The sequence below is a fragment of the Ancylobacter sp. TW_SC_1 genome (assembly GCF_056836805.1).
Genome location: NZ_CM166365.1, coordinates 3487203 through 3601110 on the forward strand (window position 1 = coordinate 3487203; position 113908 = coordinate 3601110).

The 113908-nt window shown below is 67.6% G+C and carries 101 protein-coding genes and 1 pseudogene (2 of these 102 only partly in view); 46 read left to right on the forward strand and 56 right to left on the reverse strand.

The genetic code is table 11. The features are described 5' to 3' along the window. The 3 genes from sufC to AC1PZ7_RS16410 all read right to left on the reverse strand — a co-directional run. On the reverse strand, positions 1 to 346 hold the start of the coding sequence (sufC, locus tag AC1PZ7_RS16400; protein WP_482359660.1) for a Fe-S cluster assembly ATPase SufC. It extends 413 nt beyond the left edge of the window; 346 of the gene's 759 nt are visible here — the first part of the coding sequence; the start codon lies at positions 344 to 346; its stop codon lies off the left edge, out of view. A gap of 138 nt (positions 347 to 484) precedes the next feature. Beyond that, complete coding sequence (gene sufB / locus AC1PZ7_RS16405) at positions 485 to 1957, reverse strand: Fe-S cluster assembly protein SufB (RefSeq protein WP_482356271.1); 1473 nt, start codon at positions 1955 to 1957, stop codon at positions 485 to 487. 114 nt (positions 1958 to 2071) lie between these two features. Continuing rightward, positions 2072 to 3241: a cysteine desulfurase family protein gene (locus AC1PZ7_RS16410; protein WP_482356272.1), complete on the reverse strand. Its 1170-nt coding sequence runs from the start codon at positions 3239 to 3241 to the stop codon at positions 2072 to 2074. Positions 3242 to 3578: 337 nt separating this feature from the next. Between AC1PZ7_RS16410 and AC1PZ7_RS16415 the strand changes: the two genes are divergently transcribed. Next, positions 3579 to 4244, forward strand: a complete 666-nt coding sequence (locus AC1PZ7_RS16415; RefSeq protein WP_482356273.1) for an alpha/beta hydrolase — start codon at positions 3579 to 3581, stop codon at positions 4242 to 4244. A 76-nt stretch (positions 4245 to 4320) separates the two neighbouring features. On the opposite strand, the gene AC1PZ7_RS16420 is transcribed toward AC1PZ7_RS16415, so the two are convergent. After that, positions 4321 to 4689, reverse strand: coding sequence for a hypothetical protein (locus AC1PZ7_RS16420; RefSeq protein ID WP_482356274.1), 369 nt, complete (start codon positions 4687 to 4689; stop codon positions 4321 to 4323). A gap of 238 nt (positions 4690 to 4927) precedes the next feature. Continuing rightward, positions 4928 to 6079 carry an anhydro-N-acetylmuramic acid kinase gene (locus AC1PZ7_RS16425; RefSeq protein WP_482356275.1) on the reverse strand — a complete coding sequence of 384 codons (1152 nt, stop codon included), beginning with the start codon at positions 6077 to 6079 and terminating at the stop codon, positions 4928 to 4930. A gap of 153 nt (positions 6080 to 6232) precedes the next feature. Here AC1PZ7_RS16425 and tyrS point away from each other — a divergent pair, with 153 nt between their 5' ends. Continuing rightward, positions 6233 to 7492 carry a tyrosine--tRNA ligase gene (tyrS, locus tag AC1PZ7_RS16430; RefSeq protein WP_482356276.1) on the forward strand — a complete coding sequence of 420 codons (1260 nt, stop codon included), beginning with the start codon at positions 6233 to 6235 and terminating at the stop codon, positions 7490 to 7492. Between the two features lie 149 nt (positions 7493 to 7641). Here tyrS and AC1PZ7_RS16435 read toward each other — a convergent pair whose 3' ends face one another. Next, positions 7642 to 11226: a DUF3971 domain-containing protein gene (locus AC1PZ7_RS16435; RefSeq protein WP_482356277.1), complete on the reverse strand. Its 3585-nt coding sequence runs from the start codon at positions 11224 to 11226 to the stop codon at positions 7642 to 7644. Positions 11227 to 11379: 153 nt separating this feature from the next. On the opposite strand from AC1PZ7_RS16435, the gene AC1PZ7_RS16440 reads away from it, so the two are divergent. Continuing rightward, complete coding sequence (locus tag AC1PZ7_RS16440; RefSeq protein WP_482356278.1) at positions 11380 to 11847, forward strand: peroxiredoxin; 468 nt, start codon at positions 11380 to 11382, stop codon at positions 11845 to 11847. 24 nt (positions 11848 to 11871) lie between these two features. Here AC1PZ7_RS16440 and prfB read toward each other — a convergent pair whose 3' ends face one another. Continuing rightward, positions 11872 to 13002 (reverse strand): peptide chain release factor 2, encoded by a 1131-nt coding sequence (gene prfB, locus AC1PZ7_RS16445; RefSeq protein WP_482356279.1) that lies wholly within the window; start codon positions 13000 to 13002, stop codon positions 11872 to 11874. A 155-nt stretch (positions 13003 to 13157) separates the two neighbouring features. Between prfB and AC1PZ7_RS16450 the strand changes: the two genes are divergently transcribed. After that, positions 13158 to 13781: a glutathione S-transferase gene (locus tag AC1PZ7_RS16450; protein ID WP_482356280.1), complete on the forward strand. Its 624-nt coding sequence runs from the start codon at positions 13158 to 13160 to the stop codon at positions 13779 to 13781. Positions 13782 to 13799: 18 nt separating this feature from the next. Here the strand turns inward: AC1PZ7_RS16450 and AC1PZ7_RS16455 are convergent, their stop codons facing one another. Continuing rightward, a complete protein-coding gene (locus AC1PZ7_RS16455) occupies positions 13800 to 16238 on the reverse strand; it encodes a penicillin-binding protein 1A (RefSeq protein WP_482356281.1) in 2439 nt (812 codons plus the stop codon). 210 nt (positions 16239 to 16448) lie between these two features. Beyond that, the gene (locus AC1PZ7_RS16460; protein ID WP_482356282.1) at positions 16449 to 17756 is read right to left on the reverse strand and encodes an N-acetylmuramoyl-L-alanine amidase; all 1308 of its coding nucleotides are present in this window, start codon (positions 17754 to 17756) and stop codon (positions 16449 to 16451) included. 759 nt (positions 17757 to 18515) lie between these two features. Between AC1PZ7_RS16460 and AC1PZ7_RS16465 the strand changes: the two genes are divergently transcribed. Beyond that, positions 18516 to 21248, forward strand: a complete 2733-nt coding sequence (locus AC1PZ7_RS16465; RefSeq protein WP_482356283.1) for an Rne/Rng family ribonuclease — start codon at positions 18516 to 18518, stop codon at positions 21246 to 21248. 89 nt (positions 21249 to 21337) lie between these two features. On the opposite strand, the gene AC1PZ7_RS16470 is transcribed toward AC1PZ7_RS16465, so the two are convergent. Beyond that, positions 21338 to 22180, reverse strand: coding sequence for an SDR family oxidoreductase (locus tag AC1PZ7_RS16470; protein ID WP_482356284.1), 843 nt, complete (start codon positions 22178 to 22180; stop codon positions 21338 to 21340). Between the two features lie 152 nt (positions 22181 to 22332). On the opposite strand from AC1PZ7_RS16470, the gene AC1PZ7_RS16475 reads away from it, so the two are divergent. Then, positions 22333 to 22704, forward strand: a complete 372-nt coding sequence (locus AC1PZ7_RS16475) for a winged helix-turn-helix transcriptional regulator (protein ID WP_482356285.1) — start codon at positions 22333 to 22335, stop codon at positions 22702 to 22704. Between the two features lie 6 nt (positions 22705 to 22710). Here AC1PZ7_RS16475 and AC1PZ7_RS16480 read toward each other — a convergent pair whose 3' ends face one another. Then, on the reverse strand, positions 22711 to 23913 hold the full coding sequence (locus tag AC1PZ7_RS16480) for a pyridoxal phosphate-dependent aminotransferase (RefSeq protein WP_482356286.1): 1203 nt from the start codon (positions 23911 to 23913) through the stop codon (positions 22711 to 22713). 147 nt (positions 23914 to 24060) lie between these two features. Here AC1PZ7_RS16480 and AC1PZ7_RS16485 point away from each other — a divergent pair, with 147 nt between their 5' ends. The 6 genes from AC1PZ7_RS16485 (at position 24061) to aat (ending at position 29590) form a co-directional block, all read left to right on the forward strand. Then, positions 24061 to 25527: a M48 family metalloprotease gene (locus AC1PZ7_RS16485; RefSeq protein WP_482359661.1), complete on the forward strand. Its 1467-nt coding sequence runs from the start codon at positions 24061 to 24063 to the stop codon at positions 25525 to 25527. Positions 25528 to 25561: 34 nt separating this feature from the next. Further along, positions 25562 to 26347: a DsbA family protein gene (locus AC1PZ7_RS16490; RefSeq protein ID WP_482356287.1), complete on the forward strand. Its 786-nt coding sequence runs from the start codon at positions 25562 to 25564 to the stop codon at positions 26345 to 26347. A 197-nt stretch (positions 26348 to 26544) separates the two neighbouring features. After that, positions 26545 to 26982: a type II 3-dehydroquinate dehydratase gene (gene aroQ / locus AC1PZ7_RS16495; protein ID WP_482356288.1), complete on the forward strand. Its 438-nt coding sequence runs from the start codon at positions 26545 to 26547 to the stop codon at positions 26980 to 26982. Between the two features lie 34 nt (positions 26983 to 27016). Further along, positions 27017 to 27493, forward strand: coding sequence for an acetyl-CoA carboxylase biotin carboxyl carrier protein (gene accB / locus AC1PZ7_RS16500; protein ID WP_482356289.1), 477 nt, complete (start codon positions 27017 to 27019; stop codon positions 27491 to 27493). A gap of 10 nt (positions 27494 to 27503) precedes the next feature. Beyond that, positions 27504 to 28856, forward strand: coding sequence for an acetyl-CoA carboxylase biotin carboxylase subunit (accC, locus tag AC1PZ7_RS16505; protein ID WP_482356290.1), 1353 nt, complete (start codon positions 27504 to 27506; stop codon positions 28854 to 28856). Between the two features lie 53 nt (positions 28857 to 28909). After that, positions 28910 to 29590 carry a leucyl/phenylalanyl-tRNA--protein transferase gene (gene aat / locus AC1PZ7_RS16510; protein WP_482356291.1) on the forward strand — a complete coding sequence of 227 codons (681 nt, stop codon included), beginning with the start codon at positions 28910 to 28912 and terminating at the stop codon, positions 29588 to 29590. On the opposite strand, the gene AC1PZ7_RS16515 is transcribed toward aat, so the two are convergent. The 3 genes from AC1PZ7_RS16515 to AC1PZ7_RS16525 form a co-directional block, all read right to left on the reverse strand. Further along, entirely contained in the window at positions 29521 to 30168 is a 648-nt protein-coding gene (locus AC1PZ7_RS16515) for a DUF2155 domain-containing protein (RefSeq protein WP_482356292.1), read from the reverse strand. The genes aat and AC1PZ7_RS16515 overlap by 70 nt on opposite strands. A 131-nt stretch (positions 30169 to 30299) precedes the next feature. Next, positions 30300 to 30713, reverse strand: a complete 414-nt coding sequence (locus tag AC1PZ7_RS16520) for an NADH:ubiquinone oxidoreductase subunit NDUFA12 (RefSeq protein ID WP_482356293.1) — start codon at positions 30711 to 30713, stop codon at positions 30300 to 30302. Between the two features lie 90 nt (positions 30714 to 30803). Then, positions 30804 to 31991 (reverse strand): MFS transporter, encoded by a 1188-nt coding sequence (locus AC1PZ7_RS16525; protein WP_482356294.1) that lies wholly within the window; start codon positions 31989 to 31991, stop codon positions 30804 to 30806. 561 nt (positions 31992 to 32552) lie between these two features. On the opposite strand from AC1PZ7_RS16525, the gene AC1PZ7_RS16530 reads away from it, so the two are divergent. The 3 genes from AC1PZ7_RS16530 to AC1PZ7_RS16540 all read left to right on the forward strand — a co-directional run bounded on the left by AC1PZ7_RS16530 (position 32553) and on the right by AC1PZ7_RS16540 (position 37331). After that, entirely contained in the window at positions 32553 to 36257 is a 3705-nt protein-coding gene (locus AC1PZ7_RS16530) for a vitamin B12-dependent ribonucleotide reductase (protein WP_482356295.1), read from the forward strand. A 115-nt stretch (positions 36258 to 36372) separates the two neighbouring features. Beyond that, positions 36373 to 36771, forward strand: coding sequence for a GFA family protein (locus AC1PZ7_RS16535; RefSeq protein WP_482356296.1), 399 nt, complete (start codon positions 36373 to 36375; stop codon positions 36769 to 36771). 23 nt (positions 36772 to 36794) lie between these two features. After that, entirely contained in the window at positions 36795 to 37331 is a 537-nt protein-coding gene (locus AC1PZ7_RS16540; protein WP_482356297.1) for a GNAT family N-acetyltransferase, read from the forward strand. A 164-nt stretch (positions 37332 to 37495) separates the two neighbouring features. Here the strand turns inward: AC1PZ7_RS16540 and AC1PZ7_RS16545 are convergent, their stop codons facing one another. The 3 genes from AC1PZ7_RS16545 to AC1PZ7_RS16555 all read right to left on the reverse strand — a co-directional run bounded on the left by AC1PZ7_RS16545 (position 37496) and on the right by AC1PZ7_RS16555 (position 40867). Continuing rightward, a complete protein-coding gene (locus AC1PZ7_RS16545) occupies positions 37496 to 37711 on the reverse strand; it encodes a cold-shock protein (protein ID WP_013165949.1) in 216 nt (71 codons plus the stop codon). 292 nt (positions 37712 to 38003) lie between these two features. Then, positions 38004 to 38216, reverse strand: coding sequence for a cold-shock protein (locus AC1PZ7_RS16550; RefSeq protein ID WP_482356298.1), 213 nt, complete (start codon positions 38214 to 38216; stop codon positions 38004 to 38006). Positions 38217 to 38587: 371 nt separating this feature from the next. Continuing rightward, on the reverse strand, positions 38588 to 40867 hold the full coding sequence (locus tag AC1PZ7_RS16555; RefSeq protein ID WP_482356299.1) for an NADP-dependent malic enzyme: 2280 nt from the start codon (positions 40865 to 40867) through the stop codon (positions 38588 to 38590). 154 nt (positions 40868 to 41021) lie between these two features. On the opposite strand from AC1PZ7_RS16555, the gene AC1PZ7_RS16560 reads away from it, so the two are divergent. Continuing rightward, positions 41022 to 43037, forward strand: a complete 2016-nt coding sequence (locus AC1PZ7_RS16560; RefSeq protein WP_482356300.1) for a hypothetical protein — start codon at positions 41022 to 41024, stop codon at positions 43035 to 43037. Positions 43038 to 43190: 153 nt separating this feature from the next. Here AC1PZ7_RS16560 and aspS read toward each other — a convergent pair whose 3' ends face one another. Together aspS and AC1PZ7_RS16570 are read right to left on the reverse strand one after the other, a co-directional pair. Next, a complete protein-coding gene (gene aspS, locus AC1PZ7_RS16565; RefSeq protein WP_482356301.1) occupies positions 43191 to 45023 on the reverse strand; it encodes an aspartate--tRNA ligase in 1833 nt (610 codons plus the stop codon). 162 nt (positions 45024 to 45185) lie between these two features. Then, positions 45186 to 45656, reverse strand: coding sequence for a DUF992 domain-containing protein (locus AC1PZ7_RS16570; protein WP_482356302.1), 471 nt, complete (start codon positions 45654 to 45656; stop codon positions 45186 to 45188). Between the two features lie 140 nt (positions 45657 to 45796). Between AC1PZ7_RS16570 and rnd the strand changes: the two genes are divergently transcribed. Next, the gene (gene rnd / locus AC1PZ7_RS16575) at positions 45797 to 46957 is read left to right on the forward strand and encodes a ribonuclease D (RefSeq protein WP_482356303.1); all 1161 of its coding nucleotides are present in this window, start codon (positions 45797 to 45799) and stop codon (positions 46955 to 46957) included. Between the two features lie 115 nt (positions 46958 to 47072). Here rnd and ppx read toward each other — a convergent pair whose 3' ends face one another. Genes ppx through AC1PZ7_RS16595 form a run of 4 tightly spaced genes read right to left on the reverse strand, consistent with a single transcriptional unit; the run spans position 47073 to position 52754 of the window. Beyond that, complete coding sequence (gene ppx / locus AC1PZ7_RS16580; RefSeq protein ID WP_482356304.1) at positions 47073 to 48590, reverse strand: exopolyphosphatase; 1518 nt, start codon at positions 48588 to 48590, stop codon at positions 47073 to 47075. Between the two features lie 4 nt (positions 48591 to 48594). Next, on the reverse strand, positions 48595 to 50889 hold the full coding sequence (locus AC1PZ7_RS16585) for an RNA degradosome polyphosphate kinase (protein WP_482356305.1): 2295 nt from the start codon (positions 50887 to 50889) through the stop codon (positions 48595 to 48597). A 7-nt stretch (positions 50890 to 50896) separates the two neighbouring features. Further along, on the reverse strand, positions 50897 to 51634 hold the full coding sequence (locus tag AC1PZ7_RS16590; RefSeq protein ID WP_482356306.1) for a P-loop NTPase family protein: 738 nt from the start codon (positions 51632 to 51634) through the stop codon (positions 50897 to 50899). Positions 51635 to 51638: 4 nt separating this feature from the next. Then, positions 51639 to 52754, reverse strand: a complete 1116-nt coding sequence (locus AC1PZ7_RS16595; RefSeq protein WP_482356307.1) for an AI-2E family transporter — start codon at positions 52752 to 52754, stop codon at positions 51639 to 51641. A 206-nt stretch (positions 52755 to 52960) separates the two neighbouring features. On the opposite strand from AC1PZ7_RS16595, the gene AC1PZ7_RS16600 reads away from it, so the two are divergent. The 4 genes from AC1PZ7_RS16600 (at position 52961) to AC1PZ7_RS16615 (ending at position 56708) form a co-directional block, all read left to right on the forward strand. Continuing rightward, positions 52961 to 54109 (forward strand): benzoate/H(+) symporter BenE family transporter, encoded by a 1149-nt coding sequence (locus AC1PZ7_RS16600; RefSeq protein WP_482356308.1) that lies wholly within the window; start codon positions 52961 to 52963, stop codon positions 54107 to 54109. Between the two features lie 71 nt (positions 54110 to 54180). Beyond that, positions 54181 to 55260 carry a phosphoribosylformylglycinamidine cyclo-ligase gene (purM, locus tag AC1PZ7_RS16605; RefSeq protein ID WP_482356309.1) on the forward strand — a complete coding sequence of 360 codons (1080 nt, stop codon included), beginning with the start codon at positions 54181 to 54183 and terminating at the stop codon, positions 55258 to 55260. Between the two features lie 15 nt (positions 55261 to 55275). After that, entirely contained in the window at positions 55276 to 55929 is a 654-nt protein-coding gene (purN, locus tag AC1PZ7_RS16610) for a phosphoribosylglycinamide formyltransferase (RefSeq protein ID WP_482356310.1), read from the forward strand. A 152-nt stretch (positions 55930 to 56081) separates the two neighbouring features. Further along, the gene (locus AC1PZ7_RS16615) at positions 56082 to 56708 is read left to right on the forward strand and encodes a hypothetical protein (RefSeq protein ID WP_482356311.1); all 627 of its coding nucleotides are present in this window, start codon (positions 56082 to 56084) and stop codon (positions 56706 to 56708) included. A gap of 100 nt (positions 56709 to 56808) precedes the next feature. On the opposite strand, the gene AC1PZ7_RS16620 is transcribed toward AC1PZ7_RS16615, so the two are convergent. The 5 genes from AC1PZ7_RS16620 to ndk form a co-directional block, all read right to left on the reverse strand. Then, positions 56809 to 57288 (reverse strand): hypothetical protein, encoded by a 480-nt coding sequence (locus tag AC1PZ7_RS16620; protein WP_482356312.1) that lies wholly within the window; start codon positions 57286 to 57288, stop codon positions 56809 to 56811. Between the two features lie 196 nt (positions 57289 to 57484). Then, positions 57485 to 59593 (reverse strand): molybdopterin-containing oxidoreductase family protein, encoded by a 2109-nt coding sequence (locus AC1PZ7_RS16625; protein ID WP_482356313.1) that lies wholly within the window; start codon positions 59591 to 59593, stop codon positions 57485 to 57487. Positions 59594 to 59660: 67 nt separating this feature from the next. Further along, positions 59661 to 60404, reverse strand: a complete 744-nt coding sequence (locus tag AC1PZ7_RS16630) for a TerC family protein (protein ID WP_482356314.1) — start codon at positions 60402 to 60404, stop codon at positions 59661 to 59663. Between the two features lie 170 nt (positions 60405 to 60574). After that, complete coding sequence (locus AC1PZ7_RS16635) at positions 60575 to 61279, reverse strand: TerC family protein (RefSeq protein WP_482356315.1); 705 nt, start codon at positions 61277 to 61279, stop codon at positions 60575 to 60577. 367 nt (positions 61280 to 61646) lie between these two features. Then, on the reverse strand, positions 61647 to 62069 hold the full coding sequence (gene ndk, locus AC1PZ7_RS16640) for a nucleoside-diphosphate kinase (RefSeq protein ID WP_482356316.1): 423 nt from the start codon (positions 62067 to 62069) through the stop codon (positions 61647 to 61649). Positions 62070 to 62293: 224 nt separating this feature from the next. Here ndk and AC1PZ7_RS16645 point away from each other — a divergent pair, with 224 nt between their 5' ends. Both AC1PZ7_RS16645 and AC1PZ7_RS16650 read left to right on the forward strand, forming a co-directional pair. Further along, positions 62294 to 62500 (forward strand): hypothetical protein, encoded by a 207-nt coding sequence (locus AC1PZ7_RS16645; protein WP_482356317.1) that lies wholly within the window; start codon positions 62294 to 62296, stop codon positions 62498 to 62500. 256 nt (positions 62501 to 62756) lie between these two features. Beyond that, a complete protein-coding gene (locus AC1PZ7_RS16650) occupies positions 62757 to 62975 on the forward strand; it encodes a hypothetical protein (RefSeq protein WP_482356318.1) in 219 nt (72 codons plus the stop codon). Positions 62976 to 63370: 395 nt separating this feature from the next. Here the strand turns inward: AC1PZ7_RS16650 and aqpZ are convergent, their stop codons facing one another. Beyond that, on the reverse strand, positions 63371 to 64063 hold the full coding sequence (gene aqpZ / locus AC1PZ7_RS16655) for an aquaporin Z (RefSeq protein ID WP_482356319.1): 693 nt from the start codon (positions 64061 to 64063) through the stop codon (positions 63371 to 63373). A gap of 231 nt (positions 64064 to 64294) precedes the next feature. Between aqpZ and AC1PZ7_RS16660 the strand changes: the two genes are divergently transcribed. Together AC1PZ7_RS16660 and AC1PZ7_RS16665 are read left to right on the forward strand one after the other, a co-directional pair. Then, a complete protein-coding gene (locus AC1PZ7_RS16660) occupies positions 64295 to 64828 on the forward strand; it encodes a DinB family protein (protein ID WP_482356320.1) in 534 nt (177 codons plus the stop codon). A gap of 162 nt (positions 64829 to 64990) precedes the next feature. Further along, a complete protein-coding gene (locus AC1PZ7_RS16665) occupies positions 64991 to 66862 on the forward strand; it encodes an ABC-F family ATP-binding cassette domain-containing protein (RefSeq protein ID WP_482356321.1) in 1872 nt (623 codons plus the stop codon). A 419-nt stretch (positions 66863 to 67281) separates the two neighbouring features. On the opposite strand, the gene AC1PZ7_RS16670 is transcribed toward AC1PZ7_RS16665, so the two are convergent. From AC1PZ7_RS16670 to AC1PZ7_RS16680, 3 genes are all read right to left on the reverse strand, one after another. Next, positions 67282 to 68586 carry a porin gene (locus AC1PZ7_RS16670; protein WP_482356322.1) on the reverse strand — a complete coding sequence of 435 codons (1305 nt, stop codon included), beginning with the start codon at positions 68584 to 68586 and terminating at the stop codon, positions 67282 to 67284. Positions 68587 to 68898: 312 nt separating this feature from the next. Further along, positions 68899 to 69345: a DNA polymerase III subunit chi gene (locus tag AC1PZ7_RS16675; RefSeq protein WP_482356323.1), complete on the reverse strand. Its 447-nt coding sequence runs from the start codon at positions 69343 to 69345 to the stop codon at positions 68899 to 68901. Positions 69346 to 69393: 48 nt separating this feature from the next. Then, entirely contained in the window at positions 69394 to 70902 is a 1509-nt protein-coding gene (locus AC1PZ7_RS16680; RefSeq protein ID WP_482356324.1) for a leucyl aminopeptidase, read from the reverse strand. A 201-nt stretch (positions 70903 to 71103) separates the two neighbouring features. Here AC1PZ7_RS16680 and lptF point away from each other — a divergent pair, with 201 nt between their 5' ends. The 6 genes from lptF (at position 71104) to rsmA (ending at position 78946) form a co-directional block, all read left to right on the forward strand. Next, the gene (gene lptF / locus AC1PZ7_RS16685; protein ID WP_482356325.1) at positions 71104 to 72261 is read left to right on the forward strand and encodes an LPS export ABC transporter permease LptF; all 1158 of its coding nucleotides are present in this window, start codon (positions 71104 to 71106) and stop codon (positions 72259 to 72261) included. A 54-nt stretch (positions 72262 to 72315) separates the two neighbouring features. Continuing rightward, positions 72316 to 73401 carry an LPS export ABC transporter permease LptG gene (gene lptG / locus AC1PZ7_RS16690; protein ID WP_482356326.1) on the forward strand — a complete coding sequence of 362 codons (1086 nt, stop codon included), beginning with the start codon at positions 72316 to 72318 and terminating at the stop codon, positions 73399 to 73401. Continuing rightward, a complete protein-coding gene (locus AC1PZ7_RS16695) occupies positions 73398 to 75890 on the forward strand; it encodes an LPS-assembly protein LptD (protein ID WP_482356327.1) in 2493 nt (830 codons plus the stop codon). The genes lptG and AC1PZ7_RS16695 overlap by 4 nt, the downstream gene beginning before the upstream one ends. A 112-nt stretch (positions 75891 to 76002) precedes the next feature. After that, a complete protein-coding gene (locus AC1PZ7_RS16700) occupies positions 76003 to 76983 on the forward strand; it encodes a SurA N-terminal domain-containing protein (protein WP_482356328.1) in 981 nt (326 codons plus the stop codon). 7 nt (positions 76984 to 76990) lie between these two features. Continuing rightward, complete coding sequence (gene pdxA / locus AC1PZ7_RS16705; protein WP_482356329.1) at positions 76991 to 78040, forward strand: 4-hydroxythreonine-4-phosphate dehydrogenase PdxA; 1050 nt, start codon at positions 76991 to 76993, stop codon at positions 78038 to 78040. A gap of 24 nt (positions 78041 to 78064) precedes the next feature. After that, positions 78065 to 78946 (forward strand): 16S rRNA (adenine(1518)-N(6)/adenine(1519)-N(6))-dimethyltransferase RsmA, encoded by an 882-nt coding sequence (gene rsmA, locus AC1PZ7_RS16710; protein WP_482356330.1) that lies wholly within the window; start codon positions 78065 to 78067, stop codon positions 78944 to 78946. Here rsmA and gmk read toward each other — a convergent pair. The 7 genes from gmk to fabD all read right to left on the reverse strand — a co-directional run bounded on the left by gmk (position 78919) and on the right by fabD (position 85359). Beyond that, complete coding sequence (gene gmk / locus AC1PZ7_RS16715) at positions 78919 to 79539, reverse strand: guanylate kinase (protein ID WP_482359662.1); 621 nt, start codon at positions 79537 to 79539, stop codon at positions 78919 to 78921. The two genes, rsmA and gmk, sit on opposite strands and share 28 nt — an antisense overlap. Before the next feature lie 71 nt (positions 79540 to 79610). After that, entirely contained in the window at positions 79611 to 80498 is an 888-nt protein-coding gene (locus AC1PZ7_RS16720; protein ID WP_482356331.1) for a YicC/YloC family endoribonuclease, read from the reverse strand. A 79-nt stretch (positions 80499 to 80577) separates the two neighbouring features. Continuing rightward, on the reverse strand, positions 80578 to 81723 hold the full coding sequence (gene mltG, locus AC1PZ7_RS16725; RefSeq protein ID WP_482356332.1) for an endolytic transglycosylase MltG: 1146 nt from the start codon (positions 81721 to 81723) through the stop codon (positions 80578 to 80580). 126 nt (positions 81724 to 81849) lie between these two features. Next, positions 81850 to 83112 carry a beta-ketoacyl-ACP synthase II gene (gene fabF / locus AC1PZ7_RS16730; protein ID WP_482356333.1) on the reverse strand — a complete coding sequence of 421 codons (1263 nt, stop codon included), beginning with the start codon at positions 83110 to 83112 and terminating at the stop codon, positions 81850 to 81852. A gap of 74 nt (positions 83113 to 83186) precedes the next feature. Then, positions 83187 to 83423, reverse strand: coding sequence for an acyl carrier protein (locus tag AC1PZ7_RS16735; protein WP_013165911.1), 237 nt, complete (start codon positions 83421 to 83423; stop codon positions 83187 to 83189). Between the two features lie 227 nt (positions 83424 to 83650). Beyond that, a complete protein-coding gene (gene fabG, locus AC1PZ7_RS16740; protein WP_482356334.1) occupies positions 83651 to 84388 on the reverse strand; it encodes a 3-oxoacyl-[acyl-carrier-protein] reductase in 738 nt (245 codons plus the stop codon). A 20-nt stretch (positions 84389 to 84408) separates the two neighbouring features. Then, positions 84409 to 85359, reverse strand: coding sequence for an ACP S-malonyltransferase (gene fabD, locus AC1PZ7_RS16745; protein ID WP_482356335.1), 951 nt, complete (start codon positions 85357 to 85359; stop codon positions 84409 to 84411). Positions 85360 to 85907: 548 nt separating this feature from the next. On the opposite strand from fabD, the gene rpsF reads away from it, so the two are divergent. From rpsF to AC1PZ7_RS16810, 13 genes are all read left to right on the forward strand, one after another. Further along, on the forward strand, positions 85908 to 86393 hold the full coding sequence (gene rpsF, locus AC1PZ7_RS16750; protein WP_482356336.1) for a 30S ribosomal protein S6: 486 nt from the start codon (positions 85908 to 85910) through the stop codon (positions 86391 to 86393). After that, the gene (gene rpsR / locus AC1PZ7_RS16755) at positions 86393 to 86659 is read left to right on the forward strand and encodes a 30S ribosomal protein S18 (RefSeq protein WP_482356337.1); all 267 of its coding nucleotides are present in this window, start codon (positions 86393 to 86395) and stop codon (positions 86657 to 86659) included. The genes rpsF and rpsR overlap by 1 nt, the downstream gene beginning before the upstream one ends. Positions 86660 to 86802: 143 nt before the next feature. Beyond that, entirely contained in the window at positions 86803 to 87759 is a 957-nt protein-coding gene (locus AC1PZ7_RS16760; RefSeq protein WP_482356338.1) for a DUF2232 domain-containing protein, read from the forward strand. Between the two features lie 44 nt (positions 87760 to 87803). Continuing rightward, the gene (gene rplI / locus AC1PZ7_RS16765; RefSeq protein WP_482356339.1) at positions 87804 to 88379 is read left to right on the forward strand and encodes a 50S ribosomal protein L9; all 576 of its coding nucleotides are present in this window, start codon (positions 87804 to 87806) and stop codon (positions 88377 to 88379) included. 225 nt (positions 88380 to 88604) lie between these two features. Beyond that, the gene (locus AC1PZ7_RS16770; protein ID WP_482356340.1) at positions 88605 to 89864 is read left to right on the forward strand and encodes a class I SAM-dependent methyltransferase; all 1260 of its coding nucleotides are present in this window, start codon (positions 88605 to 88607) and stop codon (positions 89862 to 89864) included. 157 nt (positions 89865 to 90021) lie between these two features. Continuing rightward, positions 90022 to 91506, forward strand: a complete 1485-nt coding sequence (locus AC1PZ7_RS16775; RefSeq protein WP_482356341.1) for a replicative DNA helicase — start codon at positions 90022 to 90024, stop codon at positions 91504 to 91506. 10 nt (positions 91507 to 91516) lie between these two features. Then, a complete protein-coding gene (gene alr, locus AC1PZ7_RS16780) occupies positions 91517 to 92632 on the forward strand; it encodes an alanine racemase (RefSeq protein WP_482356342.1) in 1116 nt (371 codons plus the stop codon). A 97-nt stretch (positions 92633 to 92729) separates the two neighbouring features. Beyond that, positions 92730 to 94205, forward strand: a complete 1476-nt coding sequence (gene radA / locus AC1PZ7_RS16785; protein ID WP_482356343.1) for a DNA repair protein RadA — start codon at positions 92730 to 92732, stop codon at positions 94203 to 94205. Between the two features lie 109 nt (positions 94206 to 94314). Then, complete coding sequence (locus tag AC1PZ7_RS16790) at positions 94315 to 94914, forward strand: CvpA family protein (protein WP_482356344.1); 600 nt, start codon at positions 94315 to 94317, stop codon at positions 94912 to 94914. 99 nt (positions 94915 to 95013) lie between these two features. Continuing rightward, on the forward strand, positions 95014 to 96513 hold the full coding sequence (purF, locus tag AC1PZ7_RS16795) for an amidophosphoribosyltransferase (RefSeq protein ID WP_482356345.1): 1500 nt from the start codon (positions 95014 to 95016) through the stop codon (positions 96511 to 96513). Between the two features lie 6 nt (positions 96514 to 96519). Next, the gene (locus AC1PZ7_RS16800; RefSeq protein ID WP_482356346.1) at positions 96520 to 96936 is read left to right on the forward strand and encodes a VOC family protein; all 417 of its coding nucleotides are present in this window, start codon (positions 96520 to 96522) and stop codon (positions 96934 to 96936) included. A gap of 17 nt (positions 96937 to 96953) precedes the next feature. Further along, positions 96954 to 97724: an SDR family NAD(P)-dependent oxidoreductase gene (locus tag AC1PZ7_RS16805; RefSeq protein ID WP_482356347.1), complete on the forward strand. Its 771-nt coding sequence runs from the start codon at positions 96954 to 96956 to the stop codon at positions 97722 to 97724. A gap of 42 nt (positions 97725 to 97766) precedes the next feature. After that, on the forward strand, positions 97767 to 98939 hold the full coding sequence (locus tag AC1PZ7_RS16810; protein ID WP_482356348.1) for a glycosyltransferase family protein: 1173 nt from the start codon (positions 97767 to 97769) through the stop codon (positions 98937 to 98939). Here the strand turns inward: AC1PZ7_RS16810 and der are convergent. The 5 genes from der to AC1PZ7_RS16835 form a co-directional block, all read right to left on the reverse strand. Continuing rightward, positions 98921 to 100270, reverse strand: a complete 1350-nt coding sequence (gene der, locus AC1PZ7_RS16815) for a ribosome biogenesis GTPase Der (protein WP_482356349.1) — start codon at positions 100268 to 100270, stop codon at positions 98921 to 98923. The two genes, AC1PZ7_RS16810 and der, sit on opposite strands and share 19 nt — an antisense overlap. Positions 100271 to 100294: 24 nt before the next feature. Continuing rightward, positions 100295 to 100576: a hypothetical protein gene (locus tag AC1PZ7_RS16820; protein WP_482356350.1), complete on the reverse strand. Its 282-nt coding sequence runs from the start codon at positions 100574 to 100576 to the stop codon at positions 100295 to 100297. Between the two features lie 10 nt (positions 100577 to 100586). Continuing rightward, positions 100587 to 101363, reverse strand: coding sequence for a tetratricopeptide repeat protein (locus AC1PZ7_RS16825; protein ID WP_482356351.1), 777 nt, complete (start codon positions 101361 to 101363; stop codon positions 100587 to 100589). Positions 101364 to 101503: 140 nt separating this feature from the next. Further along, on the reverse strand, positions 101504 to 102325 hold the full coding sequence (gene panB / locus AC1PZ7_RS16830) for a 3-methyl-2-oxobutanoate hydroxymethyltransferase (RefSeq protein WP_482356352.1): 822 nt from the start codon (positions 102323 to 102325) through the stop codon (positions 101504 to 101506). Positions 102326 to 102361: 36 nt separating this feature from the next. Continuing rightward, complete coding sequence (locus tag AC1PZ7_RS16835) at positions 102362 to 102931, reverse strand: NnrU family protein (protein ID WP_482356353.1); 570 nt, start codon at positions 102929 to 102931, stop codon at positions 102362 to 102364. A 216-nt stretch (positions 102932 to 103147) separates the two neighbouring features. On the opposite strand from AC1PZ7_RS16835, the gene AC1PZ7_RS16840 reads away from it, so the two are divergent. Next, complete coding sequence (locus AC1PZ7_RS16840; RefSeq protein ID WP_482356354.1) at positions 103148 to 103957, forward strand: L,D-transpeptidase; 810 nt, start codon at positions 103148 to 103150, stop codon at positions 103955 to 103957. Positions 103958 to 104008: 51 nt separating this feature from the next. Here the strand turns inward: AC1PZ7_RS16840 and AC1PZ7_RS16845 are convergent, their stop codons facing one another. The 4 genes from AC1PZ7_RS16845 to AC1PZ7_RS16860 all read right to left on the reverse strand — a co-directional run bounded on the left by AC1PZ7_RS16845 (position 104009) and on the right by AC1PZ7_RS16860 (position 107006). Beyond that, positions 104009 to 105616 carry a peptide chain release factor 3 gene (locus tag AC1PZ7_RS16845; protein ID WP_482356355.1) on the reverse strand — a complete coding sequence of 536 codons (1608 nt, stop codon included), beginning with the start codon at positions 105614 to 105616 and terminating at the stop codon, positions 104009 to 104011. Between the two features lie 202 nt (positions 105617 to 105818). Further along, positions 105819 to 106166 carry an ArsC family reductase gene (locus AC1PZ7_RS16850; protein WP_482356356.1) on the reverse strand — a complete coding sequence of 116 codons (348 nt, stop codon included), beginning with the start codon at positions 106164 to 106166 and terminating at the stop codon, positions 105819 to 105821. 182 nt (positions 106167 to 106348) lie between these two features. Further along, positions 106349 to 106570, reverse strand: coding sequence for a YMGG-like glycine zipper-containing protein (locus tag AC1PZ7_RS16855; RefSeq protein ID WP_482356357.1), 222 nt, complete (start codon positions 106568 to 106570; stop codon positions 106349 to 106351). 109 nt (positions 106571 to 106679) lie between these two features. Next, on the reverse strand, positions 106680 to 107006 hold the full coding sequence (locus tag AC1PZ7_RS16860) for a hypothetical protein (protein ID WP_482356358.1): 327 nt from the start codon (positions 107004 to 107006) through the stop codon (positions 106680 to 106682). Between the two features lie 250 nt (positions 107007 to 107256). On the opposite strand from AC1PZ7_RS16860, the gene AC1PZ7_RS16865 reads away from it, so the two are divergent. Continuing rightward, complete coding sequence (locus tag AC1PZ7_RS16865) at positions 107257 to 108078, forward strand: quinoprotein dehydrogenase-associated SoxYZ-like carrier (protein WP_482356359.1); 822 nt, start codon at positions 107257 to 107259, stop codon at positions 108076 to 108078. A 149-nt stretch (positions 108079 to 108227) separates the two neighbouring features. Here AC1PZ7_RS16865 and AC1PZ7_RS16870 read toward each other — a convergent pair whose 3' ends face one another. From AC1PZ7_RS16870 to AC1PZ7_RS16905, 8 genes and pseudogenes are all read right to left on the reverse strand, one after another. Beyond that, positions 108228 to 108668, reverse strand: coding sequence for a hypothetical protein (locus AC1PZ7_RS16870; RefSeq protein WP_482359663.1), 441 nt, complete (start codon positions 108666 to 108668; stop codon positions 108228 to 108230). Between the two features lie 31 nt (positions 108669 to 108699). After that, positions 108700 to 109383, reverse strand: coding sequence for a hypothetical protein (locus AC1PZ7_RS16875; protein ID WP_482356360.1), 684 nt, complete (start codon positions 109381 to 109383; stop codon positions 108700 to 108702). 14 nt (positions 109384 to 109397) lie between these two features. Further along, entirely contained in the window at positions 109398 to 110543 is a 1146-nt protein-coding gene (gene pqqE / locus AC1PZ7_RS16880; protein WP_482356361.1) for a pyrroloquinoline quinone biosynthesis protein PqqE, read from the reverse strand. Then, positions 110540 to 111621 (reverse strand): annotated as a pseudogene (gene pqqC / locus AC1PZ7_RS16885) (pyrroloquinoline-quinone synthase PqqC). The gene pqqE and the pseudogene pqqC overlap by 4 nt, the downstream one beginning before the upstream one ends. Continuing rightward, complete coding sequence (gene pqqB / locus AC1PZ7_RS16890) at positions 111582 to 112520, reverse strand: pyrroloquinoline quinone biosynthesis protein PqqB (protein WP_482356362.1); 939 nt, start codon at positions 112518 to 112520, stop codon at positions 111582 to 111584. Before pqqB ends, pqqC begins: the two are co-directional and overlap by 40 nt. Before the next feature lie 38 nt (positions 112521 to 112558). Next, a complete protein-coding gene (gene pqqA / locus AC1PZ7_RS16895; protein ID WP_144343266.1) occupies positions 112559 to 112636 on the reverse strand; it encodes a pyrroloquinoline quinone precursor peptide PqqA in 78 nt (25 codons plus the stop codon). A gap of 195 nt (positions 112637 to 112831) precedes the next feature. Beyond that, complete coding sequence (locus tag AC1PZ7_RS16900) at positions 112832 to 113521, reverse strand: response regulator transcription factor (RefSeq protein WP_482356363.1); 690 nt, start codon at positions 113519 to 113521, stop codon at positions 112832 to 112834. Beyond that, a protein-coding gene (locus AC1PZ7_RS16905) for a sensor histidine kinase (RefSeq protein ID WP_482356364.1) crosses the window boundary here: on the reverse strand, positions 113518 to 113908 show its end. The gene runs 1229 nt beyond the window's last position; 391 of the gene's 1620 nt are visible here — the last part of the coding sequence; its start codon lies off the right edge, out of view — the gene reads right to left on this strand; it ends in the stop codon at positions 113518 to 113520. The genes AC1PZ7_RS16900 and AC1PZ7_RS16905 overlap by 4 nt, the downstream gene beginning before the upstream one ends.

A 113908-nucleotide genomic window follows, 5' to 3' on the forward strand; every position in this document is an offset into this window, starting at 1 on the left:
CCTCGCCGCGCTTCTTGCGCTGCGCGTTCAGCGCCGAGCGCAGGAAGGTCATGGTGGCGACGCCGGGCACCTCGACCGGGTACTGGAAGGCGAGGAACACGCCCTTCGCGGCGCGCTCGTCGATCTCCATCTCCAGCAGGTCCTCGCCGTCGAGCGTCACCGAGCCGTCGGTGACCTCATAGTCCTCCTTGCCGGCGAGGATGTAGGAGAGCGTCGACTTGCCGGAGCCGTTCGGCCCCATGATGGCGTGCACCTCGCCGGGGTTCACCTTCAGCGAGAGCCCCTTGAGGATTTCCTTGCCCTCGTCGCCGTCGATCTTGGCGTGCAGGTTGTCGATGTCGAGCATGGCCATGTCAGTCGTTCCATTTTCCAGCACGTCATCCCGGCCGAAGCGGAGCGGAGAGCCGGGATCGCGCGAAAGTTCTGATGACGATCCCGGCTCACGGCTGTGCCGTGTCCGGGATGACGATTGCGTCGCGGGGGCTTAGCCCACCGAGCCTTCGAGGCTCACCGCGATCAGCTTCTGCGCCTCGACGGCGAACTCCATCGGCAGTTGCTGGAGCACGTCCTTGACGAAGCCGTTGACGATCAGCGCCGTCGCCTCTTCGGGGTCGAGCCCGCGCTGGCGGCAGTAGAACAGCTGGTCGTCGGAGATCTTCGAGGTGGTCGCCTCGTGCTCGAACTGGGCGGAAGAGTTCTTCGACTCGATGTAGGGCACGGTGTGCGCGCCGCACTTGTCGCCGATGAGCAGGCTGTCGCAATTGGTGAAGTTGCGCGCGCCCGTCGCCTTGCGGTGGGCCGAGACCAGACCGCGATAGGTGTTGTCCGAGTGGCCGGCGGCGATGCCCTTGGAGATGATGCGGCTGGACGTGTTCTTGCCCAGATGGATCATCTTGGTGCCGCTGTCGACCTGCTGGTAGCCGTTCGAGATGGCGATCGAGTAGAACTCGCCCTGCGAATTGTCGCCTCGCAGGATGCAGCTCGGGTACTTCCAGGTGATCGCCGAGCCGGTCTCGACCTGGGTCCAGGAGATCTTGGAGCGGTCGCCGCGGCAGTCGCCGCGCTTGGTGACGAAGTTGTAGATGCCGCCCTTGCCGTCCTTGTCGCCGGGGTACCAGTTCTGCACCGTCGAGTACTTGATCTCGGCGTCGGCCAGCGCGACCAGCTCGACCACGGCGGCGTGCAGCTGGTTCTCGTCGCGCTGAGGGGCCGTGCAGCCTTCGAGGTAGCTCACATAGGCGCCCTCGTCGGCGATGATCAGCGTGCGCTCGAACTGGCCGGTGTTGCGCTCGTTGATGCGGAAATAGGTCGACAGCTCCATCGGGCAGCGCACGCCCTTGGGCACGTAGACGAAGGAGCCGTCGGAGAACACCGCCGAGTTCAGCGTGGCGAAGTAGTTGTCCGTCACCGGCACCACCGAGCCGAGATACTTCTTCACCAGATCGGGGTACGCGCGGATGGCCTCGGAGATCGGCATGAAGATCACGCCGGCCCGCGCAAGCTCCTCCTTGAAGGTGGTCGCCACCGAGACGCTGTCGAACACCGCGTCGACCGCCACCCGGGCGCCGCCGCTCGCGATGCCGAGCAGCGCGTCGCGCTCGCGCAGCGGAATGCCGAGCTTCTCATAGGTCGCGAGAATCTCCGGGTCGATGTCGTCGATCGACAGCTGGCTCGGCCGCTTCGGCGCGGAATAGTAATAGAGCTCCTGGTAGTCGATCGGGGGGTAGCTCACCCGCGCCCAATCCGGCTCGCGCATGGTCTGCCAGCGGCGGAACGCCTCCAGCCGCCATTCCAGCATCCATTCCGGCTCGTCCTTCTTGGCCGAAATGAAGCGCACCGTATCCTCGGTCAGGCCCTTCGGGGCCTTCTCGGACTCGATATCGGTGAAGAACCCGTACTTGTACTGATCGACATCTATGGAGCGGACCTGGTCCACTGTCTCTTGTACGGCCGGCATCGTCTCATCTCCTCTCCCACGCGGGGTCAAGGCCCGCGGGTCAGGTCAATCTCTCACAAGCGCGCGCCGGGCGCCCGCTTGTGCCTTATGGACCGCGCGCGCGGTCCGTTCTCGTCACGCCGCCGCGCGGCGACGCAGAAGACCCGGCAGAACCCGGCGGAACGCGCCGAGTGCCCGGTCGACATCCTCTTCCCCGCTCGACCAGCCGAAGGACAGCCGGATCGCCGCGCGCGCGATGCGCTCGGGAACGCCCATGGCGCCCAGCACATGCGAGGCCGCCACCTTGCCCGACGAGCAGGCCGCGCCGGCGCTCACCGCCACGCCGGCCAGATCGAGCGCGATCACGATCGTCTCGGCCGGCACGCCCGGAAGCGCGAAGCACGATGTGTTCGGCAACCGATCGACGTCGCCGACGAGCAGGACGAGTTCGGGGAACTCGCACCTTAGAGCGTCTTCAAGCCGCGCGCGCAAGACATCGATGCGCATCGCGTCGGCTTCCACACAATCCGCCGCGCACTTTGCCGCCGCGCCGAAAGCGATGATGGCGGGAACGTTCTCGCTGCCGGCGCGCCGCCCGCGCTCCTGGCCGCCGCCGGCGAACACCGGCGCGGGACGCAGATCGGGATCGGCCATGATGAGCGCGCCCGCCCCCGGCGCGCCGCCCAGCTTGTGCGCCGACACCGACATCAGGTCGACGCCGAGCGCGGCCAGCGACAGCTTCATGCGACCGGCCGCCTGCACGGCGTCGGTGTGCACCAGCGCCCCATGGGCATGGGCGCGCCGCGCCACTTCGGCCACCGGCTGGATCACGCCGGTCTCGTTGTTCGCGAGCATCACCGAGACCAGCGCGCGACGCCCGGCCGCCGCATGGCGCTCCAGCGCCGCATCGAGCGCGTCGAGCCGCACGCGCCCGCGCGCATCGACCGGCAGCATTTCCACCCGCTCGGCCGGGAAGCGATGGCCCTGCAGCACGGCGGCGTGCTCCACCGCGCTCGCCAGAAGGACGTCGCAGATGACGGGGGTCTCGCCGCGCCGGAAGTCGGGAGTCAGCGCCAGCGTGTCGGCCTCGGTGCCGCAGGAGGTGAAGACCACCCCGCGCGGATCGGCTCCGACCAGCGCCGCCACGCGCCCGCGCGCCAGATCGATCATCGCCCGCGCCGCCCGCCCCTCGCCATGCACCGACGAGCCGTTTCCGGTCGCGTCGAGCGCGTCGATCAGCGCCGCGCGGGCCTCCGGCCGGACGGGCGAGGTGGCGTTATGGTCGAGATAGGTACGTTCGATCATGTTTTCGGGGCTCGAAGTTCGGCGACCGCTCCCTATATAGGAAACCATCGCGCAGTCTGCCCGCCCTTTCCGCTATATGCTTGCAAATTCAGGCAGGCTCCGGCATAGCTTGGCGTCCTGTCTTCTTCGAAGGGCGAACCGGGCGCGCAGGTTGAATGCGAAGCCACCGCAACCCGACGTTGAATATTAGAATTATTCTAATAAGTTAGGGCCACAACCCTATGTCGTCAAGGCGCATGCGGTGAGGCTGTCCCCTCGGACCCACGCCGGACGCACGTTCGCTGGCCCTCCTGGACGGATTTAGCCTTGCCCCGCCGCATCCAAGGTCACGAACTTCATGCCTGAGGTCATCTTCACCGGCGAGAAGGGGCGGCTCGAAGGCCGCTACCAGCCGGCCAAGGCGCGTCATGCGCCCATCGCCATCATCCTGCATCCGCATCCGCAGTTCGGCGGCACGATGAACAACCCGGTTGTCTACAACCTCTACTACCAGTTCGTGAACCGGGGTTTCTCGACGCTGCGCTTCAACTTCCGCGGCGTCGGCCGCTCGCAGGGCACGTTCGATCACGGCCAGGGCGAGCTGGCGGATGCCGCCGCTGCGCTCGACTGGGCACAGTCGATCAACCCGGACGCGCGCGCCTGCTGGATCGCCGGCTTCTCCTTCGGCGCCTGGATCGGCATGCAGCTGCTGATGCGCCGTCCCGAGGTGGAGGGCTTCATCTCCATCGCCGCGCCGGCCAACCTCTACGACTTCTCCTTCCTTGCCCCCTGCCCGTCCTCGGGCCTGTTCGTGCATGGCGACAAGGACGCGGTCGTGCCCTTCTCCGCCGTCACCGGCCTCGTCGAGAAGCTGAAGACGCAGAAGGGCATCGTCATCGACCAGCAGACCGTGCCGGGCGCCAACCACTTCTTCGACGGCAAGACGGACGATCTGATGGAGGTCATCGGCGCCTATCTCGACAAGCGCCTGCCGGAGACCGCCAAGAAGACCAGCGCCGCCTGAGCGGCGCGCCTTCCCGGCAAACAAAAAGCCCGGCGCTTGCGCCGGGCTTTTTACGTCGTGGGGGAGGAGAAGAGGCTCAGTTGAGCACGAGGCGGGCCGGGTTGGTGACCATCACCGTGTCGCCGCGACGGGCGATCTGGACGGCGCTCTCGGCGGTTTCGACCGCGCCGGGCACCGACACCTTCACCACCTGTTCCGGCTGAAGCGTGGCGGCGACACGCACCGGCGCACCACCGGCCACGCTGAGCGTGGCGACCACATGGTAGCCGTCGTTCTCGGCGGTGTAATAGGCGACGCCGGAGACGTAACCGATCTGGATCGTCTGGGCCGTGCCGGGACGCAGGCCCGCCGCCTTGTCGGCGGCGCGGACGGGGGCGATGACGGCGACGGCGATGAGGCCGCCGGCGACGGCGAGCGGCAGGATATCGCGGCTGAGGCTGCGCATCTCGAAGGCTCCAAGTTTCTGTCCAGGCGTGTTGAAGGGGAAGCTGCCTGCCTGGCGAGCCGGACTTCCGGGAGCCGTCAAACTACATGGAATATTGTGCACCGCATCATACGATTTTGCATCGCACTAATGCGTTTCAGGAATACTGCGACATTCTGTTTTGAATTTCAATTTTATTGAACATTGCCTTCAGTTTCGCTGCAGGCCGGGGCGTTCTGCAGCTTGACGATGCAGCAGCTCATGCAGTCGGTGCGGGGCGGTCGATGACCCCGCCCGACATCGGCGACGGCACGCCCGTCGTGGTCGGAAAGCTCAGCGGCAAGCCCCTGAGCGCCCGCACCGCGAGGAAGGCGAAGGCCTGCGCCTCCAGCGCATCGGTGGACCAGCCGACCGCGTCCGCCGTCTGGACGGAAAGCCCCAGCCGCTCGCCCAGGACGCGCAGGAGGGTGGGGTTATGGGCGCCGCCGCCGGCCGCGACCAGCAGGACGGGGCGCCTGGGAAGCCAGGCGAGAGCGGCCCCGACACAGGCGGCCGTGAGCGCGGTCAGCGTGGCGGCGCCATCCTCGACAGAGAGCGTGTCGAGCCCCGCCCGCGCCGCGACCCATTCGTTAAAGTCGTTTCGGTCCAATGATTTAGGCGGACGCCGCGTGAAGAAGGGATGCTCCAGAAGCCGCGCCAGCGCCGCCTCATCGACCGTGCCCGCCGCCGCCGCCGCCCCGTCGCGGTCGAGCGGCACGCCCGTGCGCACGGCCATGAAGTCGTCGATCAGCGCATTGGCGGGGCCCGTATCGCAGGCGATCGGGTCGGCCTCGCCGTCGATGAAGGTGATGTTGGCGACGCCGCCGAGATTGAGCACCAGCAAGGGCGCGGCGAGCGGCAGCCCCCGCGCCAGCGCCCGGTGATAGACCGGCACCAGCGGCGCCCCCTGCCCGCCGGCGGCGACATCCGCCGCGCGCAGGTCGTAGACCAGCGTGGGGCCCGGCGCGCCGGTCAGCGCGCGCGCCGCCCGCGCCAGCGCCGGCCCGTCGCCGATCTGCACGGTGAGGCGGCTCTCCGGCCGGTGCAGCACGGTCTGGCCGTGAAAGCCGATGACGGCGACATCCTTATGCCTTGGATATTGCTCGAAGAAATCGGCCAGAGCCTGCGCGTGGCGCGCCGTCAGCCGCGCCTCGGCGGCGGCCAGCACGCCGGGGCGGGCATCGCGGTCGGTGAGCGTGCGCGCCTCTTCCAGCGCCGCGACGAACAGCGCGCGGTCGTCCTCGCCATAGGCGGAGGTGAGCGCCGGACCGAAGGCGGCGACGCTCTCGCCGTCGGTTTCGATCAGGGCGACATCCACGCCGTCGAGCGAGGTGCCGCTCATCAGGCCGATCGCCTTGACGGGGTGGGACATCGTACTTCCTCGCCTGCGCCGGCCTGGGGTGCGTTTGTCGCGCGAAACTGTTACATGCGCCGCGAACGCATTCGCCCCAGCGGGCGGCGCGTTCGCGACACCGCAAACTGATATGCCCGTTCCTAACATGGCGTTGACGCCCGCAGGCCCGAGATGAGCACGTTCAAATCCGATTTCCTCCGCACCCTCCATGAGCGCGGCTTCATTCATCAGATTTCCGATGAACAGGGCCTCGACGAGCTCTTCGCGAAGGAAACGGTCACGGCCTATATCGGCTTCGATCCGACGGCACCGAGCCTGCATGCGGGCGGGCTGATCCAGATCATGATGCTGCACTGGTTGCAGCGGACCGGCCATCGCGCAGTCTCCCTCATGGGCGGCGGCACCGGCATGGTCGGCGACCCGTCCTTCAAGGACGAGGCGCGCCAGCTCATGACCGTCGACACCATCGAGGCCAACATCGCTTCGATCAAGCGCGTATTCTCGAACTACCTCACCTATGGCGAGGGCCCTGCCGACGCGCTGATGATCAACAACGCCGAATGGCTGCGCGGGCTCAACTACCTCGAATTCCTGCGCGATGTCGGCCGGCATTTCTCGGTCAACCGCATGCTGTCCTTCGACAGCGTGAAGACGCGGCTGGAGCGCGAGCAGTCGCTGTCCTTCCTCGAATTCAACTACATGATCCTGCAGGCCTACGACTTCGTGGAACTGTCCAGGCGCTACGGCGTGCGCCTGCAGATGGGCGGTTCCGACCAATGGGGCAACATCGTCAACGGCATCGATCTCGGCCACCGCATGGGCACGCCGCAGCTCTACGCGCTGACCTCGCCGCTGCTCACCACCGCCTCCGGCGCCAAGATGGGCAAGTCGGTGAACGGCGCCGTGTGGCTGAACGCCGACATGCTCGGCCCCTATGAGTTCTGGCAGTACTGGCGCAACACCGAGGACGCCGACGTCGCGCGCTTCCTCAAGCTCTACACCACCCTGCCGATGGACGAGATCGCCCGACTGGCGCAGGAGGCGAAGGGCTCGGCCATCAACGAGGTGAAGAAGATCCTCGCCACCGAGATCACCGCCCTTTTGCACGGCCGCGCGGCGGCGGAAGCGGCGGCGGAGACGGCGCGCAAGACCTTCGAGGAAGGCGGCATCGCCGCCGACCTGCCGACCATCAACGTGCCGGCGGCCGAATTGGCGGCGGGAATCGGCGTGCTGGCCGCCTTCGCCGAGAAGAGCGGCCTCGTCGCCTCCAATGGCGAGGCGCGGCGCCAGATCAAGGGCGGCGGGCTGAAGGTGAACGACGCCACCGTGAGCGACGAGAAGGCCGTGCTGACCGAGCGCGACCTCACGCCGGAGGGCGTCATCAAGCTCTCGCTCGGCAAGAAGAAGCATGTCCTGCTGAAGCCGGTGTGAGGGCAACCTCACGGGCGCCTCGGCCCACGCGGCGCCTGCCCTCGCCGTCATCCCGGACGGCCGCAAGACCGATCCGGGATCGCACCGCCATCGGGCAGCGCCCCCGGATCTTCGCTTCGCTGCGGCTGGAATGACGCCTCCGGCGGCGATTACCGCGTCGGCACCACCGCGGGCGGCGTCGGATCCGGCGCCTGCCGGAACTCGAATATCTTGCGCAGGAAGCCCGGTGCCACGGCCGAGATGGGGTTGACCCGCAGCGTCGGGCCGGACAGCGGCCCGACGATCTCATAGGTCACGCCGACAAGCCCCTCATTGGGCCCGCCGCCGAGGAAGAAGCCGAGCACCGGCAGACGGCTGAACAAATTGTTCAAGCCATAGGCCGGCACATAGGTACCGCGCACCGAAATGCGGTCGCTCGCGAAATCGAGCGTGCCATCGAAGGTCGAGCCGATGGTCGGCCCCCAGATCGCGCCGTCGCGGATGTTGAGCTGCTCGGCCGAACGCTGGAAATCGACCTGCAGCTTGCGGAAGGTGATGGCCGAGCCCGGCTGCAGGCGCCCGTCGCGCGACGCCTGCGGCGCGGCCGCGATGAGGCGGTCGAGGCCCGGCTCGCCGCGGATGATGAAGTCGCGCATGTTTACGACGCCGAGCTGAGGCTTACCGTCGCCGAGCGGGGCGTCGACGTCGATCCACAGATCGCCGCCATAGATGCGCGGATAGAGATTGACGAAGCGCAGCAGCGCGCCGGCATCGCTCGTCGCCACGCGCAACCGGGGACGGCCGTTGCCCTGCGTCGTCAGATTGCCCGTCACTCCGCCGTCGCGTCCCACCAGGGCACTGAGCTTGAAGGCCCTGAGGTCGCCATTTCGGCGCGACAACTGCAGCGCCGCCTCCCGCATGGTCTCGCCATTATTGCCGACGATGACGCCGAGCTTCACGTCGAGGTCGATGTCCATCGGCTTCTGGTCCTGCGCGCCGGCGACGGGCGCTTCCAGAAGGTTCTTGAGGAAGGCGCGCGCCTCGATCACCTCGCCGCGCACCGTGATCTTCATCGCGCCATCGTCGTTTTCAACCTTCACATTGGCATTGTCGCCGTCGGAGAGCTGGAAGGTCGGCAGATTGGCGCTGACAAGGCCCGCCTTGGAATCGAGCTCGACCGTGCCGCGTATGTTCACGCCCTGCCCGGTGACCACCAGATCATCGAGCCGCGTGCCGTTCGACCCGAGTATCGCCTTGGCGGTGAGCCGGGCCGGTTTGCCGGCCGGCTTCGACCATCCCGGCACCAGTTCGGCGAGCCGGGCGCCGGTGAGGTCCAGATCGACGTCGGCGGTCTTGGTCTTCGGCCCGGCCACACCGGAGAGCTTGACGCCCACCGTGCCGGATATGCCCGCCAGGTCCATGCCGAGCTTCTGCCGGGCGGCGCCGTCCAGCGAGGCCGCCAGCACGAACGTGGTGTCGCCCGAGGCCGGGCGGCTGTAGTCGAAACTCGCCGGCGCGCCGCCGAACTTGCCCTCGCCGCGCAGCACCGTGGCCTGCGGGGTCACGAAGGCACGTATCTTGGCGTCGCTGAGATTCAGTCCGAACGCCACCTTGGCCGCACCGAAATCGGTCAGGTCGGCATCGAAGGCATAGTCGACATCCGAGGGCTGGATATTGTCGGAAAGCTTGACGTTGATCTGCGCCGTGCCGTTGATCGCGCCGGTGACCGACTGCGGCTCCACCGGGACGAAGGTCGGGCTGCGCAGCGGCGGCATGCCGCCGAGCTCGACGGCGGCGGCGGCCGGCCCGCTCACGGCCACCTTCACCTTGCCCTCCGGCTGCACCGGGGCGGTATCGGAGATATCGAAGACGCTCTCGCCGATGTCGAGCCGGCGCTTGCCGGGTGTCTCCATCACGCCCTTCTTCACCAGCACATGGGCGGTGCGCCCGGTGATCCGCACCTCCACATCGGCGCCGGACACCGGCGGCAGCCCGGGCACGGGAATGAAGCTGCCATTGGTGCCGGAAATATCGATGCTCAGCGCATCATCCTCCAGCGGCCGGTTCTTCTTGCCGATCGAGTCCAGCGGGGCGTTGAAGACGATCTCGGCCTGGCTGACGTCGCCGGAAACGAGATGTTCGTACACCCAGCGCCGCGGCGCCGGCGCCGCCACGACCGGCCAGAGCCGGATCAGCGAGCTGGCCGTCATCGGCGTCGCCGTAACCGACATGGAGAGAGACGGCTCCGCCGCGCCGAGATCCAGCGCCCCGCCGAGCGTTATGCCGCCCTGTGGCCCCTTCAGCACGCCGCGGTCGATGCTCAGCCGCTGAGCGGCCGGATCGAACGAAAGGTCGAGATCGATGTCGTCGAGAACGAAGGGCGGCTGCTTCTCGGCATGGATGCCGCCGCCGCCGAAGCTCGCCTGCGCCGCGGTGGTGCGCAGGGTCCATTTGCCGGCGGCGTCCGAAGGCAGGCTCAACATGCCCGCCAGCTCCATCGCGAAGGGGCCTGCCTGGGCGGTGACGGAAGTGAGGTTCACCAGCCGCCGCTCCGGATCGACGGAGAAGGCGACCGCCGCCTCGTCGATCAGCATGCGACCGTCCGCGTCCGAGCCGAGCTGGAGTTCACCCGCGCCGGCGGACAGTCGGCCCTCCGTCGCGATCAGCACGCCGAAACTGTCGATGGTCGCCTTCAGGTCCACGGAAAGCGGCGAGGTCGCGAGAATGTCCGAACCCGCCTTGCCGGCGGCGATCAGCAGATCACGCGGCGCGAGATCGCGCACTTCCAGCGCCAGCTCGCGCTGGCCGTCCACCAGCGCGCCGATCGTGGCGCGCGCCGACCACGGCCCGTCCATCCCCCCGGCTTTGACGTCAAAGGTGATCCCACCCTCCGGCGGACGCGACAGGGAGAGGTCGATGTCGTCGAATGTCCATTCGCGTCCGCTGGCCTCGTTGCGGATAACGACGATACCGTCCTTGAGGCCGATCTCGCTGAGATTGCCACCGTCGAGCCCGCCATGATCGAACTGCTCCGCCAGCGCCGCCAGCGCCGCCAGGCGCAGCGGACCGAAAGGCGTCGCCACCCGTTGCGGTCCACGCAGCCCGGCCATCTCGGCCGCGCCTGCCGGTGCGGCGTCCGGCGGGGCGGCGGATTGTCCCGCGGTGGGAGCGGAAACGGGATCGCCGTGCGCGGGCACGGTCGCGATCGTCGTTGGATGCGCGGTCGTGCCGAGCGAAGTGCCGCCATCGGCGGAGATGGAGAGCTGCCCCTGCGCATCGATGAACACGTTCAGCTTCACACCGACGAGGTCGACCCGCTTGGGTTGCATGAGCCAGGGCAGCCAGCTGTCCTGCAGCGCCACCTCGGCCTGCGGCGCAACGGCGACGACATCCCCGTCATCATCGCGCACCGTGATGTCGCTGGCGTGCAGGACGATACCGCCGTCCGGCGCCCGGTCGGCGATGATGCCGGCGATCTCGACGGAGTGGCCGTCGCCAATCCGGGCCTCCAGGGCGCGCTCGACATAGGGCCGCGCCATGTCGACGGTGATCGTGCCGGTAACGAAGAGCAGATAGACGAGCGCGGCAGCGGCAGCGGCGGCGCCGAAGGCCGACCCGCACGACCAGCAGCACACACGCAGCCAGCGCCGCCGCCCGGCCGAAGTCGCGCACGCCTTCGCCGCGCGCCGCACGCGCAGGCGCTTGGCGGGGCGCTTTCCGCCTGAATCCGACCTTTGCGTCGTCGGCTCTTTCATCTACGGCACGAATCCCCACACGTTTCGCCATATTGCCCGTGCGACGGACGGGCGGCGACACCTTTCCATAGGTTGGCTGACGCTATGCTTTCATTCCGCGCGATCGGCAGCCCGCCAGCCGATCACCTTTAATCACGCCGAAAGGAAGGCAACATGACCGAGATCATCGTCGGCAAGCCTGCTCCGGATTTCACTTTGACTACGGATGCGGGCGAGACTCTGTCGCTGGCGGCCTGCCGAGGTCACAAGCTGGCACTTTATTTCTATCCGAAGGCCGGCACCACGGGCTGCACGCTGGAGGCACATGACTTCAACGGGCTGAAGGACGCCTTCGCGGCCGCCGACACGCTGATCGTCGGCGTGTCGCCCGATTCGGACAAGGCGCTCTCGCGCTTCCGCGCCAAGCAGGGACTGGCCTTCGCCCTCGCCGGCGACGAGACGCACGCAATTCTGGAAGCCTACGGCGTCTGGGTCGAGAAGAGCATGTATGGCCGCAAATATATGGGCGTCGAGCGCACCACCGTGCTCATCGACCGCGATGGCCGCGTCGCGCGCCTCTGGCCGAAGGTGAAGGTGGCCGGCCATGCGCAGGAAGTACTCGCCGCCGCGCAGGCGCTTTGATCGCTCCGCGCAGCGCGCGAACCGTCAGTCGACATCCTCGACGCTGGCCGGACCGCCGCCATAGGCGCGCTGCGCCAGCGCCGCTTCCATGAAGGGATCGAGATCGCCGTCGAGCACTTCCTGCGGCGTGCCGGAGGTCACTCCGGTACGCAGATCCTTCACCAGCTGGTAGGGCTGCAGCACATAGGAGCGGATCTGGTGGCCCCAGCCGATGTCGGTCTTGGCGGCCTGATCGGCGGCGGCCTGCGCCTCGCGCTTCTTCAGCTCCATCTCGTAGAGCTTGGCGCGCAGCATCTCCCACGCCGTCGCGCGGTTCTTGTGCTGCGAGCGGTCGCCCTGCGCCACCACCGCGATGCCGGTGGGAATATGGGTGAAGCGGACCGCCGATTCGGTCTTGTTGACGTGCTGGCCGCCCGCGCCGCCCGAACGCATGGTGTCGATGCGCAGGTCGCTTTCCTTGATGTCGACCACGATGCGGTCGTCGATCACCGGGTAGACGTCGACCGACGCGAAGGACGTCTGGCGGCGCGCGTTGGAATCGAAGGGCGAGATGCGGACGAGGCGGTGCACGCCGCCTTCGGTCTTCAGCCAGCCATAGGCGTTGTGGCCCTTGACCAGAATGGTCGCCGATTTGAGGCCGGCGGTTTCACCGGCCGACTCCTCGATCAGCTCGACCTTGAAGCCGCGCCGTTCGGCCCAGCGCGTGTACATGCGCAGGAGCATCAGCGCCCAATCCTGGCTGTCGGTGCCGCCGGCGCCGGCGTGCACTTCGAGATAGCTGTCATTGGCGTCGGCCTCGCCGGAGAGCAGCGCTTCCAGCTGCCGGCGGGCAACCTCGGCCTTCAGCTTGTCCAGCGCCACCGAGGCTTCGGAAACGATGCCCTCGTCGCCTTCCATCTCGCCGAGCTCGATCAGCTCGACATTGTCGTTGAGCTCACGCTCGATCCGCTCCAGCGAATTGAGCCCGTCCTCCAGCGTGCCGCGCTCCTGCATCAGCTTCTGCGCGCGCTCGGGATCGTTCCAGAGGTTGGGATCCTCGGCGAGCGCATTCAGCTCGGCGAGTCGGGCCTTGGAACGGTCGAAATCAATGTGCTGCCGCAGCAGACCGGCGGCTTCGCGGATTTCGTCGACGCTCGCGGCGAGCTCGGCGCGCATGGGGGACACTCTCGAAAGGACGTTGAAGGCGGCGGAAAATAGAGGGCTTGTCTTGGGCTGTAAACGCCCCGGCACGAGATCCGTCCGGCAGGGGTCGCAAGTCGCATTTGCCGGCGGCTCCGGCCGGCTTACGCTACCCGCCGCTCAGTGGAGGAATGAAGATGCGCCTGATCGGCATGCTGGATTCGCCCTATGTACGCCGTGTCGCGGTGTCGATGAAGCTTCTCGACGTGCCCTTCACACACGAATCCGTCTCCGTCTTCCGTCACTATGACCAATTCGCCGGCATCAACCCGGTCGTGAAGGCGCCGACGCTGGTGACCGATGACGGCCTCGTGCTGATGGATTCAACCCTCATCCTCGAGCATGTGGAGCGGCTGGCCCCGTCGTCGGCGTCGCTGGCGCCCGCCGACATCTCCCGCCACGCGCGCTCCCAGCGCATCATCGGGCTCGCCCTCGCCGCCTGCGAGAAGACGGTGCAGATCGTCTATGAGCACCAGTTGCGCCCAGAAGAGAAGCGCCACCAGCCCTGGCTGGACCGGGTCCACGAACAACTTTTCGCGGCCTATCGCCTGCTCGATGCGGAGATCGGCGACGCGGAAGGATGGCTGGTCGCCGAGCGCCCGATGCAGGCGGACATCACCGCTGCTATCGCCTGGACCTTCACCACCCGGATCATTCCCGAGGTCATGCCGGCGGACGCCTTCCCGGCCATGGCGCGTCTGGCGGCCCGCGCCGAGACGCTGGAGGCATTCAGGGCCTGGCCCTATGACGGCTGAACCGGTACCGGGGCGGGCTCAATAGAGCCCGCCGGTTCCGCTGGCGCCAACCGCGCGGTCGGCGTCCGGGTTGATGCCGATCGGCTGCCCCGACGCATCGGTCGCGCCGATGATGGAGTAGCTGTCGGGTGGCGCCGTGCCGGGCTTGAAGGCTTCGAGGATCGAGGCCTCGCCCGGCCCGGCACGCAGCCCGGACTTCGGGTTGATGCGGATCAGCTTGATACCGGGCGGCACGCGGAACGGCACCGCCGGGCGGTCCGCCAGCGCCAGCTTCATGAAGTCGCGCACCACCGGCGCGGCGATAAGGCCGCCGGTCGAGCCCCTGCCCATCGGCTTGGGCGTGTCGAAGCCGAGATAGACGGCGACCACCACGTCCGGGGTGTAGCCGACGAACCAGGCGTCTTTTTCCTCGTTGGTCGTACCGGTCTTGCCGGCGATCGGCTTGCCCAGAACCTTGAGCGCCGTGCCGGTGCCGCGCTGGACCACGCCCTCGAGCATCGAGGTGATCTGGTAGGCGGTCATCGGATCGAGCACCTGCTCGCGCCGGTCGATCAGCACCGGCTCGTTCTGGCCGCTCCAGGCGGCGGCATCGCAGCCGCGGCATTCGCGCTCGTCGTGCCGGTAGATGGTCTTGCCGTAGCGGTCCTGGACGCGGTCGATCAGCGTCGGCTTGATGCGCTTGCCGCCATTGGCGAACATCGAATAGCCGCCGGCCATCCGCAGCACGGTCGTCTCGCCGGCGCCGAGCGACATGGAGAGAACCGGCAGAAGGTTGTCCGACACGCCGAAGCGCTTGGCGTATTCGACGATCAGCGGCATGCCGAGATCATTGGCGAGCCGCACCGTCATCACGTTGCGTGACTGCTCGATGCCGAAACGCAGCGTCTGCGGGCCGTAGAACTTGCCGGAATAGTTCTCCGGCCGCCACGTCGCCTGCCCCTGCTGGGCTAGTTCAAAGGGCGCATCCAGCACGACGCTGGACGGCGTGTAGCCGTTGTCGATCGCCGCCGCATAGACATACGGCTTGAAGGACGAACCCGGCTGGCGCTGGGCCTGCGTGGCGCGGTTGAACTGGCTTTCGTCGAAGGAGAAGCCGCCGGCCATGGCCAGCACGCGGCCGGTGGACGGGTCCATGGCGACGAGCGCGCCCTCGATATTGGGCTGCTGGCGCAGGCGCCACTGGTCCGGCTTGCCGTCGACCGGCTCGACATAGACGACGTCGCCCGGCTTGAGCACGCCGGCCACGCCGTTCTTGGCATTGCGCATCGCCCATTTCACGCCGTCCGGCGTGATGATGCCGACGTCGCGCTGCGAGCCGAGGGTGCCGGAGCGGTCGCGCTGCGGCTGCAGGCCGATGCGCGCGCCCTTGGCGTCCGAATCCAGCACCACGGCAAGGCGCCAGGGAATGTCGGTGAAGGTGCGCACATCGGCAAGCCGCGCGCCCCAGTCGCCCGAGGTCTCGATATGCGTCACGGGCCCACGGAAGCCGCGCTGTTCGTCATAGCGCGTCAGCCCGTCGAGCAGCGCCTCCTTGGCGTATTGCTGGAGCTTGGGGTTGAGCGTGGTGCGGACCGACAGGCCGCCGCCATAGAGCTTGTCCTCGCCATAGCGCTCGAAAATCTCGCGGCGCACTTCCTCGGCGAAATATTCAGCCGAGAAGATGTGCGCGCCGGTCGGGCGCACGGTCACGGCGAGGTCGGACTTCTTGGCGTCCTCGGCCTGCTGCTCGGTGATGTAGCCGTTCTCCGCCATGCGGTCGATCACCCAGTTGCGGCGCTCGACGGCCGCGTCGTGGCGACGGAACGGATGGTAGTTGTTCGGCCCCTTCGGCAGGGCGGCGAGATAGGCCGCCTCGGCGATGTTCAGCTCGGAAACCGACTTGTCGAAATAGAGCAGCGAGGCGGCGGCGACGCCGTAGGAGCCGATGCCGAGATAGATCTCGTTGAGGTAGAGCTCGAGGATCTTGTCCTTCGAATAGGCGCGCTCCATGCGCAGCGCCAGCAGGGCCTCCTTGACCTTGCGGTCGATCGAGACCTCGTTGGTCAGGAGGAAGTTCTTCGCCACCTGCTGGGTGATGGTGGAGGCGCCCTGCGGGCGGCGGCCAGAGCCGTAATTCTGCAGGAAGGCATAGGCGGCACGGCCGATGCCGGTCACGTCGATGCCGCCATGCGAATAGAAGTTCTTGTCCTCGGCGGAGATGAAGGCTTCCTTCACCAGCTCGGGAATGTTCTGGATCGGCAGATAGAGCCGGCGCTCACGCGCATATTCGGCCAGCAGGGAGCCGTCCGCCGCGTGGATGCGGGTCATCACCGGCGGCTCGTAATTCTGCAACTGCGAGTAGTCCGGCAGGTCCTGGGAGAATTTCCACACGAAATAGCCGGCCGCCGCGCCACCGACCACGAACAGGATCGTGCCGAGCGCGAACATAAAACCCAAAAACCGCAGAAGCAGCCTCATGCGGCAAAGCCCCCATAAGCTGAGGACGCCACCGCGCCGAAGCACGATGCGAGTCCGTTGTCCGACGTCGCCCCTAGAGCATCTTGCGCAAAAGTTGAATGACTTTTGCGGCCAGAACGGGCTCCGTCCGTTCGACTCTAGATCACTTTCCCGTCGATCTGGCGATTCCGCCTGACAGAAAAGGCCCTTGGGGCAGCGTGTGCGCGGCAACTATGGCCGTATCGCGGCCGGTTCCGCCCGCGTTGCGGCCAGCGGCTCGCCGCCCGCCCCGCCAATGCTGGCGGGCAGAGCGCTCGGAACGCCATCCAGCGGCTTCTGCGCCGCGAAATAGGCGTCGATCGCCGTAACCATGGCTTCGGTGACGCTCGACTGCCAGTCCGCGGAGGTCATGAGCTCCAGGTCCTTCGCGCTCGAGAGATAGCCGAGCTCGAACAGGACGGACGGCACGTCGGGGGCCTTGAGCACCTTGAAGCCGGCCGATTTCAGCGGCGATTTGTGCATCCGCGCCACGTCCGAGACACTTCCCGCCAGACTGCGGGCGAAATGGGCGGAAAAGTTGCGCGTCTCGCGCTGCGCAAGGTCGAACAGGATACCCGCGACATCGGCCGGTTCCTCGGAAAGATCGAGGCCGGCGATCATGTCGGCCTTGTTTTCCGAATCGGCGAGCAACTGCGCCTCGGCATCGGAAGCGCGGTCGGACAGCATGTAGATGGTGGCGCCGCGCACCTCGCCGCCGCGCGCCGCCAGCGAATCGGCATGCAGCGAGATGAACAGCCGCGCCTCGTTCTGGCGGGCGAAGCGCACGCGCTGGCCGAGCGAGACATAGGTGTCCTTGGTGCGGGTCATCAGCGTGCGGTAGCGGCCGGTGGCCTCCAGCCTCTTGTGAAGCTGCCGGGCGATGGTCAGCACGAGCTGTTTCTCGGTCACGCCGAAGGTGGAGTTCACCGCGCCGGAATCGACGCCGCCATGGCCCGGGTCGATCACAATGACGGGACGGGTGTCGCCGGCCTCGGCGACCTCGGCCTGCGGCATCTCCGGCTCCTCGGCGCGCCGCAGCGGGGCGGCCACCGACTTCAGGAAATTCGCGCGGTCGGTCTTCACGAGGTCGATCACGAGACGCGCCGGCTGGTCGTCCATCGGCTCCAGCACGAAGGCCTTGTCCACCGTCACCGGCGCGTTGACGTCCATCACGATTCGCGCCTTGCCGGGCGCGAACAGGCCGAAGCGATAGGCCGAGACAAGGCCTCGCCCCTCCTGCCCGGCCGAGGCCGGCAGCGCGAAGACGACGTCGGGAATGTCGATGACGACGCGATAGGGATCGGCGAGGGTGAAGGCGCCCAGCGGCACCGAGCGCGACAGGTCGATCACCAGCCGCGTGCGTTCCTGGTCGCCGGCGAGGCGCGCGTCGCTCGCCACCACCGGCTCGCTGGCGAAGGCCGGAGCCGACAGCGACAGGCATGCCGGCAGCAACAGCGCCACCGCCAGACAAAACCCGAACATGCCCGCCCGCACTGCCATTCCCGACCAACACCTCCTGCACCGCGCGCCCGCACCGAGCGGCGCCGGCGCGCGCCCCGACCTTTCTAGCGAAATACGAACGAAGGGTTAACCGCTCCTTGCGGGCCGATTCGCGGTCGTGCCACCGGCGTTGCCGCCGCGCAACGGCGGCGGCACATTAGATCGGACGCGATCCTTGCCAAATCGGCACGCATGCCGCTATTAAGGGCATGCATATGGTACGCATTCCGGGTCGATCGTCGACGTCCGGCTTTCGCGGCCCCTGCGGCGATGGGCGATCCAGCGATGGGTGGGCCCGGCACAAAGCGACGATTGATCCCTGGGGACGCGTGGCGGTGCCGAATGCGGTCAGAATTGGCCGCGCGTCGGGGGATCGCCCGGCCTCGTCATTTTCGGACCGCCGGACACGGTTTCTTCGCGCGGCTTTTACGGATTTCGCGCGCCCGTGGCTTCGCCACCATGTGCCTTGAGCCGGATCGCGCGCGATCGCGGCTTGTCGTGTTCGGTCGTGTAAGGACGGCAGCCAACGATGATGCGTCAGCCGGCAAGTGTGGGTCAGGTGCGCGGGACGATTCTTCGTCGCGTACATGCCCGCGGGCCCGTGGCCTGTGCATCGCGTCGGCGCCCCGCCAGCGAGGCGTTCCGTCCTGCCCGCCGCATTCCCAGCCCGCTTTCGATCACCGCTTACAGGCACGGCCTTCGCAGCCGGGCGTCCTTCGCGACGCCGGCGCCACGGCCGCTGCCGCACATGAGAGTTCAATGGCCAACAAGATGCTCATCGACGCCACCCATCCCGAGGAGACCCGGGTTGTGGTGGTGCGCGGCAGCCGAGTCGAGGAATTCGACTTCGAGGCTGCCAACCGCAAGCCGCTGCGCGGCAACATCTACCTCGCCAAGGTCACGCGGGTAGAACCTTCCCTGCAGGCCGCCTTCGTCGAATATGGCGGCAACCGGCATGGCTTCCTCGCCTTCAGCGAGATCCATCCGGATTATTACCAGATCCCGGTCGCCGACCGGCAGGCGCTGCTCGCCGAAGAAGAGCGCCAGCAGCGCAAGGATGCCGAGGACGAGGCGGAGGAGAAGCCGAAGGGCCGCTCCCGGCGCGGTCGCGGCGCGGCGAAGGCCGCCGATGCCGACGAGACCGTCTCCGAGGAGACCTCCACCGAAGAGGCCGCCCCCGCCCGCCGCTCGCGCCGCCGGCCGTCCTCCGATGACGAGACGGGCGGCGAGGTCGAGGAGATCGCCGGCGAGGAAGAGGTGGTCGACGAGGTCGGCTCCGACGACGCGCTGGAGGAAGTGCCCGAGCGCGCCGCCCCGCGCGGCCGGGCCCGCACCTACAAGATCCAGGAAGTGATCAAGCGCCGGCAGGTGATGCTGGTGCAGGTCGTCAAGGAAGAGCGCGGCAACAAGGGCGCGGCGCTCACCACCTATCTCTCGCTCGCCGGCCGCTATTCGGTGCTGATGCCCAACACCGCGCGCGGTGGCGGCATCTCGCGCAAGATCACCTCGGCCGACGACCGCAAGCGCCTGAAGGAGGTCGCCTCCGACCTCGAAGTGCCGGAGGGCATGGGCGTCATCCTGCGCACCGCCGGCGCCAACCGCACCAAGGCGGAGATCAAGCGCGACTTCGAGTACCTGCTGCGCCTGTGGGAAAACGTGCGCGAGCTCACGCTGGGCTCGACCGCACCCTCGCTGGTCTATGAGGAAGGCTCGCTGATCAAGCGCTCGATCCGCGACCTCTACAACAAGGACATCGACGAGGTTCTGGTCGCCGGCGACGACGGCTATCGCGAGGCCAAGGACTTCATGCGTATGCTCATGCCGAGCCATGCGAAGAACGTGAAGCCCTACAAGGACCTGCAGCCGGTGTTCACCCGCTTCGGGGTGGAGAGCCAGCTCGACGCGATGTTCCTGCCGCAGGTGCAGCTGCGCTCCGGCGGCTATCTCGTCATCAACCCGACCGAGGCGCTGGTCTCCATCGACGTGAACTCCGGGCGCTCCACCCGCGAGCACAATATCGAGGACACGGCGCTGAAGACCAACCTGGAGGCCGCCGAAGAGGTCGCCCGCCAGTTGCGCCTGCGCGACCTTGCCGGCCTCGTCGTGATCGATTTCATCGACATGGACGAGAAGCGCAACAACCGGGCGGTCGAGCGCAAGCTAAAGGATTGCCTGAAGAACGACCGCGCCCGCATCCAGCTCGGCCGCATCTCGCATTTCGGCCTGATGGAGATGAGCCGCCAGCGCATCCGCACCGGCGTGCTGGAGTCCTCCACCGAGGTCTGCCCGCATTGCGGCGGCACCGGCCATGTGCGCTCGTCGCCGTCGGTCGCGTTGCAGATGCTGCGCGGCGCCGAGGACATCCTGCAGCGCTCGAACACACATAACCTCATCATCCGCACCCGCGCCGAGAACGCGCTCTACGTGCTCAACCACAAGCGCGCGCATCTGCACGAGCTGGAAGAGCGCTTCGGCGTGCTGATCACCATCTCCGCCGACGCGACGCTGACCGGGCTCACCCCCTTCGCCATCGACAAGGGCGAGGCGGTGCTGAACCCGATCCCGCTGCCGCGCCCGCCCGAGCTCGTCATCGAGCCGGAGGACGAGATCGCCCTTGCGGATGAAGCCGAGGACGAGGTCGAGACGGACGTCGAGTCCGAGACCCATGAGGCTCCCGCGCAGGCGACTGAAGCCGGCGGCGACGCGCAGGGCGATGGCGGACGGCGTCGGCGGCGTCGCCGGCGTCGGCGGCGTGGCGCCGGCGGCCCGAACGGCGAGAACGGCAGTCGCGCCGCCGGCAGCGAGGCTGGATCCGACACGGACGGCATCGAGTTCGAGGATGACGGTGACGACGCCGAAGGTGACGACGCCCGTGGCGAGTACGCCGAGGGCGACACGAGCGAAGCACGCGAAGCCCCGGCCGAGGTAACGGCCGAAGCGGCTGCCGAGGTGATCGCCGAGGCGCCCATTGCCGACGATGTCGCCGAGCAGGCGGTCGTCCTCGCCGAGGAAGCGGCCGTCGAGGCCGCCGAGGCCCCGGCCGAGGACGCCCGTCCGCGTCGCGGCCGGCGCGGTGGCCGCCGCACGCGTGGCGAGAAGGTTGGTGAGAAGGCCGGCGAGGAGCCCACGGCGGAAGCGGCCGAGGCGGCTGCGACCACTGAGAGCGTCGCGCCTGAGCCCGTCGCGGCGGCACCCGCCGTCGAGGAACCGGCGCCGCAGGCTCCCAAGCCGCGCCGTCGCCGGTCCACCGTGCGCGAGCCCGCTCCGGCTGTCGCCGGGGAGACCTCCGCCGTCGTGACGCAGGAGGTGGTTGCCGCCCCCGAGGCCGCGCCGGAAGCCGAAGCCCCGGCGTCTGCGCCGGAGGCCGTTTCCACCGACGCACCGGAAGTGGAAACCGGTTCCGCCGAAACCCCGGCCGCTCCGGCCGCGGCGCCGGAAGCCGACCGCCCCCGCCGCTCCGGCTGGTGGCAGCGCAAGATCTTCGGCGAGTGAGGCGAGCCTCGCACGTCACCTGACATGGAAACGGCGCCTCACGGCGCCGTTTTCTTTTTCACGATGGCTCCCCGGCGCCGCGCCGGCCCTCAGCCCTTCAGCGCGGCGGCATTGTCCTTCACCCACTGCGCCACCGAGTGCGGGGCCCGGCCGGTCAGCCGCGTCACGCTGTCGGTCACGGACGCCGTCCAGCCCTCGCGGACCGGATGGAAGATCGAGGCGAGGAAGGCCGCGTAGTCCGGCGAGACGCCGGCGCCGGTCAGGATGCCGATGAAGGTCGCGTCGTCGACCGGCGTATAGGCGACCGGCTTGCCGATCGCGTCGGCGATGATCGCCGCCGCCTCGGCGTAGCCCAGCGCCTGCGGGCCGGTGAGGCCGAACGCCTGACCGTCGAAACGATCCGTGGTGAGCGCGCTGGCGGCGCTGGCGGCGATGTCGCGGGCGTCGATAAAGCTCGACTTTCCCTCGCCCGCCGGGACGGCGATCACGCCGTGATGGTCGATGCCCGGCTTCCAGAAGTTCAGGAAATTGTCGGTGAACCAGTTCGGCCGCAGGATCACATAGGGCACGCCCGAGCCGATCAGCGCCAGTTCGACCTGGCGATAGGGGATGGAATCATCCGCGTCGACCCCGAGGGCGGTCTGCAGCACCACCTTCACCTTGCGCGCCGCCGCCGCATCGATGATCGGGGTCAGCAGTTCCTTGGAGTTCACGTAACCGCCGGGCAGCATCACATAGGCGCGGTCGACGCCCTCGAAGGCCGGACCGAAGGTCTCCGGCTTGCCAAACTCGAACGCGACGCCCTCGGCGCCCTCCACCGGCTTGCCCGAGCGCGACGCCGCCTTCACCGCCTCGCCGCGGGCGAGAAGCTCTTTCACCAGCGGGCGGCCGACATGCCCGGTCGCGCCGAGCACCAGAATCTTGCCTGCCATCGTCAATCTCCTTAGTATCTATTGGAAACCATGTATCGATTGACTACATACGCGCCGTTGCGGATGTGCGAAAGAGAGCACCTTCGGCTCACATGGTGTCGTCGAGGAAACCGGCCAACCCCGATGCGGTGGGCGCCGGCACGGAGAGAGCGATGCGCTACGCCTACGATGTCTATGAGGACCGCTGCCCGACGCGGATGGTACTCGACCGGCTGGCCGACAAATGGGCGCTGCTGATCCTCGACCGGCTGGAGGGCGGGCCGGTGCGCTTCAACCATCTGCGCCGCGACATCAAGGGCATCTCGCAGAAGGTGCTGTCGCAGACGCTGAAGAAGCTGGAGCGCGACGGGCTCGTCACCCGCTCCGTCTATCCGACCGTGCCGGTAACGGTGGAATACGCCCTGACCCCGCTGGGGCGGGCGCTGGCCGACACGGCCGCCGCCCTCACCCACTGGGCCGAGCACAACATGGACGCCATCCTCGCCGCGCAGGCGGCCTATGACGCCGCCATGGCGGAGCGGTGACGCCCCTCACCCCTTACGCAGGAACGCGCCGATCCGGTTCACCGCCTGCCGCATCTCGTCGGCCGCGCCGGCATAGGACAGGCGCAGATAATGGTGGCCGCGATGCGGGTCGAAATCGACGCCCGGCGTCGCCGCCACCAGCGCCTCGTCGAGCAGACGCCGGGCAAAGGCCGCCGAATCGTCGGTGAAGCGCGACACGTCGGCATAGAGGTAGAAGGCGCCGTCGACGGGGAGGAACTCCGGCAGCCCGACCCCCGGCAGTCCCTCGGTGAGAATCAGCCGGTTGACCTCATAGCCGTGCTTGACCGCCTCCATCTCGGCCGCGCCGTCGAAGGCCGCCTCGGCGGCGACCTGCGAAAGGGTGGGCACGGAGATCATCAGGTTCTGCTGCAGCCGCTCGACCGCGCGCACCAGCCCCTCGGGCATCACCATCCAGCCGACGCGCCAGCCGGTCATGCAGAAGTACTTCGAGAAGGAATGGATGATCGTCGCATGCGGGCTGATGGAAGCCGCCGTGGTGGCGGGGAAGGCGTAGTCGAGGCCGTGATAGATCTCGTCGGAGATGAAGCGGATGCCGAAGCTCTCGGCGGTCCGCACCAACTCCGCCAGCGCCTCGGGCCGCATCATGGTGCCGGTCGGGTTGGCGGGGCTGGCCACCAGCACGCCCTTGAGCGGCGTCCGCCGGTGCGCCTCGATGAGCGCCTCCGGGGTGATCACCCAGCGCGAGGCGGCATCGGTCTCGATCAGCACCGGCTCGCAGCCCAGCGCGGTGAGGATGTGGCGATAGGGCGGATAGCCGGGATTGGCGATCGCCACCCGGTCGCCCGGCTCGAACTGGGCGAGGAAGGTAAGCAGGAAGCCGGCCGACGAGCCGGTCGTCACCACGATGCGGGCCGGGTCGAGATCGACGCCGTAGGTGTCGCCATAGTGCCGGGCGATGCGCGCGCGCAGCGAGGGCAGGCCGAGCGCCGTGGTGTAGCCGATCCGTCCGTGGTCGAGCGCCCGACGCGCCGCCTCGCGGGCGGTCGAGGGCGCCGGCGCGGCCGGCTGGCCGACCTCCATGTGGATCACATGCCCGCCCGCCGCCTCCAGGCGCGCGGCGCGCTCCATCACGTCCATGACGATGAACGGGGCGATCTCGCTGCGGCGCGAGGCCCCCGCGAGGCGCGCGGCCGCGTCCAGCCGGGTTGACGCAGAAGATGAATCCATGTTGCCCAACCTTGCCGAACCGCCGTATCTGCGCCGCATTCTCCGGCTCGTCTCGGCTGACGTTCAATAGAAGATGATGACGCCGAGGCTTGACCCTGCCGTCACGACAGCGTCAGTTCGCCTCGAAACCGTTCATGTCGATGGATGATGCTTCCATTGCTGCTTGACAACCCCCCGCTTCGGCGGAGCCCGGCCGGCCGGCCACGCCATCTCTCCCGCATCGCCGCGCGCGCGGCGCGGGGGCTCGGCCTTGTCGCGGCGGCCGCGCTGGCCGCGCCGTCCACCATGGCGCAGGCGCAGAGCCGCCAGCCCGGCATCATTCGCGACGCCGAGATCGAGTCGCTGATGCGCGACTACACGCGGCCGGTCTTCAAGGCGGCGGGCCTCTCGCAGCAGAACATCCAAGTGGTGCTGGTCGGTAGCGACAGCTTCAACGCCTTCGTCGCGGACGGGCGGCGCATCTTCATCAACACCGGCGCGCTCAAGCAGTCGAAGACGCCGAACGAGATCATCGGCGTGCTGGCGCACGAGACCGGCCACATCGCCGGCGGGCATCTGGCCAATATGCGCCAGCAGCTCGAATCGGCGCAGACCGCCGCCATCGTCGGCATGCTTCTCGCCGCCGGCGGCGTCGCGGCCGGCGCGGCGAGCGGGACGAGCATGGGCGGGGCGGCGGCCGGCGCGATCATGGCGCCGCAGGAGATGATCCGCCGCACGCTGCTGTCCTACCAGCGCGGGCAGGAGGCCTCGGCCGACCGCGCGGCGGTGGGCTATCTCAACGCCACCAAGCAGTCCGCCAAGGGCATGCTGACGACGTTCGAGCGGTTCCAGAACGATCAGATCTTCCTCAGCCAGCGGGTCGACCCCTATGTGCTGAGCCATCCCATGGCGACCGAGCGCATCGCGCTGCTCTCGGAGCTGGCGAAGAAGAGCCCGTATTTCGACACGAAGGATTCGCCGGCGCTGCAGACGAGGCACGACATGATGCGGGCCAAGCTGGTCGGCTTCACCCAGCAGCCGGATTCGGTCAGCCGTCTCTACCCCCGCTCCGACGCCTCGCTGCCGGCGCGCTACGCCCGCGCCATCTCGGCCTATCGCTTCGGCAACATTCCCGACTCGATCCGGCAGATCGACGCGCTCATCGCCGAGCAGCCGCGCAACGCCTATTTCTATGAGCTCAAGGGCCAGGCGCTGCTGGAGGCCGGGCGGGCGCGCGAGGCGGTGCCGCCGCTGCGCCGGGCGGTGGAGCTGTCGGGCGGCAATTCGCTGATCCGCATGCTGCTCGGCCAGGCCCTCGTCGCCACCGAGGACAAGTCGACGATGGACGAGGCGGTGCGCGAGCTGACTTTCAGCCTGCAGCGCGAGCCCTCCTCGCCGGCCGGCTGGCGCTACCTCGCCATGGCCTATGGCCGCAAGGGCGACATTCCCAATGCCGACCTCGCCTCGGCCCAGGCCGCGTTCATGGGCGGCGACTTCCGCCTGTCCCGCGAGCTGGCCACGCGTGCCCGCAACGGCTTCAAGCTCGGCACGCCGGGCTGGCTCAAGGCCGACGACATCGTCAACTACAAGCCGCCCGTCGATCCGAAATCGAAGAAGAGAAAAGCCGGTCCTTAAGATGGCGCCACGCCTTACCCCTCTGGAGAAATTCATGTCGCCGCTGACCCTCATCCGCCGTGCCGGCCGCGCAACGCTCGCATTGGGCCTTGCCGCCGGCCTCATGCTCGGCGCGGCGCTCACCCCCGCCTCGGCGCTGGACGACACCCAGCGCAAGGAATTCGAGGGGGTCATCCGCGACTACCTCCTGAAGAACCCGGAAGTGATCCAGGAAGCCATCGTCGAGCTGCAGAAGCGCCAGGCGGCCGCCGAGGCGAAGCAGCGCGAATCGGCGCTGGCCGAACTCAAGCCGCGCATTTTCGACACCGCCCGCGCCGTCGTCGTCGGCAACCCGCAGGGCGACGTCACCCTGGTCGAGTTCTTCGACTACAATTGCGGCTACTGCAAACGCGCTCTCGGCGACCTCGTCGATCTGGTCAAGGGCGACCCCAAGCTGAAGGTGCTGCTGAAGGAATTCCCGGTGCTCGGACCCGGCTCGGTCGAAGCCGCGCGCGTGGCCGTCGCGGTGCGCCTGACGGCACCCGACAAGTATTTCGACTTCCACAAGAAGCTGCTCGGCGAGCGCGGACAGGCCAACAAGGACAAGGCGATCGAGGCCGCCGTCGCGGTCGGCATCGACAAGGGCGCGCTGGAGAAGGCGCTGGAAAACCCCGAGATCAACGCCACCCTGCAGGAAGACCTGCAGATCGCCGAAGCGCTCGGCATCGACGGCACGCCCAGCTATGTGCTCGGCGACCAGGTCGTCGTCGGTGCCGTCGGCCATGACCAGCTCAAGGACGCGATCGCGTCGGTGCGCGCCTGCGGCAAGACCCAGTGCTGAACGACCCAGTGCTGAGCGATCCGGTGCCGAACGGCCCGGTGCGGCCCGGACGGTCCGCTTCGGGCCTTCCGGAGCGCAACCGCCTGGGGGTTAATCGCCGGGACATCGCGGCGGGGCTTGGCGCGGGGCGAGCCATTGCCTATAAACCCGCGGCCGTCCCGGCACGGGCCGGGCGGCGGCTGGCTTCCTGAGGCGCGATGCCCCAAACGGTGCATGTTCTCAACGGACCGAACCTGAACCTGCTCGGCACGCGCGAGCCGGAGGTGTACGGTCGCGCCACGCTGGCCGATGTCGAAGCCGCCTGCCGCGCGGCCTGCCAGCGCCATGGCCTCGACCTCGTTTTTCGCCAGACCAACCACGAGGGCGAGCTCGTCACCTTCCTGCAGGAAGCGCGCGGCTCGCTCGGCGTCGTCCTCAACGCCGCCGCCTACACCCACACCTCCGTCGCCATCGCCGACGCCATCAAGGCGGTCGGCCTCAATGTCGTCGAAGTCCACCTGTCCAACGTCTTCGCGCGCGAAGCCTTCCGCCATCATTCCTATATTTCGCCGGTCGCCCGCGGGGTGATCTGCGGGCTGGGGATCGACGGCTACCGGCTTGCCATCGACGCACTCGCCAGCGGGCGCGTCAGCTGAAGGGAGACGGGCAAGCGACCGTCACGGGATCATGATGAAAACCAACAAGCCGAACATCGACCCCGCGCTGGTGCGCGAGATCGCCAACCTGCTCTCCGAGAGCGACCTCACCGAGATCGAGGTGCAGCACGAGGATCTGCGCATCCGCGTCGTCCGCGCCGCGCCGACCGTCTACGCCGCCGCGCCGGTGGCCGTCGCCGCGCCGGCTCCGGCCCCCGCGGTCGCCGCGCCCGCACCGGTTGCCGCTGCGGCAGCGGTCGATGACATTTCCAAGCATCCCGGCCTCGTCGCCTCGCCGATGGTGGGCACCGCCTATCTCGGCCCGGAGCCCGGCGCCAAGTTCTTCGTCGATATCGGCTCGGTGGTGAAGGAAGGCCAGACGCTGCTCATCGTCGAGGCGATGAAGACCATGAACGCGATCCCCGCACCCCGCGCGGGCACCGTGACCCGAATCCTCGTGGAGAATGCGCAGCCGGTCGAATATGGCGAGCCACTCCTGATCATCGAGTGAGGGGCGCCTGATGTTCGGCAAGATCCTGATTGCCAATCGCGGCGAGATCGCCCTGCGCGTGCTGCGCGCCTGCAAGGAAATGGGCATCGCCACCGTGGCGGTTCATTCCACAGCCGACGCCAACGCCATGCATGTGAAGCTCGCCGACGAGAGCGTGTGCATTGGCCCTCCGGCCGCCAAGGACAGCTACCTCAACATTCCCGCTCTGCTCGCCGCCTGCGAGATCACCGGCGCCGAGGCGGTGCATCCGGGCTACGGCTTCCTCTCCGAGAACGCGCGCTTCGCCGAGATCCTCATCGATCACGGCGTCGCCTTCATCGGGCCCAAGCCCGAGCACATCCGCGTCATGGGCGACAAGATCGAGGCCAAGAAGACCGCCAAGCGCCTCGGCATTCCGTGTGTACCGGGTTCCGAGGGCGGCGTTACCTCCGATGACGAGGCGATCAAGGTCGCCAACGAAATCGGCTATCCCGTGCTTATCAAGGCCGCCGCCGGCGGTGGCGGACGCGGCATGAAGGTGGCGCGCTCGGAAGACGAGCTGTCCTCCGCCCTGTCCACCGCGCGCTCGGAAGCGCGGGCCAATTTCGGCGACGATGCGGTCTATATCGAGAAGTATCTCGGCACCCCCCGCCACATCGAGATTCAGGTTTTCGGCGACGGCAAGGGCAATGCGGCGCATCTGGGCGAGCGCGACTGCTCGCTGCAGCGCCGCCACCAGAAGGTGCTGGAGGAGGCCCCCTCCCCGACCATCACGGCCGAACAGCGCGCCCGCATTGGCGAGACCTGCGCCAAGGCGATGCGCGACATGAAATATCTCGGGGCCGGAACCATCGAGTTCCTGTACGAGAATGGCGAGTTCTATTTCATCGAGATGAACACCCGCATCCAGGTGGAGCATCCGGTCACGGAAGCCATCACCGGCATCGACCTGATCCGCGAGCAGATCCGCGTCGCCGCCGGCGAAGCGCTGAGCTTCACCCAGGACGATGTGGTGCTGAACGGCCATGCGATCGAGTGCCGGGTAAACGCCGAGCATGCGCGCACCTTCCGGCCCTCGCCGGGCAAGATCGGCTACTGGCATGTGCCGGGCGGCCTTGGCGTGCGCATCGATTCGGCGGTCTATCAGGGCTATTCGATCCCGCCCTATTACGACAGCATGATCGGCAAGCTGATCGTCCACGCCGGCACCCGCGACGAGTGCCTCGCACGCCTGCGCCGGGCACTCGACGAGTTCGTCGTGGAAGGCATCGAGACCACGCTGCCGCTGTTCCGCGAACTCGTCGAGAACGACGACATCAAGCGCGGCGCCTACGACATCCACTGGCTCGAGCATTTCCTCGCCGAGGGCGAGCCGGCGAGCTGATCTTCGGGGCGCGGCGCCTTCACAGCGCCGCGCATCTCCGTCATTCTGGCGGCATGTCACGCCCGCGCGAACATCAGGTCGAGATCACGCCGGAAGTCCTGCTCAAGGCCTATGCCTGCGGCATCTTCCCGATGGCCGAGAGCGCCGACGATCCGGGGCTCTACTGGATCGAGCCGGAGCGGCGCGGCGTCATTCCGCTCGACAGCTTCGCCATCACCAGCCGCCTCGCCCGCACCGTGCGCTCCGACAAGTTCGAGGTGCGCGTCGACCATGATTTCGAGGCGGTGATCGACGGCTGCGCGACCCCGGCCGAGGGCCGCGGCTCGACCTGGATCAACCGCCGCATCCGCAAGCTCTATTGCGACCTCTATGAGCGCGGCTACTGCCATTCGGTGGAAGCGTGGCAGGGCGGCGAGCTGGTCGGCGGCCTCTATGGCGTGCGGCTCGGCCGCGCCTTCTTCGGCGAGAGCATGTTCCACACCGCCCGCGACGCCTCGAAGGTGGCACTGGTGCATCTGGTGGCGCGGCTGAAGAAAGGCGGTTTCACCCTGCTCGACACGCAGTTCGTGACCGATCACCTCCGGAGCTTCGGCGCCGTCGAGGTGACGCGGCGGCAGTATCACCGCCTGCTGACCCAGGCGCTGGAGAATGGCGAGGCGAATTTCTATTGCTGGCCGCTGGGCGAGGCGATCACCGGCGAGGTCTGCTTGCAGTCGGTCAGCCACACATCGTAGATCGGGTGTTCGACGCCGTGCAGGCCGGGGCTGGAGGCGAACATCCAGCCGCCGAACAGCGGCTGCACCTTGCCGTCGAGGGTGATTTCCTGAATCTCGACGAAGCCCGTGGTGTTCTGCTGCTCGGTCTCCGGACGCGTGTAGCAGGCGCGCGGGGTGATGCGCAGGGCGCCGAACTGCACCGTCTCGTTGATCGCCACGTCGAAGCTGATGATGCGGCCGGTGATCTTGTCGAGGCCGGAGAACTCGGCCGTCTTGTTCTCGATCTTCTGTTCCGGCGGCTGCACCACCTCGATGTCGCCGCTGGGGCCGACCGTGGCCTGGCCGGGCACCTCCGGCAGGGCCGGCGCCGGGCTGCGCGGCGCACCGGCGTCCGGATCCTCCATGATGGAGGGGACGCCCATTCCCGACGGCGGCGAATCAGGATTCTCGACCGGGGCCTCCGTCTGGCCGGGCGGCGGCGCCAGCGGCTGCGAATCGACTCCGCCCTGCCAGCCCTGCTGGGCGGCGAGCGGGCCTGTCAGCGCGGCGAATGCAGCGGCGGCAAGGAGCGCGAAACGGATCGAACCGGCGGACATCGACAAGCCTCACAAGCCGCGCGTGCGGTAGGGCACGCGTCGCAGGCCAAGATGCGGGGCAATGCGGCGATGTCGGGGCGGGCACGAAAATGCCGCGAGCAGCCTCGCGCACGCCGCCGGACGAAAGGAGGTCACTCGGGCGTCCAGGCCTTGTAATCGCCCGTCACCGCGGGGCGATGGCCGAAGCCGAGCGTCGAGCCCGGCGGGTGATAGGCATTGGCGGTGCCGGTCGGGTTGGGCCGGTGCGGCTTCTGCCACTCATACGGCACGTAGTCTTCCTGGCTCGGCGGCACGTCGGAGCGCTGGTGCATCCAGGCGTGCCAGCCGGGCGGAATCGCGGTCGCCTCGGCATAGCCGTTGAAGATCACCCAGCGCCGCTCGAAGCCGAGCGCCGGGTCGATCTTGCCGCCCTTGGTGCGGTAGTAGCGGTTGCCGAATTCGTCATCCCCGACGAACTCACCGTGGCGCCAGGTATGGAAACGCGTGCCCATGGTCTGGCCGTTCCACCAGGTGAAGGTCTCGGTGATGAAGTCGGAAAGCTTCACGGAATTCGTCCCTGCGGCGGCTCAAAGCTCGGCCGGAACATGCCACCCGCGCCGCCCGGTGTCCAGCATGCCAGCGGGTTTGGCCGCAGTTTACCGGCGACGGAATTCGCTCGCGTAATAGGCGAGCGCCAGCGCGGTGATGGCGATCCCCGCCACGGTGACGGCGCCCCAGCCCGCCAGTTCGTAGAGCGGGCTGGCCAGCGCCGAGCCGAGGGCGCCGCCGAAGAAGAAGGTGGCGATGTAGAGCGCGTTGAGCCGTGAGCGAATCTCCGGCGCCAGCATGAAGATGGAGCGCTGGCCGAAGACGAGATTCGCCGTCACCGCGAGATCGAGCACGATCGCGCCGATGGCGAGCACGACCACCGACGACAGCGCCACGCCGAGTTCGGTGACGAGGAAGCCGGCGATCGCCAGCGCCAGCGCCGCGCCGGTCGCCGCGCGGGAGAAGCCGCGGTCGGCGAGCCAGCCGGCGACCGGCGAGATCACCACGCTCGCCGCCCCGGCCAATGCGAAGACCGCGATTCCCTCCTGTCCGAGCCCGAATTGCGGCGTCGCCAGCAGCAGCGGCACGGCGGTCCAGAACAGCGTGAAGGCGCCGAACATCGCCGCCTGGTAGGCCGCCCGCCGGCGCAGCACGGGCTGCGAGCGCATCAGCGGCCAGAGCGAGCCGACGAGCTGCCGGTAGGTTGCCCGCCCTCCCGGACGGCGCGGCGGCAGCGCCGCGCGCAGCCCGACCGCCAGCGCCAGCATCGCCAGTGCCGCGAGGAGGAACACCGCGCGCCAACCGAACCAGTGCGCGAGCATGCTGGAGGCCGGCCGGGCGAGCAGGATGCCGGTCATCAGGCCGCTGACCACGCTGCCGACCTTGCGCCCCCTCTCCTCTGGCCGCGCCAGGTGGGCGGCGAAGGGAACGGCGACCTGCGCCACCACCGAGCCCACGCCATAGGTCAGCGCCGCGAGCAGGAACAGCGAGGGCGCCGTGGAGACGAAGGCCAGCCCGAGCCCGGCGGCGGCGCAGATGAGGATCGAACCGATGAGTCGCCGGTTCTCGACGATGTCGCCGAGCGGCACCAGCAGCAGCAGCCCCACGATGTAGCCAACCTGACCAACGGTGACGACGAAACTGGCCAGCGTCTCGTCGAGCCCGATGTCGTCGGCGATCAGCGCCACAAGCGGCTGCGCGTAGTAGAGATTCGCGGCGCCGAGCCCAGCCGCCAGCGCGAGCAGGAAAAAGGTGAAGGCGCCGGTCGCGGGCGCCGCGTCGGTCGAGGGTGTCATGGGCGCAGCCGGGGCAAGGATGGCGGGAGCACGCCATTTGAGGAATGACGGACGCGCTGTCCAGATACCGGTGGGTCAGATAGCACGGCCCGCGGGTCCGCCATGCGCTGGCGGCATGCGGCATGCCCGTCTTCCCCGCTCTCCACCGGTCCCGCGCGATGCGCGCATTCGTGCTGGACTCCGGAAGCGAATCCACGCTCGATTGACGGCTTCCGAGTGGAAATTTCCGACCGCCGCCACCATCTACATTTAGATATTTTTCATACCCTCCACACTAGAGTTTGTGACGGAAGGTTGACGAAAAAGGGGGAGTCGGCCAGTTTGGGCCCCGTCGGACGCAGCGTTGGTTTTGCGGACGGCGCAATCCAGATTGAGGCGGACTCCGCCGCCGATGACGAGCATCGGCGGACGTTTGATGCGTGCCAGGGATAACCGACAAGGCGCGGCGTTCAGCCGATCGCCGCTGTCGGCAAGTCAGGCGGGCGCGGACGGAGATCCGAGCCATTTGAATGTCGACATGCGGGCCGCGGACAGGTCCGCCGCGAACCGGGGACGAAGACCATGCGCATCGAGCGCCGTTACACGAAGGCCGACCGTTCTCCCTATGCGGACATCGCGTTCCGCAAGGCGACCAGCGAGATCCGAAATCCGGACGGGTCGGTGGTGTTCCGTCTCGAGGCGATCGACGTTCCCGAGCACTTCTCGCAGGTCGCCACCGACATCATCGCGCAGAAGTATTTCCGCAAGGCCGGCGTCCCCGCGCACCTGAAGAAGGTCGAGGAAGAGACCGTCCCCTCCTTCCTGTGGCGCGGCGCGGCCGACGAGAAGGCGCTTTCCGCGCTCCCCGAGAAGGAACGCTTCGTCGGCGAGACCGATTCCCGGCAGGTCTTCGACCGGCTCGCCGGCACCTGGACCTATTGGGGCTGGAAGGGCGGCTATTTCGATTCGGAGGAGGACGCGCAGGCCTTCTTCGACGAGCACCGCTACATGCTGGCCATGCAGATGGCCGCGCCGAACTCGCCGCAGTGGTTCAACACCGGCCTGCACTGGGCCTATGGCATCGACGGCCCCAGCCAGGGCCATTTCTACGTCGACTACGTCACCGGCAAGCTGACCCGCTCCAAATCCTCCTATGAGCACCCGCAGCCGCATGCCTGCTTCATCCAGTCGGTCTCCGACGATCTGGTGAACGAGGGCGGCATCATGGACCTGTGGGTGCGCGAGGCGCGCCTGTTCAAGTATGGCTCGGGCACCGGCTCCAACTTCTCCGCGCTGCGCGGCGAGGGCGAGCGCCTTTCCGGCGGCGGCCGCTCCTCCGGCCTGATGAGCTTCCTCAAGATCGGCGACCGCGCGGCGGGCGCCATCAAGTCGGGCGGCACCACCCGCCGCGCCGCCAAGATGGTGGTGGTCGACGTCGACCATCCCGACATCGAGACCTATGTCGACTGGAAGGTGAAGGAGGAGCAGAAGGTCGCCGCCCTCGTCACCGGCTCCAAGACCGTCGCCAGGCACATGAAGGCCGTGATGAAGGCCTGCGTGAACTGCGAGGGTGAAGGCGACGACTGCTACGAACCGGAAAAGAACCCCGCCCTGAAGCGCGAGATCCGCGCCGCCAAGAAGGCGCAGGTGCCGGAGAACTACATCCGCCGTGTCGTCCAGTTCGCCAAGCAGGGCTACACCGACATCGACTTCCCGATCTACGACACCGATTGGGATTCGGAGGCCTATCTCACCGTCTCGGGCCAGAACTCGAACAATTCGGTGCGCGTCGACGACGCCTTCCTCACCGCCGTCGAGGCCGATGCCGACTGGAACCTGACCTCGCGCATCACCGGCAAGGTGACCAAGACGCTCAAGGCAGCGGATCTGTGGGAGAAGATCGGTCACGCCGCCTGGGCCTGCGCGGATCCCGGCATCCAGTTCCACACCACCATCAATGACTGGCACACGAGCCCGGCGGGCGGCCCGATCCGCGCCTCCAACCCGTGCTCGGAGTACATGTTCCTCGACGACACGGCGTGCAACCTCGCCTCGCTGAACCTGCTGCAGTTCCGCAACGCGGACGGCACGTTCGATGTGGAGAGCTACGAGCATGCCTGCCGGCTGTGGACGGTCGTGCTCGAAATCTCGATCCTGATGGCGCAGTTCCCCTCGAAGGAGATCGCCAAGCTCTCCTACGACTACCGCACGCTTGGCCTCGGCTACGCCAACATCGGCGGCCTGCTGATGACCTCGGGCATCCCCTATGATTCCGACGAGGGCCGTGCCTATTGCGGCGCGCTGACCGCCATCATGACCGGCGTCGCCTACGCCACCTCGGCGGAGATGGCGAAGGAACTGGGCCCGTTCCCGGAATACAAGCCCAATGCCACGCACATGCTGCGCGTCATCCGCAACCACCGCCGGGCGGCCTATGGCGAGCGTGGCGGCTATGAGGGGCTGAACACCAACCCCGTCCCGCTCGACCACGCCAAGGTGCCGGAGCCGCGGCTCGTGGAGCGCGCCAAGGCGACCTGGGATCTCGCTTTGTCGCTCGGCGAGGAGCACGGCTACCGCAACGCCCAGACCACGCTGCTCGCGCCCACCGGCACGATCGGCCTGGTGATGGACTGCGACACCACCGGCATCGAGCCCGACTTCGCGCTGGTGAAGTTCAAGAAGCTGGCCGGCGGCGGCTATTTCAAGATCATCAACCGCGCCGTGCCGGAGGCGCTGCGCACGCTCGGCTATTCCGAGAGCCAGATCGCCGAGATCGAGGCCTATGCGGTCGGCCACGGCTCGATCACCCAGGCGCCGGCGATCAACCATTCGACGCTGCGCACCAAGGGCTTCGACGACGCCATGCTGTCGAAGATCGACGGCAGCGTGAAGGCCGCCTTCGACATCAAGTTCGTGTTCAACCGCTGGACGCTGGGCGACGAGGCGCTGGCCAAGCTCGGCGTGCCGGCCGACAAGCTGGCCGACCCGGCCTTCGAGCTGCTGCCCTTCCTCGGCTTCTCCAAGAAGGACATCGACGCCGCCAACATCCATGTCTGCGGTGCGATGACGCTGGAGGGCGCGCCCTTCCTCAAGACCGAGCACTACCCGGTGTTCGACTGCGCCAATCCGTGCGGGCGCATCGGCAAGCGCTACCTGTCGGTGGTCAGCCACATCCACATGATGGCGGCGGCGCAGCCCTTCCTGTCGGGCGCCATCTCCAAGACCATCAACATGCCGAACGAGGCCACCGTCGAGGACTGCAAGGAAGCCTATCTGCTCTCCTGGCGCCTCGCGCTGAAGGCCAACGCGCTCTACCGCGACGGCTCCAAGCTCTCGCAGCCGCTGAACTCGCAGCTCATCGCCGACGAGGACGACGAGGAGGACGCGATCGAGGCGCTGCTGGACAAGCCCGCCGCCGCCCGCGCCACCCAGATCACCGAGAAGGTGGTCGAGAAGATCGTCGAGCGCGTCGTCGCCATCCGCGACCGCGAGAAGATGCCGGACCGCCGCAAGGGCTACACCCAGAAGGCGGTGGTCGGCGGCCACAAGGTCTATCTGCGCACCGGCGAATATGATGACGGCCGCCTCGGCGAGATCTTCATCGACATGCACAAGGAAGGCGCGGCGCTGCGCTCCTTCATCAACAACTTCGCCATCTCGGTGTCGCTGGGCCTTCAGTACGGCGTGCCGCTGGACGAGTATGTCGACGCCTTCACCTTCACCCGCTTCGAGCCGGCGGGCCCGGTGCAGGGCAATGAGGTGATCAAGTACGCCACCTCGATCCTCGACTACATCTTCCGCGAGCTGGCGGTGTCCTATCTCGGCCGCCACGAGCTCGGCCATGTCGAGCCGGGCGAGTCGCATTTCGACGCGCTGGGCAAGGGCGTGGACGAGGGCAAGGCCTCGCCGACCTCCGCCGCCTCGCGCATGGTGTCGAAGGGCCTGATGCGCGGCAAGAATGTGAGCCTGATGGTGGTGCCGGCCGGCACGCCCCTCCCGACGGCGTCCAACGTCACCGCGCTGCGCGGCGGCATCCAGGGCGCCACCGCGCTCAAGGCCGATCCGCTGGACGAGGAAGAGGCGGTGGTGGGCGACACCGACGCCCTGCCCTGGTCCGCCCCGGCCCCGGTGGCCGCGAGCGGCCCGACCAAGGCGGAAGCCCGCGCCATCGCCCGCGCCAAGGGCTATGAGGGCGAAGCCTGCCCCGAGTGCCAGAACTTCACCATGGTGCGCAACGGCACCTGCCTGAAGTGCGAGACCTGCGGCTCGACGACCGGCTGCAGCTGATCGGCAACTCATCGGATGAACGAACGGCCGGGGCGCTTCCCCGGCCGTTTGCATTTGACCCTCACGACTGCGTGGCCGAAGGTGCGCGCCAGCGAGAAGTAGCCGGGAGGAACGCATGTCTCAGGATCGGAGCGACCAGGCGGAGACCCGCGAGGCCCCGGCGGCGCGCAGCCATGCAGGCTCCTGTCATTGCGGCGCCGTGCGTTTCACGGCGCACCTCGACCTCGCGCAAACCATCGCCTGCAACTGCTCGATCTGCGCGACCAAGGGGCTGATCCTCGCCTTCACCCCGGCCGCCAGCTTCTCGCTCGAATCCGGCGAGGACCGGCTGAAGGAATACCGCTTCAACCAGCATGTCATCCGCCATCTCTTCTGCACCGATTGCGGCGTCCAGCCCTTCTCCCGCGCCGATGCGCCGGACGGCACGCCGATGGTGGCGATCAATGTGCGCACGCTGGAGGGAGTCGATCCCGGCCAGCTCGCGCCGGCAACCTTCGACGGGCGGTCAGCCTGAACACTCCAACGGCCAAGCCCACCATGCCCTTCATCCCCACTCTCGACACGCCGCGCCTTGTCCTGCGCCCATACCGGCTCGACGAATTCGAAGCCTATGCGGCGATGTGGGCGGAGCCGGCGGTGACGTGCTTCATCGGCGGCGTGCCGATTTCCCGCGAGGCGGCGTGGGGGCGCTTCCTGCGGCAGATCGGGCTGTGGCACCATCTCGGCTTCGGCTTCTTCGCCGTCGAGGACCGCGCCACCGGCGCCTTCATCGGCGAGGCCGGTTTCCATGATCTCAAGCGCGGGCTGACGCCTTCCATCGAGGGCACGATGGAGGCCGGCTGGGCGCTGGCCGGCGCCGCGCAGGGCAAGGGGCTGGCCGAGGAGGCGATGCGCGCCGCCCTCGGCTGGGCCGACCTGCACGGTATCGGGACGCGGATCACCTGCATGATCCACCCGAACCACGCCGCCTCGCTGCATGTGGCGGGCAAGCTGGGCTTCGTCGCCTTCCGGCAGGGCGCCTATAACGGCCATCCCATGGTGCTGCTCGAACGCCCCCGCCCCGCCGCACCCTAAAGCATTGTCCTCCACAAGGCGGACGCGCGCCCGACGCATCGCCAAAGGAAGCGCGAACGGCCCGGACACGAAAAAGCCGCCGGCCCGGGGGCCGACGGCTCTTCCGTTTCACGTCCGAAGCACCAGCCGCCTGTCAGCCGCCGACACCCCGGTCCAATGGCCGATCAGCCGACGCGCAGGTTGACCGCCGAGGTCTTGCCCGAGCGCTGGTCGGTCTGCAGCTCGAAGGAAACCTTCTCGCCATCACGCAGGCCCTGCAGGCCCGAACGCTGCACGGCGCTGATGTGGACGAACACGTCCTTGCCCGCGCCATCGGGCTGGATGAAGCCATAGCCCTTCTGGTCGTTGAACCACTTCACGGTGCCGGTCTGGGTAGACATTAGGGTAGTCTCACGTATCGAGGTTGCACATTCAGCGAAAACGCGCGGTTCCCGCCGCTGGGTCGAATTTGGAAGAAGAGCTGAACGTGCACCTGGCATTCGCGAGGTGAAACGGCCCAGAGTCCAGCCAAAGTCTGCGCAGGAGACTAACGCGAATGGCTGTCATTGCAAGGGGCGACGAGGGGGCAAGCAGGAGGTCGCCAGCAGAAATGTCGCCGTCCCACGGTGGAACGACGACATTGTATTCGATCTAAACGGACAGAATAGTCCGGTCCGTCAATTGATCACTCGCTCAGGCCGGACGCAGATTGACTGCGGAGGTCTTGCCGGAGCGCTGGTCGGTCTGCAGCTCGAAGGAAACCTTCTCGCCGTCGCGCAGGCCCTGAAGGCCCGAACGCTGCACTGCGCTGATATGGACGAACACGTCCTTGCCGCCACTATCGGGCTGGATGAAGCCGTAGCCCTTCTGCTCGTTGAACCACTTAACCGTGCCGGTATCCGCCATTAGAAAGAACCTTCGAGACCTGTGAGACAGCCGGCAAACCAGGCGGCTTGCCGAATTCCAGCCGACTTTCGCAAAGCAACCGCTCACCCGCCGGGCAGCCAGTCATTTGGCCAAATTCGCGCTGCGCACAGCTTGGTCAAAAATGTGTCATTTCCACGGCAGATGCCGCCACATTCCGAGCACAAAACCGCTCGGAAGAGAGAAATCTAACCTAACGTCACGTCCCGCGGGACCGGCTCGCCGGCCCCGTCGTCACCGGCAGAGGCGGCGATCCACCGGCACTGCGCGGCCCACGCACCGTGTCATTGCGGGCCGCAGCCGGCGCGGCGGCCGCAGGCGCACGGCCTGCGGCCATGAGAGCCGCCGGCTCGTCAGGCGCCCTGCGCCTCCACCACCGCGATGGCGGTCATGTTGACGATGCCGCGCGCCGTCACCGAAGGCGTGAGCACATGCGCCGGCTGCGCCGGGCCGAGCAGGATCGGGCCCACCGGCAGCGCGTCGCCGAACACCTTCACCATCTGGTAGGCGATGTTCGCGGCATCGAGATTGGGCATGACGAGGATGTTGGCCACGCCCTGCAGGCGTGAACCCGGCAGCACACGCTCGCGCATTTCCGGCACCAGCGCGCTGTCGCCCTCCATCTCGCCATCGACCATCAGGTCGGGGGCGCGCTGCAGGACCAGGTCGAGCGTGCGGCGCATCTTCTGCGCGCTGCCATCGTCACGGCTGCCGAAGTCGGAGTGCGAGAGCAGCGCCACCTTCGGCTCGATGCCGAAACGGCGCACATGCGCCGCGGCGAGCTGCGCCATCTCGGCGAGATCCTCGGCCGAAGGGTCCGGCTGGATCTGCGTGTCGCAGAGGAAGAAGGCGCCCTTCTGCGTCAGCAGCATGGACAGCGCCGCCAGGTCGCGCACGCCCGGCGCGAGGCCGATGATGGTGCGGATGTGGCGCAGGTGGCGGATGAAGCGCCCCTCCACGCCGCACAGCATGGTGTCGGCGTCGCCGCGCACCACCGCCAGGGCGGCGATCACGGTCGGCGTGGTACGCACCAGCGTGCGGGCGAGCTCAGGCGTCACGCCGCGCCGGCCGGTGCGCTCGACATAGGTCGTCACATAATCGCGGTAGCGCGGATCGTCCTCGGGGTTGATGAGGTCGAACTCGCGGCCGGGCCGGATCGACAGGCCGAAGCGCTCCAGGCGCGTCTCGATCACCGAGGGACGGCCGATGAGGATCGGGCGGGCGAGCCCCTCCTCCACCACCACCTGCGCCGCGCGCAGGATGCGCTCGTCCTCGCCCTCGGCATAGATCACCCGCTTGGGCGCCTGCTTGGCCAGCGTGAAGATCGGCTTCATCACCAGGCCGGAGCGGAACACGAAGCGGTCGAGCTGTTCCTGATAGGCGTCGAAATCGGCGATCGGCCGCTTGGCGACGCCCGAATCCATCGCCGCCTTGGCCACCGCCGGCGCGATGCGCAGGATGAGGCGCGGATCGAAGGGCGAGGGAATGAGCGAGTTCGGGCCGAACACCGGCGTCTCCCCGCCATAGGCGCGGGCGACGACGTCGGAGGGCGTCTCGCGCGCCAGCTCGGCGATGGCGTTGACCGCCGCGACCTTCATCTCCTCGTTGATGGTGGTCGCGCCGGCATCGAGCGCGCCGCGGAAGATGAAGGGGAAGCACAGCACGTTGTTGACCTGGTTCGGGAAATCCGAACGGCCGGTGCAGATCATGGCGTCGGGCCGCGCATCGCGGGCGAGGTCGGGCATGATCTCAGGGGTCGGGTTGGCCAGCGCCATGATGAGCGGACGATCGGCCATCGCCTTCAGCATTTCCGGCTTCAGCACGCCGCCGGCGGACAGGCCGATGAAGATGTCGGCGCCGTCGATCACCTCGGCCAGGGTGCGCAGATCGGTCTTCTGGGCGAACACCCCCTTATAGGGGTCCATCAGCTTCTCGCGGCCCTCATAGACCACGCCCTCGATGTCGGTGACCCAGATGTTCTCGCGCTTGGCGCCCATGGAGCGCAGCAGGTTCAGCGTGGCGATCGCCGCCGCGCCGGCGCCGGACGTGACGATCTTCACCTCCTCCAGCTTCTTGCCGCCGAGGAACAGCGCATTGACGACGGCCGCCACGACGATGATCGCCGTGCCGTGCTGGTCGTCATGGAACACCGGGATGTTCATGATGTCGCGCAGCCGGGTCTCGATCTCGAAGCACTCGGGGGCCTTGATGTCCTCGAGGTTGATGCCGCCGAAGGTCGGCTCCAGCGCCGCCACCACGCTCACCACGTGGTCCGGCTCCAGCGCGTTGATCTCGATGTCGAAGACGTCGATACCGGCGAACTTCTTGAAGAGGACCGCCTTGCCCTCCATCACCGGCTTGGAGGCTTCCGGGCCGATATTGCCGAGACCGAGCACGGCGGTGCCGTTCGACACGACGGCGACGAGGTTCTGCTTGGTGGTCAGTTCCGCGGCCAGCGACTTGTCCGCCGCGATGGCTTCGCAGACCGCGGCGACGCCGGGGGTGTAGGCGAGTGCGAGATCGCGCTGGTTGGCGAGCGGCTTGGTGGGCTGGATCTCCAGCTTACCGGGCCGGGGCATGCGGTGATAGAACATCGCGCCCGAGCGCAGATCATCGGAAATATACGAGGCCATAGCGTTTCCTTCCCCGGAGCTTGGCGGCGGAGCATAGGGATTCTGCTCTGCCGTACAATGTCTTTCCCATTTTGTAATGCTCGCCTTTCGGTGGTTGGATTATGTTGCCCACCGGGCGATCCGGCCCCCGCCGCCCCTCTCAGGTCTCCTCCGCATGCGCAAGACATTCGTCGTCGCTCTCGTCGCCCTCCTTGTTGCCGGCGTCGGCGGCTATTTCGGCTTCACCTTCTATGTCGGCTATCTCGCCCGCAGCCAGGTCGACGCCGTTCTGGCCGATCTCAGGGCGAATGGCCTCAAGGCCGAGGCCGGCGCGGCAAGCTATGACCTGTTCGCCGGGCGCTTCGAGCTGCGCGACCTGTCCATCGATGCCGCCCAGCAGGGCTCGCTGAAGATCGCCGCCTTCCGCGCCACCGGCCTCGGGCAGCCCGACGCCGCGCATCTGGTCGCCAAAAAGGTCGAGATCGAGGGCTTCGCCTTCGATGGCCCATTGCCGCTGGCGCCCGCCATCGCCGCCAGCTACCGCGCCCCGCGCATCGACATAACGGCGCTCGAAATGCCGGCGGAGACGACGCGCGCCGGCGCCCCCGGAACTACCGGCGCCGCGCCCTGGCAGATCGCCCTCGCCTTCTTCGAGCAGGTGAAGGCCGAGCGCGTCGCCATCCCGCAATCCACCGTGTCGACGCGCAGCGGCGCCGGCGAGACGCGCATCGAGACCGACGTCATCCATGGCGCGGCGAGCTTCGAGGGACTGGCCAATGGGCGCTTCGCCAAGGCCGTCATCGAGCCCTCGCGCTTCACCGTCGGCGGCGCGCCGGACTATGCCGGGCGCGGCTCGGTGGGCCGAATCGACGCCGAAGTGGTCGACCTCGCCGCCATGCTGTTGCTGCTCGACCCGGAGCGGCGGCGCGCGACCGATCGCTTCCTCACCGTCTATGGCACCGTCTCGGTCGACGGCTACGACATCACGACCGATAGCGGGCTGGCGCAGCGCTGGAACAAGCTGACCATCACCGACCTCGCGATCCAGCCCTCGGCGATCCCGGCCGAGGAACTGCTCGCCATGGGCCAGCGCATGCAGGAGCACGCGGCGCAGGGCACCAATCCCTCGTCCGAGGAAGTCGCCGACATGATGCGGGCCATCGCCACCGTCTATGATGACGGGCTGCAGATCGGCTCCGTCGTCTTCGACGGGCTGGAGGGCACGGCGGCGGACGGCAGCAAGGCCTCGCTCGCCTCGCTGAAGGCGGGCCCGCTCGACGCCGGCCGGCTGGAACAGATCTCCATGGAACAGCTCAGGGGAGCGGAGGCCGACGGGCAGAGCTTCCATGTCGCGCGGCTGAGCGTGGGCGGCCTCCGGCCCGGCACGATGATGACGCTCGCGGCGGATATGGCGCGCGGAACGGACACGCTGTCCGACTGGCCGGCCCCGTTCTTCAACACGGTCGCCAGGTTCGAGATAGACGACGCCGAGGTCCCGACCGAGAACGGCGCGCCGGTTACGGTCGACCGGCTGGCGGTCTCCTGGACCGGCGAGCCGGACGCACTGCCGACGCGCTTCTCGGCCACGCTGCGCATGACCGGCCCGACCGACGCGGTCAGCCGCGCCAACTCGGCCTTTGCGCTGGTGCCGGACCAGATGCAGCGGGTCAGTGTCGCCATGGATATCGGCGCCGCCTGGAACGAGGCGGACGGCACCGTTGCCGTCGACCCGATCTATCTCGAAGTGTCCGACGCCTTCTCCGTCACCGCGAAACTTTCGCTGAGCGATGTGGATGATTCCGTCTTCTCGCCGCAGCCGGACGAGGCGCTCGCCGGCGCGGCGCAGGTCAATCTCGCCGCGCTCGACATCACCATCACCGATGCCGGCCTCTACGAGCAGAAGCTGGAAGAAGCCGCCAAGGAACAGGGCATCGGCGCGGCGGAAATCCGCCAGCTCATTGCCGGCTTCGCCGACCTTCTGCTCGCCCAGGCGGTGACCGACCGGCCCGAGCTCGGCCCGGCGGTGCAGGCCTTCGTCAATTTCGTGCAGAAGCCGATGAGCACGCTGGGCCTGCGCATCACGCCGCGCGGCGAGACGCTGCCGGTGATGATGATCGTGGAGGCGCTGATGAGCGACAACCCGCTCGGCGTCGTCGACGAACTCAATGTCGAGACGCTCGACGCGCCGTAAGCGTCCCCGTCTCCTCGTCCCGCATCCTCGGGCTCGGCCCGGGAGCCCGGCACTTCGACGCGATCCTTGGGACGCGGCCGAGAGGTCTGGATGGCCGGACCCGAGCCCGGCGCACGATCCCGGACCGGCCGTCCGGGATGACGCCGGAGAAGGCTACTTCTCCGGCAGGTTGGTGCGGATGTGCAGTTCGCGCAGCTGCTTCGGGCTGGCCTCGTTCGGCGCGCCCATCAGGATGTCCTGCGCCTGCTGATTCATCGGGAAGATGGAAATCTCGCGCAGATTGGTGACGCCGCACAGCAGCATCACGATGCGGTCGACGCCCGCCGCCATGCCACCATGCGGCGGCGCGCCGTACTGGAAGGCGCGGTAGAGGCCGCCGAAGCGCTCCTGCACCGTCGCCTCGTCATAGCCGGCGATCTCGAACGCCTTCACCATCGCCTCGGGGCGGTGGTTGCGGATGCCGCCCGACGCGATCTCGAAGCCGTTGCAGGCGATGTCGTACTGGAACGCCTTGATGGTCAGCGGATCCTGAGTGTTCAGCGCCTCGATCCCGCCCTGCGGCATGGAGAAGGGGTTGTGCGAGAAGTCGACCTTCTTCTCGTCCTCGCTCCACTCGTAGAAGGGGAAGTCGACGATCCACGCCAGCTCGAAACGGTCGTGATCGACCAGCTTCAGTTCCTCACCCACCTTGGTGCGGGCGAGGCCGGCGAAGCGGACGAACTTCTCCGGATTGCCGGCGACGAAGAAGGCGGCGTCGCCATACCCAAGTCCGAGCTGTTGACGGATGGCTTCGGTGCGCTCAGGACCAATGTTGTTTGCCAGCGGTCCACGGCCCTCAAAGACGTCTTGAAAATTGGAAGGCTCGCGCTTTTCGTCCATGGAGATTTCGATGCTGGACGTACGAGCCGACCACATGATGTAGCCGAGCCCCGGCTGGCCCTCGCCCTGCGCCCATGAATTCATGCGATCGCAGAAGGCGCGCGAGCCGCCGGTACGGCCGGGAATCGCCCACACCTGGTTCTTCGGGTCTTCCAGCATGCGCGCGAAGACCTTGAAGCCCGAGCCGCGAAAATGCTCGGACACGTCCTGCATCTCGATCGGGTTGCGCAGGTCCGGCTTGTCGGTGCCGTATTTCTGCATCGAGGTGGCGTAGGGAATGCGCGGCCAGTTCTTCGTCACCGGCTTGCCGTCGGCGAACTGCTCGAACACGCCGGTGATGACCGGCTCCACCGCGGCGAAGATGTCCTCCTGCTCGACGAAGCTCATCTCCAGGTCGAGCTGGTAGAACTCGCCCGGCAGGCGGTCGGCGCGCGGGTCCTCGTCGCGGAAGCAGGGGGCGATCTGGAAATAGCGGTCGAAGCCGCTCATCATGATCAGCTGCTTGTACTGCTGCGGCGCCTGCGGCAGGGCGTAGAACTTGCCGGGGTGCAGGCGCGAGGGCACCAGGAAGTCGCGCGCGCCCTCCGGCGAGGAGGCGGTGAGGATCGGCGTCTGGAACTCGAAGAAGCCCTGCCCCTTCATCCTGGCGCGCATGGCGTCGATGATCGCCCCGCGCGTCATGATGTTCTTGTGCAGCTTCTCGCGGCGCAGGTCGAGGAAGCGGTAGCGCAGCCGCGTCTCTTCCGGGTATTCGACATCGCCGAACACCGGCAGCGGCAGCTCGGCGGCGGGGCCCAGCACCTCGATCTCGGTGGCGTACATCTCCACCTGCCCGGTCGGCAGGTCGGGGTTCTCGGTGCCGGCGGGACGCGAGCGCACGCGCCCGTCCACGCGGATCACCCATTCCGCGCGCACCGTCTCGGCCAGCTTGAAGGCCGGGCTGTCGGGATCGACCACCACCTGCGTCAGGCCGTAATGGTCGCGCAGGTCGATGAACAGCACGCCGCCATGATCGCGGATACGATGGCACCAGCCGGAGAGCCGCGCATTGCCCCCGATATCGCTCGCGCGAAGGGCTCCGCAGGTGTGCGTGCGATAGCGGTGCATGACGTCTTCCCGAGGCTAGATCCCGCCGAAACGCGGCGGGCGAACGAAAACACCCCTCACGCGGGGCGCGCGGAGGGGTGCATGTCGGGCTCGGCTTTGTCAAGAATGCTCTGGCGCGGGCGCCGGGTCCGCGTCAGGCAAAGGCTCGCGCCGGCTTGGTTCTCAGGGCACGTAGCGAAGGTTCAGGCCGCCCACGCCCAGCGCCAGCGACGCCCCGACATTGCCCTCGACCGAGATCGGGTTGAGCGCGAAGGACTGGTCGGAGCCGACGAGCACATTGGCGCCGACGCCCACGCCCAGCGCCACATTGCCGGTGACGCCGGCATAGGGACCGGCCAGCGCGCCGGGCTGGACCGACTTCGTCACCGCCAGCACGCCCCAGGTCATCACGCCGCCGCCGGTCACGCCCAGCTCGACGCCGATATTCTTGATGGTGCCGGCATAGTTCTGCACCGGGCCGTTGTCGGCCGGCGTGTAGGTGCAGGTCAGCTCCTGCTTGGACTCGACCAGCATGCCGATGCTGGCGCCGGCATTGCACACCAGCACGCCGGCCTTGACGCGATCGGCGGCCGAGGCCGGGATGGCCGCGCCGGCCATCGCCACGGCGGTGAGAGCGAAGAGAATCTTCTTCATGGAGTGTCCCCCTGACGGCCGGCCGCGCCGGCACCCGAATCTGTCCGTACCCTAGAGGCGGATGGTTAACGCTTGCCGGAGGATTGCGGCACGATTCGGAGTCGAAACGGCGGCACGACTCCGATATGTAAAAGTTCAGCATGAACATGATCACGACCACAGACGCCCTCGCCGCGGCCTGCGAACGGCTGGCCCGCCATCCCTTCATTACCGTCGACACGGAATTTCTGCGTGAGACCACCTTCTGGCCGAAGTTGTGCGTCGTGCAGATCGCGGGTCCGGACGAAGCCGTCGTGGTCGACGCGCTGGCGGAGGGCATGGATCTCGCACCCTTCTTCGCGCTGATGTCGGACACGGCTGTGCTTAAGGTGTTCCATGCCGGCCGGCAGGACATCGAAATCGTCTGGCACCTCGCCGGCATCATCCCGCACCCGGTGTTCGACACCCAGGTCGCGGCCATGGTGCTCGGCCATGGCGACTCCATTTCCTACGATCAGCTCGTGCAGCGCATCACCGGCGAGGTGCTCGACAAGTCGCTGCGCTTCACCGACTGGTCGCGCCGCCCGCTCTCCACCGCCCAGATCGCCTATGCCGAGGCCGACGTCACCCATCTGCGCGACGTGTTCCTCAAGCTCGACGCGGACCTCAGGAAGCGCGACCGCTCCGACTGGGTCGGCGAGGAAATGGCGGTGCTCACCTCGCCGGACACGTACCGGCAGGAGCCCGAGCGGGCCTGGGAGCGGCTGCGTTCGCGCGCCCGCAAGCCGAAGGACCTCGCCGTGCTGATGGAGGTCGCCGCCTGGCGCGAGCGCGAGGCACAGTCGCGCGACACGCCGCGCTCACGCATCCTCAAGGACGACGTGATCGGCGAGATTGCCTCCCAGCACCCGACCAGCATCGAGAAGCTCGGACAGCTCCGCTCGGTTCCGAAAGGCTTCGAGCGCTCCCGCGCCGGCGAGTTGATCATCGAGGCGGTAAAGGCGGGCCTCGCCCGCGACCCCAAGACCCTGCCGCGCATCGAACGCGACAAGCCGCTGTCGAATGGCGCCTCGGCGACGGTGGAGCTTCTCAAGGTTCTGCTGCGCATGACCTCCGAGCAGCACGGCGTCGCCGCCAAGATCCTCGCCACGGTGGACGATCTCGAACGCATCGCGTCGGAGGACGCGCCGGACGTGCCGGCGCTGCACGGCTGGCGGCGCGAATTGTTCGGCGACCGGGCGCTGGCGCTGAAGTCCGGCAGCCTCGCCCTCGCCATGCAGCGCGGCCGCGTGATCGCCGTGGATCGGCTCGCCGAAGGCTAAAGCGCCAGACGCGAAAGTTGCTCGACTTTCGCGTCTGGAAAACGCTTCAAATCGTTGAACCTGGAGCACTTCAAGCGGCGTGGAATCCGGTGCCTCGCTCCGGGCCCTCGCCGCTTCAGCTCGTCACCACCATCGGCTCGCGGCCGATCAGCCGCGCCAGGGTGCGCAGGCGGTTGGCGATGCGCTCGCCACTGAGCGGGGCGAGGTCGCCTGCCAGCCGGAGCGCCAGCTTGCCGCGATCCACCGTCAGCGGCGTCAGCGGCAGCGTGCCGGGCATGGCGGCGGAGAGGATGTAGCCGACCCGCATCGCCGCGCCGAGGATGCGTGCCCGGTCGAGCAGCCGCGCCGAGACCAGCTCGCGGATGCGCGGCGACAGGTCCTCGTCGATCAGCCCGACATGGCGGTAATAGATGGCCAGCGCCAGGAAGGCGCGGCCGGGATGGTCGACGCCGATGAAGGCGGCATGGGCGATCAGGTTCAGGCTCTGCTCGCCGCGATAGTCCGGATGCGCCCGCCAGCTTATGTCCGAGAGCAGGCAGGCGGCATGGCGCAGCCGCTTCTCCTCCACGCTCTCGTCGATGCCGGTGGTCTCCATGAAATGGTCGGTCCACTCGATCAGCTCCCAGCCATGGGCCGGGGAGCGCGAGCGCACCTCGTTCAGCTCGGTGGTGGCGGTGATCAGCGGATCCTCCGCCCTCTCTTCATCGGCGAGCAGCTCGTAGAGCATGCCCTCGCGCACGCCCTGCGCGGAGACGTAGACATTGGCCGGCTTGCCGGCGCGGATGATGTGCTCGAGCACCAGCGCGCCATAGGCGAGCAGCGGACGGCGCACGTCGGACACGGTGTCGATGCGCGAGAGCGTGTCGACCGGCACCCGGCGCACCAGCCGGCAGAATTCCAGCGCCTCCCGGCCGGGAATGACATAGCCGTGCATCACATGCAGCGGATAGCCGCGCTGGAACATGTGCAGCCGCGCCAGCGCGCGCCAGGTGCCGCCGACGGCATAGAAGGTGCGTCCCTTCAGATGTTCGAGATGCGACTCCTTGGTCAGCAGCTCCCTGGCGATCTTGTCGGCCTTCTTGAGCGAGCGGCCGGAGGTGTCCTGCAGCGCGAGACCGCCGAGCGGAAAGGTCGCGCCGGTGCCGATGCGCTGGCCGTGCAGGTCGACGAGCTCGAGCGAGCCGCCGCCGAGATCGCCGACCACGCCGTTGGCGTGGTGCACGCCCGAGAGGATGCCAAGCGCCGAGAGCTGCGCCTCGCGCTTGCCCGACAGCACTTCCACCTCCGTCCGGCAGATTTCGGTGCAGGCGGTCACGAAATCCGGCCCGTTGGCGGCGTCGCGGGCCGCGGCGGTGGCGAGCACGTAGAGCCGTCCGACCCCCATCCGGTCGCACAGCGCGCGGAAGCGCCGCAGCGTGGCGAGCGCCTTCTCCACCGCCTCGGCATTGAGCCGCCCGGTGGTGAACACCTCGCGCCCGAGCCCGCAGGACGCCTTCTCGTTGAAGATCGGCGTCGGGCTGCGCGACAGGCGCTCATAGACCACCAGACGAACCGAATTCGACCCGATGTCGATCACCGCGATGGGCGCGCCCGATACCAGGCCGTGCCCGGCCTCACGCAAGGCATCACTCATGCGATCACGCGCGGTCGCGGCGACGCAGGAGGTTGCGCGGCGACGATTCTTTGAGCGACTTGCCACGTCCCGACAGACTCGGATTGGTCATGAAGTACTGCTGGGCGTTGAACTTCTCTTCGCCCTCGGCCGGCACTATGCGTTGCGAGGAGCCGTCCGGCAACACGCGCCAGCTCTGCTGGTTGTCCTGCAGGTTGGCGACCATGATCTGGTCGAGGATCTGCATGTGAACGGTCGGATTGGTGATCGGGCACAGCGATTCGACCCGGCGGTCGAGATTGCGCGGCATCAGGTCGGCCGAGGAGATGTAGAGCGCCGCGTGCGGGTCCGGCAGGCCGTAGCCGTTGCCGAAGGCATAGATGCGCTCATGCTCGAGGAAGCGGCCGACGATCGACTTGACGCGGATGTTCTCCGACAGGCCCGGCACGCCCGGTCGCAGGCAGCATATGCCGCGCACGACGATGTCGATCGGCACGCCGCTCTGGCTGGCGCGGTAGAGCGCGTCGATGATCATCGGATCGACCAGCGAGTTCATCTTGAGCCAGATCGCCGCCGGCCTGCCGGCCTCGGCGAAGGCGATCTCGGCGGCGATGTGGTCGAGGATGCGCCTCTTCAGGGTAAGCGGCGCGATGGCCATCGCGTCCAGCTCCGCCGGCTCGGCATAGCCGGTGATGAAATTGAAGATGCGCGCCACGTCGCGGCCGACCACCGGGTCGGCGGTGAAGAAGGACAGGTCGGTATAGATGCGCGCGGTGATCGGGTGATAATTGCCCGTGCCGACATGGCAGTAGCTCGCCAGCGCACCGCCCTCGCGGCGCACCACCAGCGAGAGCTTGGCGTGGGTCTTCAGCTCAAGGAAGCCGAACACCACCTGCACGCCGGCACGCTCCAGGTCGCGCGCCCAGCGTATGTTGGCTTCCTCGTCGAAGCGGGCCTTCAGCTCGACCAGCGCCGTCACCGACTTGCCCGCCTCGGCCGCCTCGGCCAGCGCGTGGACGATGGGGCTGTCGGAGGAGGTGCGGTAGAGCGTCTGCTTGATCGCGACGACGTTCGGATCGCGCGCCGCCTGCCGCAGGAACTGCACCACCGCGTCGAAGGATTCGTAGGGGTGGTGGATGACGAGGTCCTTCTCGCGAATGGCGGCGAAGCAGTCGCCGGCATGGTCGCGGATACGCTCGGGGAAGCGCGGATTGTACGGCTTGAACTTGAGGTCCGGCCGGTCGATGCCGACGAGCTGGCTGAACTCGTTCAGCGCCAGCACGCCGTCCACGAGGAAGATCTCGTCGCCGGCGACGCCGAGCTCGCGCGCCACGAAGCCGCGCAGCTCTTCCGGCATGGAGGCGTCGATCTCCAGACGGATCACCTGCCCGAGGCGGCGACGCTTCAGCGCGCTCTCGAACTGGCGCATCAGGTCCTCGGCCTCTTCCTCGACTTCGAGGTCGCTGTCGCGGATGACGCGGAAGCCGCCCTGGCCCTTCACCTGATAGCCCGGGAACAGCCGGCCGATGAACAGGCCGATCATCTGCTCCAGCGTGATGAAGCGCTGCAGGCCGCCCTCGCCGTCCGGCAGCCGGATGAAGCGGTCGATCTTGGCCGGCACGCGGATCAGCGCGTTCATCGAACGCCCGTCATGGATACGGGCGAGTTGCAACGCCAGCGAGAAACCGAGATTGGGAATGAACGGGAACGGATGGGCCGGATCGATGGCGAGCGGCGTCAGCACCGGAAACACATGGGCGAGGAAGAAGTCGTCGAGCACCGCCCGGTCGGCCCTCTCGACGTCCGCACCGTCCACCAGCACGATGCCGCTGCCGATCAGCTCCTGCCGCAGCCCGCGCCAGCGCGCCTGCTGGTCCTCGGCCAGCTCGGCCACCGCGGTGCTGATCAGCGGAAGCTGCTCGGCCGGGGTCAGCCCGTCCGGGCTGCGCCCGCCATAGCCCTCGCGCACCTGCTCCTTCAGGCCGGCGACGCGGACCATGAAGAACTCGTCGAGATTGTTCGCCGAGATGGAGAGAAAGCGCAGCTGCTCCAGCAGCGGGTGCTCGCGGTTGGATGCCTCCTCGAGGACACGCCGGTTGAACTGCAGCCAGGAGAGCTCGCGATTGATGAAACGCTCCGGCGATTTCATCAGCTCGTCCTGCAGCGGCTGCGCGGCGACCGGCGCGTGGACGGGCGCCTGCCCCAGTTCGGCCTCGACCTGAGTTTCCGTCTCGCTCACCGTCGCTACTCCATCCTTCTTGCGGGCTACCCGCTTCGTCCGGCGCGAAGGTCGCCGGGCATCATGACGGCTGGATGACATGGTGAGGCTAACCTCTGGTCAAGTGATTTATGGGCTCGGCATCGGCTTCCCGCGCCGCTTCCCCGTCCGCTTCCGCGCGGGCGCGAAGGAGTTCGGCGGCCAGCGCCCGGGTCAGCGGCCGCTTGCGCGCCAGCGCCTCCCGGTCCAGTTCGGCGACGACGTCGCGCACGCCGGCAATGGAGCGCTCGACGCGCGGCAGCAGATAGGCCAACAGCGCCTCGTCGGGCAGAATCTGCCGGTCGGCGAACAGCTTCACCGCCACAGCCGCCAGCAGTTCGTCGTCCGGCGCCCCGAGCGTGACGGCGGGCATCGCTCGCAGACGCGAGGCGAGGTCGCGCGTGGCGACCGACTCGGCCAGAAGAGCGGGCGCGCGGCGAGACGTCACCAGCAGGCGGGCGCTCTGCTCGCCGGCGAGGTTCAGCAGGTGAAAAAGCGCCGCCTCGTGTATCGGTCCCTCGCCGAGGTCTTCCACCACCAGCGCCCCGCCGGCCAGCATCGCCGGCAGCATGGCGACGTCGAGCGTCGATGCCGGAACAATGCCGGCGCCCGTCGCCTCGGCGAAGATGGCGGCGAGATGCGACTTGCCCGAGCCCTTCGGCCCGACCAGCGCGACGGCGCGTGCGCTCCAGTCCGGCCAGGATTCGACAAGCGCCAGCGCCGCCTCATTGGCCTTGCCGGGCAGGAAATCGTCCCGCGTGCGGCTGTCCGCATGCGGCAGGTCCAGGGGTATCTGCCGGGAGGCCATGATTTCAGCTCGCCCGGGATTCCGGCATGGTCGACCCCGGCGGCGACACCGTCTCGGGCTCGTCCTCGCCGGTATAGAGCGGGCTTTGCAGGTAGCGCCCGATGGCGAAGCGCACCAGCACCCCCACTGCGGCGGCCAGCGGCACCGCCAGCAGCAGGCCCAGGAAGCCGAGCAGATAGCCGAAGGCCAGCAGGGCGAACATCAGCCAGACCGGCGGCAGGCCGACGCTGTCGCCCACCAGCTTCGGCGAGAGGACGTAGCCCTCGATGAACTGGCCGACGACGAAGATGCCGATGACGATCGCGATCATCGAGTAGTCGGGGAAGAACTGCACGATGGCGACGCCGCCCGCCAGGACGAGCCCGGTCAGCGAGCCGACATAGGGAATGAAGGTGATGATCCCCGACACGAAGCCGATGACAAAGCCGAAATTCAGCCCCGTCATGGTGAGGCTGATGGCGTAGAAGCTGCCGAGAATGACGCAGACCATGGACTGGCCGCGCACGAAGCCGGCGATGGCGCTGTCCATCTGCCGCGCGAGATCGCGGATCACCGCGCGATGCTTCACCGGCAGCCAGGAATCGACCTTGTCGACCATGTGCTCCCAGTCGTTGAGGATATAGAACGCGACCACCGGCGTGATCACCAGCAGCGAGAACAGCGAGATCAGCGCCTGCCCGCCGGTCCACAGCCCCTGGATCAGGGTGAGCATGTAGGTGGCGCCCTGCGTCACCAGCTCGCTGAGGCCCTGCTGGATGCTCGGCATCCGGTCGCCGACGAAGTCGCGCAGCCATTCGGCGCGCTCGCCCGTCATCATGTTCTGCAGCTTGACGACGTATTCCGGCAGCCGCTGGATGAAGGCGGCGAGCTGCGAGCCGAAGATCGGCACCACCAGCAGCATCAGCAGGATCGCCAGCAACAGCGTGAGGGCGATGGTCGCCAGCGACGCCACCAGCCGGTTGACGCCCCAGCGTTCCAGCCGCGTCGTCACGGGATTGAGGAAATAGGCGAGCGCGAGACCGGCGACGAACGGCAGGAGCACGCTGCTCAGCAGCCAGGCCGCGGCGATGAACAGCCCGAGCACGGTCAGCCAGAACGTCACCTGCTTGTGCCAGGCCATGCGAAAACCACTCCGAGATCCGGCCCTGCGCCGTCGGCACCATAGATACAGGAAAATGCGGCGCGTGCGATGCACAAGCAATGCCGCAAGGGATGCCGCCCCCGCCATTCACAGCGCAGCCCGCCGGGGCGGACCGTGGCCTTCCACGCTCCGTCGTGGCACAAGGCGAAGCACCTCGTCACCTGTGCCTGAAAGTGGCCCACCGCATGCGTTCCTCCCTCGTCACTTCCGGCATCGTTGCCGCGCTCGTCGGCTTCGGCGGCACCCTCACCCTCATCGTCGCGGCCGCTCAGGCGGTCGGCGCCACGCCCGGGCAGATCACCTCGGGCGTCATCGGCCTGTGCCTGTCCATGGCGTTCACCTCGGCGTGGCTCGGATGGCGCCACCGCATGCCGATCATCACCGCCTGGACCACTCCCGGCGCGGCGCTGATCGCCGGCTCGCACGGGCTGACCATCGAGACCGCGGTCGGCGCCTTCCTCGTCGCCGGCCTGCTGATCCTCGTCACCGCCGCGGTGAAGCCGCTCGGCGCGCTGGTGCAGCGCCTGCCGGTCGCCATCGCCGCCGCCATGCTGGCGGGCGTGCTGTTCCGCTTCTGCACCGCCGTGTTCACCGCCGGCCAGGCCGATCCGCTGCTCGTGCTGCCGCTGGTGCTGATCTTCCTCGTGGCCCGGCGCATCAGCCCGTTCGGCGCGGTGCTGGCGGTGCTCGCCATCGGCATCGCCCTCGCCTTCTTCCTCGGCCGCGTCGGCCCGCTGCCGGACGGCGTGCCGCTGCCGACGATCGAGTTCATCGTGCCGCGCTTCGACCTGCAGGCGCTGATCGGCGTCGGGCTGCCGCTCTACATCGTCACCATGGCCTCGCAGAACCTGCCCGGCTTCGCGGTGCTGCAGGCTGCCGGTTACAAGCCGCCGACACCGTCGATCCTCGCCACGACCGCCATCGCCTCGCTGATCACCGCACCGATCGGCTCGCTGACCAGCAACCTCGCCGCCATCACCGCCTCGATCTGCACCGGGCCGGACACCCACCCGGATCCGCAGAAGCGGTGGATGGCGACGCCGTTCTACGCGCTGAGCTACGTCGTGCTCGCCGGCTTCGGCGCCGGCGCTGTGGCGCTGATCGCCGCCCTGCCCGCCGGGCTGGTGGCGACCTTCGCCGGCCTCGCCCTGCTGGGACCGCTGGTCAACGCGCTCGGCACCGCCATGGGCGATGTCAGCAAGCGGTTCCCCGCCGTGCTCACCCTCGCCGTCACCGCCTCCGGCGTGTCGCTGTTCGGCCTCGGCTCGGCCTTCTGGGGGCTGGCCGCCGGCCTGATCGCCCTCGGCATCGACCATGCGGGGCGGAAGGCCTAGGGAAAACCGCCCGCCACCTTGCCCGCCGCTCCATAAGCGGCTAATCCGCCACCATTCCTAGAGGGCATGCGATGACCGGTACGGACAAGGGCCTCAGCTATCGCGATGCGGGCGTCGACATCGACGCCGGCAACCGGCTGGTCGATCTCATCAAGCCGCTGGTCAAGGCGACGCGCCGGCCGGGCGCCGACGCCGACATCGGCGGCTTCGGCGGGGTGTTCGACCCGAAGGCCGCCGGCTTCAAGGACCCGCTCATCGTCGCCACCACCGACGGCGTCGGCACCAAGCTGAAGATCGCCATCGAGACCGGCCGGCACGACACCATCGGCATCGACCTCGTCGCCATGTGCGTCAACGACCTCGTGGTGCAGGGCGCCGAGCCGCTGTTCTTCCTCGACTATTTCGCCACCGGCAAGCTGGCGCCCGAGGTTGGGGCGAAGATCGTCGCCGGCATCGCCAAGGGTTGCCGGGAGTCCGGCTGCGCGCTGATCGGCGGCGAGACCGCCGAGATGCCCGGCATGTATGCCGAGGGCGACTATGATCTCGCCGGCTTCTCCGTCGGCGCGGTGGAGCGCGGCGAGCTGCTGCCCTCCCCCAACGTCCGCCCCGGCGACGTGCTGCTCGGCCTCGCCTCCTCGGGCGTGCATTCCAACGGCTATTCGCTGGTGCGCCGCATCGTCGAGGTCTCGGGCCTCGCCTGGGACGCGCCGGCCCCGTTCGCGCAGGGCCATTCGCTGGGCGAGGCGCTGCTCACCCCCACGCGGCTCTATGTGAAGTCCGCGCTGGCGGCCATCCGCTCGACCGGCAAGGTGAAGGCGCTGGCCCACATCACCGGCGGCGGCCTCACCGAGAACCTGCCGCGCGTGCTGCCCAAGCACACGGTCGGGCGCATCGACCTCTCCGGCCTCCCCGTTCCTCCCGTCTTCCGCTGGCTGGCGCAGGTCGGCAAGGTGGCGCCGGAGGAGATGCTGCGCGCCTTCAACTGCGGCATCGGCATGGTCGTGGTCTGCGCCCCCGAGGATTGCGAGACGGTCGCCGACGCCTTCGCCGATGCCGGCGAGGAAGTGATCCATCTCGGCGCCATCGAGCCCGGCGAGGGCGCGGCGCACACCGTCTATGACGGCAGCCTCGCCGTCGACCAGCCGCTCTGAGAGGCGCGTGAACGCATGACGAAGCCCCGCGCGGCCGTCCTCATCTCCGGGCGCGGCTCCAACATGATGTCGCTGATCGAGGCGGCGAGCGCGCCGGACTTTCCGGTCGAGATCGCGGTGGTCGTCTCCAACCGGCCCGAGGCGCATGGCCTCGCCCGCGCGCAGGCCTGCAACATCCCCATCCGCACCGTCGACCACAAGGCTTATCCCGACCGTGCCTCCTTCGACGCGGCGCTCGATGCCGTGCTGGTGGAGGAGCAGGCCGACCTCGTCTGCCTCGCCGGCTTCATGCGGCTGCTCACCCCCGGCTTCACGCAGAAATGGGCCGGGCGGATGATCAACATCCACCCCGCCTTGCTGCCGAGCTTCAAGGGCCTGCACACCCATGAGCGCGCGCTTGCCGAGGGCGTGCGCATCCATGGCTGCACCGTGCATTTCGTCACCCCGGAAATGGATGTCGGCCCCATCATCATGCAGGCCGCCGTGCCGGTGCTGGACGGCGACACGCCCGAGACGCTCGGCGCCCGCGTGCTGGCGCAGGAGCACGTCATCTATCCCGCCGCGCTGCGCCTCGTCGCCGATGGTCGCGCCCGGCTCGACGGCAGCCGCGTGGCGGTCGACGAATTCGTGGTCGCCCCGCCCGCGCTGGTGGTGCCCCCGGCAGGCTGATCGACGGACGGGGGAGCCGCCTTGCGGGTTCTCATTTCCCTCCAGCGGCGAAACGCCGTCCCCTGCCGCGCTCGATCACGCCTTGCGTCGACTTGGTTGGCACCGTTAAAAAGTATCCTTGGGGAAGACGCCTTCGCCGAGGAGAAAACGACATGGCGGCAAAGCATTTGGACGCGAGCGACGACGATCAGCTCTATCAGGAGCGCGAGGCGGTCGCGGTCTTCGAGGACGAGAAGGCACTCAACGCGGCGGTCGATGCGCTCATCGAGGCCGGCCTGCAATATGAGGATATGAGCCTGCTCGCCCATAGCGACCGGCTTTCCGGCCCGAACCGCCCGACGAAGGAACTCGAGGATCTCGGCGACACCGAGCGTGCGGCCTTCGTCTCGCAGGATTCCCGTAATGAGGGCCTTGCCGCCGTCGCGGCGACGCCGGCGCTGCTGGCCGGACTCGGCCTCGCGGCCGTGGTTGGAACGGGCGGCGCGGCCCTCATTCCTACCCTCGCGATCACGGCCGGCGGCACGGCGGCGGGCGGCGCGCTCGGCCTGATCTTCGCGCGCGCTTTCGGCCGCAAGCACGCCGCGAACGTCCAGCGCCAGGTCCTGAATGGTGGCCTTCTGCTGTGGGTTCATGCGCCCGACCCCGCCAAGGACGCGACGATCGTGTCGATCCTGAAGGCGAAGGGCGCAAAGGACGTGCATCTCCACGTCTGCACCCGCTCGTGGGGCGTGGCGGACGTGCCGCTGCACGACTTCAATCCCGATCCGCTGCTGGGCTGACGCGCGGTTCGCCGCGCGGCCGCAGGGACCGCTGAAGTGACCAGAAGGACGCCGGCAAGTCCCGCCGGCGTCCTTCTTTTTGGCGGAGAGCCTCGTCGACTTACTGGAGAGCCTTGTCGACCGCGCCGCGAATCCAGTCCTCGGACGAGATGCCGGCCGCGCTGGCCTTCGCGTTGATGGTGTCGACGACGGCAGGCGGGAGCGACACGTCCAGAATGACCATGTCCGCGCTGTCCAGGGCATAGACCGTTCGCGTCACCCGGGCGGCGAAGCGCGTCACGCGCGTGTTCTTCTGCGCATCCGTCAGTTGCGGGAGAGCCGCGACGGTCGGGCAATAGGCGGCGATCAGGCCATCGATGATCAGGATCGGGTTGACGCCCTCCCCGCGAAGCGTCGCCACGGCGGTATTCAGCGCCTCCACCTTGTCGAGCCCATCGCCCGACGGCAGGGCGGCCTGGACACGGGCGTCACGGGGCGCCACCAGCGGCTTGGCCGGGCATTGGAAGCCGTCGCCGGCCAGAACGGGCTGGGCCGCAACGCTGGTCAGGGCCAGAACCGAGAACAATACCGCGTATTTCATTCGGGTACCTCACTGCTTGAAATCGTATCCGTGCGTGCCCGGCGCCGTGTTTCGGCGCCCCCGGCGGGCGCCATGGTAGCGGGGAGCGCCGGCGGGCGCGACGGCAAGTTGAACGCCAACGTGCGTTCTGCCTGCATCCGTCGGTCTCGATGCGCGGCTCACGGCACATTCCGCCAGGCCGCCTCATGACGGCCCACTATGCCACGCCGTCGGCGCGCGCGATGCGCTCGATCCGCACCCGGTTGTCGTGCAGCGCCGCGCCGCCGACGGGGGCGACCGGATCGGCGCCGGTGAGGCTGTTGATGCCGCGTCCGCCCGCATGGGCGCGGTTCGGCCAGATCGATTCCGCCACCACCACGCCGTGCCGCAGCCCGTCGAACAGGCGGGCATGAAGTTGCACCGCGCCGCGCGCGCTGGTCACGCGCACGAGGTCGCCCTCGACCACGCCGAGAGCGGCGGCGTCCTCTGGGTGGATCATCAGTTCCGGCCGCTTCTCGCGGGCGATGGATCCGGCCGTCTCGGTGAAGCTGGAATTGAGGAAGGAGCGTGCCGGCGAGGTCACCAGGCGGAACGGATAGTCCTCGTTCGCCTCCTCGATCACCGCCCAGTGGTCCGGCCATTCCGGCATGTCCTCATAGGGGCCGAACTTGCCCGGCGCGGCAAAGCGCGAGCGCGCCCAGTCCGGCTTCAGGCGGAACCTGCCGTCCGGCCAGTCGAAGCCCTTGAGGTAATGCGCCGTCTCGAAATCCGGCTGGATGTCGAGGAAGCGTTTTTCCTCCAGCTCCTCCACCGTGCCGCGCCCGGTCGCCTGCAGCGTCCAGTCGATATGGGCGCGCGGGCTCATGCCGAAGCCGGCGTGCTCGGCCCCCAGCCGCTCGGCCAGAGCGCAGATCACCTCGTGGTTGGAGCGGCATTCGCCCGGCGGCTCGACCAGCTTGGGGCCGAGGATGACATACTGGTTGCCGCCGCCCTGATAGAGGTCGTCATGCTCGGTGAACATGGTGGCCGGCAGCACGATGTCGGCCATCTGCGCCGTCTCGGTCATGAACTGCTCGTGCACGGCGACGAACAGGTCCTCGCGCGCGAACCCGCGCCGCACCTTCTCCTGGTCGGGCGCGACGGAAACCGGGTTGGTGTTCTGGATCAGCATGGCGCTCACCGGCGGGCCGCCCGCCAGCGCCTCGGGTTCGCCGGTCAGGATCTCGCCGATGCGCGACTGGTCGAGCTCGCGCGAGGTGACGCCCCTTATGTCGCGCCCTTCGATCATCCGCTTGTTCCAGCGGTAGATCGCGCTGTTGGAATGGAAGACGCCGCCGCCCTCGTGCTTCCAGGCGCCGGTCACGGTCGGGATGCAGCTCACCGCGTGCATCGCCACCGCGCCGTTGCGCGAGCGGGTGAAGCCGTAGCCGGCGCGGATGAAGGTTTTCGGCGTCCGGCCGATGGCCTGCGCGAAGGCCTCGATTTCTGCAGCTGGCAGTCCGGTGATGGCAGCAGCCCATGCAGCCGTGCGGGTCTCGAGATGCGCCTCGAGACCCGCCGGATCGTCGGCATAGGCGGCCAGGTAATCGCGATCGGCAAGGCCGTCCCGAAACAGCACATGCATCACCGCGCAGGCCAGCGCGCCATCCGTCCCGGGACGAATAAGGATAGGAATATCAGCCTGTTCCATGGTCGGCGAGCGATAGACGTCGACCACCGCGATCTTCGCGCCGCGTTCCTTGCGGGCGCGGATGGCGTGCGTCATGACGTTGATCTGGGTCGCCACCGGATTGGTGCCCCAGATCACCACGAGATCCGACGTCGCCATCTCGCGCGGGTCCGGCCCGGCGAGCCTTCCCGTGCCGGCGAGGAAGCCGCTCCAGGCGGGATTGACGCAAATGCTTGAGAAAAAACGCGAATAGCCCTTGGCATGGGTCAGCCGGTTGATGCCGTCGCGCATCACCAGCCCCATCGTGCCGGCATAATAATAGGGCCAGACCGCCTCCGGTCCATGCGCGCGCTCGGCTGTCTGGAACCGCGCGGCGATCTCGTCCAGCGCCTCGTCCCAGGAGATGGGCGCGAACTGTCCCGCGCCCTTCGGCCCGGTCCGCCGCAGTGGCTGCATCAACCGGTCCGGATGATGCGCCCGCTCCGCGTAGCGCGCGACCTTGGCGCAGATGACGCCGGCCGTGAATGTGTTGAGGCGCGACCCGCGCACCCGGCCGATGCGCCCGTCCGAGGCGTCGATCTCCAGCGCGCAGGTGGAGGGGCAGTCGTGCGGACAGGCGGAATAGCCGGTACGGGTCGGCGGGATGTGCTGATTCATGAAAAGGCGCTCCGCCACCATCGTAGCGGAGCGCCCCCTCTTTTTACACCTCGTCGGAAGGCCGCACTCAGTGCGCGGTCGCCTCCGAACGGCGGCTCTTGACGATCCAGCCGAAGGCCACGACGAAGACCGCGCCGACTGCTGCCGCCACGTAGTGCGGAAGCGCCGCCGGCTTCAGACCGACCGGATCCTCGGGATCGCTCACCTTCTCGACCATCTCCGGCGCGAAACCCAGCATGGTCTCCAGCACCACCTTGTCGCTGACCATCATCTCGCCCGCGATCCAGCCGAGCAGCGCGGCGCCGAACCAGATGAGGATCGGGAAGCGCGAGATCAGCTTCAGGATGATCTGCGAGCCGAAGACGATCAGCGGGATGGTGAGCAGCAGGCCGAAGATGAACAGTTCGGCATGGCCGCGCGCGGCGGCGGCGATGGCGACCACATTGTCGAGGCTCATCACCGCGTCGGCGATGGCGATCGTGCGCACGGCCTTCCACAGGCTGTCCGCGCCCTCAACATGATGGCCCTCCCCACCTTCGTCGAGCACAAGCTTGATGGCGATCCAGAACAGCAGCAGCGCGCCGACCACCTTGAGCAGCGGAACGCCGAGCAGGTAGGACACCGCCAGCGCGAACAGGATGCGCAGGCCAACCGCCGCGCCGGCACCCAGCAGGATGCCCCATTTGCGCTGCTTCTCGGGCAGCGAGCGGCAGGCCAGCGCGATGACGACTGCGTTGTCGCCGGAGAGAAGGAGGTCAATCCAGATGATCTGGAGCAACGCTACCCAGAAGACGGGGCTCGAAAAATCCATCGTATCCTCTCTGATCGTCGAAAACTTGATGCATCGGGAAGAAATGTCCAGCCCCGCCTGAGATCATATTGGTATACTTTATTAAGTACACCAAATTGCGACCCGCAGACTGAAAGCGCCCGCGACAGACGACGTCGCGGGCGCCAGCGGAGAGGGAAATCCCGACGGTGTCAGGACCCGTGCGGGCCGGCCGTATGTTCGGTGCTGCGCATGCGCGACAGCGCCCAGCCGGTTGCCAGCACGAGCACCGCACCAGCCGCGGCCGCCGCATATTCGTAATGATGGACGACGGCCTCGCCGAAATATTCGAGGATCTTGATGTCCGACACGAACATCTCGCCGGCCACCCAGCCCAGCAGGCCGGCGCCGGCCCAGACCAGGAAGGGGAAACGCGACAGCAGGCTCATGATGAGCGCCGCACCGGCGATGATCATCGGAATGGAGATCACGAGGCCGATGATGATGAGGGTCCAGTTGCCGTCCGCCACGGCCGCGATGGCGACCACGTTGTCGAGGCTCATCACCAGGTCGGCGACGGCGATGGTGCCGACCGCGCGCCACAGGCTGTCATGCGCCGCGACGCCGCCTTCCTCGCCCTCTTCCGGCAGGACCAGATCGACGGCGATGTACAGCAGCGCCAGCGAGCCGACGATGCGCAGCCAGGGCAGGCCCAGCAACACCGCAATGATGGCGGTGAAGACAATGCGCATGCCGACCGCGACACCTGCGCCGAGGATCATGCCGGTTCGGCGCATGCGATCGGGCAGCGAGCGGCAGGCCATGGCGATGACGACCGCGTTGTCGCCCGACAGCAGTACGTTGATCCAGATGATCTTGAGAAGTGCAAGCCAGAAGAGCGGCTCAAGGTAGCTCATGTCGTCGTTCCCTCACCTTCCCGCCCGGATGCGGGCGGGACTCCAAGTATGTTCTTTCGGCGTTGGCGCGCCGTTTTAAGGTGAGGCAAGAGGAGGTGGCTCCGGCGGGCCCACTCCCGGGCGCTCTTGGCGCGCCATTAACGGCATCCCCGCTGCGGGCCACTTCTCCATGGCCGGACCCCCGCAGCGCCCATGGCAGGAACATACATAATAATCCATGCGGTGGCCAACCCCGAATACCGCATTTTCCTGACTCAACGATGCTGCATGTGCGTAACGAACGCTGCTGCGCAAAAAGCAACGCCCCGTCCGGAGCACCGGACGGGGCGTTATCAATAGCGGAAGGCCGCGGCGAAGACTGTCGGGATCAGCCGACGATCTCGTTACCGGCGAAGAACTGCGCGATTTCGATCTGCGCATTCTCCAGGCTGTCGGAGCCATGCGCCGAATTCTCGCCGACCGAAAGGGCGAACTCCTTGCGGATGGTGCCTTCAGCGGCGTTGGCCGGGTTGGTGGCACCCATCACTTCGCGATACTTGGCGACGGCGTTCTCGCCCTCGAGCACCTGAACGACGATCGGCTCCGAGATCATGAAGTCGACGAGTTCGCCGAAGAACGGACGCTCCTTGTGGACCGCGTAGAAGGTCTCGGCCTGGGCGCGGGTCAGCAGCATGCGCTTCTGCGCCACGATCCGCAGACCCGCCTTCTCGATGGTGGCGTTGATCGCGCCGGTGAGGTTGCGCCGGGTGGCGTCGGGCTTGATGATCGAAAAAGTGCGCTCGAGCGCCATGACGTTATTTCCCTGGGATGTGGGGGCATTGGGTCCGCAGCGGCTTATAGCGGTGCCTCCCAGTCCCGACAAGACGAGCGGAACGGCGTTTTCGACAGCGTTTCGACAGCCGCTCCGTGGGATCGTGCGACATCGAAATCGTCCCGTTGCGGCGGAACTCGGGGCAACCCATCTGTTTTCCAACAGAATGCGGGGACCTTGATCGCCGCGCAGGGATGACAGCAATGAAAAAATGTCTCGCAGCCATGCTCGGCGTGGTGGCCATCTCGATCGGCTTCCTCACCTTGCCCTTCCTGCCGGTGGCAGACGCCACGACCGATCCGCTGCACGGGCCGAAAGGCTACAAGACCTGCTTCATCGAACGCCGCGCACTTCTCACCGAGGGCGCGCCGCGGATGGTGAAGGAGCGGCGTTGCGTATTCGCCGAATAGAGTGCCGATCACGACTTGATGATTGACCCTTGGAACTTTGGCGCCGCTACGCACGTTAAGTGGGTGTTAACGGATTGGGTGAGGCAACCACGTATGAACGAACGCGTATTGTTTCGTTCCGCTGGGTGCGCCACAGATGATGGCGGCGCTGGCAAGCAGGTGGTGTGGCCCGCGTTCCCTTCCGAAGCAGTGAGTGACCTGATGACCGTTTAGAACTCCGGTGGTTCGTCCGCCGGGAGGTGGATGAGGTGCCGACATGTTCAAGGCCATTGCTATCAGCTTGGTTGCCGCGGCTATGGGCTTCACCGCCATTTTCGTCGGTGCCGCCTCTGCTACCGGTTATTTCAAGCGCCAGGTTCCCGTCGCGACGGTCGAGATTCCGGTCGAGCAGATTGCCGGTGACTGCGTCAGCCAGACCCGGTGGATGAGCGATGCCGGCCGGATGGTGCAGGTGGAGCGCGCGGTCTGCTACTGAGCGGCCAAAATCAGGTTCTCACTAGGTATTTCAAGATTAGGCTCGCGGCATCCCCACTCCCCCAAGCCCCGACGCGAGCCCATAGCGCCCCGGTTCCTCCCCCAAGGAGCCGGGGCATTTTTTTGCCCCCTTCGGTCGAAGATGAACAACGGCCAACGACACGTTCAGCCACCGTTGCTCCTGCCTGTGCAGGATGAGTGCATTCCGGAAACGGAAGCGACGGTCGCAGGCTGTCCCGCCGACCCGGCAGGCGCCCGACGCACCAGCCCCGGTCCTGCCTCGCAGGGCCGGGGCTCTTTCATTGGTGTGCGACGCCAGATGCGGACCCCCGTCCCGTCCGGAGCGGTTCGGGCGCCGGAGCCCCTGCTCCGCCGCCCGCAATCTTCGATGCCGCCTCAGTCTTCCAGCAGCTTGGCCTTGAACAGCAGGCCGGCGATCAGGCCGCCGATCGGCGGGATCACCACGAAGAGCCAGAGCTGCTCAAGCGCCTTTCCGCCGACGAACAGCGCCGGGCCGATGCTGCGCGCCGGATTGACCGACACGCCGGTCGCCGGGATGAACACGATGTGGATCAGCACCAGCGTCAGGCCGATGGCCAGACCCGCTACCGGCGTTGTGCCGGCCTTGCTGGTCGCCCCGAGAATCACGATCAGGAACACGAAGGTACCGATAAGCTCGGCGAGGATCGCGGTACTGAGACCGAAGCCGCGGCCGAAACCCTCTCCCCAGCCATTCTGCCCCAGCCCGGAGGTGGTGATGTCGAAGCCGCCAATCTTGCCGGACATGATCAGGTACAGCAGCGCCGCGCCGACAATGCCGCCGATCACCTGCGCGACGATGTAGCCGGCGAGGTCGCCGGTCGACAGGCGGCCCGCCGCCCAGACGCCGACGCTCACGGCTGGGTTGATGTGGCAGCCGGAAATCGGCCCGATGCCATAGGCCATCGCCATCACCGACAGCCCGAAGGCAAAGGCGACGGCGAGAAACCACATGGGCGAAACGTCGGCGAATCCGGTCACGACGACCGAACCGCAACCGAACAGCACGAGAACGGCGGTACCGATGAGCTCGGCAAGATACTTCTTCATGTACCCTAACCCCTGATGAAGGAAGCCCGACGAGGCGCGCCTCGTCGGGCACTACCTCCAGCGCAAGGAGAGAACAGCGCTCACCCACCGTCAAGAGATCGTGATCAGCGCCCCCTCCGCTGCGGAAATGCCGGCGCTGATGGCCTCCATCACGAGACGGAATTGGAAAGCAGGTTGCTGGCATCGCACCATATCGTCCCCAGCTTCGGCCACCGCACGGACACAGACGCCATGACGACCGATTGCCTCAACCTGCGCCGCTATCGAGACTTCGCCGCCTATAATCACTGGGCCAACCGCCGTCTTTACGCGGCGGCGGCGCAACTGAGCGAGGTGCAGTTCCGGGCAGATCGCGGTGCCTTCTTCGGCTCGGTGCACGGCACGCTGAACCACCTGCTGGTCGGAGACCGGCTCTGGATGCGGCGGATCAGCGGCACGGGGGAGGCCCCTGCCGGCCTTGACGCCATCCTGTTCGACACGCTTCCGGACCTCGTCGTCGCCCGTGATTCCGAAGACAAGCGGATCTCCGCCTTTATGGACGACCTCGACACCGAGGCTCTGTCCGCCGAGCTGCACTACGCCAATGTGGCCGGCACGCGCTTCGTCCAGCCGCTCTCGACGGTGCTCGACCATCTCTTCAACCACCAGACCCACCATCGCGGCCAGGTGCACTGCCTGATCAGCGGGATGCTCGGAAACGAGGCGGCGCCTTCTCTGGACCTCATCGGCTTCCAGCGGGAGACCGGCATCGCCCGGTCGGCCTGAAGCGACGGGGCGCTCGCCTGCGGACACGCCCGGCAAAGGCGGAAGCCGGGCGCCGCGCCGCGGGACACCGCATGCATGTCCAGCGCACCCATGTTTGCGGCAACTATGTTTGCAGCCTGCATCTCTCTTGCCGACCAGCCGGCCACGCGGCACAAGACGGGCATGATCGTACTCGAAGACATTTCGCTGCGCGTCGCCGGCCGGCTGCTGATCGACCACGCCTCCGTCGCCCTGCCCGAGGGCGCGCGGATCGGCCTTGTCGGACGCAACGGCACCGGCAAGACCACGCTGTTTCGTGCCATCACCGGCGACATCGCGCTGGAGACCGGCAACATCCGCATTCCGAATGGCGCGCGAATCGGCCAGGTCGCGCAGGAGGCGCCGGCCGGTCCAGAGCGGCTGATCGACGTGGTGCTCGCCGCCGACACCGAGCGCGCCCGCCTGCTGCATGAACGCGAGGGCGCCGCCGATCCCGCGCGCATCGCCGAGATCGAGCTGCGTCTCGTCGACATCGACGCCCATGCCGCACCGGCGCGGGCCGCGCGCATTCTCGCCGGCCTCGGCTTCGACGACGCCGCGCAGCAGCGTCCCTGCTCGGAATTCTCCGGCGGCTGGCGCATGCGCGTCGCGCTCGCCGCCATCCTCTTCGCCGAGCCCGACCTGCTGCTGCTCGACGAACCCACCAACTATCTCGATCTCGAAGGCACGCTGTGGCTGCAGGACTACCTCTCCCACTACCCGCGCACCGTGCTGATCGTCAGCCATGACCGCGAGTTGCTGAACGAATCCGTGTCGTTCATCCTGCACCTCGACCAGGGCAAGCTGACGCTCTGGCGCGGCGGCTATGATTCTTTCGAGCGCCAGCGCGCCGAGAAGCAGTATGTCGACCAGAAGGCGCGGCTGAAGCAGGAAGCCAAGCGCAAGCACATGGAAGCCTTTGTCGAGCGCTTCCGCGCCAAGGCGACCAAGGCCAAGCAGGCGCAGTCGCGACTCAAGGCGCTGGCCCGGATGGCCCCCATCGCGCAGGCGGCAAGCGAGACGGCGGCCGCGATCTCGATCCGCCACCCCGAGCGAATCCCCTCGCCGCCGATCCTCACGCTGGACGGCGTGTCGGCGGGCTACGAGCCCGGCCGCCCGGTGCTGCGCAATCTCACCCTGCGCATCGACCATGACGATCGCATCGCGCTGCTCGGCCCGAACGGCAACGGCAAGTCGACCTTCGCCAAGCTGATATCAGGCCGCCTCGCGCCGCTCGGCGGCGCGGTCGTGCGCGCGGCAGGGCTGGAGATCGCCTATCTCGCCCAGCACCAGCTCGACGAACTCGTCGCGGACGAGACCGTGTACGACCACGTCCGCCGGCTGATGCCGGACGCGCCGGAAGCCAAGGTGCGCTCGCGCGCCGCCGAAATGGGCTTCTCCGGCGCCGCCGCCAACACGACCATCACCGCGCTCTCGGGCGGTGAGAAGGCGCGGCTGCTGCTCGGCCTCGCCGCCTTTCACGGGCCGCACCTGCTCATCCTCGACGAGCCGACCAACCATCTCGACATCGCCGCGCGGCAGGCGCTGATGGAAGCCATCAACGATTTTCCCGGCGCTGTGATCCTGATCAGCCACGACCGATCGCTGCTGGATGCCAGCGCCGAACGGCTGTGGCTGGTGGCCGAAGGTACGGTCAAGCCTTTCGAGGGAGACCTCGACGAGTACCAGAAGCTGGTCGTCGGGCGCGGGGCCTCCTCCCAACGCAAGGAAGCGACGTCGACCCGCGCCGACGAGCGGCGCCAGGCGGCCGACCGACGGGCCGAGACGGCGCCGCTGCGCCGGAAGATCAAGGAACTGGAAGCGGCCATGGCGAAGCTGGAACGCGGCATCGCGGCGCTCGACGAGAAGCTCGCCGACGAGACGCTCTATCTGCGCAACCCCGCCGAGGCGCAGCGTTTCGCGAGAGATCGTACCGAAACCGCCTATGCGCTCGCCAAGGCCGAAGAGGATTGGCTGCACGCGTCCGCCGCACTGGACGAGGCAACGGCCGGCTGACCGGCCGCCGTCGAGCGGCAGTCGATATCCTCCCTGCCCTCCCGACGCCTTACGGGCTCGGCAAGGGAGCAGGATCGGTCATGCGCCCGCATCGCCGGCGCTGTGTCCGGGTCGTTCCAGACCGATAGGGCTCGCCGTGCCGCCGATGGCGCAGCAGAAGCGGATCCGGCTGTGGCGTGCCAACCTTGGGCGTGCCCAACCTTGATCCGGCAGCGTCGGCGCGCCTGCCATGCCCGATTCACCGCATGACCACCGCATGATCACGGCTCGGCCGAGCGTCTCGTCGGGATGACGCCGATGGTCCGGACGCTGGCGCGCGGCAGGGTCGATGGCAGGCCGCGTATCGATTGCGATGCCCGCAAAAGCAAAAAGCCCCGGCACAAGGCCGGGGCTTTCCGTAGAACCGATCTCTGAAGAGATCAGAAGGTGCGCTTGGCGGAGAACACGACGCGGTTCTGCGAGACTTCCTCGGAGAACGTGGCCGGGATCGCCCAATCCGAACCCGAGTACTCGGCGTTCAGGTAGTCGTACTGCAGGACGAGGGTCAGACCCTTGACCGGGATCCAGCCGATGTTGACGCCGACGTTGTAGCCGGTGAAGTCAACCGAGCTGTAGCTGTCGTCGAACACGGTATCGACCTGGAAGTTGTCGGTCGAGGTGTAGCTGCCGACCACGGTCGTGAAGACCGAGGGGGTCCAGTAGTGGATCAGGCTGCCGCCGACGTACCAGCCAGCGACCGCGTCACCGAACGCGTCAACAACCGGGATCGTGCCGGAGAGGCCGAGGTAGCCGGGGGCGCCCTGAGCGTAGGCACCTTCGACGTACAGGGTGGTGGTCTCAGCGAAGTCGAAGCGAACGCCAGCCAGAACCGCCCAGCCGGAGCTGTCGTTGCTGTAGAACGGGGTCGCAACGCCGTCACCGTCAAGCGGGTTCCAGTCGCCGATGTCGTGATACGCGCCGGAGACCTTGAACGCGCCCCACGAACCTTCGTAGGCGATGTTCGCAACGATATCCGGAACCTGCTGACCGCTGAGGAGGACGAAGTTCGCGAACTCGTCGTCACGGGCATAGGCGTCTTCAACGGCGATGGTCGCCGAGAAGCCGTTACCGAAGTCGGCGGTGTACTGGATCACGTTGCCGGTCGTATCCGAGTAGAAGTTACCCGGCTGAATGCCCTGCCAGCCGTCGCCCGCCCAGAAGTCGAACGCCGAGGTGGCGCGACCGAAGGTGAAGCCAGCGAACTGGATGTAGCCGTACTTCAGGTAGACGTCGTTGAGCGACTCGTCGTTGAAGCTGAACTCGCCGGTCTCGATTTCCTGGCCGAAGCCGTAGAACTCGCCCGCCTCGAAGCGGCCTTCGAAGTACGAACGCAGGGTGCCGTATTCGGTCTGCGTGCGGGCATCGAGCTGAACGCCGACGCGGGTGTAGAAGTAGGTCTGCCCGTCCGGATCGTCCTTGATCGTCAGGCTGCCGGCCGGGGTGTTGACCCGGGTGGTGCCTTCAATGTCGGCGAAGTAGGTGTCCGCCGTCACGTAACCACCCACCTTCAGGCAGGTGTCGGTGCCCGGAATGTAGTAGAAGCCCGCGCCGTAGGTGGAGCAGATCTTCACGTATTCCGCAGCCTTCGCCTTCACAGGCAGATCGGCCGCCGCAGCAGTCCCGACCATCGCAAGCCCGGCGACCGAGCCGAGCAGCACATTCTTAATGACCGTCTTCAACTTCATTCTCCCCCAAATTGGACCAATGTTGGGTTTTCGATTGTCAGGACCCGCCGCAAAGCGCGGCATCCACAGTGATATTGTTTGAAACGCCCCGGCGGTGCAAAGCCAAAGTGGCCTCAAAGTGCCCTTCCCGCCCATTCCGCAACGAAGTGTTGCCATCGAGACACAATTTTCACGGGGGCCCCAGATCCGTGCGGGGTCGCGAAGGCAACTGCGGAAAGCCTTGGTAAATCAAGACTTAACGCCGACACTCCGGATCTGGACGGCAACGGGAATGCAACGATTGCGGCGAAGGGCGCCACCGCGCCGCCCCATTCACCGCCGCTGCCAGCGCCCGTCCGCGCCCTGCTGCCAGTAGGCAACCTCGTGCCCGCCGGCCCGCGCCGTCCGCCAGGCCCCACGGGCCTGCTCGATCGCGTCGGAATCGTTGCCGTCGAACAGATGGATGACCCGCGTATAGGCGCCAAGGTCGGGAATCGTCGCGCCGTCGATCAGGAATCGCACCGCGGAGTCGTTCGGGTTCGATTCGTCGGTGGTGAGGAGAATCGGCTGGCGGGCGGGATCGGCCTGGCGATCCGTGCCGTGCGGCAGGAAGGACGCCTCGTCATACGTCCACAGAAGCTGATCGAGCACCTCGACCCGTTCCGGGGAGGTCGACTGCACGGCGCAGCGCCAGCCGCGCTCGAGGCATTTCTCCAGAAGCAGCGGCAGGGCCGCTTCGAGCGGCCGGCTCTGCAGATGATAGAAGAACACTTCCGTCATGAAGCGGCTCCCCTCACATGCGGCCGGCCGTCCCGTGCACGTCGAACGCTACGATTCGTAGTGGCTGGCGACAAGATCGTCGAGCAGGCGCACGCCCCAGCCCGCACCCCAGCTCTTGTTGAACTCGGTCGCCGGCGAGGACATGCCGGTGCCGGCGATGTCGAGATGCGCCCACGGCACGTCGCCGACGAAGCGCTGGATGAACTGCGCGGCGGTGATCGAGCCGCCGAAGCGCCCGCCGGTGTTCTTCATGTCGGCGAACTTCGAATCGATGAGCTTGTCGTATTCCGCCGAGAGCGGCAGGCGCCACACCTTCTCGCCCGTCGTCAGCCCCGATTCGGTCAGCCGCTCGGCCAGCGTGTCATTGTTGGAGAACAGGCCGGCATGCTCGGTGCCGAGCGCGACGATGATCGCGCCGGTGAGCGTGGCAAGGTCGACCATGAACTGCGGCTTGAAGCGCTCCTTGGCGTACCAGAGCACATCGCCGAGCACGAGGCGGCCTTCGGCGTCGGTGTTGATGATCTCGATCGTCTGCCCCGACATGGAGGTGACGATGTCGCCGGGGCGCTGCGCCTTGCCATCGGGCATGTTCTCGACGAGGCCGATCAGGCCCACCACGTTCACCTTGGCCTTGCGGCTCGCCAGCGCGTGCATGAGGCCGACGACGCAGGCCGCTCCCGCCATGTCGCCCTTCATGTCCTCCATGCCGGCGGCCTGCTTGATCGAGATACCGCCGGTATCGAACACCACGCCCTTGCCGACGAAGGCGACCGGCGCCTCGCCGGACTTGCCGCCGTTCCAGCGCATCACCACGACGCGGCTTTCCTGATCGGAGCCCTGGCCGACGCCGAGCAGCGCGCCCATGCCGAGCTTCTTGAGGTCCTTCTCGCCGAGCACCTCGACGTCGACGCCGACCTTGGCGAGGTCGCCGGCACGCTTGGCGAACTCGGTGGGGGTGAGCACATTGGCGGGCTCGTTCACCAGATCGCGGGCGATCACGATGCCCTCGCCGGCGCCCTCGCGCTTCTTCCAGGCGCGCTTGGCCGCTGCGTCGTCCTCTATATAAAGAGTGACCTTGGGCTTCGGCGTCGCCTCGTCCGCCTTCTTCTTGGTCTTGTAGCGGTCGAAGCCATAGGCGCGCAGCCGCAGGCCAAGCGCAACCTCCGCAGCCGCCTCGGCCGGCACCTCGCCGCCCGGAAGCGCCAGCACGATGCCGACATCCTTGGCCGAGGCCGGGAGCCTGCCCATGATGGCGCCGCCGATCTTCAGCCAGTCGAACGGCTTCAGCGCCGACACCTTGCCGACGCCCACGACGATGAGGCGCGACACGTCCAGCCCGGCCGGCGCGACGATCTCAAGCGCCTTGCCGGACTTGCCGGTGAAACGGTCGGCCTGCGCGGCGCGCGACAGGAGCGTGCCGGACGGGGCGAGCAACGCCTCCACCGACGGGGCGAAGACGGGCTCGTCGCCCTCGGCCGGCTCGGCCGCGAGGAGCACGACAATCCCCTCAAGAGCCGTCGGAGACTTGGCAAAACTGATTTTCACATTATCCGGCATATTGCACCTTGTGGGGTCTTAGCACTCGTTCCCTTCTCTTTAGCCGAATGCGCGGCGTGCGACGAGACTCAAACCGGTCACGGCGTTAACGCACCAACGCCCGATTTGCGCCGGATCGCGCAGCCAATTATTCATCGCGGGTGAGAACGGTCTCGCCGGGGCGGCGGGCGTTTCGCAGACAGGACCAAGGTACGCCGCTCGATGAACCGCCTAGACCGTTACGTGTTCCGCTCGGCCGCGACAGCCTTCTTCGGAACGCTCGTCGTGCTGACCGCCATGATCTGGGTCACGCAGGCCCTGCGTGAACTCGACATCATGACGACGCAGGGCCAGACAATCCTTGCCTTCGTCTTCATCACCAGCCTCGCCCTGCCCGCGCTCATCCTCGGCCTGGCGCCGGCCGCGCTGTTCATGGCGGTGGCTCATACGCTGTTCCGCCTGAACAGCGATTCCGAAATCGTGGTGGCGAGCGCCGCGGGCATCTCGACCTGGCGCTTTCTGCGCCCGCTGGTGATTCTCGCACTGATCGTGGCCGCATGCTGCGCGGCGCTGTCGCTTGAACTGGTGCCGGCCGCGATGCGCCAGTTCCGCTTCGAGATCTCGCGGGTGCGCGCGGATGTCGTCGCCTTCATCGCCCAGCCCGGCCGCTTCACCAATCTCGCGCAGGGGATGGTGTTCAACGTGCGGGAGCGCAACGCCAGCGGCGTGTTGGGGGGCATCTTCATCAACGACGCCCGCAATCCCAACCAGGTGAACACCTATCTCGCCGAGCGCGGGCAGGTGCTCGATACGCCCGACGGCACCTTCCTCGTCCTCGAGGACGGCGCCATCCATCGGCGCACACCCGGCAAGCCGGACAGCAACGTCGTCGAGTTCCAGCGCTACGCCTTCGACCTGTCGCCCTTCACCTCCAATGGCGAAGCCACGGTCTATCGCGCGCCCGAGCGCTCCTTCCGCGAACTGCTGAACCCCGATCCGAAGGATTACGTCTACCTCGTCGAGGCGGGGCGCTTCACCGAGGAGATTCACCGCCGCCTGTCGCTACCGCTCTACGTGCTGGCATTCTTCGGCATCGCCTGCGCCTCGCTCGCCGAACCGCGTACCACCCGCGAGGGACGCGGACTGGCGCTGGCGGCAACGGCACCGTTCATCATCACGCTGCAGGTGACCAGCTTCGGCCTGATCAACCAAGTCCGGCACGATCCCAGCCTCGTCCCTGTGGTCTATATCGTGCCCATCGTGTTCATCATCGGCTCCATGCTCTCACTCAGCGGCCGCTTCAAGCCGCGCATGCCCGAGGCGATTCGCCAGCGGATCGACCGCCTGGCGCAGCGCGTCGTGCGTGCCACGGTGAACTGAGCCACCAATGGGAGGAAATGTGCGGGCCACCCAAAGCGACAGCGGAGCGGCGACGTGATCGGCAGGACGCTCGGAATCTATTTCGGCCGCCGGTTTCTCAGCTCGGTGCTCGGCATCTTCGTCGGGTGCGCCGGGCTGATCATGCTCATCGACCTGCTGGAACTGTCGCGGCGCGTCGGCGAGCGCGACGTCGACTTCTCCACACTGATGTTGCTGGTCCTCTACCGCATGCCGTTCTTCACCGAGCAGCTTCTGCCCTTCGCGGTGCTGTTCGGGGCCATCGGCACGTTCCTGACCCTGTCGCGTCGGCTCGAATTGGTCGTCGCCCGCGCCGCCGGCATCTCGGCGTGGCAGTTCATCGCACCCGCCTGCCTGCTGGCGGTCGCGCTCGGGCTGTTTTCCACAACCGTTTACAATCCCGTCTCGGCCGACTTCAAGGACCGCGCCAGCCGGCTGGAAGCCGACATCTTCAATCGCCAGACCGGCCTGTTCGCCAGCACCACCGGCGGTTTCTGGATGCGCCAGCAGAGTGTCGACGGACAGGCGATTCTTCAGGCCGCGGCAACCGGTGATGGCGGGCGCCAACTCAACGGCGTCAACGTCTTTCTGTTCGACGAGCACGACAAGCTCCTCGAACGCATCGAGGCACGCCACGCCATCCTGGAATCAGGCGTCTGGCGGCTGGAGAATGCGCGCGTCTTAACTCCTGGAATAGGGTTGCAGGAGTACGATACGTACATGCTCGCGACGAATCTCACTCCGAATCAGGTCCAGGAATCGCTGCAAAGCGAGAGCGTTCCGTTCTGGAAACTGCCGGCCGCCATCGACGCCGCGACCCGCGTCGGCTTCGGTGCCGAACGCTATCGGCTGCAGTACCAGAGCCTGCTGGCCCGCCCCATGCTGCTGCTGGCGATGGTGCTCATCGCCGCCTCCGTCAGCCTGCGCGTCTTCCGCTTCGGCGGCATCGGCCAGACGATTCTCAGTGGCGTCGCCGCCGGCTTTCTGCTTTATGTTTCTACCAAGCTCGCCGAGGATCTCGGGGAGGCCGGGATTGTGCATCCCATTATTGCAGCGTGGTTTCCAGCGGTCGTTGGAGCATTGATGGGGGTTCTCATCCTGCTTCACCGGGAGGACGGATGAAGGTCGGCAGCGTGATAGCCGGCCAGGTGGATACGGCAGCCCAGCGACGCGTACGTCGGCTGGACAGTCCCACCTGTTGGCTGCTCTTCGCGGTAACATCCGCCACGCTGGTCGCGTTTGCCCCGGCGCAGCGGGCGTATGCGCAAAATCCCGCCGGACCGCCTGCCCTCGCGGCCGGTCTCATGGGCAATCGCCAGTCAGATCCCAATGCGAAGATGCTCGTGACCGCCGATGAGCTGGTCTACGACAACACGCGCAACGAGGTGATCGCCGAAGGCAACGTTCAGATCTATTACGACGGCGCCGTCCTCGAGGCGAAGCGCGTCGTGTACGATCGAAACGGCAACCGCCTGCGTGCGGAAGGCGGCGTGCGCCTGAAGGACAAGGACGGCACCATCATTGCCGCCGACAACCTCGATATGTCGCAGGACTTCACCGACGGTTTCGTGAACTCGCTGCGCATCGACACCCCCGACAGCATGCACTTCGTCGCCGCGCGCGCCGACCGTTCGGGCGGCGACACGACGGTGCTGAGCAGCGGCGCCTACACGCCGTGCGAACCCTGTAAGGAAAACCCGCAAAAGCCGCCGCTCTGGCAGGTGAAGGCGGCCAAGATCATCCATAAAGAAAAGGAACAGATGATCTATTTCGAGGATGCCCGGCTTGAGTTCCTGGGCGTCCCGATCGCGTGGGTTCCTTATCTCGAAGCGCCCGACCCGACCGTCAAGCGCAAGTCCGGCTTCCTGATCCCGCAGTTCATCAACAACTCCGAGATCGGATACGGCGCCACGGTTCCCTATTTCTGGAACATCGCGCCCAACATGGACGTGACGTTCTCCCCGCTCATCGTGTCCAAGCAGGGCGTGATGCTCGATGGCGAGTTCCGCCACCGGCTGGAGACGGGCAGCTACAGCATCCGCGCCGCCGGCATCGAGCAGCAAGACAAGGACGAGTTCCTCGGCCAGCCCGGCTATCGCGACCAGCGCGGCGTGGTCGAGACGCACGGCCGGTTCAACATCAACAAGAACTGGTATTGGGGTTGGGACGGCTGGCTGATGTCAGACGAGACCTTCCTGCAGGACTACAATCTCATCAACACGTCGACGCGCGAAGTCACCTCCCAGCTCTATCTGGTGGGCCAGGGCGACCGCTCCTATTTCGACGTCCGCGCGATGTATTTCACCGGCCTGACGTCCTATGACGTCCAGGACCAGCAGCCGATCGTCCATCCGGTGCTGGACTACAGCAAGACGCTCGGCGAATCGGTCTTCGGCGGCCAGTTCAGCTATGACTTCAACCTGACCAGCCTGACCCGCAACCAGATCGACCTGCGCGCCACCTCGGCCGCCTTCGCGCCGACCAATCCGACCCTTTACGACGGCCCGACCAACCAGTGCGATCTCGCCAAGGTCGACGCCGCCGGCGTGGATGTGCACGACGCCTGCCTGATGCGCGGCATGGTCGGCAGCTACACCCGCCTGTCGGGCGTGGTCGACTGGCGCCGCACCTTCATCGATACGGCAGGCCAGACCTGGACGCCGTTCTTCAACATGCAGCTCGACGTGGCCTCGGTGCAGGCTCAGACCGAAGATCAGCCGTGGCTCGGGACCGGCGGCGACGAGCAGCTCGTCCGCGCCATGCCGGCCGTCGGCCTCGAATACCGCTATCCCTTCATCGCGGTGCAGAGCTGGGGTACCCAGACGATCGAGCCGATCGCCCAGGTCATCATCCGGCCCGACGAGACCGACATCGGCCAGTTCCCGAACGAGGACGCGCAGAGCCTGATCTTCGACGACACCAACCTGTTCGAGGTCAGCAAGTACTCCGGCTATGACCGCGTCGAAGGCGGCGGGCGTGCCAATGTCGGCATCCAGTACACCGCCAACTTCAACGATGGCGGCCAGATCAACGCGCTGTTCGGCCAGTCCTACCAGCTCTTCGGCAAGAACTCCTATGCCTATGAGGACATGGCCAATACGGGTGCCGAATCCGGCCTCGAGGACGATGTCTCCGATTACGTCGCGCGCCTGTATTACCAGCCGACCAAGGACTTCTCGCTGATCAATCGCTTCCGCTTCGATCACGACGACTGGACGGTCCAGCGCTACGAGGTCGAGGGACGCGCGACCATCAACAAGCGCCTGACGGTTTCCGCGCTGTACGGCCTGTACACGGCACAGCCGGAGCTCGGCTATTACGAGGAACGCGAAGGCATCCTCGGCACGGGCACGCTCAAGCTGAACGAGAACTGGAACCTGCGGGCGGCCGCGCGCTACAATCTCAACCTCGACGAGATCGACTACACGCTGTTCGGCATTTCCTATATCGACGAGTGCTTCGGGCTCGCCCTCAGCTACCGCTCGGACTACACGGAAAGCGGCAATCGCGAGCGGGTCGACACGGTTCTGGTGACGATCACCCTGAAGACGCTCGGCGAGGCGGGCTTCTCGTCGGAAATCGGATCGGGCTTCGGATCGGGCAGCGATTAGCCGGTAGCGTCGTATTGACGCCACATCCGCCGATCAGAAAGACGACGATTTCGCACCCCTCCGATCCGAGGGTTGCCGCGCCTCCGGCGCCGAAGGGGAGAGTGGAACGGAAATGCTCGGACGGGCTTGGATACGGGATGGCTGGCGTGCCGGTCGTCGTCTGGTCGCCGCGCCGGTCGCCCGGGTACTGATTGTCGGCTGCGCCGTTGTCGGCGCCATCAGCGTCCTGCCCGGTACCGCCAGCGCTCAGCAGATTCTGGTCATGGTGCAGGGGCAACCTATCACCACCTTCGATGCCTCTCAGCGCATCAAGCTTGCCCAGCTCACCGAGCGCCGCACGCTGACCCAGAAGCAGGCGCTGGAAGAACTGATCGACGAAAGGCTCAAGATCGTCACCGCCGAGCGGTTCGGCATCACGGCCGACAAGGACGAGATCGAGAAGATGTTCGCCCGCATGGGCACCCGCTCTGGCCGCACGCCGGAGCAACTGACGCAGGCGCTCTCCCAGTCCGGCCTCGATGCCCGCATGCTCAAGACCAAGATGCGCGCCGACTACGTCTGGAACAACTACGTCCGCGGTCGCTACTCCTCGGCCGCGACGGTACGTGACTCCGACGTCTTCGCCGCGCTCTCGACCAAGGGCGAGGATCTCACCCGCGCCCAACGCACCACCGAATATACCATCCGCCAGATCGTCCTGGTGATCGGGCGCACCGCCGATGCGGGCCAGCGCTCCCAGCGCATGGCGGAGGCCAACAGCCTGCGCAAGGCGTTTGCCGACTGCGAGACCGGCGTCGACACCGCCCGCGCCATGCGCGAGACCGTGGTGCGCGACCCGGTCATCCGCACCTCGGCCGACATGAGCGCCCAGGTGCGCAAGTTGATGGACGAAACCCCGGTCGGTCATATGACGCCGCCCGAAGTCACCCGCGTCGGCATCGAGATGGTCGCCATCTGCGCCCGCCGCGAGGTGGTCGGCGAGAGCGCCCAGAAGCGCGAAGTGCGCAACGAGCTGGAGACCAAGCAGTTCGACGCGATCTCCAAGCGCCTGCTGGCGGACGCCCGCAAGACCGCCATGATCCAGTATCGCTGACGCGACGATGGCACCCCCATCCTCGCCCGTTCTGGCACTGACGTCAGGCGAGCCCGCCGGCGTCGGGCCGGACATCACGCTCGCAGCCTGGCTGCTGCGCACCGAACGGCGGCTGCCGCCCTTCTTCGTCACCGGCGACGCCGACCTCCTGCGCGCCCGCGCCGGCCAACTCGGCCTCGTCGTCCCGATCGCCGAATGCACGCCGGAGGAGGCCCTCTCGCTCTTCCCGGTCGCCCTGCCGGTCGTTCCCGCCGGACCACGCGCCACGGCCGCTCCCGGGCGTCCGGACGCCACCAGTGCACCCGCCGCCTGCGCGGCAATCGACGCCGCCGTCAGCCTCGAACGCGCGGGGCGCGCCGCCGCCATCGTCACCAACCCGATCTCGAAGGCCGTACTCTACGCCGACGGCTTCGCCTTTCCCGGTCACACCGAATACCTCGCCCATCTCGCGGACAAGCCGGCTCCCCGCCCGGTCATGATGATCTGGTCGCCAGAGCTCGCCGTGGTTCCCGCCACCATCCATGTGCCGCTGGCGCAGGTGCCGCATCTGTTCACGCAGGAACTGCTGATCGAGACGGCGCGGATCACCGCCCGCGACCTCATCCGGCGCTTCGGCATCGCCGCCCCCCGCCTCGCCATATGCGGCCTCAATCCGCATGCCGGCGAGGAGGGCACGCTCGGGCTCGAGGACGAGCTCGTGACCCGTCCCGCCGTCGAATCCCTGCGCCATGAAGGGATCGACGCGCGCGGCCCGCTGCCTGCCGACACGCTGTTCCACCCGGCCGCGCGCAAGACCTATGACGTCGCCATCGGCGCCTATCACGACCAGGTGCTCGCACCGGCGAAGGCGCTTGCCTTCGACCGCGCAGTCAACGTCACGCTGGGCCTGCCCTTCGTGCGCACCTCGCCCGATCACGGCACGGCCTTCGACATCGCCGGCACCGGACGCGCCGATCCTTCCAGCCTGATCGAAGCGCTGCGGCTCGCCCGCCGGCTCGCCGACCGCGACGCGGCGCGCGCGGAAGAGCGGCTGGCGCTCGACGGCCGGCCGGCCTGACGCCGGCCGCGGGGACATCAGACGATGAGCATCGACGACCTGCCCCCGCTGCGCGACGTCATCCGCGAGCACGGGCTCTCCGCGCTGAAATCGCTGGGCCAGAACTTCCTGCTCGACCTCAACCTCACCTCGAAGATCGCCCGCACCGCCGGGCGGCTCGACGATCTCACGGTCATCGAGGTCGGGCCGGGGCCGGGCGGCCTCACCCGCGCCATCCTCGCGCTCGGCGCGCGGCGCGTCGTTGCCATAGAGCGCGACGCGCGCTGCGTCGCGGCGCTGGCGGAGGTCGCCACGCGCTATGGCGACCGTCTTCAGGTGGTGGAGGGCGACGCACTGGCGACCGACTATGCCGCCCTTGTCGCGCCCGGCGAGCGGGCCGCGATCATCGCCAACCTGCCCTACAACATCGCGACGCCGCTGCTCATCGGCTGGCTCTCCGCCGATCCGTGGCCGCCCTGGTATGAGAGCCTGACGCTGATGTTCCAGCGCGAGGTCGCCGAGCGTATCGTCGCGGCGCCGGGCGAGGATCATTACGGCCGGCTCGCCGTGCTCACCGGCTGGCGGGCGCAGGCGCGCATCGCCTTCGACGTGCCGCCCTCGGCCTTCGTGCCGCCGCCGAAAGTCACGTCCTCGGTCGTGCATCTAGTGCCGCGCCCGACCCCCCTGCCCTGCGAGCTGAAGGCGCTGGAGCGGGTGACGGAGGCCGCCTTCGGGCAGCGCCGCAAGATGCTGCGCCAGAGCCTCAAGAGCCTCGGCGTGGACACCGGACAGCTCCTGGCGGCCGCCGGCATCGAGCCCACCGAGCGTGCCGAACAGGTCCCGGTGGAAGGCTTCGTCGCCCTCACCAACGCCTGGGTGGCGATGCGCCGTGCAGCCCCTCAATCCGTGAGCATTGCCAGTTCCTGATCCAGCCGTTCGATGACCGGCGCAAGACCGAGCTGGCGCTCACGGCGCAGCCGTTCGGCCAGCAGGATGTTGCGCAGATTGACGAAGGTCGAGTTCAGGTCCGCATTCACCAGAACGTAATTGTAGTCCCGCCAGTGCGCGATCTCGGTGCGGGCATTCTTCAGCCGCTTCTCGATGACGCCCGAGGCGTCCTCCGCCCGGCGCTCCAGCCGCGTCTTCAGCTCAGCCGCCGAGGGCGGCAGGACGAACACTCCGACGATGTCCTCCGGCATCTTCTCGTAGAGTTGCTCGGCCCCCTGATAATCGATGTCGAACAGCACATCACGGCCCGCCGCCAGCGCAGCCTCCACAGGTTCGCGCGGCGTGCCGTAGAAATTGCCGTGCACCTCCGCCCATTCCAGAAGCTCGTCGGTGTCACGCAGCCGCTCGAAGCGCTCGCGCGCCAGAAAGTGGTAATGCACGCCCTCCACCTCGCTGGGGCGGCGCCCTCGGGTCGTTACCGACACCGAGAGGTAGATATCGGGGTTCTGCTCCAGCAACAGCCGAGCCAGCGTCGATTTTCCCGCCCCGGACGGCGAGGAGAGGATCAGCATAAGCCCGCGGCGGCCTCCGACAGCAGCGCCCGGGCTCGCGGCGTTCTCGTTGGTCTGGCTCACTGTGTGCCTCACTCGATGTTCTGGACCTGCTCGCGAAACTGTTCGACGAGCCCCTTCAGCTCCAGCCCGATAGCGGTCAGCGACACGTCATTGGCCTTGGAGCACAAGGTGTTGGTTTCGCGGTTGAATTCCTGGGCGAGGAAATCGAGCCGGCGCCCCACCGAACCACCCTCGGCCAGCATGGCGCGCGCGGCGGCGACATGGGCCACCAGCCGGTCGAGTTCCTCGCGCACATCGACCTTGGAGGCGATCATCAACGCCTCTTGGTGCAGCCGGTCGGGATCGAAATTGGCACCCGTGTCCATCAGCACCCGAATCTGGTCGGCCAGCTTGACGCGGATCGCCTCGGGCTGGCGTGCCGGGTTGGCCTCCGCCGCTGCGGTCAGGCCGGCGATGCCGTCGAGCCGCTCGCTCAGCACGATGCAGAGCGCGGCGCCTTCCTGCGCGCGCATGGCGGCAAGCTCGGCCAGCGCCTGCTCGAAGCCCACCACGATGGCCGCCTCGGCAGCGGCGCGCTCGGCCTCGCCCTCCTCGGCCTCGGTGATCTCCAGCATGCCCTTCAGGCCCAGCAGGCTCTCGAGCTGCACCGGCGGGGCATCGAGCTCGGCCGCGACGCGCCGCACAGAAAGCGCGACGGCGCGCAGCACGTCCTCGTTGACCCGCACGCTGACCTCGGGATCCGAGCGCGTGAGCGTGAGATTGGCGTTGACGTTGCCGCGCGAGAGCACGCGCGACGCGATCTGTTTGAGCCCGGCTTCGAGGCCCTCCCAGCCGGCGGGAAGGCGCAGCCTCACATCGAGGCCCTTGCCGTTGACCGACTTCAACTCCCAGGCCCAGCCCCACGCACCGCTGGTGCCCTGCGTGCGTGCGAAACCCGTCATGCTGGCCAGCGCCATAACTTCCCCCTGCCCGTCCCCCGGGACGGCGGGCGGAACATAACGGCGGGCGCCGCCGGCCTCAAGCCGGCGCCACCGCTCAATCGACCGCCGTCGCGCCGGTGGTGCCCGAGGTGCCGGCCGGCTGGCTCGCCGGGTCGATCTTCTGCTCGCGCTCGATCTGGCGCCAGCGCGCCACGTTCTTGTTGTGCACGTCGAGCGTCTCGGCGAAGACGTGCCCGCCCGAGCCATCGGCGACGAAGTACAGATGCTTGGTCTTCGCCGGATTGGCGGTCGCCTCCAGCGAGGCGCGGCCCGGATTGCCGATCGGCCCGGGGGGCAGCGCCGGGATTGTGTAGGTGTTGAACGGCGTCGGGGTGGAGATGTCGGTGCGGGTCAGCGGGCGCTCCAGGCGGCCCTTGCCGCGCACCAGCCCGTAGATGATCGTCGGGTCGGACTGCAGGCGCATCTTCTTGTTGAGCCGGTTGACGAACACCGCCGCCACCTGCGGCCGCTCGTCGGGCACGCCCGTCTCCTTCTCCACGATCGAGGCGAGGATGACGAGCTCTTCCGGCGACTTCAGCGGCAGGTCCGGATCACGCTTGTCCCAGATTTCCTTCAGCGCCGCGTCCTGCGTGCGCATCATGCGGCGCAGCAGGTCCTCGCGCGACGTGCCGCGGGTGATCTTGTAGGTGTCGGGCATCAGGCTGCCTTCGCGCGGCACCTGCCGGACGCTGCCGGAAAGCGCCGCCACCTCCAGCAGCCGCTCGACCACCTGATCACTGGTGAGCCCCTCGGGAATGGTGACGGTGTATTCGATCACCTTGCCGGAGACGATGGTGCCCAGCACCTGCTGGATCGAGGCGCCCTTGGCGAAGGCATACTCGCCCGCCTTCAGCTTGCTCGACGCCCGGCTGCCGACGGCGGCGCCGACGAAGACCCATTTGTCGTCGATCACGCCCTGCTTGACGAGCAGGTCGGCGATGTCGATCACGCCGTATTCGTTCGGCACCACCACCGCCTTGTCCTCGGCGAGCGGTCCCGGCGCGTAATAGCGCGCCTTGCCGAACCACAGCGCCCCGCCACCGAGCACGATGACGACGAGAAGAAGGGTGAAGATCGCGCTGCCGGCGGCGATCACCGGGTGATGCGCACGGCGTGAGGCCCAGCGGCGGTCGGGCGACTTTTCCGGTGTGGTCGAACCGGCGGCGCCGTCGATCGGCGTCGGGGGAGTTTCGTCGGTCATCGGGTGCCTCGCCTAGCGTCCGCGGGCGGCGCAACGCAATGGCAGACTACCCCAAAAGATGGCGAAAACGGGAAGCCTGCCGCCGGGGACGAGCAGGCTTTCCCCGGCTTCGTCGCTGCCGTGCGGTCAGTTCGCGTAGCGCTTGAAGACCAGCGACGCGTTGGTACCGCCAAAGCCGAACGAGTTCGACAACACATAGTCGATCTCGCGCTGGCGCGGCGTGTGCGGCACCAGATCGATCGGCGTTTCAATCGACGGATTGTCCAGATTGATGGTGGCCGGGGCGATCTGGTCGCGAATCGCCAGCAGCGAGAAGATCGCCTCGACCGCGCCGGCCGCACCGAGCAGATGGCCGATAGCCGACTTGGTCGACGACATGGAGACCCGCGCGGCGGTGTTGCCGAGCAGGCGCTGGACCGCTCCGAGTTCGATCTCGTCCGCCATGGTCGAGGTGCCATGGGCATTGATGTAGTCGACCTCGGAGGGCGAGATGCCGGCCCGCTTCAGCGCCGCCCGCATGCAGCGATAGGCGCCGTCGCCGTCCTCGGAAGGCGCGGTGATGTGATAGGCGTCGCCAGACATGCCGTAGCCGACGACCTCGCCATAGATCTTGGCGCCACGCGCCAGCGCATGGTCGAGCGCCTCGACCACGACGACACCGGCGCCCTCGCCCATGACGAAGCCATCGCGGTCCCGATCATAGGGGCGCGAGGCCTTCTCGGGCGTGTCGTTATAGCCCGTCGACAGCGCGCGGCAGGCGGCGAAGCCGGCAAGCGCCAGGCGGTTGATCGGCGATTCGGTGCCACCGGCGACCATCACGTCGGCATCGCCGAAGGCGACGAGACGCGCGGCATCGCCGATCGCGTGCGCGCCGGTCGAGCAGGCGGTCACGACCGCATGATTCGGCCCCTTGAGACCGTGCTCGATGGACACATAGCCGCCGGCGAGATTGATCAGCCGGCCGGGAATGAAGAAGGGGGAGACCCGGCGCGGACCACGCTCCTGCAGCAGCAGGCTGGTCTCGGCGATGCCCTGCAGGCCGCCGATGCCGGAGCCGATCAGCACGCCGCTGGCGCACTGGTCCTCGTAGGAAGTCGGGTGCCAGTCGGCGTCGTCCAGCGCCTGGGTGGCCGCGGCCATCGCATAGACGATGAACTCGTCGACCTTGCGCTGCTCCTTCGGCTCCATCCACTGGTCGGGATTGAAGGTGCCGTCGGTGCCGTCGCCGCGCGGAAGCTGGCAGGCGATCTTGGCCGGCAGGTCCGAAACCTCGAAATTCTCTACGCGACGGGCACCGCTCTGGCCGGCAAGCAGTCGCTTCCAGGTAACGTCAACGCCGCAACCGAGCGGCGTCACCATGCCGAGGCCGGTAACGACGACGCGCCTCATCCGATGTCTCCGGGGAACTTCCTAACGAAATGGCGCCGCGACGGATGATCCGCCGCAGCGCGCGAGTGCAGCCGTCAGGCCGCGTTCTTTTCCAGGAACTTGATGGCGTCGCCGACGGTCAGGATCGTCTCGGCGGCGTCGTCCGGGATCTCGCAATTGAAGGCTTCTTCAAAGGCCATGACAAGCTCGACCGTATCGAGGCTGTCGGCGCCGAGGTCGTCGATGAAGCTCGCATTCTCGGTAACCTTCTCGGGCTCGACGCCCAGATGCTCGGCTACAATCTTCTTCACGCGCTCGGCAATATCGCTCATCGGTTCACCCTCGTCCGTATCCGGAGGTTGCTACGTTGTTCCATTTGGCCCCCGCGCGAACGCGGCGTTGGCGGCCTGTTTTCTGCCCCGATTACAGGAGGTACCCAGACGTCTCCGCAGTGAGATTGCGGTGTCCACCCCTGTGAGCCGTGGCGGTCGTTAGCACACTTCAAACGTCAAAACCAGCGCCGTAAAGCGCGGGTTACCAACGGTCTCGGCGGCCTTAGTCAGATCATGGCCATCCCGCCGTTCACGTGCAGCGTCTGGCCCGTGACATAGGCGGCCTCGTTGGAGGCAAGGTAGACGGCAGCGGCGGCGATATCCTCGGGCGAACCCAGGCGCGCGGCCGGAACGGCCGAGAGAATCGCTTCCTTCTGCTTGTCGTTCAGCACGTCGGTCATCGGCGTCGCGATGAAGCCCGGCGCGATGCAGTTTACCGTCACGCCTCGCGGCGCGACTTCCTTGGCGAGCGCCTTGGACATGCCGATCATGCCGGCCTTGGCGGCGGCATAATTACCCTGGCCGGCATTGCCGGTCACGCCCACCACCGAGGTGATGCCGATGATACGGCCGGTACGCCGGCGCATCATGGAGCGGGCGGCGGCGCGGGTCAGGCGGAAACCCGCCGTCAGATTCACCGCGATCACCGTGTCCCACATCTCGTCGGTGAGACGGATGAACAGTCCGTCGCGGGTGATGCCGGCATTGTTCACGAGAATGTCGAGCGCACCCAAGGCTTCCTCGGCCTGCGGCACGAGCTGCTCGACCTGCTCGGTGTTGGAAAGGTCGCAGGGCAGCACATGGGCACGCTCGCCCAGCTCGGCGGCCAGCGCCTCGAGCACCTCGCGGCGGGTGCCGGAAATCGCCACCGTGGCACCCTGAGCGTGCAGCGACTTGGCGATCGCCCCGCCAATGCCGCCGGTCGCACCGGTGACGAGGGCCGTCTTGCCTGTCAGATCGAACACGGAAACCTCCTGATTGTCTCTCACGCCTCGGCCGCGATGGCGGCAAAGGCGGCGACGTCCTCGGGCATGCCGACATTCGCGGCGGCAACCTGGCGGGCGATACGCTTGGTGAGGCCGGACAGCACCTTGCCGGTGCCGACTTCGATGAGGCGCGTCACCCCCTGCTCCGCCATGAAGGCGACGGATTCGCGCCAGCGTACCGTGCTCGTCACCTGCTTCACCAGCAGGGCACGAATCTCGTCCGGAGCGTTCACCGGGGCGGCTGTCACGTTGGCGACCAGCGGCACCTTCGGCGCGCGCACTTCAACACCCGCCAGCGCATCGCGCATCGCGTCTGCGGCGGAGGCGATGAGGCTGCAATGGAAGGGAGCGGAAACAGTCAGCATGATGGCGCGCGAGGCGCCTTCGCGCTTGGCGATCTCGCAGGCGCGCTCGACCGCCGCCGTGGCGCCGGAGACGACGACCTGGCCGGGCGCGTTGTCATTGGCGATGTCGCAGACCTCACCCTGCGCCGCCTCGGCGGCGACGGCGGCGACCTTGTCGAAGTCGAGCCCTAGGATCGCCGCCATCGCACCGGTGCCGACAGGCGTCGCGGCCTGCATGGCGGTGCCACGAAGGCGCAGCAGGCGTGCGGTATCGGCGATGGAGATCGAGTCGGCGGCGGCGAGCGCGGAATACTCGCCCAGCGAATGGCCGGCGACGAAGGCAGCGTCGCGCACCAGATCGAGGCCGGCCTCGCTCTCCAGCACACGCAGGGCGGCAAGCGAGGAGGCCATCAGCGCCGGCTGGGTGTTGGCGGTGAGCGTCAGCGTCTCGATCGGCCCATCCCACATGATCGCGGACAGATTCTCGCCGAGCGCGTCGTCGACTTCCTGGAAAACGGCGCGGGCTGCAGCGAAATTGTCGGCGAGGGCTTTGCCCATGCCGACGATCTGGCTGCCCTGACCGGGGAAAACGAACGCGCTGCTCATGACGTAACGAAACCTATCCTTTAAGAATTGGCGGCCGCAGGAACACCGCTGAGCGCCTTGTGTCAAGCCGCGAGGGCCGGAGGGCCTGGAAGGCTTCCGACTTCTTCACCCTTAATCCGGGACCGGCCCGCCTGCCTACCTTGCACCTGCCTGCCGCCCGGCCCGGCAGGTTCTTCTTATCAGCCCCCACCCGGCGGCGGCGATCATCGGCGCGATGTTCCACATGCATCGCCTGCCCGGGGTGGCGCCCGAACCGGCTTCTGCGCCGTGCCGGACATATGACGCCGTGGCCAGATGGCCCAAACGGCGCTCCGGACCTTGATTTCCGGGCATTTTCGCGTATAAGCCCGCGCACTGTCGGTCCCGGCCGGGGGCTGAACGGACGGCTGTGCTTTGGCCAAGCGCCACATGCATGGCAGGAATCGCAAGCGTTTCCGCCGTCCCGTGTCCCCGCCTTCGAGATTGTTCGAGCCTTTCCGCGAGGCTCGAAGGGCTCGTCGCCGGGACGATGGCCGCAATAGTGCGGAAGAATAGGAAAGGCACGAAACATGGCTCTTTATGAGCACGTGTTCCTCGCGCGCCAGGATGTCACGGCGCAGCAGGTCGAGGAACTCACCGCCCGGTTCAAGGGCGTGATCGAAGCGAATGGCGGCACGGTCTCGAAGAACGAGTACTGGGGCGTCAAGACGCTCACCTACCGCATCCGCAAGAACCGCAAGGCCCATTTCTCGCTGCTGAACATCGACGCCCCGGCCCCGGCCGTTGCCGAGATGGAGCGCCAGATGCGGATCGACGAGGACATCCTGCGCTTCCTCACCATCCGCGTGGAAGAGCTCGAGGAAGGCCAGTCGGTCATGCTGCAGAAGCGCGACCGTGACGACCGCGGCGACCGCGGCTTCGGCGATCGCGGCTTCGGTGGCGACCGCGGCTTCGGCGGCGGCGGGCGCAGCTTCGGCGGCGACCGTGGGGATCGCGGTGATCGCGGCCCGCGTCGTGATCGTGAAGAGGCTCCGGCCAGCGTGGAGACTGAGTGATGGCTTTCGGTGGCACTGGCGGCGCAGCCGCGAATTCCGGCGCGCGTCGGCCCTTCTTCCGTCGTCGCAAGACCTGCCCGTTCTCCGGCGCCAACGCGCCGAAGATCGACTACAAGGACGTGCGGCTTCTGCAGCGCTACATCTCCGAGCGCGGCAAGATCGTTCCCTCGCGCATCACGGCGGTTTCCGCCAAGAAGCAGCGCGAACTGGCCCAGGCCATCAAGCGCGCGCGCTTCCTCGGCCTGCTGCCCTTCGTGATCCGCTGATCGCGTGACGAATTCGTCCCCGGCTCCGGCCGGGGACGTTTCCTGAAGAGATTTTCCGACAGACCCACGGATCAATCCGGCGGGTCTTGGCTGGGGCGGACCGAGATCCGCCTCTAACCGCTTGGAGCGGGACAGCTCGTCGAATGATACAGAACTGGCTCATAGCGTTGGGCGCCGGTGCGGCGTCCGCCCTTCTGGTCGCCACCGTCGCGACCGGCAGCGCCCTCGCCTTGCCGTTGTTCTACCTCGCCCCCCTGCCCCTACTGATCGTCGGCCTCGGCTGGTCGCATCTTTCCGCGCTGGTCGCCGCCTCGGCGGCTGCCGTCGCCATCGGCGTGTTCTTCGGGCTTGAGCTTCTGCTCGCCTACGTCGCCGGCGTCGGGCTGCCGGCCTATGTGCTGGCCTATCTCGCCCTGATGGCGCGCGAGCCGCAGCCGGGCGCGCCGATCGAATGGTTTCCCATCGGCCGCGTCGTGCTGGCCGCCGCCATTCTCGGCTGCCTCGCCGTCGCGGCGCTGATCCCGCTCGTCGCGGGCAGCATCGAGGGCTATCAGGCGGCCCTGCGCGTGCTGTTCCAGGCCATGTTCGAGGAGCGCCCGGGCGCCGGCGGCCCCGATGTGGAGCGGCTGGTCGACCTGCTCGTGCTCGTCATGCCGCCCGCCGCCGCGGTCGTCACCATGGTGACGCAGATCGGCAATCTCTGGCTCGGCGCACACATCGCCCGCGTCTCCGGCCGGCTCATGCGTCCCTGGCCGGATCTCGCGGCGATCTCCGTGCCGCGCCCGACGGCGGCCCTCCTCGTCGGCGCCCTCATCGCGGCGAGCCTCGCCGGCGGCTTCGTCGGCCTCATGACGGAACTGCTGAGCGCGACGCTGATCATGGCTTTCGCCTTCATCGGCCTCGCCACGATCCACTGGATCACCCGCGGCGCGGCGGGACGCACGCTGGTGATCGCGACGGTCTGGATCGCGGCGCTCGCGCTCGGCTGGCCCTTCGCCGTACTCGCCCTGCTCGGCCTTGCCGAGACGCTCTTCGGCCTTCGCGGCCGCTTCCGGCGTGGAGGTCCGCCGGGCCGTCCGCCGGCGGCCAATGACGGCTGACTCTCAACCCTTACCGACTTTGACGAATCGAATGGAGAACTGAAATGGAAGTCATTCTGCTGGAGCGCGTGGCCAAGCTCGGCCAGATGGGTGAAGTCGTCCGCGTGAAGGACGGGTTCGCCCGCAACTACCTGCTTCCCTCGGGCAAGGCGCTGCGCGCCACCAAGGACAACAAGACCCGCTTCGACTCGATGAAGGCCCAGCTCGAGACCCGCAACCTCGAGCTCAAGGCCGAGGCCACCAAGGTCGGCGACAAGCTGAACGGCACCGAAGTCGTGCTCGTGCGCCAGGCTGGCGAGACCGGCCAGCTCTACGGTTCGGTGTCGACCCGCGACATCGCCGACGCCCTGACCGCCGCCGGCTTCTCCGTCGAGCGCAGGCAGATCGTCCTCAACCACCCGATCAAGACGATCGGCCTGCACGAGGTGCCGGTCACGCTGCACCCGGAGGTCGAAGTGACCGTCCGCGCCAACATCGCCCGCAGCCCGGAAGAAGCCGTCCGCCAGTCGCGCGGTGAGGACCTCTCCGTCGCGCGCGACGATGAGGACGAGGACGAGGGCGAATACTTGGAGGAAGCCCCGGCCGAGGACGAGGCCGAGGCTGAAGCCGAGCAGGCCTGAAGCATTTACCCAGCGTAATACGTCAAAAGGCGTAGCCCGGCCGTTCGCGGCCGGGCTTTTTTTTGCATGCGTTGCAGTAATTGGAATATTGCGAGCCGCTAAATGTTATGATGCAATGATTGGCAGATCACAAACATGCCCAGCGCATGGGCAGGCAGTCTTCACGCGGAGACGAGCTTTTTGCGGTTTGTCGTCGCTGACTGCCGGTACCGTTGGAGTTGCCCAATGGAACGGTTGCTTACGCAGATTCTCGCGCGCGTCGTGCGCCATGGTTCCCTGACGGTCGTCTTCGCTTCGGGTGCGCGCGCCGTATTGGGCGACGGCACCGGGGAACCGTTGATCGTCCGCTTCACCTCCGAAGCCTGGCAGCGCCAGATTCTCCTCGATCCCGAGCTGAAGTTTGGCGAGGCCTACATGGACGGCGGCATGATCGTCGAGCAGGGCGACATTGCCGACGTGCTCGCCGTTCTCATGTCGCAGGTCGGGCTGGAAGTTCCCAGCGTCAGCGCGAAGGTGCTGATGCGGCTCCGGTTCTTCTTCCGCCGCCTTGCACAGTTCAACCCGCCGGGCCGTTCGCAGAAGAACGTGGCGCATCACTATGATCTCGACGGGCGGCTCTATTCGTTGTTCCTGGACGCCGACCGGCAATATTCCTGCGCCTATTTCGAGCATCCCGACCAGTCGCTCGACGATGCCCAACTCGCCAAGAAGCGGCACATCGCGGCCAAGCTGCTGTTCGACCGCCCCGACCTCACCGCGCTCGACATCGGCTGCGGCTGGGGTGGAATGGGCCTCTATCTCGCTGGCAATGCCGGCGCGAAGGTCACGGGCGTCACGCTCTCGCAGGAGCAGCACGGCGTCGCCCGCGCCCGTGCCGAGGAACGCGGCTTGTCCGACCGCGCCGACTTCCGCCTCCAGGACTATCGCGACGTGCCCGGCCCGTTCGACCGCATCGTCTCGGTCGGCATGTTCGAGCATGTCGGCGTCGGGCATTACGACGAATATTTCGGCAAGGTGGCGAAGCTGCTGAAAGAGGACGGCGTGGCGCTGATCCACTCCATCGGCCGCTCGGAAGGGCCCGGCATCACCAATCCGTGGATCGCCAAGTACATTTTCCCCGGCGGCTACATCCCCGCACTCTCCGAGGTGCTTCCAGCGATCGAGAAGGCGGGCCTGTTCGTTACCGACATCGAGATCCTGCGCCTGCACTATGCTGAGACGCTGAAGGCCTGGCGCGAGCGCTTCCTCGCCCATCGCGAGGAGGTCGAGCGCCTCTATGATTCACGCTTCGTGCGGATGTTCGAGTTCTATCTCGCCTCGTCCGAGATGGCCTTCCGTCATCAGGGGATGATGATCTTCCAGATCCAGCTCGCCAGGCGCGAGGGCGTGGTGCCCTTGACGCGCAACTACATCACTGATGCCGAAGCGGCGCTGCGCAGGATGGAGAACCAGAACCGCCCGGGGCTGCGGCTGGCAGGGGAGTAGGCGGCACGGCGGACGGAGCGGGTCGGAATCGCGTCAAGCGAGATTCGGCTTTCCACAGGCCCTCCACAAGACAAAATGAAGCGTGCGCGATTCGCCCCGGACTCGCCCCCGGGGGGAAGGTAGCTATTGCCACGGCCCACTCGCACCCGGAAGAGATATGCTCGATTCCCCCGCCCGCCCCCCGGCGGCGACCGACGCGACCTATCGCAGTGCTCCGCACAATATCGAGGCGGAGCAGGCGCTGCTGGGCGCGATCCTGGTGAACAACGAGGCGTTCTACCGGGTCTCGGACTTCCTGGAGCCGCGCCATTTCTTCGAGCCGATCCACGTCTCGATCTATGAGACCTCGTCGGCACTGATCCGCGCCGGCAAGGTGGCGACGCCGGTCACGCTCAAGACCTTCCTGCCGAGCGAGCTCGACATCGCCGGCCTCACCGTGCCGCAATATCTGGCCCGCCTCGCCGCCGAGGCGACGACGATCATCAACGCCGAGGACTACGGCCGCGCCATCTACGACCTCTCGGTGCGCCGCGACCTGATCGCCATCGGCGAGGAGATCGTCAACGAGGCCTACGAGGCCCCGGTCGACGCCGCCCCTCAGGAGCAGATCGAAGAAGCGGAAAAGCGCCTCTACGAGCTCGCAGAGACCGGGCGCTACGACGGCGGCTTCATGCGCTTCAACGACGCGCTGAAGGAAGCGGTCGACATGGCCAGCCGCGCCTTCCAGCGCGACGGCCATCTGTCCGGCACCGCCTCGGGCCTCGACGATCTCGACCAGATGATGGGCGGCCTGCAGCCCTCCGACCTCATCATCCTCGCCGGTCGTCCGGCCATGGGAAAGACCTCGCTCGCCACCAACATCGCCTTCAACGTCGCCGCGGCCTACCAGTCGGAGACGCTGCCCGACGGCTCGATCCGGGCGCTCAACGGCGGCGTGGTCGGCTTCTTCTCGCTGGAAATGTCGGCCGAGCAGCTCGCCACCCGTATTCTCGCCGAGCAGGCCGAGATCGCCTCCTACAAGATCCGCCGCGGCGACATTTCCGAGCACGAGTTCGACAAGCTCGCCAGCTGCGCCCAGATGATGCAGACCATCCCGCTCTATATCGACGATACCGGCGGCATCTCCATCGCCCAGCTGCGCGCCCGCGCCCGCCGGCTCAAGCGCCAGCGCGGGTTGGACTTCATGGTCGTCGACTACCTCCAACTGCTCACCGGCTCCTCCAAGAGCTCGTCGCAGGGCCGCGTGCAGGAGATCACCGAGATCACCACCGGCCTCAAGGCGCTGGCCAAGGAGCTCGCCGTGCCGATCATGGCGCTCTCCCAGCTGTCGCGTCAGGTGGAAAGCCGCGACGACAAGCGTCCGCAATTGTCCGATCTTCGCGAATCCGGCTCGATCGAGCAGGATGCAGACGTGGTGATGTTCGTCTTCCGTGAGGAATATTACCTGAAGAACAAGGAGCCGAAGGAAGGCACCGAAGAATGGTTCAAGTGGGACCAGGACATGAAGGCCGCCCAGGGCACGGCCGAGGTGATCATCGGCAAGCAGCGCCACGGCCCGACCGGCACGGTGAAGGTCGCGTTCGAGGCGCAGTTCACCCGCTTCTCCTCGCTCGCCCAGGGCGATCGCCTGCCGGAGCATTGAGAGTCCGACCGTGAACGCTGCAAGCATCCCGCCGGCCGAGGCCGGCGGCGTCCTGACCATCGACCTGTCCGCGCTGGTAGCGAACTATCAGGAGCTGGAGCGCCGCGTCGCCCCCGCCAGATGCGCGGCCGTGGTCAAGGGCGACGCCTACGGCCTCGGCCTCGCCTCAGCCGCAATGGCACTCTGGAAGGCGGGCGCGCGCACCTTCTTCGTCGCCCTGCTCGGCGAGGCGCGCGAGCTGCGCGACCTGCTGCCTGATGCCGAGATCTTCGTGCTCAACGGGCTCTTTCCCGGCACCGAGGCGATCTATCGCGAGACGGCGCTGCGTCCCGTGCTGGGCAGCACCGGCGAGATCGCCCATTGGCGTGACTTCTGTGCCGCCGTCGGCGAGGCGCTTCCTGCCGCCCTCCATGTCGACACCGGCATGAACCGGCTCGGCCTCTCGCCGGCCGAGGCGGTCAATGTCGCCGAGGGGCGCGACGAACTCGGCTTCCCTCTCGTGCTGCTGATGAGCCACCTCGCCTGCGCCGACGAGCCCGACCACCCGCTCAACGCCCGCCAGCTCGAGGATTTCCGCGCCATCGTCGCGCTGTTCCCGGATGTGCGCGCCTCGCTGTCGAATTCCGCCGGCGCGCTGGGCGACCCGGCCTATCATTTCGATCTCGTCCGGCCCGGCATCGCGGTCTATGGCGGGCGCCCGCGCAGGGACATCGCGCCGCTGCGCCCGGTGGTGCGGCTGGAGCTGCGCATTGCGCAGATCCGCCATGTCCACGAGGGCGAGACCGTCGGCTATGGTGGCGCCCATACCGCGATACGCCCGTCGCGCGTCGCCATCCTCTCGGCCGGCTATGCCGACGGCATACCGCGCCTGGCCGGCGCCTCGGACCTGCGGCCGGGCGCCGAGGCAGTGATCGCCGGCCATCGCTGCCCGCTGATCGGGCGCATCTCGATGGACCTGATGGCGGTCGACGTCACCGAGATTCCGGAGGACGCCGTCGCGCCCGGCGACTTCGCGACCCTGCTCGGCGACGGGCTCAGCCTCGACGACCTCGCGCGCCACTCGCACACCATCGACTATGAGATCCTGACCTCGCTCGGCCGCCGCTACCATCGTCGCTGGGTGTGACGTCGTCCCGGTCACGCGACCGGATGAGCGTTGCTCGGACTCGACGGCGAATGGCGGTAGAACTCGCTCGGGCGATTCGAACGGATTTCAGTCAGACATGGCCAAGCGCGCCGCCACCTTCATCTGCCAGATTTGCGGCGCAGTTCATTCGCGCTGGCAGGGCCGCTGCGATTCCTGCGGCGCATGGAACTCCATCGTCGAGGAAACCACCGCCACCGACACCTTGCCGGCCAATCTGCGCGGCGGACGCAAGGGGCGGCTCATTGCGCTGGAAAGCCTGTCGGGCACCTCCGAGGACGCGCCGCGCGTGCGCGTCGGCATTTCCGAACTCGACCGCGTGGCTGGCGGCGGCCTGGTGCCGGGCTCCGTGCTGCTCATCGGCGGCGATCCCGGCATCGGCAAGTCGACCCTGCTGATCCAGGCATCGGCCGCCCTCGCCGGCGCCGGGCACCGCATCATCTACGTCTCCGGCGAAGAGGCGGTGGCGCAGGTGCGCCTGCGCGCCGAGCGCCTCGGCCTTGCCGGCGCCGCCGTCGAGCTCGCCGCCGAGACCAATGTCGAGGACATCGTCGCCACCCTGTCCGAGGGCCGCCGGCCGGCGCTCGTGGTGATCGATTCGATCCAGACCATGTGGACCGACACGGTGGAATCCGCCCCCGGCACGGTCACGCAGGTGCGTTCCTCGGCGCAGATCCTCATCCGCTACGCCAAGCGCGCCGGCGCCGCCGTCATCCTCGTCGGCCATGTGACGAAGGACGGCCAGATCGCCGGCCCGCGCGTGGTCGAGCACATGGTCGACGCGGTGCTCTCCTTCGAGGGCGACGGCGCGCATGATTTCCGCATCCTGCGGGCGCAGAAGAACCGCTTCGGGCCGACCGACGAGATCGGCGTGTTCGAGATGACCGGCCTCGGCCTCAGCGAGGTGGCAAATCCCTCCGAGCTGTTCCTGTCCAACCGCGACAGCGGCGCCCCCGGCACGGCGGTCTACGCCGGCATGGAGGGCACCCGTCCGGTGCTGGTGGAGATCCAGGCGCTGGTCGTGCCGACCAGCCTCGGCACGCCACGCCGCGCCGTAGTCGGCTGGGACACGAGCCGGCTCTCCATGGTGCTCGCCGTGCTGGAAGCACGCTGCGGCATCAAGCTCGGCGGGCATGACGTGCATCTCAACGTCGCCGGCGGCTTTCGCATCACCGAGCCGGCGGCGGACCTCGCGGTGGCGGCCGCGCTGGTCTCCTCGCTCTCCGGGGCGGTGCTGCCCCACGACAGCGTCTATTTCGGCGAGGTGAGCCTCACCGGCGCCGTGCGCGCCGTGCCGCATGCCGTGGCACGGCTGAAGGAAGCCGCCAAGCTCGGCTTCACCCGTGCCGTTACGCCCGAGGCGAAGGGCTCGACGGGCAAGGGAGCGGGGGAAAAGGGAACGGCCGAGAAGGCATCGAAGGCGAAGGGAGACGGCGCGAAGGAGGCTCCGGAAGCGCCGCTGGCGGTCGAAACCGTCACCTCTCTTGGGGATATCGTCGCCAGCATCGCCGCCAGAGGCCCGCGCAAGGCTAAACCCGAACGCCAAGAGGGATGACGCGCGCCCTGCGCCGCGCTATACGTCGCGCGGCCCTTTCAGCGGCCGGAAAGCGGCAGATTCGCTGCGCTTTCCCGTCGGAAGCCGCTTCGACCACGGTGTGATAGTCTTGACGCTGCTCGACATCATCCTCATCGCCGTGATGGTAGTCTCCGGCCTCCTGGCCATGGTGCGCGGCTTCGTGCGCGAGGTCTTCGCCATCGCGTCATGGGTCGCCGCGGCGATCGTCACGCTCTACGCCTATCCGCACGCCCTGCCCTTCGCGAAGCAGTACATCGCCAACGATACCTTCGCGATGGCCGCCACGGTCGGTTCGGTGTTCATCGTCACGCTGCTGATCGTCTCGATCATCACGGTCCGCATCTCGGACCTGGTGCTCGACAGCCGCATCGGCGCGCTGGACCGCACCCTCGGCTTCCTCTTCGGCCTGGCGCGCGGCTTCCTGATCATGGTTGTGGCCTTCCTGTTCTTCAACTGGCTGGTCCAGAACGAACAGGGCCAGCCGGACTGGATTCGCGACGCCCGCGCCAAGCTGGTCTTGCAAAGTGCGGGCGACTGGCTCATCTCCGTATTGCCGGAAGATCCCGAGAGCCTGATCCGCGATATTCGCAGCCCGAAGGATGCCGAGCCGATCGAGCCGCCGCCCGAGCCGTTCAATCCGGGACCGGCCCCGGCTACTCCCGGCCCGGCGACGCCGCCGGCGCCTTAATTCGACCGCGCCCGTGGGACAAAGGCGTCCCGGGGCGCAGTTGTATTTGAGCATGTGGAGCGGGCGCAGCCTTGAACTGCGCCGAGGAGCGATGGTCCTATGACCAATCTGATGCGTGACGACGTGGCGCCGAAATCGGCGGAAGCCGGCGACTTCTACGATGACTACGGGGACACGCTGCGCGAGGAGTGCGGCGTGTTCGGCATTTACGGCCACCCCGACGCCGCGGCGATCACCGCCCTCGGCCTGCACGCCCTGCAGCACCGCGGACAGGAAGCAGCCGGCATAACCACTTATGACGGCAGGCGTTTTCATTCCGAACGCCGCCTCGGCCTGGTCAGCGACGCCTTCTCGGACGGTGAAGCGATCAAGCGCCTGCCCGGTCATATCGCGGTCGGCCATGTACGCTACTCGACGACCGGCGAGACCATCCTGCGCAACGTCCAGCCGCTCTTCGCCGAACTCGACGGCGGCGGCTTCGCCATCGCCCATAACGGCAATTTGACCAACGGCCTGACGCTGCGCCGCCAGCTCATCCGCGACGGCGCCATCTGTCAGTCGACCTCCGACACCGAGGTGATGCTGCACCTCGTGGCCCGCTCCAAGCGCGCCCGCTTCACCGAACGCTTCATCGACGCGCTGCGCGCCATCGAGGGCGCCTATGCCTTTGTCGGCCTCACCAACAAGAAGCTGGTCGGCGCCCGCGATCCGCTCGGCATCCGACCGCTGGTGCTCGGTGAGCTCGACGGCCACCCGATCCTGACTTCAGAGACCTGCGCTCTCGACATAATTGGTGCGCGCCATGTGCGTGACATCGAGCCGGGCGAGGTCATCGTCTTCTCCTCCGACAAGGTCGAGACGCTGCGCCCGTTCGGCAGCGTACCGCCGCGTCCGTGCATCTTCGAGTACATCTATTTCGCCCGCCCCGACTCCATCGTCGGTGGCCGCTCCGTCTATCAGGTCCGCAAGACCATGGGCATGCAGCTCGCCGCCGAGGCGCCGGCCGATGCCGACGTGGTGGTGCCGGTGCCGGATTCCGGCGTGCCGGCCTCCATCGGCTATGCCCAGGCCTCCGGCATTCCCTATGAGCTCGGCATCATCCGCAATCACTATGTCGGGCGCACCTTCATCCAGCCGACCCAGTCGGTGCGCGACCAGGGCGTGCGCATGAAGCACTCGGCCAACCGCGCCGTGGTCGAGGGCAAGCGCATCGTTCTGATCGACGACAGCCTGGTTCGCGGAACGACCTCTGTCAAAATCGTGCGCATGATGCGCGAGGCCGGTGCCCGCGAGGTGCATTTCCGTATCTCCTCGCCGCCGATCACCCACCCGGACTATTACGGCATCGACACGCCGGACCGCGACAAGCTGCTCGCCGCCACACACGATCTCGAAGGCATGCGCCGCTACATCGGTGCCGACAGCCTCGCCTTCCTGTCGATCGACGGCATCTACAAGTCGATGGGCTATGAAGGCCGCGACCCCGTCCGCCCGCAGTTCACCGATCACTGCTTCACGGGCGAGTACCCCACCCCGCTGACCGACCGCGAGGGCGAGGTTTCCCCACGCCAGCTCTCCCTGCTGGCAGAGGCGAGCTGACGCAGCATGGTCGAGCTCCGGGAATGGCATCGCGGCCGCCTGATCGACCACATCCAGCTCGTGGTGAGCGACCTGGCGGCCTGCCAGCGCTTCTATGAGGCCGCTCTCGCGGTACTGGGTGTCCCGGTCGAGCGCGGCGAGGGCTATTTCTTCGCCGACGAGTTGTTCGTGAGCGCCGGCGAGCCGACCACCGGGCGGGCGCATATCGCCTTCCAGGCGCCGGACGAGGAAACCGTGCGGCGTTTCCATGCTGCCGCGCTCGCCGCCGGCGGCCGCGACAACGGCGCGCCGGGCCCGCGCGACTACCACCCGGGCTATTACGCCGCCTTCGTGCTCGACCCCGAGGGCAACAATATCGAAGCGGTCACTCACGGCCCGGCCCGGCGCTCGGCGCCGTCGGTGGTGATGACCGACGAATCGTAAGCGTTCGAGGAAACCCCATGTCGGAACTCTCCGCGGCGGACAGCGCCGCGCGCCCGCTCGCCGGCCGCTACGCCCTCGTCACCGGCGCCACGCGCGGCATCGGCCAGGCAACCGCCCTCGCCCTTGCCGAAGCCGGCGCCCATGTCGTCGCCGTCGGCCGGACCACCGGCGCGCTGGAAGAGCTGGACGACGCCATCGTCAAGGCCGGTTCGACCGCGACGCTGGTGCCGCTCGACATGAAGGACGGCGCCGGCATCGACCGGCTCGGCGGCGCGCTTTACGAGCGTTTCGGCCATCTCGACATCTTCGTCGGCAATGCCGGCGTGCTCGGCCCGATGACGCCGCTTTCGCAGATCGACCCCAAGGAATGGGACGATACGCTGGCGGTGAACCTCACGGCCAACTGGCGCCTCATCCGCTCTCTCGACCCGCTGCTGCGCCTGTCCACCGCCGGGCGCGCGGTACTGGTCTCCTCCGGCGCCGCGCACAAGGCGCGTGCCTTCTGGGGTCCCTATTCCGTCACCAAGGCGGCGGTGGAAGTGCTGGCGCGCACCTGGGCAAACGAGGTGATGAACCTCTCCAACCTTAAGGTGAACCTCATCAATCCGGGCCCGATCCGCACGCGCATGCGCGCCAAGGCGTTTCCGAGCGAGGATCCGAACACGCTGCCCGCCCCGGAGGCGGTCGCCCAGGCGATCCTCGCGCTCTGCCTGCCGAGCTTCGAGGAAACCGGCCGGCTCTACGACTTCCCGGCCGGCAAGCTGCTAGACTTCCAGCCGCCGGGCTGAGCCCGCGCCCCTCACGCCGCGACGCAGCGGAAGGCGCGAGCGATGAAAATCCTGATCGCCACGGACCATCTGGCGAACATCGCCGGATCGGAGATGGTCTGCCTTGAGTTCGCGGCCCGTTTCCGCTCGCTCGGCCATGACGTCACGCTGTTCGCCAACGTCGCGGCGAGGCCGATGACCGCCATCCTCCGCGCCCGCCTCGGCCTCGATGTCGTCAACGAGCCGGCGCGGATCGCCCCCTTCGCCTACGACCTCGTCTACTTTCAGCACCATGTTGCCGGACTGTTCGACTACCGCATGGTTGTCGGCGCACGCGAGCGAACCGCCTTCGTCTTCGGCAGGCTGGGCCGGCGCAGCTTCATGGAAAGCGGCGGCTGGCACCATGACGGCATCCTGGCCGATCATCACTTCGCCAACTCCGAACTGACCGCGGAGACGCTGGCGGCGCTTGGCACAGCCGCCCCGATCACCAATTTCCGCAATGCCGCGCCGGATGTCTTCTTCCGTGATGCTCCGACGCCCAGTTCCGGGTTGAAGACGATCACCGTCGTCTCCAACCATCGCGACCCGGCGCTGATGGAAGCGGTGGACCTTCTGTCGCCTGGGCGGGACGTGCGCCAACTCGGCTATTCGTGCGGTCGACCGGCGCTGGTGACGCCCGAAATGATCCAGACGAGCGACCTGGTCATCTCCATCGGCAAGACGGTGCCCTATGCGCTTGCCGCCCGCGTGCCGGTCTATGTCTATGACCATTTCGGCGGGCCGGGTTACCTCGACGAGCGGAACTTTGCCCGTGCCGCGCGTTATAATTTCACCGGCCGCTGCTGCGAGCGGCTGCTCGACGCCGAGGCGCTCACGCGGGAGATCGTCGCCGACTATCGCAAGGGCGTCGCCTTCGCACGGGATATCCCCGACGACCTGCTGGCGCGTTATCGCCTCGAACCCTATCTCGACGCGATGCTGGCAATACCGCCCTCCGCCAATGCCCCACGCGCAGCCGCGCTAGCCATCGATCCGATGATAGGCATCGAAAGGCTGATGGCATGCCATGTGCGCGACCAACGCCTCAGCGAACAAACGCGGCGCCGCGGGCTGGAACCCATGCTCGTCGAACACGCGACGCTCCGATGCGAGCAGCTGCGACGGTGGAGCCGGCGCCTGAAGGCCCGGCTCGGCGGCTGGCTGGCACGGCTTCGTCAGTCCTTCTCGGCGTAGGGATTGTCCTTCTCGCGCAGGGTGAGCCGTATCGGCACGCCCGGCAGGTCGAAGCTGGTGCGCAGATTGTTCACGAGATAGCGCACATAGCTCTCCGGAAGCGCATCGGCGCGCGAGCAGAACAGCACGAAGCTCGGCGGGCGAGCCTTCGGCTGGGTGATGTAGCGCAGCTTGATGCGGCGGCCCGACACCGCCGGTGGCGGATGCTGGTCGGTGGTCTCGCCCAGCCAGCGATTGAGCGGATTGGTCGGCACGCGACGGTTCCACACTTCGTGCGCCTGCTGGATCGCCCGCACGAGGCGGTCGAGCCCCTCGCCGGTGAGGCCGGACACCAGCACGACCGGCGCGCCGCGAAGCTGCGGCAGCCAGTGATCGGCCTCCCCGCGCACCTGACTCACGAAGCCCGGCTGGTCCTTGACGAGGTCGGACTTGGACAGGGCCAGCACCACCGCCCGCCCCTCGCGCTCGACGAGGTCGGCGATGCGCAGGTCCTGCTCCTCGAAGGGATGGGTCGCATCCATCAGAACGACGACCACTTCGGCGAAGCGCGCGGCGCGCAGCCCATCGGCGACGGAGAGCTTTTCCAGCTTGTCGTCGATGCGCGCCCGCTTGCGCATGCCGGCGGTATCGAACACGCGCAATTCCACGCCGTGCCGTTCGATATCCACCGCGATGGAATCGCGGGTGATGCCGGCCTCCGGGCCGGTCAGCAGCCGGTCCTCGCCAAGCAGCGCATTGATCAGCGTCGACTTGCCGGCATTCGGGCGTCCGAGCACCGCGACGCGAATGCGCCGGCTGCCTTCGGCGTCCGCCTCGTCGTCCTCGTCATAGGCGTCGTCCGGCATGCATTCGGCCAGCGCGCGAATGAGGTCCGCCATGCCGTCGCCATGCTCGGCCGAGAGTTCGACAGGCTCGCCGAGCCCCAGCGAATAGGCGTCGAGCGTTCCGCTCTGCGAGCCCTTGGCCTCAGCCTTGTTGGCGACGAGGATCGTGTGCTTGCCGGAGCGGCGGGCGAGTTCGCCGAAGGCGCGGTCGCTCGGCGTAATGCCGGCCTTGGCATCGACCATGAACAGCAGCACATCGGCGTCCACGATGGCGGCCTCGGTCTGCGCCCGCATGCGCCCTTCGAGCGACTCCACCTTGGCCTCTTCGAGGCCAGCCGTGTCGATGACCCGGAAGTTCAGATGGCCCAGCCGCGCGTCACCTTCGCGGCGATCGCGGGTCACGCCGGGGCGGTCGTCGACCAGCGCAAGGCGCTTGCCGACCAGCCGGTTGAACAGCGTCGACTTGCCGACATTCGGCCGGCCGACAATGGCGACGGTAATCGTCATGGGATCGAGGCGCCTCCGCGCCGGTCACTGCTCCGGAGCGGCCGTTGCGGGCGTCTCGGGGGGAAGGTCGTACTTGGCCGAATTGGCCGGCTGCGGTGGCGGCTGGTTGTAGTCGATGCCCGGCACCCCCTCGGGGAACACCGGCGCGCGCGCGCCCGGAAGCGGCTTCTCGCGCTCGTTGAAGGGATTCAGCGAGTCGAGCGTCTCACAGCCGGCGGCGGTGAGCGTCAGCCCGAGCACGGGAATCAGCACAAGCGCGCGGCGCAACGTGGCCGCGGGGAAGCGGGAAACCTTGGCGAAGCGCATCAGCACCTCCTCACTGCACGGCGGGAGCGGTCGCCGGCTCGGTCGTCGCGGGCATCTCGGCCTGCGCGGCGGCGGGCACGGCAGGAATTTCGGCGGGCGTCGCTGCCGGCGTGGTGTCCGATGCCGCAGCGGCGGGCATCGGCAGCGACGCGGCTGCCAGCGTACGCATCAGCTCCGCCCGGCGGCGCAGGCCGGGCGGGGTCTGTCCGTCAGTCAGGATGGCGGTGAACGTGTCGGTCGCCGCCTGGTAGTTGCCGGCCTTGTACTGGGAAAGGCCGATGATCTCACGCGCCGAATGGCGGAAGGCGCCTTCGGGCGTGTCGAGCGGCTTCATGCGCCCCTCGATGTCGGCCAGCGAAGCGGTATCGACGAGCAGCAGTGCGGCCCGCACCTGCGCAACGCTTTGCATCAGCGCGTTTATCGAGGGATCCTTGGCGAGCGCGTCGTAATCGGCGACGGCGGCGGCGCGATCGGTCTTGGCGAGCTCGGTGGCGGCGCGGAAGCGCGCGAGCATCTTGTAGCCCGGCGTGCCGTCCTTCTCGATCTGCTGGAAGGCGGCGTCGGCCTCGGCGGCCTTGCCGTCGACGGCGAGCTGCAGCGCCGCCTCGAACTGCGCGCCGGCTGCCTGATCACGCTGCAGGCTCCACCACTCATAGCCGCGCCAGCCGGCGACGGCGAGGACGGTGAGAACCGCGAGGCCGATGACATAGGCGCCATAGCGTGCCCAGAGCCGACTGTATCGCTCGCGACGCAGGTCCTCGTCGATCTCGTTGAAGATATCAGCCATGTCGGATCCGTGGGCAATTCGTCAGGAGGCACCGCCCCGGCAACGCGGGCGATGTCGGAAAGGGCCGCGTAAACTAGCCATGCGGCTTCAACAAGGCAAATCGCGCGGCGCGCACAGGATGGCCGCCGCCGGGGGGCCTGCTAGGATTTTTTCGGGGCGTAGACGTGCTCCGGACCGGGGAAGCTGCGCGCGCGCACCTCGCTCGCATAGGCCTCCACCGCCGCGCCGATGGACGGGCCGATGTCGGCGAATTTCTTGACGAAGCGCGGCACCCGGTCGGACAGGCCGAGCATGTCCTCCAGCACTAGGATCTGCCCGTCGCAGGCGGGCGATCCGCCAATGCCGATGGTGGGCGGGGCCACTTCCTCGGTGATCTGCCGGGCGAGCGGCTCGGAGATCGCCTCCAGCACGATGGAGAAGGCGCCCGCATCGGCGATGGAGCGGGCGTCGTCGCGGATCAGCGCCGCGCTCGCCTCGTCGCGGCCGAGCGCCTTGAACGAGCCCAGCGTGTTGATCGCCTGCGGGGTGAGGCCGACATGGCCCATCACCGGCACGCCGCGGTCGGCGAGGAAGCGGACGGTCTCGGCCATGCGGCGGCCGCCCTCCAGCTTGACCGCGCCGGCGCCGGTCTCCTTCAGCACGCGCGCGGCGGTGGCGAAGGCCTGCTGCGGCGACCCCTCATAGGAGCCGAAGGGCAGGTCCACCACCACCAGCGAACGCGAGGAGCCGCGCATGACCGCCTGCCCCTGCAGGATCATCATGTCGACCGTCACCGGCACCGTGGTCTCCATGCCGTGCATCACCATGCCGAGCGAATCGCCCACCAGCATGAAGTCGACATGCGGGTCGATGAGGCGGGCCGTGTGGGCGTGGTAGGCGGTCAGCGAGACGATCGGCTCTCCGCCCTTGCGCGCCCGGATATCGGGTGCGGTCAGGCGGCGGGCAGTGGACTGGACGGACATGTCAGGCGGCTTCCTCGTGTTTTTACAAGGGCTTGCTCAGCCCATTACCGGCACCCCGACGATGTAGGGGTGGAACCAGAAAGCGAGGATCGCATAAAGCACGACACCCCCGGCGACCGCAACGAGGTCGCCCCACCAGTTGGCGGGCGCCACCGGCAGCGGCGCGGCCCGGCGCTTGGCCATGATGCGCAGCATCACCGCCCAGGCGAGGATGACCACGGCGAGCGTCACCGTCGCGACGTCGCCATTGGCGAGAAGATGCGCCAGCGCCCAGGTCTTGAGCGCCACCAGGAACGGGAACTTCAGCCGCGCCTTGATGTGGCTTGGCACCAGGGCCGCCACCGCGAAGATGGAGGCGAAGAGCATCAGCAGCAGCGCGAGATGGCGCAGCGCGACCGGGGGATTGTAGAGCTGGAGCGGCCCCTCGGCCCGCCACTGGCCGTAGCCATAGGCGATCATCAGCAGGCCGGCCGCAGCGACGACCGCATGGATGGAGCGATAGGTCGTCGTGCCGAGCCGGGCGGTCGCGGCCGAACCGATCTTGCGGCGCGCCGCAAGGATGTGAATGGCGACGAACAGGACGAGTCCCGCCAGCATCAGGATCATGGAAAGTGCTCCCGGATTGAATTCCGGCGTGACGCTAGATCGTTTCCAATCCGAGCGCCATCCTCCCGCCATGGGTCCTTTGGCCTCCCCCGCCTTGCGGAACGACGCCGTCTCGGCCGCGCGATCATCCGGTTGTGTAAACCATAAGTCGTCTCAACTCTCCCGAATGCGCCGGCCGCGTGCCAGAATGCTGCCGTAATCGGATGGGGAGCCGGGATGAAACCCTTGGTCGCTGTGCTCGCCTTGGCCGCGTCGCTGCTGCTGGCGGCGCCGAGCCATGCCGAGGAGTTTGGGGCGCCGGCCAACGCGGCGCCTCCGGCCGCGCCGCTGACCGTGGCGGTGCAGGAAGCCGATCCCGCCCTCCCCACTGCGCAGAGCGCCGCTCCTCAGATCGCCGAGCCGCAGGCCATCTCGCCGCCAGCGGTCGCGCCGCCGGCGGCGACACCCGAGGGCACCGCGCCGCAGACGCTCGCGCCCCAGCCTCCCGCGCCCCAGTCTCCCGCACCGGCAACCGCGCCGACGGGCGCAGCGGTGCCCGAGATCGCGACGCCTGCCCTCCCCACGGGCACGCCCGCCGCCGGGACGGCGCCGGCGGCAGCCTCCCCCGCTCCAACGGTGCAGAGCGCCCTTACCGGACCGGAGGCCGTCTCCCAGCCGGTCATCGCGCCCAACGTCGTGGCGCGGATCAACCTGTCGGCGCAGCGCATGGATGTGTGGGTGGATGGCGTGCTGCGCCATTCATGGCCGGTCTCCACTGCCCGCAAGGGCTACCGCACCCCGGTCGGCACCTACCAGCCCGGGCGCATGCACAAGCGCTATTTCTCGCGCAAATACGACAACGCGCCGATGCCCTACGCGATCTTCTTCCACCGGGGCTGGGCCATTCACGGAACGAACGACCTCCGGCGGCTCGGCCGGCCGGCCTCGCATGGCTGCGTGCGCCTGCACCCCAACAACGCCAAGGCGCTGTTCGCGCTGATCAGCGCATATGGACGCGCCAATACGAGGATCGTGGTCAGCCGCTGAGATCGGCTCATGTGGCATCGACGCGTGCGCGTCAGCGCATGAAAGCGGCGCTCACGCCGCCTTCTTCACGTCCTTCACGTCGGTGAAGACGATGCCGGGCCAGCGATCGCCGGTGTAGCCGATCATGAAAGCCGAGGGGCTGAGGAAGACGAGATCGCCGTCGAGATCCTCCGCCGTCGACAGGCGGTTGCCGGCGGCGAATTCCTCGACCCGCTTCGGGTCTTCCGCCGACACCCAGCGGGCGAGCTGGAACTCCGACATGTCAAAGCCGACCTCCAGCCCGTATTCCGCCTCCAGCCGGTTCTTCAGCACGTCGAGCTGAAGGGGACCGACGACACCCACGAGAGCCGGCGAGCCGTCGGTCGGGCGGAACACCTGCACGACGCCCTCCTCGGCCATCTCCTGCAGCGCCTGCTTCAGCTTCTTGGCCTTCATCGCGTCGGGCAGCTTCACCCGGCGCAGGATTTCCGGCGCGAAGCTCGGCACGCCGACGAAATTGATGTCCTCGCCCTCGGTCAGCGTGTCGCCGATGCGCAGATTGCCGTGGTTGGGAATGCCCACCACGTCGCCGGCATAGGCTTCCTCGGCGAGCTGGCGGTCCTGCGCGAAGAAGAATTGCGGCGTGGCGAGGCTCATCGGCTTGCCGGTGCGCACCAGCTTCGCCTTCATGCCGCGCAGGAGTTTGCCCGAGCACAGCCGCGCGAAGGCGATGCGGTCGCGGTGATTAGGGTCCATGTTCGCCTGGATCTTGAAGACGAAGGCGGTCATGCGCGGCTCTTCCGCCTCGACCCGGCGCTTGTCGGCCTGCTGCGCCCGGGGCGGCGGGGCATATTTGCCGAGCCCTTCGAGCAGGTCGCCGACACCGAAATTGCGCAGCGCCGAGCCGAAATAGACCGGCGTCAGATGGCCTTCGAGGAAGGCCTGCAGGTCGAACGGATTGCAGACCTCGCGCACCAGCCCCAGTTCCTCGGCGAGTGCCGCCTCGTCGAGCGTGACATTGAGCGCGGCGATCTCGGCCATGCTCATCTGGCGCAGCGGGCCGGTCTTGCCCTCGTCGCCGTCGAGCAGCCGCATGCCGCCGCTGGCGATGTCCATGGTGCCGACGAAATCGCGCCCCTGACCGACCGGCCAGGTCATCGGCGTGGTGTCGAGCGCCAGCGTCTTCTCGATCTCGTCGAGAATCTCGAACGGGTCGCGGCTCTCGCGGTCCATCTTGTTGATGAAGGTGATGATCGGGATGTCGCGCAGGCGGCAGACTTCCAGCAGCTTGCGGGTGCGTGCCTCGATGCCCTTGGCGGCGTCGATCACCATCACCGCCGCGTCGACCGCGGTCAGCGTGCGGTAGGTGTCCTCCGAGAAGTCCTCATGGCCCGGCGTGTCCAGCAGGTTGAAGACGTGCCCGGCGAATTCGAAGGTCATCACAGAGGTGGCGACCGAGATGCCGCGCTCGCGCTCGATCGCCATCCAGTCCGAGCGCGTCGAGCGCCGGTCCTTCTTGGCGCGCACTTGGCCGGCGAGCTGGATCGCGCCGCCGAACAGCAGCAGCTTCTCGGTCAGCGTGGTCTTGCCCGCATCCGGGTGCGAGATGATCGCGAAGGTGCGCCGGCGCGCCACTTCCAGCGCGATCGGCGAAGCAGCGGAATTGGAGAGAGCGTTCATGGCGGTCGATGTGGCAGGGAAGCCGCGCGGGATCAAGGGGTGGCGGGCTTGTTCCGATGGCCGGCTGTCCAGGCTGGCGACCTCTATCGCCGTCATCCCGGCCGCAGCGGAGCGGGGAGCCGGGATCGCCCTCCATTCTGGTAGCGGTCCCGGATCGGCCAGACGGCCGTCCGGGATGACGGCCCAAAAGGCGCCCCGCCCCTCAGCCGAACTGCTTCGCGTAGGCTTCCGGCTTGAAGCCGACCAGCAGCGTGCCGTCGACGTCGAGCACCGGCCGCTTGATGAGCGAGGGCTGCGCCTGCATAAGCGTCAGCGCCCTGGCCGCGTCGATATCGGCCTTCTCCGCATCGGAGAGCTTGCGGAAGGTGGTGCCGGCGCGGTTGAGCAGCACCTCCCAGCCGACCTTGCCGGCCCATTCCTGAAGATGCGCCGCGTCGATGCCGGACGCCTTGTAGTCGTGGAAGGCATAGGCGACGCCGTGCGCATCGAGCCAGGTGCGCGCCTTCTTCATCGTGTCGCAGTTCTTGATGCCGTAGATCGTGACCGTCACCGTCGCCCCCGTTGGGATGCCGCGTGGTCTCTCCTAGCGCCCGCTCAACCGACGCGAAAGGGCGGCGGACAGCAAACGGCCGTGCTTCCGAGTCGGAAGCACGGCCGTTGCTGGTCAAAAAGCGCACCGGAAGCTCCGGCACTGCCTCCGGGCGATCAGCGCGCCGGAAACCTCAGCGGAGATCAGTTGGCGGTCGCCGCGCCGATGGCGCCACCGGCCACCGCGCCGATGCCCGCACCCCAGGCCGCGCCCGTGCCGCCGCCGGCGATGCCTCCGATCACCGCGCCGGTGCCGGCGCCGATCAGCGCGCCCGTGCCGGTACGGCGCTGGGTGTTGGAACAACCGGCCGCGATGAGCGCGACAACAGCGACAACCGTGAGCTTGACGGCAACAGACTTGGACATTCGGGCACACCCCCAGTTTGATTCACTTGCACATTACCGCCGGATGCGCGGTCCTACAATCGCACCACGCTAGGTATCATTGCGGAGCATATCCGCCCTTCCGCTACCTTTAGCGCCAGGTACGGACCCAGCGGCCGGGCTCATAGACCCACTGGCCGCGCCGGAGCACCCAGCGCGGGCCGACGAACTCGAAGCCGCGGCGTCTCTCCTCCCAGTGGCCGGCCGTCCACACCCAGCCGCGGCGCGGCTTCCACGCCCAATGGCCGGGCACCCAGGTGTAGCCCCGGCGCGGCGCCGGGCGCGGCTCGCGGCGCGGCGCCGGCGGCCGGCTGGTCGGCACGGATTGCGCCTGCGCCTCCGAGAGCCCCGCAGCGCCAAGCGGCACGGCCAGAAGGGAAGCGGCGACGGCCTTGAGCAGAGAACGGCGCGAGAGCATGGCAGGGCATCCTGATGAAGAGCGTAGCGGCACGGATTCGTCCCGAACATCGCATTGGCGCGGCCGGTCAGGAAGCCCGGCGCTGCCGATGCGATGCTCGAGCAAAATGTTAGAGCCCCAGCGGTGCACGCGCACCGCCGGGGCGCGTCAATGTGATCGCGTTTTCGTGCCTGCAATTTCACGCCGTGCAGGTGTATGATGCCGAGCAACCGCCGGACGCTCAACGATCCGACGGGCCCGGGAGGTACCCATGCATCGCAAAATACGCCTGATCCTTGCCGTCGCGCTGTTCTCCGCCCTGGCCGTCAACGCGGCCGCGGCGCAGGAGCCGGGTGCCGACGAAACCTGGAAGGCGCTCAAGCCGGACGTGTTCGGCGAGCGCGCCATCGAGGAGTCGAGCCCGCTCATCCGCCTCACCGCCCCCACGCGTGCGGAAGACGCCGCCATGGTGCCGGTCGAGATCGAGATCGTGCTTCCCGAAGGCGATCCGCGCACCGTCACCAAACTCTCGCTCATCGTCGACGAGAACCCCGCCCCGCTCGCCGCTACCTTCACCTTCGGCGGCGCACGCCGCGACCTGACGCTCGGCACGCGGCTGCGCGTGAACTCCTATTCGTTCATTCGCGCCATTGCGGAAACCAGCGACGGCACGCTGCACATGGCGGCGCGCTATGTGAAGGCCTCGGGCGGCTGCTCCGCCCCGGCGATGAAGGACGAGGAAGCGGCGCTGAAGAATCTCGGCCAGCTCAAGCTGAAATCGGTGAAGGCCGACGGGCTGAGCGACCCCAGCAAGGCGAGCCGCGTCTCGCAGCTCCAGCTGATGATCCGGCACCCCAACTATTCCGGCCTGCAGATGGACCCGCTCACCCGCGCCTATATCCCCGCCAAGTTCGTCGACGACATCGAGGTCAAGCAGGGCGACGAGCTGATCTTCTCGATGACCGGCGGCATCTCGCTGAGCGAGGATCCGGCAATCCGCTTCACCTACCAGCCGACCGGGCAGGAGATTCACGTCGACGCCGCCGATACGGACGGGAGCACGTTCAAGGGCGAATTGAAGCCGGCGGGCTAGCGCCGATGGCGGGCTGGCGATCGCCGCCCGGTGCCGAGACAACAATGCCCGGGCAGGACCCGGGCATTGTCACGTTCAGGCATCGTCAGGCTCGGGCACGGATGCGCCGCTGGCGCGCCCGCCCCGGCTCGGCAGAAGCAGGTCACTTCTCAGTAGAAGCAGGTCACTTCCGCTTCCGCCTGCGCCCGGTGCAGATCGGCGACGATGTCGCGGAATATGCCGGTGTTGCGGAACAGCTCGGACTGCTGCCCGGTCACCTGCCCGACGCTGAGGATGGTCTCGGCCTCGACATAGCGCTCATAGGGCAGGATGGTCGCGATGGTGTCGATCGAACAGGAGCACTTCTCCAGCGCCTGTCGCGTCTGCCCGTTCGCCGCCATGCAGCCGAACACGTAGTCGGCGCGGGCAACCGTGGGATAGTCGTTGATCAGGCCGGAACCGGGCGTCGACGGCGTCGGCTTGCTCGCCCCGGCCGTCACGCCCGGCGCGAGGCCCGGCGACAGGGTGGAAGACTGGGCCGCCGCCGCGCCGGCGCCGAGCGCCACGGCCAGCAGCGCCCCGGCGGCCACCCGCGCGGCCTTCCTCGTCAGATCCTTCATGGCTGTCCTCCCGGCTGGCCGCCTATTTCGCCGCCGGTGCCGTGGTGGCGCCGGTGAACGTCAGGCTGGTCTCGATGATGTTCGAGGTGCCGTCCGCCTTGGGCGTGACGACGTCGATGGAATAGAGCCCCCCAGGCACCGCGTCGGAAAAGAGGAACTCGTAGCGGCGCCCGGCCAGCTCCAGGAGCTTTTCCTTGTTCGGGTCTTCGGCGAAGGGACGCAGGGAGAGCTTCCAGCCCTCGACTTCCTTGCCGTCATAGGAAAAACGGGCCGGCTCGACCGTGCCGGTGGCGAGGTGATCGCGCACGCGGTTGCGCAAATAGTACGGGCTGCCCTGGCTGAGCTGCGCCATCTCCTTCACGTCGCGTTCGAGCAGGATCAGCGAGATCGGGTTGCCGTTCAGCGTGGGGAACGGCCCTGCCTCGCCCTCGCGCGCGCCGCGCCGGATGACCACCTCGGCGATGCGCTTGGCGGGATCGTCCGCCGGCGCCGTGACCTTCATCGCCAGCGTCTCGTCGAAGCCCTCGCCGAGCTTGGCCTCGGCGGTGACGTGCTTGTAGGCGTAGTTCAGCGTCGTGCCGGGCTCGACCTTCGACAGATAGGGCGTCTCGAAGAAGAGCTGGCTCCCCGTCGGCGCCGCCCAGACAGCGCTGGCGCAGACGAGGGAAAGAACGACAGCGGCGCAGCGGGTCGCCAAACGCAACATAACGGCACTCCTGGTCAATTGGCGCGGTCCGGCTGCGCGTAGCGCCGGTAGTCATATTCGTCGGCACCCGTCGCATCTGCCTCGGCGAGCGCCAGCAGGTGGGCGTGCAGCGACGACTTGTGGCAGGCCGGATCGGTGGCGGCGGCATCGCCGGCGATCGCCATCGCCTGGCAGCGGCAGCCGCCCCAGTCGATTTCCTTGCGCTCGCAGCTCTTGCACAGATCCGGCATCCAGTCGGTGCCGCGGAAGGCGTTGAAGGCGGGCGAATTCAGCCAGACATCGCCCAGCGAGTGCTCGCGCACATTCCAGAAATCGAGGCTGGGAATGGTCTCGGCGGCATGGCACGGCAGCACCTTGCCGGACGGCGTGACATTGAGCGACTGGCGGCCCCAGCCATTCATGCAGGGCTTGGGGAACTTGGCGTAATAATCTGGCACCACCGCGTCGATGGTGAGCGTGCCCTTCAGCCGGGCGCGGGCCTCCTCGACGACGTCGAGCGCCCAGAACACCTGATCGCGGGTCGGCATCAGCGCGCCGCGGTTGCGCAGCGCCCAGCCGTAATATTGCGAATGGGCGATCTCGATGCGCCGGGCGTCGAGCTCCAGCGCCAACTCGATGAAGGTCGGGATCTGGTGGATGTTGGCCCGGTGGATCACCGAATTGATGGTGAGCGGCAGGCCGAGCCGGCGCACCTCATGCGCCACCGCGATCTTGCGCTCATGCGCGCCGCGAAAATTCGAGACCTTGTCGGTGATCTCCGCCGTCGCGCCCTGGAACGAGAGCTGGACATGGTCGATGCCGGCATCCGAAATCGAGCGCAGGCGCTCGGCCGTCACGCCCACGCCGGCGGTGATGAGATTGGTGTAGAGCCCGACCTCGACGCAGTGGCGGATCATCTGCTCGAGGTCGCGCCGCGCCGTCGGCTCGCCGCCGGAGAGGTGGACCTGCAGCACGCCGAGCTTGGCCGCCTCGGAGAAGACGCGCAGCCAAGTCTCGGTGTCGAGCTCGACATTGCGGCGGTCGAGCTCGACAGGGTTCGAGCAATAGGGGCATTGCAGCGGGCAACGATGGGTCAGCTCCGCCAGCATGCCATAGGGCGCCGGAGGCGCCGGACGAACCGGCGCCTCGCTGTGGGCCGCAGGCTGCGCGATCACATTCATGATGCGGCATCCCCTATGATCGGCATTGCGACCTCGATCATCCCCTTCTCCACCAGCCCGGCGAGAAAGGCGTCGACGTCACTCGCCACCCGCGCACGGTCGACGGAAAAGGCGCTCGCCAGTTCCTCGACAATGGCGTCGATCGAACGCGCGCCGTCGACCTTCTTCAGAATCTCGACGGCGACCGGATCCGGATTGAGCACCCGCTCGGGCGCCAGCAGCACCCACTGCCCGCGCGCCTCGTCATGGCGCAGACGGACGCCACGCGCGAGCTTCGGAATGCCGGTCGCGGCGAGTGTCGCGGTCATCGCGTCTCCTTGGGGACGAAGGCCCCCGGATAGGCCATCTTCGGATCGACATAGGCGAAATAGAGCGCGTCGAGCTGCACCCAGAGCACGTCGCACTTGAATTCCAGCGCGCGGATCGCGGCTTCCTGCTGCTCCGGCGTGCGGGCATGCTGCTTGACGTAGTCGAGCGCGAAATCGGCATCGCGCGGCGCCTGCGTCAGGCGCTTGTCGAAATAGGCCAGCGTCTCCTTCGAGACGAAATCATAGTTCTTCAGCATGCCGGCGACACGCTCGCCGATGATGCCGGGCGAGAACATCTCCGTGAGCGAGGAGGCGATCGCCTCCAGCAGGCTCTTCTCGCGCACGAAGTGGACATAGGCATCCACCGCGAATTTCGTGGCCGGCAGCAGGCCCGCGAGCGAGGTCACGTAGTGGCGGTCGAGGCCGAGGCTGTCGGTCAGCACCAGCCAGCGGGCGATGCCGCCCTCGCCTTCATGGTCGCCGTCATGGTCGACGATGCGCTGGCGCCAGACGCGGCGCAGCTCGGGCTCCTCCATCCGCGCGAGGACTGCCGAGTCCTTCACCGGGATCATCGCCTGGTAGTAGTAGCGGTTGAGCGCCCAGGCCTGCACCTGTCCGAAATCCAGCTCGCCACTGTGCAGCAGCTTATGGAAGGGATGCAGGCTGTGATAGCGCCGGGTACCGACATCGCGCAGGCGCTTTTCCAGTTCATCGGCCGACAGAAGCGTGGTCATAGGGCAATCTCCATCCCATCTTGAGCGATTTCCCATCCGGCTTTATTCGCCGTTATCCGCTCTTCTGAGTCATCAACGAGCACCGGATTGGTGTTGTTGATGTGAACATAGATTTTTCGTCCGACTTTGATGTTGCGCAAAGCCTCGATCGAACCGAGCGCGCCGGACATCGACATATGCCCCATGCGCGCGCCGGTCTTGGTGCCGACGCCGGCACGGATCATCTCGTCGTCGCGCCAGAGCGTGCCATCGAACAGCACGGCATCGGCACCCTCCAGCCGCTGGCGCAGCGCATCGGTCATCGTCGCGCAGCCGGGAATGTAGAGAACGCGCTTGCCGCCGGCGCGCAACTCGACGCCGATGGTCTGCTCGCCCTCCATGTCGGTGACGAGGGCGCCCTTCTCGGCCTGTTCGCGCGCCTCGAGATAAAGCGCGATCTTGCCGGGCACCGGGAAGATCGTGGCGCTGACGCCCTCGACCAGACCGAAAGAGGAGCCGAGTTCGACCGGCCGACGTTCGACGACATCGGCCGCCAGCACGTCGAACGCGCTGCTCGCCGCCAGAACGCCGTGCACCGCCGGCGTGGCCAGCAGGGTAAAGGGCTGCGCCTCGCGCAGGCTCAGCAACCCGGCGACGTGATCAATATCGGCGTTGGTCAGAAGCACGGCGCCGAGCGGCGAATGGCGCAGGCCGATCCGCGGGTGAAGCGCCGGCACCGCTTGGATCTGCGCCAGAACCTCCGGCGCGCAATTGACCAGCGCCCAGTGCTCGCCATCGGCAGTAACGGCAATCGAGGCCTGCGTCCGGCGGCGCACGCGCGGATCATTGGCCCATGCAAGCGAACAGACCGCGCAGCGGCAGTTCCACTGGGGGAATCCACCGCCTGCGGCCGAGCCCAGCACGACGAGCCTGAAGCGGGACGGGGACGTGTCCATCGGCAAAGCGATTTTCGCGCCAACCCGCCCCTTTAGGCTCAGAAATCAGCCGGATAGTAGGCGTTGACTTCCATGCCGACGCAGACTTCGACGATACGCGGAGTGGTCCAGGCCATATCTTCCTCCTCGATTTTTCAACCCCTTTTTACTTCATAAGAAGATCATAAGAGGTTGCGTTGATTTGCGGTTATTACACCACGCCAGTAATGTGGTGATCATTTTCGTCTTCGTCAAGAAAGACCTGATCATCCTTCCGTCAGGTGGACATTATACCAAAAACCATCAGCGAAACGTTCACCATTCTCAGCGGATCAGTCGGTCTCCACATCAAGCATGAAGCCGCGCCCGCGCACGGTGACGATCGGGTGCCCGCCATTGGGCAGGGCTTCGGCGAGCTTGTGGCGGAGATAGCCGACATAGACATCCACAACATTGAGCGAGGCGCCGCCATGCCCCGCCCACAGCGCGGCGAAGATGTCGGCGCGCGAGAGCGGCTCGCCGGGATGACGCATCAGCAGCGCCAGCAACTCCACCTCGCGCTCGGTCAGGCGCACGCGGGAACCGCCGAGCTGCGCCTGACGCGTGTCGAGATCGAGCGAGAGCGTACCGACGGCCAGCGTGCGCGGCTCGCCGTCGGCATTGCTGCGCCGCAGGGCCTGCACCTTCACCCGCGCCAGCAGTTCCTCGAAGGCGAAGGGCTTGACGATGTAGTCGTCCGCCCCGGCCATCAGCCCCTCGGTGCGCTCGTTCACGCTGGAGCGGGCCGACAGCATGATGATCGGCGCGGTCTGCCCGCCGGCGCGCAGCGCCTTGCACACCTCGATGCCGGAGCGACCGGGCAGCATGACGTCGAGGATGATCGCGCCCCACGCCTTGCCGTTCGCGGCGCGCAGCGCCTCCTCGCCGTCGCCGACCAGCTCCACCGCATAGCTTTCCGAAGAGAAGCCGCGTCGCAGCAGGGAGCCGATGTCGGGATCGTCCTCGACGATCAGAATGTTCACTGGGCCGCCTCCAACGTTGCGTCAGGCACCGGAACGGGCAGGCGCACGGTCACGCAGGTCCCGCCCCGCACCGCGCCGTCTCCGGTGCCGCTGTCTATCTCGATGCGACCACCATGGCGATCGACGATCCATTTCGCCAGTGCCAGCCCGATTCCGAAGCCGGTGCCCTCGCGCGTGCCGGCGGTACCGCGCCAGAAGCGCTCGAATACATGCGGCAGTTCGTCCGGGGGGATGCCCGTTCCGTGGTCACGAACCCGGATCGCCACCTCGTCGCCCTCCCGCACCGCCTCCAGCCGAACGGTCTCGCCCGGGGGCGAATGGCGTACCGCGTTGGCGACCAGCCCGTCGAAGGTCTGGCGCAGCCAGTCGCGGTCGGCATCGACGGCG

Coding starts and splice junctions, on each gene's coding strand:
- purF (WP_482356345.1), top strand. CDS start 95,014: ATGACCAATCTGATGCGTGACGACGTGGCGCCGAAATCGGCGGAAGCC.
- rpsF (WP_482356336.1), top strand. CDS start 85,908: ATGGCTCTTTATGAGCACGTGTTCCTCGCGCGCCAGGATGTCACGGCG.
- radA (WP_482356343.1), top strand. CDS start 92,730: ATGGCCAAGCGCGCCGCCACCTTCATCTGCCAGATTTGCGGCGCAGTT.
- pqqE (WP_482356361.1), bottom strand. CDS start 110,543: ATGAATGTGATCGCGCAGCCTGCGGCCCACAGCGAGGCGCCGGTTCGT.
- AC1PZ7_RS16865 (WP_482356359.1), top strand. CDS start 107,257: ATGCATCGCAAAATACGCCTGATCCTTGCCGTCGCGCTGTTCTCCGCC.
- AC1PZ7_RS16460 (WP_482356282.1), bottom strand. CDS start 17,756: ATGGCAGTGCGGGCGGGCATGTTCGGGTTTTGTCTGGCGGTGGCGCTG.
- AC1PZ7_RS16570 (WP_482356302.1), bottom strand. CDS start 45,656: ATGAAGAAGATTCTCTTCGCTCTCACCGCCGTGGCGATGGCCGGCGCG.
- AC1PZ7_RS16860 (WP_482356358.1), bottom strand. CDS start 107,006: ATGCTCTCGCGCCGTTCTCTGCTCAAGGCCGTCGCCGCTTCCCTTCTG.
- AC1PZ7_RS16590 (WP_482356306.1), bottom strand. CDS start 51,634: ATGGCCTCCCGGCAGATACCCCTGGACCTGCCGCATGCGGACAGCCGC.
- ndk (WP_482356316.1), bottom strand. CDS start 62,069: ATGGCGCTCGAGCGCACTTTTTCGATCATCAAGCCCGACGCCACCCGG.
- rpsR (WP_482356337.1), top strand. CDS start 86,393: ATGGCTTTCGGTGGCACTGGCGGCGCAGCCGCGAATTCCGGCGCGCGT.
- AC1PZ7_RS16420 (WP_482356274.1), bottom strand. CDS start 4,689: ATGCGCAGCCTCAGCCGCGATATCCTGCCGCTCGCCGTCGCCGGCGGC.
- AC1PZ7_RS16645 (WP_482356317.1), top strand. CDS start 62,294: ATGAAAAAATGTCTCGCAGCCATGCTCGGCGTGGTGGCCATCTCGATC.
- AC1PZ7_RS16545 (WP_013165949.1), bottom strand. CDS start 37,711: ATGTCTACCCAGACCGGCACCGTGAAGTGGTTCAACGACCAGAAGGGC.
- AC1PZ7_RS16775 (WP_482356341.1), top strand. CDS start 90,022: ATGCTCGATTCCCCCGCCCGCCCCCCGGCGGCGACCGACGCGACCTAT.
- fabF (WP_482356333.1), bottom strand. CDS start 83,112: ATGAGGCGCGTCGTCGTTACCGGCCTCGGCATGGTGACGCCGCTCGGT.
- AC1PZ7_RS16855 (WP_482356357.1), bottom strand. CDS start 106,570: ATGTCCAAGTCTGTTGCCGTCAAGCTCACGGTTGTCGCTGTTGTCGCG.
- AC1PZ7_RS16720 (WP_482356331.1), bottom strand. CDS start 80,498: ATGGCGCTGGCCAGCATGACGGGTTTCGCACGCACGCAGGGCACCAGC.
- AC1PZ7_RS16425 (WP_482356275.1), bottom strand. CDS start 6,079: ATGTCCCACCCCGTCAAGGCGATCGGCCTGATGAGCGGCACCTCGCTC.
- fabD (WP_482356335.1), bottom strand. CDS start 85,359: ATGAGCAGCGCGTTCGTTTTCCCCGGTCAGGGCAGCCAGATCGTCGGC.
- AC1PZ7_RS16805 (WP_482356347.1), top strand. CDS start 96,954: ATGTCGGAACTCTCCGCGGCGGACAGCGCCGCGCGCCCGCTCGCCGGC.
- AC1PZ7_RS16555 (WP_482356299.1), bottom strand. CDS start 40,867: ATGGCCTCGTATATTTCCGATGATCTGCGCTCGGGCGCGATGTTCTAT.
- AC1PZ7_RS16515 (WP_482356292.1), bottom strand. CDS start 30,168: ATGTCCGCCGGTTCGATCCGTTTCGCGCTCCTTGCCGCCGCTGCATTC.
- pqqB (WP_482356362.1), bottom strand. CDS start 112,520: ATGGACACGTCCCCGTCCCGCTTCAGGCTCGTCGTGCTGGGCTCGGCC.
- rsmA (WP_482356330.1), top strand. CDS start 78,065: ATGAGCATCGACGACCTGCCCCCGCTGCGCGACGTCATCCGCGAGCAC.
- gmk (WP_482359662.1), bottom strand. CDS start 79,539: ATGCTGATCCTCTCCTCGCCGTCCGGGGCGGGAAAATCGACGCTGGCT.
- sufB (WP_482356271.1), bottom strand. CDS start 1,957: ATGCCGGCCGTACAAGAGACAGTGGACCAGGTCCGCTCCATAGATGTC.
- AC1PZ7_RS16680 (WP_482356324.1), bottom strand. CDS start 70,902: ATGCCGGATAATGTGAAAATCAGTTTTGCCAAGTCTCCGACGGCTCTT.
- accB (WP_482356289.1), top strand. CDS start 27,017: ATGAAAACCAACAAGCCGAACATCGACCCCGCGCTGGTGCGCGAGATC.
- accC (WP_482356290.1), top strand. CDS start 27,504: ATGTTCGGCAAGATCCTGATTGCCAATCGCGGCGAGATCGCCCTGCGC.
- aroQ (WP_482356288.1), top strand. CDS start 26,545: ATGCCCCAAACGGTGCATGTTCTCAACGGACCGAACCTGAACCTGCTC.
- AC1PZ7_RS16820 (WP_482356350.1), bottom strand. CDS start 100,576: ATGCGCTTCGCCAAGGTTTCCCGCTTCCCCGCGGCCACGTTGCGCCGC.
- AC1PZ7_RS16440 (WP_482356278.1), top strand. CDS start 11,380: ATGACCGAGATCATCGTCGGCAAGCCTGCTCCGGATTTCACTTTGACT.
- AC1PZ7_RS16530 (WP_482356295.1), top strand. CDS start 32,553: ATGCGCATCGAGCGCCGTTACACGAAGGCCGACCGTTCTCCCTATGCG.
- AC1PZ7_RS16835 (WP_482356353.1), bottom strand. CDS start 102,931: ATGATCCTGATGCTGGCGGGACTCGTCCTGTTCGTCGCCATTCACATC.
- AC1PZ7_RS16760 (WP_482356338.1), top strand. CDS start 86,803: ATGATACAGAACTGGCTCATAGCGTTGGGCGCCGGTGCGGCGTCCGCC.
- AC1PZ7_RS16455 (WP_482356281.1), bottom strand. CDS start 16,238: ATGAGGCTGCTTCTGCGGTTTTTGGGTTTTATGTTCGCGCTCGGCACG.
- AC1PZ7_RS16770 (WP_482356340.1), top strand. CDS start 88,605: ATGGAACGGTTGCTTACGCAGATTCTCGCGCGCGTCGTGCGCCATGGT.
- AC1PZ7_RS16550 (WP_482356298.1), bottom strand. CDS start 38,216: ATGGCGGATACCGGCACGGTTAAGTGGTTCAACGAGCAGAAGGGCTAC.
- rnd (WP_482356303.1), top strand. CDS start 45,797: ATGAACATGATCACGACCACAGACGCCCTCGCCGCGGCCTGCGAACGG.
- AC1PZ7_RS16650 (WP_482356318.1), top strand. CDS start 62,757: ATGTTCAAGGCCATTGCTATCAGCTTGGTTGCCGCGGCTATGGGCTTC.
- AC1PZ7_RS16560 (WP_482356300.1), top strand. CDS start 41,022: ATGCGCAAGACATTCGTCGTCGCTCTCGTCGCCCTCCTTGTTGCCGGC.
- purM (WP_482356309.1), top strand. CDS start 54,181: ATGACCGGTACGGACAAGGGCCTCAGCTATCGCGATGCGGGCGTCGAC.
- mltG (WP_482356332.1), bottom strand. CDS start 81,723: ATGACCGACGAAACTCCCCCGACGCCGATCGACGGCGCCGCCGGTTCG.
- AC1PZ7_RS16410 (WP_482356272.1), bottom strand. CDS start 3,241: ATGATCGAACGTACCTATCTCGACCATAACGCCACCTCGCCCGTCCGG.
- AC1PZ7_RS16675 (WP_482356323.1), bottom strand. CDS start 69,345: ATGACGGAAGTGTTCTTCTATCATCTGCAGAGCCGGCCGCTCGAAGCG.
- AC1PZ7_RS16630 (WP_482356314.1), bottom strand. CDS start 60,404: ATGGATTTTTCGAGCCCCGTCTTCTGGGTAGCGTTGCTCCAGATCATC.
- AC1PZ7_RS16595 (WP_482356307.1), bottom strand. CDS start 52,754: ATGGCCTGGCACAAGCAGGTGACGTTCTGGCTGACCGTGCTCGGGCTG.
- AC1PZ7_RS16875 (WP_482356360.1), bottom strand. CDS start 109,383: ATGTTGCGTTTGGCGACCCGCTGCGCCGCTGTCGTTCTTTCCCTCGTC.
- pqqA (WP_144343266.1), bottom strand. CDS start 112,636: ATGGCCTGGACCACTCCGCGTATCGTCGAAGTCTGCGTCGGCATGGAA.
- AC1PZ7_RS16735 (WP_013165911.1), bottom strand. CDS start 83,423: ATGAGCGATATTGCCGAGCGCGTGAAGAAGATTGTAGCCGAGCATCTG.
- aat (WP_482356291.1), top strand. CDS start 28,910: ATGTCACGCCCGCGCGAACATCAGGTCGAGATCACGCCGGAAGTCCTG.
- AC1PZ7_RS16840 (WP_482356354.1), top strand. CDS start 103,148: ATGAAACCCTTGGTCGCTGTGCTCGCCTTGGCCGCGTCGCTGCTGCTG.
- pdxA (WP_482356329.1), top strand. CDS start 76,991: ATGGCACCCCCATCCTCGCCCGTTCTGGCACTGACGTCAGGCGAGCCC.
- purN (WP_482356310.1), top strand. CDS start 55,276: ATGACGAAGCCCCGCGCGGCCGTCCTCATCTCCGGGCGCGGCTCCAAC.
- AC1PZ7_RS16670 (WP_482356322.1), bottom strand. CDS start 68,586: ATGAAGTTGAAGACGGTCATTAAGAATGTGCTGCTCGGCTCGGTCGCC.
- rplI (WP_482356339.1), top strand. CDS start 87,804: ATGGAAGTCATTCTGCTGGAGCGCGTGGCCAAGCTCGGCCAGATGGGT.
- AC1PZ7_RS16620 (WP_482356312.1), bottom strand. CDS start 57,288: ATGAAATACGCGGTATTGTTCTCGGTTCTGGCCCTGACCAGCGTTGCG.
- der (WP_482356349.1), bottom strand. CDS start 100,270: ATGACGATTACCGTCGCCATTGTCGGCCGGCCGAATGTCGGCAAGTCG.
- AC1PZ7_RS16490 (WP_482356287.1), top strand. CDS start 25,562: ATGTCGCCGCTGACCCTCATCCGCCGTGCCGGCCGCGCAACGCTCGCA.
- AC1PZ7_RS16540 (WP_482356297.1), top strand. CDS start 36,795: ATGCCCTTCATCCCCACTCTCGACACGCCGCGCCTTGTCCTGCGCCCA.
- prfB (WP_482356279.1), bottom strand. CDS start 13,002: ATGCGCGCCGAGCTCGCCGCGAGCGTCGACGAAATCCGCGAAGCCGCC.
- panB (WP_482356352.1), bottom strand. CDS start 102,325: ATGTCCGTCCAGTCCACTGCCCGCCGCCTGACCGCACCCGATATCCGG.
- AC1PZ7_RS16825 (WP_482356351.1), bottom strand. CDS start 101,363: ATGGCTGATATCTTCAACGAGATCGACGAGGACCTGCGTCGCGAGCGA.
- AC1PZ7_RS16465 (WP_482356283.1), top strand. CDS start 18,516: ATGGCCAACAAGATGCTCATCGACGCCACCCATCCCGAGGAGACCCGG.
- AC1PZ7_RS16635 (WP_482356315.1), bottom strand. CDS start 61,279: ATGAGCTACCTTGAGCCGCTCTTCTGGCTTGCACTTCTCAAGATCATC.
- AC1PZ7_RS16810 (WP_482356348.1), top strand. CDS start 97,767: ATGAAAATCCTGATCGCCACGGACCATCTGGCGAACATCGCCGGATCG.
- aqpZ (WP_482356319.1), bottom strand. CDS start 64,063: ATGAAGAAGTATCTTGCCGAGCTCATCGGTACCGCCGTTCTCGTGCTG.
- AC1PZ7_RS16435 (WP_482356277.1), bottom strand. CDS start 11,226: ATGAAAGAGCCGACGACGCAAAGGTCGGATTCAGGCGGAAAGCGCCCC.
- AC1PZ7_RS16535 (WP_482356296.1), top strand. CDS start 36,373: ATGTCTCAGGATCGGAGCGACCAGGCGGAGACCCGCGAGGCCCCGGCG.
- AC1PZ7_RS16600 (WP_482356308.1), top strand. CDS start 52,961: ATGCGTTCCTCCCTCGTCACTTCCGGCATCGTTGCCGCGCTCGTCGGC.
- AC1PZ7_RS16845 (WP_482356355.1), bottom strand. CDS start 105,616: ATGAACGCTCTCTCCAATTCCGCTGCTTCGCCGATCGCGCTGGAAGTG.
- AC1PZ7_RS16450 (WP_482356280.1), top strand. CDS start 13,158: ATGAAGATGCGCCTGATCGGCATGCTGGATTCGCCCTATGTACGCCGT.
- AC1PZ7_RS16615 (WP_482356311.1), top strand. CDS start 56,082: ATGGCGGCAAAGCATTTGGACGCGAGCGACGACGATCAGCTCTATCAG.
- AC1PZ7_RS16480 (WP_482356286.1), bottom strand. CDS start 23,913: ATGGATTCATCTTCTGCGTCAACCCGGCTGGACGCGGCCGCGCGCCTC.
- AC1PZ7_RS16415 (WP_482356273.1), top strand. CDS start 3,579: ATGCCTGAGGTCATCTTCACCGGCGAGAAGGGGCGGCTCGAAGGCCGC.
- AC1PZ7_RS16475 (WP_482356285.1), top strand. CDS start 22,333: ATGCGCTACGCCTACGATGTCTATGAGGACCGCTGCCCGACGCGGATG.
- AC1PZ7_RS16695 (WP_482356327.1), top strand. CDS start 73,398: ATGAAGGTCGGCAGCGTGATAGCCGGCCAGGTGGATACGGCAGCCCAG.
- AC1PZ7_RS16585 (WP_482356305.1), bottom strand. CDS start 50,889: ATGTCATCCAGCCGTCATGATGCCCGGCGACCTTCGCGCCGGACGAAG.
- AC1PZ7_RS16485 (WP_482359661.1), top strand. CDS start 24,061: ATGCTTCCATTGCTGCTTGACAACCCCCCGCTTCGGCGGAGCCCGGCC.
- AC1PZ7_RS16665 (WP_482356321.1), top strand. CDS start 64,991: ATGATCGTACTCGAAGACATTTCGCTGCGCGTCGCCGGCCGGCTGCTG.
- AC1PZ7_RS16470 (WP_482356284.1), bottom strand. CDS start 22,180: ATGGCAGGCAAGATTCTGGTGCTCGGCGCGACCGGGCATGTCGGCCGC.
- ppx (WP_482356304.1), bottom strand. CDS start 48,590: ATGAGTGATGCCTTGCGTGAGGCCGGGCACGGCCTGGTATCGGGCGCG.
- AC1PZ7_RS16700 (WP_482356328.1), top strand. CDS start 76,003: ATGCTCGGACGGGCTTGGATACGGGATGGCTGGCGTGCCGGTCGTCGT.
- AC1PZ7_RS16660 (WP_482356320.1), top strand. CDS start 64,295: ATGACGACCGATTGCCTCAACCTGCGCCGCTATCGAGACTTCGCCGCC.
- tyrS (WP_482356276.1), top strand. CDS start 6,233: ATGAGCACGTTCAAATCCGATTTCCTCCGCACCCTCCATGAGCGCGGC.
- AC1PZ7_RS16800 (WP_482356346.1), top strand. CDS start 96,520: ATGGTCGAGCTCCGGGAATGGCATCGCGGCCGCCTGATCGACCACATC.
- lptF (WP_482356325.1), top strand. CDS start 71,104: ATGAACCGCCTAGACCGTTACGTGTTCCGCTCGGCCGCGACAGCCTTC.
- AC1PZ7_RS16625 (WP_482356313.1), bottom strand. CDS start 59,593: ATGAATCAGCACATCCCGCCGACCCGTACCGGCTATTCCGCCTGTCCG.
- aspS (WP_482356301.1), bottom strand. CDS start 45,023: ATGCACCGCTATCGCACGCACACCTGCGGAGCCCTTCGCGCGAGCGAT.
- AC1PZ7_RS16525 (WP_482356294.1), bottom strand. CDS start 31,991: ATGACACCCTCGACCGACGCGGCGCCCGCGACCGGCGCCTTCACCTTT.